The organism is Paraburkholderia sp. BR10882 (assembly GCF_040948855.1).
GTDB lineage: Bacteria > Pseudomonadota > Gammaproteobacteria > Burkholderiales > Burkholderiaceae > Paraburkholderia > Paraburkholderia nodosa_A.
This window is the reverse complement of sequence record NZ_JBFPKP010000001.1, coordinates 459,466-571,944: the sequence shown is the minus strand read 5'-3', so window position 1 is coordinate 571,944 and position 112,479 is coordinate 459,466. Positions and strand designations below refer to the sequence as shown.

General features: G+C 65.9%; 111 protein-coding genes and 2 tRNA genes (2 of these 113 cut by a window edge). 46 read left to right on the top strand and 67 right to left on the bottom strand.

The window, feature by feature from the left end:
- From earP to AB3X99_RS02635, 4 genes are all read left to right on the top strand, one after another.
- Positions 1-234 carry the end of an elongation factor P maturation arginine rhamnosyltransferase EarP gene (gene earP / locus AB3X99_RS02650; RefSeq protein WP_368616052.1) on the top strand. 951 nt of this gene lie to the left of the window's left edge, so only the last 234 of its 1,185 coding nucleotides appear in the window; the start codon falls outside the window, past its left edge; its stop codon occupies positions 232-234.
- A 171-nt stretch (positions 235-405) separates the two neighbouring features.
- On the top strand, positions 406-963 hold the full coding sequence (gene efp / locus AB3X99_RS02645) for an elongation factor P (RefSeq protein WP_069262560.1): 558 nt from the start codon (positions 406-408) through the stop codon (positions 961-963).
- Positions 964-1,268: 305 nt separating this feature from the next.
- Positions 1,269-1,478 (top strand): CsbD family protein, encoded by a 210-nt coding sequence (locus AB3X99_RS02640; protein WP_368604853.1) that lies wholly within the window; start codon positions 1,269-1,271, stop codon positions 1,476-1,478.
- A 336-nt stretch (positions 1,479-1,814) separates the two neighbouring features.
- Positions 1,815-3,200, top strand: a complete 1,386-nt coding sequence (locus AB3X99_RS02635; RefSeq protein WP_069262561.1) for a sigma-54 dependent transcriptional regulator — start codon at positions 1,815-1,817, stop codon at positions 3,198-3,200.
- An 89-nt stretch (positions 3,201-3,289) separates the two neighbouring features.
- On the opposite strand, the gene nagZ is transcribed toward AB3X99_RS02635, so the two are convergent.
- The 22 genes from nagZ to AB3X99_RS02525 all read right to left on the bottom strand — a co-directional run bounded on the left by nagZ (position 3,290) and on the right by AB3X99_RS02525 (position 23,651).
- Positions 3,290-4,330, bottom strand: coding sequence for a beta-N-acetylhexosaminidase (gene nagZ / locus AB3X99_RS02630; RefSeq protein WP_368616051.1), 1,041 nt, complete (start codon positions 4,328-4,330; stop codon positions 3,290-3,292).
- Positions 4,331-4,374: 44 nt separating this feature from the next.
- Entirely contained in the window at positions 4,375-4,773 is a 399-nt protein-coding gene (gene acpS / locus AB3X99_RS02625) for a holo-ACP synthase (protein WP_368616050.1), read from the bottom strand.
- 55 nt (positions 4,774-4,828) lie between these two features.
- Entirely contained in the window at positions 4,829-5,593 is a 765-nt protein-coding gene (gene pdxJ, locus AB3X99_RS02620; protein ID WP_069262563.1) for a pyridoxine 5'-phosphate synthase, read from the bottom strand.
- Complete coding sequence (gene recO, locus AB3X99_RS02615) at positions 5,590-6,603, bottom strand: DNA repair protein RecO (RefSeq protein WP_368616049.1); 1,014 nt, start codon at positions 6,601-6,603, stop codon at positions 5,590-5,592. Before recO ends, pdxJ begins: the two co-directional genes overlap by 4 nt.
- 18 nt (positions 6,604-6,621) lie before the next feature.
- Entirely contained in the window at positions 6,622-7,527 is a 906-nt protein-coding gene (gene era, locus AB3X99_RS02610; protein ID WP_368616048.1) for a GTPase Era, read from the bottom strand.
- A gap of 54 nt (positions 7,528-7,581) precedes the next feature.
- Positions 7,582-8,751 (bottom strand): ribonuclease III, encoded by a 1,170-nt coding sequence (gene rnc / locus AB3X99_RS02605; RefSeq protein ID WP_368616046.1) that lies wholly within the window; start codon positions 8,749-8,751, stop codon positions 7,582-7,584.
- Positions 8,752-8,962: 211 nt separating this feature from the next.
- Entirely contained in the window at positions 8,963-9,859 is an 897-nt protein-coding gene (gene lepB / locus AB3X99_RS02600) for a signal peptidase I (RefSeq protein WP_069262567.1), read from the bottom strand.
- Between the two features lie 33 nt (positions 9,860-9,892).
- Positions 9,893-11,686 (bottom strand): translation elongation factor 4, encoded by a 1,794-nt coding sequence (gene lepA / locus AB3X99_RS02595; RefSeq protein ID WP_069262568.1) that lies wholly within the window; start codon positions 11,684-11,686, stop codon positions 9,893-9,895.
- A 174-nt stretch (positions 11,687-11,860) separates the two neighbouring features.
- Positions 11,861-12,196 (bottom strand): glutaredoxin family protein, encoded by a 336-nt coding sequence (locus AB3X99_RS02590; protein WP_368616045.1) that lies wholly within the window; start codon positions 12,194-12,196, stop codon positions 11,861-11,863.
- A 5-nt stretch (positions 12,197-12,201) separates the two neighbouring features.
- Positions 12,202-13,719 carry a DegQ family serine endoprotease gene (locus AB3X99_RS02585; protein ID WP_368604849.1) on the bottom strand — a complete coding sequence of 506 codons (1,518 nt, stop codon included), beginning with the start codon at positions 13,717-13,719 and terminating at the stop codon, positions 12,202-12,204.
- Positions 13,720-13,743: 24 nt separating this feature from the next.
- On the bottom strand, positions 13,744-14,805 hold the full coding sequence (locus AB3X99_RS02580) for a MucB/RseB C-terminal domain-containing protein (RefSeq protein ID WP_368616252.1): 1,062 nt from the start codon (positions 14,803-14,805) through the stop codon (positions 13,744-13,746).
- 5 nt (positions 14,806-14,810) lie between these two features.
- Complete coding sequence (locus tag AB3X99_RS02575) at positions 14,811-15,452, bottom strand: sigma-E factor negative regulatory protein (protein ID WP_368616044.1); 642 nt, start codon at positions 15,450-15,452, stop codon at positions 14,811-14,813.
- 87 nt (positions 15,453-15,539) lie between these two features.
- The gene (rpoE, locus tag AB3X99_RS02570) at positions 15,540-16,139 is read right to left on the bottom strand and encodes an RNA polymerase sigma factor RpoE (protein WP_027795258.1); all 600 of its coding nucleotides are present in this window, start codon (positions 16,137-16,139) and stop codon (positions 15,540-15,542) included.
- 113 nt (positions 16,140-16,252) lie between these two features.
- Positions 16,253-16,723: a protein YgfX gene (locus AB3X99_RS02565; RefSeq protein WP_368616043.1), complete on the bottom strand. Its 471-nt coding sequence runs from the start codon at positions 16,721-16,723 to the stop codon at positions 16,253-16,255.
- A gap of 23 nt (positions 16,724-16,746) precedes the next feature.
- Positions 16,747-17,988, bottom strand: a complete 1,242-nt coding sequence (gene fabF, locus AB3X99_RS02560) for a beta-ketoacyl-ACP synthase II (protein ID WP_069262570.1) — start codon at positions 17,986-17,988, stop codon at positions 16,747-16,749.
- A 191-nt stretch (positions 17,989-18,179) separates the two neighbouring features.
- Entirely contained in the window at positions 18,180-18,419 is a 240-nt protein-coding gene (gene acpP, locus AB3X99_RS02555) for an acyl carrier protein (protein WP_004197638.1), read from the bottom strand.
- A 167-nt stretch (positions 18,420-18,586) separates the two neighbouring features.
- Positions 18,587-19,336, bottom strand: coding sequence for a 3-oxoacyl-ACP reductase FabG (gene fabG / locus AB3X99_RS02550; protein WP_342945447.1), 750 nt, complete (start codon positions 19,334-19,336; stop codon positions 18,587-18,589).
- Between the two features lie 34 nt (positions 19,337-19,370).
- Positions 19,371-20,309, bottom strand: coding sequence for an ACP S-malonyltransferase (gene fabD, locus AB3X99_RS02545; RefSeq protein ID WP_069262572.1), 939 nt, complete (start codon positions 20,307-20,309; stop codon positions 19,371-19,373).
- A gap of 123 nt (positions 20,310-20,432) precedes the next feature.
- Positions 20,433-21,422, bottom strand: coding sequence for a beta-ketoacyl-ACP synthase III (locus AB3X99_RS02540; protein ID WP_069262573.1), 990 nt, complete (start codon positions 21,420-21,422; stop codon positions 20,433-20,435).
- Positions 21,422-22,561, bottom strand: a complete 1,140-nt coding sequence (plsX, locus tag AB3X99_RS02535) for a phosphate acyltransferase PlsX (protein WP_069262574.1) — start codon at positions 22,559-22,561, stop codon at positions 21,422-21,424. Before plsX ends, AB3X99_RS02540 begins: the two co-directional genes overlap by 1 nt.
- A 134-nt stretch (positions 22,562-22,695) precedes the next feature.
- A complete protein-coding gene (rpmF, locus tag AB3X99_RS02530) occupies positions 22,696-22,875 on the bottom strand; it encodes a 50S ribosomal protein L32 (protein ID WP_018441573.1) in 180 nt (59 codons plus the stop codon).
- A gap of 134 nt (positions 22,876-23,009) precedes the next feature.
- The gene (locus AB3X99_RS02525; RefSeq protein ID WP_368616042.1) at positions 23,010-23,651 is read right to left on the bottom strand and encodes a DUF177 domain-containing protein; all 642 of its coding nucleotides are present in this window, start codon (positions 23,649-23,651) and stop codon (positions 23,010-23,012) included.
- A 462-nt stretch (positions 23,652-24,113) separates the two neighbouring features.
- On the opposite strand from AB3X99_RS02525, the gene AB3X99_RS02520 reads away from it, so the two are divergent.
- Positions 24,114-24,752: a Maf-like protein gene (locus AB3X99_RS02520; protein ID WP_342945443.1), complete on the top strand. Its 639-nt coding sequence runs from the start codon at positions 24,114-24,116 to the stop codon at positions 24,750-24,752.
- Positions 24,749-25,471 carry an SAM-dependent methyltransferase gene (locus AB3X99_RS02515; protein ID WP_342945442.1) on the top strand — a complete coding sequence of 241 codons (723 nt, stop codon included), beginning with the start codon at positions 24,749-24,751 and terminating at the stop codon, positions 25,469-25,471. The genes AB3X99_RS02520 and AB3X99_RS02515 overlap by 4 nt, the downstream gene beginning before the upstream one ends.
- Positions 25,472-25,568: 97 nt before the next feature.
- Here AB3X99_RS02515 and AB3X99_RS02510 read toward each other — a convergent pair whose 3' ends face one another.
- Genes AB3X99_RS02510 through AB3X99_RS02495 form a run of 4 tightly spaced genes read right to left on the bottom strand, consistent with a single transcriptional unit; the run spans position 25,569 to position 28,764 of the window.
- The gene (locus AB3X99_RS02510) at positions 25,569-26,573 is read right to left on the bottom strand and encodes a S49 family peptidase (protein ID WP_368616041.1); all 1,005 of its coding nucleotides are present in this window, start codon (positions 26,571-26,573) and stop codon (positions 25,569-25,571) included.
- A 38-nt stretch (positions 26,574-26,611) separates the two neighbouring features.
- Positions 26,612-27,016 (bottom strand): Rieske (2Fe-2S) protein, encoded by a 405-nt coding sequence (locus AB3X99_RS02505; protein WP_368616040.1) that lies wholly within the window; start codon positions 27,014-27,016, stop codon positions 26,612-26,614.
- Entirely contained in the window at positions 27,013-27,672 is a 660-nt protein-coding gene (locus AB3X99_RS02500) for an HAD-IIIA family hydrolase (RefSeq protein ID WP_069262580.1), read from the bottom strand. Before AB3X99_RS02500 ends, AB3X99_RS02505 begins: the two co-directional genes overlap by 4 nt.
- A gap of 33 nt (positions 27,673-27,705) precedes the next feature.
- Complete coding sequence (locus AB3X99_RS02495) at positions 27,706-28,764, bottom strand: RluA family pseudouridine synthase (protein WP_069262581.1); 1,059 nt, start codon at positions 28,762-28,764, stop codon at positions 27,706-27,708.
- 868 nt (positions 28,765-29,632) lie between these two features.
- Here AB3X99_RS02495 and AB3X99_RS02490 point away from each other — a divergent pair.
- The 6 genes from AB3X99_RS02490 to AB3X99_RS02465 all read left to right on the top strand — a co-directional run bounded on the left by AB3X99_RS02490 (position 29,633) and on the right by AB3X99_RS02465 (position 37,032).
- On the top strand, positions 29,633-32,863 hold the full coding sequence (locus AB3X99_RS02490; RefSeq protein ID WP_368616039.1) for an Rne/Rng family ribonuclease: 3,231 nt from the start codon (positions 29,633-29,635) through the stop codon (positions 32,861-32,863).
- Between the two features lie 156 nt (positions 32,864-33,019).
- The gene (moaA, locus tag AB3X99_RS02485) at positions 33,020-34,141 is read left to right on the top strand and encodes a GTP 3',8-cyclase MoaA (RefSeq protein ID WP_368605498.1); all 1,122 of its coding nucleotides are present in this window, start codon (positions 33,020-33,022) and stop codon (positions 34,139-34,141) included.
- A gap of 6 nt (positions 34,142-34,147) precedes the next feature.
- On the top strand, positions 34,148-34,780 hold the full coding sequence (mobA, locus tag AB3X99_RS02480; RefSeq protein ID WP_368616038.1) for a molybdenum cofactor guanylyltransferase MobA: 633 nt from the start codon (positions 34,148-34,150) through the stop codon (positions 34,778-34,780).
- Between the two features lie 107 nt (positions 34,781-34,887).
- Entirely contained in the window at positions 34,888-36,192 is a 1,305-nt protein-coding gene (gene glp / locus AB3X99_RS02475) for a gephyrin-like molybdotransferase Glp (protein ID WP_368616037.1), read from the top strand.
- A gap of 67 nt (positions 36,193-36,259) precedes the next feature.
- Entirely contained in the window at positions 36,260-36,535 is a 276-nt protein-coding gene (locus tag AB3X99_RS02470) for a hypothetical protein (protein WP_028206699.1), read from the top strand.
- Positions 36,535-37,032 carry an N-acetyltransferase family protein gene (locus AB3X99_RS02465; protein WP_368616036.1) on the top strand — a complete coding sequence of 166 codons (498 nt, stop codon included), beginning with the start codon at positions 36,535-36,537 and terminating at the stop codon, positions 37,030-37,032. Before AB3X99_RS02470 ends, AB3X99_RS02465 begins: the two co-directional genes overlap by 1 nt.
- An 80-nt stretch (positions 37,033-37,112) precedes the next feature.
- Here AB3X99_RS02465 and rmuC read toward each other — a convergent pair whose 3' ends face one another.
- From rmuC to pncB, 5 genes are all read right to left on the bottom strand, one after another.
- A complete protein-coding gene (rmuC, locus tag AB3X99_RS02460; RefSeq protein ID WP_368616035.1) occupies positions 37,113-38,642 on the bottom strand; it encodes a DNA recombination protein RmuC in 1,530 nt (509 codons plus the stop codon).
- The gene (locus tag AB3X99_RS02455) at positions 38,639-39,628 is read right to left on the bottom strand and encodes a 2-hydroxyacid dehydrogenase (protein WP_368616034.1); all 990 of its coding nucleotides are present in this window, start codon (positions 39,626-39,628) and stop codon (positions 38,639-38,641) included. Before AB3X99_RS02455 ends, rmuC begins: the two co-directional genes overlap by 4 nt.
- A gap of 105 nt (positions 39,629-39,733) precedes the next feature.
- Entirely contained in the window at positions 39,734-41,170 is a 1,437-nt protein-coding gene (locus AB3X99_RS02450) for a sodium:proton antiporter (RefSeq protein ID WP_368616033.1), read from the bottom strand.
- Positions 41,160-41,822 (bottom strand): lactate utilization protein C, encoded by a 663-nt coding sequence (locus tag AB3X99_RS02445; protein ID WP_368616032.1) that lies wholly within the window; start codon positions 41,820-41,822, stop codon positions 41,160-41,162. The genes AB3X99_RS02450 and AB3X99_RS02445 overlap by 11 nt, the downstream gene beginning before the upstream one ends.
- Before the next feature lie 86 nt (positions 41,823-41,908).
- A complete protein-coding gene (pncB, locus tag AB3X99_RS02440; protein WP_342945432.1) occupies positions 41,909-43,120 on the bottom strand; it encodes a nicotinate phosphoribosyltransferase in 1,212 nt (403 codons plus the stop codon).
- 326 nt (positions 43,121-43,446) lie between these two features.
- Between pncB and fdxA the strand changes: the two genes are divergently transcribed.
- The 8 genes from fdxA (at position 43,447) to AB3X99_RS02400 (ending at position 47,754) form a co-directional block, all read left to right on the top strand.
- A complete protein-coding gene (fdxA, locus tag AB3X99_RS02435) occupies positions 43,447-43,770 on the top strand; it encodes a ferredoxin FdxA (protein ID WP_028206706.1) in 324 nt (107 codons plus the stop codon).
- Between the two features lie 139 nt (positions 43,771-43,909).
- A tRNA-Asn gene (locus AB3X99_RS02430) sits at positions 43,910-43,985 on the top strand.
- 79 nt (positions 43,986-44,064) lie between these two features.
- Positions 44,065-44,140 (top strand) — tRNA-Asn (locus AB3X99_RS02425).
- Between the two features lie 108 nt (positions 44,141-44,248).
- Entirely contained in the window at positions 44,249-44,740 is a 492-nt protein-coding gene (locus AB3X99_RS02420; RefSeq protein ID WP_368605505.1) for a CreA family protein, read from the top strand.
- A 28-nt stretch (positions 44,741-44,768) separates the two neighbouring features.
- On the top strand, positions 44,769-45,671 hold the full coding sequence (locus AB3X99_RS02415) for an AraC family transcriptional regulator (protein ID WP_368605506.1): 903 nt from the start codon (positions 44,769-44,771) through the stop codon (positions 45,669-45,671).
- A gap of 147 nt (positions 45,672-45,818) precedes the next feature.
- Positions 45,819-46,538, top strand: coding sequence for an AzlC family ABC transporter permease (locus tag AB3X99_RS02410; protein WP_368616251.1), 720 nt, complete (start codon positions 45,819-45,821; stop codon positions 46,536-46,538).
- The gene (locus AB3X99_RS02405) at positions 46,535-46,858 is read left to right on the top strand and encodes an AzlD domain-containing protein (protein WP_069262594.1); all 324 of its coding nucleotides are present in this window, start codon (positions 46,535-46,537) and stop codon (positions 46,856-46,858) included. The genes AB3X99_RS02410 and AB3X99_RS02405 overlap by 4 nt, the downstream gene beginning before the upstream one ends.
- Before the next feature lie 134 nt (positions 46,859-46,992).
- Complete coding sequence (locus AB3X99_RS02400) at positions 46,993-47,754, top strand: DUF4088 family protein (RefSeq protein WP_254354957.1); 762 nt, start codon at positions 46,993-46,995, stop codon at positions 47,752-47,754.
- Between the two features lie 45 nt (positions 47,755-47,799).
- Here the strand turns inward: AB3X99_RS02400 and AB3X99_RS02395 are convergent, their stop codons facing one another.
- Positions 47,800-50,034 (bottom strand): ATP-dependent helicase, encoded by a 2,235-nt coding sequence (locus tag AB3X99_RS02395; protein WP_368616031.1) that lies wholly within the window; start codon positions 50,032-50,034, stop codon positions 47,800-47,802.
- Positions 50,035-50,228: 194 nt separating this feature from the next.
- Positions 50,229-50,741 carry a hypothetical protein gene (locus AB3X99_RS02390; protein WP_368616030.1) on the bottom strand — a complete coding sequence of 171 codons (513 nt, stop codon included), beginning with the start codon at positions 50,739-50,741 and terminating at the stop codon, positions 50,229-50,231.
- A gap of 308 nt (positions 50,742-51,049) precedes the next feature.
- Between AB3X99_RS02390 and AB3X99_RS02385 the strand changes: the two genes are divergently transcribed.
- The 5 genes from AB3X99_RS02385 (at position 51,050) to fumC (ending at position 57,413) form a co-directional block, all read left to right on the top strand.
- Positions 51,050-51,271, top strand: a complete 222-nt coding sequence (locus AB3X99_RS02385; protein ID WP_028206712.1) for an RNA-binding S4 domain-containing protein — start codon at positions 51,050-51,052, stop codon at positions 51,269-51,271.
- Between the two features lie 145 nt (positions 51,272-51,416).
- Positions 51,417-52,826, top strand: coding sequence for an MATE family efflux transporter (locus tag AB3X99_RS02380; protein WP_069262937.1), 1,410 nt, complete (start codon positions 51,417-51,419; stop codon positions 52,824-52,826).
- A 252-nt stretch (positions 52,827-53,078) separates the two neighbouring features.
- Positions 53,079-54,041 (top strand): bile acid:sodium symporter family protein, encoded by a 963-nt coding sequence (locus AB3X99_RS02375; protein WP_368616029.1) that lies wholly within the window; start codon positions 53,079-53,081, stop codon positions 54,039-54,041.
- Positions 54,042-54,254: 213 nt separating this feature from the next.
- Positions 54,255-55,901, top strand: coding sequence for a phospholipase D family protein (locus AB3X99_RS02370; RefSeq protein WP_368616250.1), 1,647 nt, complete (start codon positions 54,255-54,257; stop codon positions 55,899-55,901).
- A 102-nt stretch (positions 55,902-56,003) separates the two neighbouring features.
- Positions 56,004-57,413: a class II fumarate hydratase gene (gene fumC / locus AB3X99_RS02365; protein WP_069262598.1), complete on the top strand. Its 1,410-nt coding sequence runs from the start codon at positions 56,004-56,006 to the stop codon at positions 57,411-57,413.
- A gap of 103 nt (positions 57,414-57,516) precedes the next feature.
- Here fumC and AB3X99_RS02360 read toward each other — a convergent pair whose 3' ends face one another.
- The 3 genes from AB3X99_RS02360 to AB3X99_RS02350 all read right to left on the bottom strand — a co-directional run bounded on the left by AB3X99_RS02360 (position 57,517) and on the right by AB3X99_RS02350 (position 59,421).
- A complete protein-coding gene (locus tag AB3X99_RS02360) occupies positions 57,517-58,020 on the bottom strand; it encodes an acyl-CoA thioesterase (protein ID WP_069262939.1) in 504 nt (167 codons plus the stop codon).
- Between the two features lie 126 nt (positions 58,021-58,146).
- The gene (locus tag AB3X99_RS02355) at positions 58,147-59,172 is read right to left on the bottom strand and encodes a GlxA family transcriptional regulator (RefSeq protein ID WP_368616028.1); all 1,026 of its coding nucleotides are present in this window, start codon (positions 59,170-59,172) and stop codon (positions 58,147-58,149) included.
- Positions 59,173-59,274: 102 nt separating this feature from the next.
- On the bottom strand, positions 59,275-59,421 hold the full coding sequence (locus AB3X99_RS02350) for a hypothetical protein (RefSeq protein ID WP_176732839.1): 147 nt from the start codon (positions 59,419-59,421) through the stop codon (positions 59,275-59,277).
- 215 nt (positions 59,422-59,636) lie between these two features.
- Between AB3X99_RS02350 and AB3X99_RS02345 the strand changes: the two genes are divergently transcribed.
- Entirely contained in the window at positions 59,637-60,359 is a 723-nt protein-coding gene (locus tag AB3X99_RS02345; protein WP_368616027.1) for an ArsR/SmtB family transcription factor, read from the top strand.
- Between the two features lie 229 nt (positions 60,360-60,588).
- On the top strand, positions 60,589-63,126 hold the full coding sequence (locus tag AB3X99_RS02340) for a DUF6600 domain-containing protein (protein ID WP_368616026.1): 2,538 nt from the start codon (positions 60,589-60,591) through the stop codon (positions 63,124-63,126).
- A 96-nt stretch (positions 63,127-63,222) separates the two neighbouring features.
- Here AB3X99_RS02340 and AB3X99_RS02335 read toward each other — a convergent pair whose 3' ends face one another.
- Together AB3X99_RS02335 and AB3X99_RS02330 are read right to left on the bottom strand one after the other, a co-directional pair.
- Positions 63,223-64,194, bottom strand: coding sequence for a thymidylate synthase (locus AB3X99_RS02335; protein ID WP_368616025.1), 972 nt, complete (start codon positions 64,192-64,194; stop codon positions 63,223-63,225).
- 312 nt (positions 64,195-64,506) lie between these two features.
- Entirely contained in the window at positions 64,507-65,892 is a 1,386-nt protein-coding gene (locus AB3X99_RS02330; RefSeq protein ID WP_368616024.1) for a sigma 54-interacting transcriptional regulator, read from the bottom strand.
- A gap of 547 nt (positions 65,893-66,439) precedes the next feature.
- Here AB3X99_RS02330 and AB3X99_RS02325 point away from each other — a divergent pair.
- The 9 genes from AB3X99_RS02325 (at position 66,440) to AB3X99_RS02285 (ending at position 75,331) form a co-directional block, all read left to right on the top strand.
- Entirely contained in the window at positions 66,440-66,985 is a 546-nt protein-coding gene (locus AB3X99_RS02325; RefSeq protein WP_368616023.1) for a hypothetical protein, read from the top strand.
- 122 nt (positions 66,986-67,107) lie between these two features.
- The gene (locus AB3X99_RS02320) at positions 67,108-67,608 is read left to right on the top strand and encodes a hypothetical protein (protein WP_342945422.1); all 501 of its coding nucleotides are present in this window, start codon (positions 67,108-67,110) and stop codon (positions 67,606-67,608) included.
- A complete protein-coding gene (locus AB3X99_RS02315; protein WP_176732841.1) occupies positions 67,605-68,234 on the top strand; it encodes a hypothetical protein in 630 nt (209 codons plus the stop codon). Before AB3X99_RS02320 ends, AB3X99_RS02315 begins: the two co-directional genes overlap by 4 nt.
- 27 nt (positions 68,235-68,261) lie before the next feature.
- Positions 68,262-69,839: a beta strand repeat-containing protein gene (locus tag AB3X99_RS02310; RefSeq protein ID WP_368616022.1), complete on the top strand. Its 1,578-nt coding sequence runs from the start codon at positions 68,262-68,264 to the stop codon at positions 69,837-69,839.
- A gap of 148 nt (positions 69,840-69,987) precedes the next feature.
- On the top strand, positions 69,988-70,677 hold the full coding sequence (locus tag AB3X99_RS02305; RefSeq protein WP_141710611.1) for a C39 family peptidase: 690 nt from the start codon (positions 69,988-69,990) through the stop codon (positions 70,675-70,677).
- Between the two features lie 13 nt (positions 70,678-70,690).
- Positions 70,691-71,536, top strand: a complete 846-nt coding sequence (locus AB3X99_RS02300) for a peptidase C39 (protein ID WP_342945420.1) — start codon at positions 70,691-70,693, stop codon at positions 71,534-71,536.
- A 155-nt stretch (positions 71,537-71,691) separates the two neighbouring features.
- A complete protein-coding gene (locus tag AB3X99_RS02295) occupies positions 71,692-73,194 on the top strand; it encodes a hypothetical protein (RefSeq protein WP_368616021.1) in 1,503 nt (500 codons plus the stop codon).
- 118 nt (positions 73,195-73,312) lie between these two features.
- Positions 73,313-74,737, top strand: coding sequence for a sigma 54-interacting transcriptional regulator (locus AB3X99_RS02290; RefSeq protein WP_368616249.1), 1,425 nt, complete (start codon positions 73,313-73,315; stop codon positions 74,735-74,737).
- 96 nt (positions 74,738-74,833) lie between these two features.
- Positions 74,834-75,331, top strand: a complete 498-nt coding sequence (locus AB3X99_RS02285; protein ID WP_069262610.1) for a dihydrofolate reductase — start codon at positions 74,834-74,836, stop codon at positions 75,329-75,331.
- A gap of 96 nt (positions 75,332-75,427) precedes the next feature.
- Here the strand turns inward: AB3X99_RS02285 and pmbA are convergent, their stop codons facing one another.
- Positions 75,428-76,798, bottom strand: a complete 1,371-nt coding sequence (gene pmbA, locus AB3X99_RS02280) for a metalloprotease PmbA (RefSeq protein WP_324161641.1) — start codon at positions 76,796-76,798, stop codon at positions 75,428-75,430.
- 266 nt (positions 76,799-77,064) lie between these two features.
- On the opposite strand from pmbA, the gene yjgA reads away from it, so the two are divergent.
- Entirely contained in the window at positions 77,065-77,679 is a 615-nt protein-coding gene (yjgA, locus tag AB3X99_RS02275) for a ribosome biogenesis factor YjgA (protein WP_069262612.1), read from the top strand.
- Positions 77,666-78,289, top strand: a complete 624-nt coding sequence (mog, locus tag AB3X99_RS02270) for a molybdopterin adenylyltransferase (protein ID WP_368605520.1) — start codon at positions 77,666-77,668, stop codon at positions 78,287-78,289. The genes yjgA and mog overlap by 14 nt, the downstream gene beginning before the upstream one ends.
- Before the next feature lie 64 nt (positions 78,290-78,353).
- Here mog and orn read toward each other — a convergent pair whose 3' ends face one another.
- Entirely contained in the window at positions 78,354-78,983 is a 630-nt protein-coding gene (gene orn / locus AB3X99_RS02265) for an oligoribonuclease (RefSeq protein ID WP_069262614.1), read from the bottom strand.
- A gap of 112 nt (positions 78,984-79,095) precedes the next feature.
- On the opposite strand from orn, the gene AB3X99_RS02260 reads away from it, so the two are divergent.
- Genes AB3X99_RS02260 through AB3X99_RS02250 form a run of 3 tightly spaced genes read left to right on the top strand, consistent with a single transcriptional unit; the run spans position 79,096 to position 81,656 of the window.
- Positions 79,096-80,373 (top strand): M48 family metallopeptidase, encoded by a 1,278-nt coding sequence (locus AB3X99_RS02260; protein WP_368616020.1) that lies wholly within the window; start codon positions 79,096-79,098, stop codon positions 80,371-80,373.
- The gene (gene rsgA / locus AB3X99_RS02255) at positions 80,370-81,311 is read left to right on the top strand and encodes a ribosome small subunit-dependent GTPase A (RefSeq protein WP_368616019.1); all 942 of its coding nucleotides are present in this window, start codon (positions 80,370-80,372) and stop codon (positions 81,309-81,311) included. Before AB3X99_RS02260 ends, rsgA begins: the two co-directional genes overlap by 4 nt.
- A gap of 21 nt (positions 81,312-81,332) precedes the next feature.
- The gene (locus tag AB3X99_RS02250; protein WP_028206738.1) at positions 81,333-81,656 is read left to right on the top strand and encodes a DUF2007 domain-containing protein; all 324 of its coding nucleotides are present in this window, start codon (positions 81,333-81,335) and stop codon (positions 81,654-81,656) included.
- A gap of 79 nt (positions 81,657-81,735) precedes the next feature.
- Here AB3X99_RS02250 and AB3X99_RS02245 read toward each other — a convergent pair whose 3' ends face one another.
- The 6 genes from AB3X99_RS02245 to rpsP form a co-directional block, all read right to left on the bottom strand.
- Entirely contained in the window at positions 81,736-82,674 is a 939-nt protein-coding gene (locus tag AB3X99_RS02245) for a CobD/CbiB family protein (RefSeq protein WP_069262617.1), read from the bottom strand.
- A 150-nt stretch (positions 82,675-82,824) separates the two neighbouring features.
- Positions 82,825-83,547 carry a CoA pyrophosphatase gene (locus AB3X99_RS02240; protein ID WP_069262618.1) on the bottom strand — a complete coding sequence of 241 codons (723 nt, stop codon included), beginning with the start codon at positions 83,545-83,547 and terminating at the stop codon, positions 82,825-82,827.
- 86 nt (positions 83,548-83,633) lie between these two features.
- A complete protein-coding gene (gene rplS / locus AB3X99_RS02235) occupies positions 83,634-84,029 on the bottom strand; it encodes a 50S ribosomal protein L19 (protein WP_035522529.1) in 396 nt (131 codons plus the stop codon).
- A gap of 149 nt (positions 84,030-84,178) precedes the next feature.
- Complete coding sequence (gene trmD, locus AB3X99_RS02230) at positions 84,179-84,946, bottom strand: tRNA (guanosine(37)-N1)-methyltransferase TrmD (RefSeq protein ID WP_069262619.1); 768 nt, start codon at positions 84,944-84,946, stop codon at positions 84,179-84,181.
- Positions 84,947-85,011: 65 nt separating this feature from the next.
- Complete coding sequence (gene rimM / locus AB3X99_RS02225; RefSeq protein ID WP_069262620.1) at positions 85,012-85,773, bottom strand: ribosome maturation factor RimM; 762 nt, start codon at positions 85,771-85,773, stop codon at positions 85,012-85,014.
- 97 nt (positions 85,774-85,870) lie between these two features.
- The gene (gene rpsP, locus AB3X99_RS02220) at positions 85,871-86,134 is read right to left on the bottom strand and encodes a 30S ribosomal protein S16 (protein WP_028206744.1); all 264 of its coding nucleotides are present in this window, start codon (positions 86,132-86,134) and stop codon (positions 85,871-85,873) included.
- A gap of 309 nt (positions 86,135-86,443) precedes the next feature.
- On the opposite strand from rpsP, the gene AB3X99_RS02215 reads away from it, so the two are divergent.
- Positions 86,444-87,523 (top strand): sorbosone dehydrogenase family protein, encoded by a 1,080-nt coding sequence (locus AB3X99_RS02215; protein WP_368616248.1) that lies wholly within the window; start codon positions 86,444-86,446, stop codon positions 87,521-87,523.
- Positions 87,524-87,627: 104 nt separating this feature from the next.
- Positions 87,628-88,134, top strand: coding sequence for an NINE protein (locus AB3X99_RS02210; RefSeq protein ID WP_069262621.1), 507 nt, complete (start codon positions 87,628-87,630; stop codon positions 88,132-88,134).
- Positions 88,135-88,150: 16 nt separating this feature from the next.
- On the opposite strand, the gene AB3X99_RS02205 is transcribed toward AB3X99_RS02210, so the two are convergent.
- Positions 88,151-89,305: a PA0069 family radical SAM protein gene (locus tag AB3X99_RS02205; protein WP_069262622.1), complete on the bottom strand. Its 1,155-nt coding sequence runs from the start codon at positions 89,303-89,305 to the stop codon at positions 88,151-88,153.
- Between the two features lie 111 nt (positions 89,306-89,416).
- Complete coding sequence (locus tag AB3X99_RS02200; RefSeq protein WP_042261052.1) at positions 89,417-89,905, bottom strand: Lrp/AsnC ligand binding domain-containing protein; 489 nt, start codon at positions 89,903-89,905, stop codon at positions 89,417-89,419.
- Between the two features lie 176 nt (positions 89,906-90,081).
- On the opposite strand from AB3X99_RS02200, the gene AB3X99_RS02195 reads away from it, so the two are divergent.
- Positions 90,082-91,368 carry a D-amino acid dehydrogenase gene (locus tag AB3X99_RS02195; RefSeq protein WP_368616018.1) on the top strand — a complete coding sequence of 429 codons (1,287 nt, stop codon included), beginning with the start codon at positions 90,082-90,084 and terminating at the stop codon, positions 91,366-91,368.
- Between the two features lie 81 nt (positions 91,369-91,449).
- On the opposite strand, the gene AB3X99_RS02190 is transcribed toward AB3X99_RS02195, so the two are convergent.
- The 6 genes from AB3X99_RS02190 to AB3X99_RS02165 form a co-directional block, all read right to left on the bottom strand.
- On the bottom strand, positions 91,450-93,237 hold the full coding sequence (locus AB3X99_RS02190; protein ID WP_368616017.1) for an acyl-CoA dehydrogenase: 1,788 nt from the start codon (positions 93,235-93,237) through the stop codon (positions 91,450-91,452).
- 132 nt (positions 93,238-93,369) lie between these two features.
- The gene (locus AB3X99_RS02185; RefSeq protein ID WP_069262625.1) at positions 93,370-94,317 is read right to left on the bottom strand and encodes an electron transfer flavoprotein subunit alpha/FixB family protein; all 948 of its coding nucleotides are present in this window, start codon (positions 94,315-94,317) and stop codon (positions 93,370-93,372) included.
- Between the two features lie 14 nt (positions 94,318-94,331).
- Positions 94,332-95,081, bottom strand: a complete 750-nt coding sequence (locus AB3X99_RS02180; RefSeq protein ID WP_069262626.1) for an electron transfer flavoprotein subunit beta/FixA family protein — start codon at positions 95,079-95,081, stop codon at positions 94,332-94,334.
- 210 nt (positions 95,082-95,291) lie between these two features.
- Positions 95,292-96,089 (bottom strand): MetQ/NlpA family ABC transporter substrate-binding protein, encoded by a 798-nt coding sequence (locus AB3X99_RS02175; protein WP_069262627.1) that lies wholly within the window; start codon positions 96,087-96,089, stop codon positions 95,292-95,294.
- A gap of 55 nt (positions 96,090-96,144) precedes the next feature.
- A complete protein-coding gene (locus AB3X99_RS02170; RefSeq protein ID WP_069262628.1) occupies positions 96,145-96,798 on the bottom strand; it encodes a methionine ABC transporter permease in 654 nt (217 codons plus the stop codon).
- Positions 96,788-97,822, bottom strand: a complete 1,035-nt coding sequence (locus tag AB3X99_RS02165) for a methionine ABC transporter ATP-binding protein (RefSeq protein WP_069262629.1) — start codon at positions 97,820-97,822, stop codon at positions 96,788-96,790. Before AB3X99_RS02165 ends, AB3X99_RS02170 begins: the two co-directional genes overlap by 11 nt.
- A gap of 301 nt (positions 97,823-98,123) precedes the next feature.
- Here AB3X99_RS02165 and AB3X99_RS02160 point away from each other — a divergent pair, with 301 nt between their 5' ends.
- Positions 98,124-99,014, top strand: coding sequence for a lysophospholipase (locus AB3X99_RS02160; protein ID WP_368616016.1), 891 nt, complete (start codon positions 98,124-98,126; stop codon positions 99,012-99,014).
- A gap of 13 nt (positions 99,015-99,027) precedes the next feature.
- Here AB3X99_RS02160 and AB3X99_RS02155 read toward each other — a convergent pair whose 3' ends face one another.
- Together AB3X99_RS02155 and AB3X99_RS02150 are read right to left on the bottom strand one after the other, a co-directional pair.
- Positions 99,028-99,822 (bottom strand): enoyl-CoA hydratase, encoded by a 795-nt coding sequence (locus AB3X99_RS02155; protein ID WP_368605529.1) that lies wholly within the window; start codon positions 99,820-99,822, stop codon positions 99,028-99,030.
- 64 nt (positions 99,823-99,886) lie between these two features.
- Positions 99,887-100,813, bottom strand: coding sequence for a histone deacetylase family protein (locus AB3X99_RS02150; protein WP_368616015.1), 927 nt, complete (start codon positions 100,811-100,813; stop codon positions 99,887-99,889).
- A gap of 215 nt (positions 100,814-101,028) precedes the next feature.
- Here AB3X99_RS02150 and mltB point away from each other — a divergent pair, with 215 nt between their 5' ends.
- Positions 101,029-102,342 carry a lytic murein transglycosylase B gene (mltB, locus tag AB3X99_RS02145; RefSeq protein WP_368616014.1) on the top strand — a complete coding sequence of 438 codons (1,314 nt, stop codon included), beginning with the start codon at positions 101,029-101,031 and terminating at the stop codon, positions 102,340-102,342.
- 68 nt (positions 102,343-102,410) lie between these two features.
- Here mltB and cysM read toward each other — a convergent pair whose 3' ends face one another.
- The 11 genes from cysM to aroA all read right to left on the bottom strand — a co-directional run.
- Complete coding sequence (gene cysM / locus AB3X99_RS02140; RefSeq protein ID WP_368616013.1) at positions 102,411-103,313, bottom strand: cysteine synthase CysM; 903 nt, start codon at positions 103,311-103,313, stop codon at positions 102,411-102,413.
- Positions 103,314-103,562: 249 nt separating this feature from the next.
- Entirely contained in the window at positions 103,563-103,910 is a 348-nt protein-coding gene (locus tag AB3X99_RS02135; RefSeq protein WP_069262634.1) for a helix-hairpin-helix domain-containing protein, read from the bottom strand.
- Positions 103,911-103,983: 73 nt separating this feature from the next.
- On the bottom strand, positions 103,984-104,976 hold the full coding sequence (rfaD, locus tag AB3X99_RS02130) for an ADP-glyceromanno-heptose 6-epimerase (protein ID WP_368616012.1): 993 nt from the start codon (positions 104,974-104,976) through the stop codon (positions 103,984-103,986).
- A gap of 105 nt (positions 104,977-105,081) precedes the next feature.
- A complete protein-coding gene (rfaE1, locus tag AB3X99_RS02125) occupies positions 105,082-106,086 on the bottom strand; it encodes a D-glycero-beta-D-manno-heptose-7-phosphate kinase (protein ID WP_342948582.1) in 1,005 nt (334 codons plus the stop codon).
- Positions 106,058-107,455, bottom strand: coding sequence for a UDP-glucose/GDP-mannose dehydrogenase family protein (locus AB3X99_RS02120; RefSeq protein ID WP_069262637.1), 1,398 nt, complete (start codon positions 107,453-107,455; stop codon positions 106,058-106,060). The genes rfaE1 and AB3X99_RS02120 overlap by 29 nt, the downstream gene beginning before the upstream one ends.
- Before the next feature lie 85 nt (positions 107,456-107,540).
- Entirely contained in the window at positions 107,541-108,716 is a 1,176-nt protein-coding gene (gene lapB, locus AB3X99_RS02115) for a lipopolysaccharide assembly protein LapB (protein WP_069262638.1), read from the bottom strand.
- Positions 108,717-108,780: 64 nt separating this feature from the next.
- A complete protein-coding gene (locus AB3X99_RS02110) occupies positions 108,781-109,074 on the bottom strand; it encodes a lipopolysaccharide assembly protein LapA domain-containing protein (RefSeq protein ID WP_368616247.1) in 294 nt (97 codons plus the stop codon).
- A 294-nt stretch (positions 109,075-109,368) separates the two neighbouring features.
- On the bottom strand, positions 109,369-109,692 hold the full coding sequence (locus AB3X99_RS02105; protein ID WP_027817382.1) for an integration host factor subunit beta: 324 nt from the start codon (positions 109,690-109,692) through the stop codon (positions 109,369-109,371).
- 25 nt (positions 109,693-109,717) lie between these two features.
- Entirely contained in the window at positions 109,718-111,448 is a 1,731-nt protein-coding gene (gene rpsA / locus AB3X99_RS02100; RefSeq protein WP_069262639.1) for a 30S ribosomal protein S1, read from the bottom strand.
- Between the two features lie 181 nt (positions 111,449-111,629).
- The gene (cmk, locus tag AB3X99_RS02095) at positions 111,630-112,325 is read right to left on the bottom strand and encodes a (d)CMP kinase (protein ID WP_028208177.1); all 696 of its coding nucleotides are present in this window, start codon (positions 112,323-112,325) and stop codon (positions 111,630-111,632) included.
- A gap of 28 nt (positions 112,326-112,353) precedes the next feature.
- Positions 112,354-112,479: the 3' portion of a 3-phosphoshikimate 1-carboxyvinyltransferase gene (aroA, locus tag AB3X99_RS02090; protein WP_368616011.1), read on the bottom strand. The gene runs 1,179 nt beyond the window's last position; the window shows 126 of its 1,305 coding nt (coding positions 1,180-1,305); its start codon lies off the right edge, out of view; it ends in the stop codon at positions 112,354-112,356.

Here is a 112,479-nt window from a genome sequence, read left to right as displayed (position 1 = left end):
CCCAAGCTCGACGCCGCGCTCGCGCACTACGGCCGCACGCTGCCGAAGGTACCGCGCGCCGCGCTCGAACGCTTCTGGCATGCGTGGAATGGCCGCGGCACGCCGGACTGGACCGATTTTGCGCAGCATCTGCCCGCCTACGCGGCGCGCGCCAACGCCTGGGCGGCCGAACTCGGGCAGGTTGGCGATCTCGCCGGAAATCTCGCCGAGTTCGCAAAAAGTCAGTTAAAATAAGCGGTTATCCGACGGCAGCCGTCTCAAGCGCTTCGAGTTCCGCGGCCCCCATCGTGCACGCATGAAAGAGGGTCGCAGCAACTGCACCTGCTGCAGCAACCGAATCCGCTTGCGACGTTTGCCGTCGAGCACACTCGAAGCTACTTAATCTGGACAGGACAGTTTTTTACTATGAAGACCGCACAGGAACTCCGCGTCGGCAACGTCGTGATGATCGGTAACGACGCGATGGTCGTGCAGAAGGCCGAATACAACAAGTCGGGCCGCAACGCCGCCGTCGTCAAGATGAAGTTCAAGAACCTGCTGACCGGCGCGGGCATGGAAACCGTGTACAAGGCGGACGACAAGTTCGACGTCGTCGTGCTAGATCGCAAGGAAGTGACGTACTCGTACTTCGCCGACCCGATGTACGTGTTCATGGACGCCGACTACAACCAGTTCGAAGTCGAAGGCGAGATGATGGGCGACGCCCTGAACTACCTCGAAGACGGCATGGCTTGCGAAGTCGTGTTCTACAACGAGAAGGCCATCTCGGTCGAACTGCCGACCGTGCTGGTGCGCGAGATCATCTACACGGAACCGGCCGTCAAGGGCGACACGTCGTCGGGCAAGGTCCTGAAGACCGCCAAGCTGAACACCGGTTTCGAGCTGCAAGTGCCGCTCTTCTGCAACATCGGCGACAAGATCGAAATCGACACGCGTACGAACGAGTACCGCAGCCGCGCCTAACGGCGGGCTGACGACAGCCTCAGGCCGAAAAGGCGCCCGCCCGCTGTCCCAGCGGCAAAAGGCGGACACCGCTATGAAAGCGCCCCCCGGGGCGCTTTTTCTTTTTTTGCCGAACGTGTATGTTTGAGAGTGCTACGGAAAACCTTACCGGTTATGCGCAATGGATTACGTGCTTGCCGCCTTTAGCGGGCAAGCGGCGAGCAAGGGCAGCGCGCACCGGTCAAAGTGACTCCCGCGGCACGATTTCTGCTGTGGGGTGGGAGAGCATGCGAACCACGCTCTTTCCCCTTTTCAGGAGAAACACAATGAATAACGACATTGCCGAAGGCAAGTGGAAGCAGTTGATCGGCAAGGCCAAAGCGGCATGGGGCGAGCTGACGGACGACGAACTCGCCAAAGCCGAAGGCCGTGCGGATCGGCTCGCCGGGCTTATCCAGGAACGTTACGGCAAGACGCGTGACGAGGCGGAACTGGAAGTGCGCCGCTGGTTCGACGCGCACCGGCCACCCGACTGACGCACCGTCCACGGCATGGCCGGTACGGACGTCGCCCACTTGCAGGCAAACAGGGGGTTGCACGCATGCCAAAGCGCCTGGCGCTTCGGGCTTGCGCTGCTGCTCGGCCCCGCCGGCAGTTCACTGCCCGGCAACGCCGTCGCGCCCCCGTTCTGGCGCAGCACAACTGGGAGGACCGGAACTGAACACCCTGCTACGAGACATCTCCGTGATCTCGGTGAGATCTTTCGCATCGTGCCGCGCTCCCGCGCGCCGCGCGGCTGCCTGCCGGGGCGCACGCGCTACCCGCGCGCGCAGCACCGGCGCGACTGCGCTCATCCGTAAGCCGCTACTGCCATGCCACACGCCCTGATTGTCGAAGACGATCCCAATAGCCTGTCAGGTCTGTCTGCGATCCTGTCGGCCGACGGGTTCTCCGTCGACACCGCTGCCACCCTCGCCGAAGCGCGTGCCGCCCTTGCGCGCTTCATCCCCGACGTCGTACTCGTCGACCTGAACCTGCCCGATGGCGGCGGCCTCGAGTTGCTGCCGCATTTGCCGGCGCAGCCGCCAGGCGGCGCCCTGCCGGTGATCGTGATGACCGGCAACGCCACGGTCGAAAGCGCGATCGAAGGCCTGCGCCACGGCATCTGGGACTATCTGCTCAAGCCCGTCAACATTCCGCGCCTGCGCAGCCTGCTCGCGCGCATTCCGCGTCCCTACGAGCTAACCGAGGAGGTCAGCGCGCTGCGCGCGACACTGCGCAAGATGGGCCACTTCGGGCCGATGCTCGGCCGCAGCAGCGCGATCCAGCATGTCTACGACACGCTCGAACAGCTCGCGCCCACCGAAGCGGCGCTGCTCGTGCACGGCGAAGCCGGCACCGGCAAGGAAGTCGCGGCGCGCACGCTGCACCAGCTGAGCCGCCGCCGCAAGGGGCCGTTCATCGTGTGCGACGCCCGCTCGCTCGTGGCCGAAGCGGCCGCAGGCCGGCCGCTCGCGAGCGTGCTGTTCGGCCACGAGCGCGGCGCGTTCACGGGCGCGGAACAGCGCGAGCCGGGTCTCGTCGATCAGGCGAGCGGCGGTACGCTTTTCATCGACGAGCTGACCGACCTGCCGCGCGAGCAGCAGGAAACACTGCTGCGCGCGCTCGATTCGCAGACCTTCATGCGCGTGGGCGGCAACAGCGAGGTAGGCACCGATTTCCGCCTGATCGCGGCCACCCATGCGAACCCGCGCGAAGCCGTCCAGCAGGGTGCACTGCACGAGGATCTCTGGCTGCGCCTCGATGCCGCGGCGATCCAGCTGCCGCCGCTGCGAGAGCGCGACGACGACGCCGCCCTGCTCGCGCTCGCCTGCATCGACGAACTCAATCAGGAGGCCCAGGCGCACGGTCTGGCCGGCGCGACGCGGCTCGTCGCGCCCTCGTTTATCCGCGAGTGCCTCGCGTACGACTGGCCCGGCAACGTCCGCGAACTGCACGAACGCGTGAGGCGCGCGTGGCACGCCTCGGGCGAGGTGCTCGAGACGCTGCAGGCCGAGGAAAGCAGCGGCGCGGGCCCGCGCGAGATGAACGGCGGCCGCGTGCAGGTCACCGTGGGCACGCCGCTCGCCGACGTGGAGGAAATGCTGATCCGCGCGACGCTCGACGCCGTGGGCGGCACGCGGCACCGCGCCGCGTCGCTGCTCGGCATCAGCCCCAAGACGCTCTATAACAAGCTCCAGCGCATGCGGCTCAACTGAATCGGCAAAACGCACGCACGTTGTAAAAAGGCTGTCCTTCGTTTCCGAAGGACAGCCTTTTTCATTCCACCGATGCAGCAATCAGCACATCAAGGCAGCACGCTGCGCAGTAACGCCTGCGCCTCGATGTACCCCGGGTCCGCTACCATCCTGTCCCAGCGCTGCGCCTTGCCGCGCGCGCGCATGCGCTTGATGCGCAGCCCCGAAGCCTTGGGCGCGCGGCGCGGCTCGATCGTACGCAACGCGTCGAGCACCTTCCCGGCTTCGTGCGGTTGGTTGCAGATCAGCACCATGTCGCAACCCGCTTCGAGCGCGGCGCGCGCGCCCTCGGTGAGCGTACCGCCCTGGCGCGCGGCCTCCATCGAGAGGTCGTCGCTGAAGATCGCGCCCGTGAAGCGCAAGCGCTTGCGCAGCACTTCCTCGACCCAGATGCGCGAGAAGCCCGCGGGCTTCGCATCGACCTTCGGATAAATCACGTGCCCCGGCATCACCGCCGTGAGCGAGAGACCGAGCCAGTCGTAAGGCTGTGCGTCTTCGCCGAGGATCGCTTCGAGCGGACGCTCGTCGACGGGCACCGCGACGTGCGAGTCCGCCGTCGCGAAGCCATGCCCCGGGAAATGCTTGCCGCAATTGGCCATGCCCGCAAGGGATAGCCCGTGATTGAGACTCTTGGCGAGCAGCGTGACGACACGCGGATCGCGATGGAACGCGCGATCGCCGACCACCTTCGACTGGCCGTAGCCGAGATCGAGCACCGGCGTGAACGAGAGATCGATGCCGCACGCGCGCAACTCGCTCGCGAGGATATAGCCCACCGCCGTCGCGAGCTTGGTGGCGAGCAGCACATCCTTGTCCCACAAGGCGCCGAGGCGCCCCATGGCGGGCAGCACGGTGAAGCCGTCGGTGCGAAAGCGCTGCACGCGGCCGCCTTCGTGGTCGACGGCGATCAGCAGGTCCTCGCGCACCGAGCGGATGGCGTCGGTCAGCGCAACGAGCTGCGCGCGGTTCTCGTAGTGACGCGCGAACAGGATCACGCCGCCCGTCATCGGGTGTGCGAGGCGACGCACGTCGTCGTCGTTCAGCGTGGTGCCGACCACGTCGAGCATGACTGGCCCGGGATTATTCTTCATCGATGAGTTTTGCGTAGATGCCGCGCAACGCACGGCGAAAGATATCAACCGTTGATTTCCGCAACCACGAACGACACCGCGTAGTCATGCTCGTCGGTGATGCTCACGCGCGCCGCGATACCGCGTTCGTCGAGCCACCGCGCGAGTTCGCCCGAAGCGACGATCACCGGACGGCCGCCCGGCTCGTTGAGGGTCTGCATGGCGCGCCAGGTCATCGGCATACGCATGCCGAGGCCGATCGCTTTCGAGAACGCCTCTTTCGCGGAGAACCGCGTGCATAGATACGCGAGGCCCCGCGCCGCCGAGCGCGCCTTGCGCGCCTCGTAGACGGCGAGTTCGTCCGGGCCGAGCACGCGCGGCGCGAAGCGCCCGTTGGTGCGCTCCATGACCGCCGCCACTCGGCTCACCTGGATGATGTCGGTGCCGATACCGTAGATCGCCATGAGACTCCCGTCGATGTCTGTCGATTGCGCGTGACGCGATGGCGCGGGGTAGCAGTCAGCCGCGCGTGCCGAGGCGCGCCGCAACCATGATCGCCTTCATTTCGCGCACCGCGTTCTCCCAGCCCGCAAAAATTGCGTGCGCAACGATCGCGTGGCCGATGTTCAGCTCGACGATGCCGTCGATGGCCGCGATCTGCTGCACGTTCGTATAGTGCAGACCGTGGCCGGCATTCACCTTCAGTCCGAGGCTGTTGCCGCAACTCACGCCGGTGACCACGCGCTCGTATTCGCGCTCCTGCTCGCCGGCGTCGTGCGCCTCGGCGTAGCGGCCCGTATGCAACTCGATCACGGGCGCGCCCGTTTCGTGCGCCGCGCGAATCTGCGTTTCGTCCGGGTCGATGAAAAGCGAGACGCGGCAGCCCGCATCGGCAAGTTGACGGCAGGCGGCGGCAACGGCGTCGAAGTGGCCCGCGACGTCGAGGCCGCCTTCGGTCGTCAGTTCCGCGCGCTTTTCGGGCACGAGGCAAACGTCATGCGGCTTGATCTCGCACGCAATGTCGAGCATCTCGGGCGTCACCGCGCATTCGAGATTCATGCGCGTTTTCAGCTGCGGACGCAGCGCGCGCACGTCGGCGTCGACGATATGGCGGCGATCCTCGCGCAGATGCAGCGTGATCGCGTCGGCGCCCGCCTCTTCGGCGAGAAGCGCCGCGCGGATCGGATCAGGATAAGCGGTGCCGCGCGCGTTGCGCAGCGTGGCGACGTGATCGATGTTCACACCGAGGTCGATCACGTTGGGCGAAGTGAGAAAGAAGCTCATAGGTTCTGCAAGTCGATCAGAATCTGGCGCGTCGCGAGCGGCGTGCCGCCAAGGTACGTGTTCAGCAGGAAGCGCATGAGCGCCTTGCTCTGCGCAACCGTCTGGGGTCGATGGTAATCGTCCTCTTCCATGTCGAGCAACGTCTGACCCGAAAGCCGGGGCCATTGAGAAGGCCATTCATCCGATGCTTCGCGCACGCCGCGTTCCGGATCGAACACGTAGCGCCCTTCGGCCGCGACGGTCTTGCGGTTCACGGTGCGGTTGAGTGCGAGCGCGTAGCCGGCCTCCCGCAGCAGCACGCGCTCGAACGAGCGCAGCACCTGCACGGGCGGCTCGTCGTGCGCGAGGCGCGTGAGCGTCACGACGTAGTGGCGAAAGAGTTCGGGGTGCGGGTCTTCGCGCGCGATGAACTTCACGAGCAGCTCGTTCACGTAGAAGCCGCACAGGAGCGCGTCGCCGGTCAGCGGCAACATGCCGCCGACCCACTCGGCGCCCGTGAGTGTGCGCACCTCGCCCTTGCCGGTCCACGAAAGCGCGAGCGGCTGGAAGGTTTGCAGCACGCCGCGCAACGCCGAATGCGGACGCTTCGCGCCCTTCGCGACGAGCGCCACGCGGCCGTGATCGCGCGAGAGCACATCGATGATGAGGCTCGTCTCGCGGTACGGATAGCTGTGCAGCACGAAAGCCGGCTGCTCGGCGATGCGGTAATCGGGGGTCGTGCTGCGTGACGCGCGCGGCAATTGCGAGCGCGCGGTGGTCTTGCGGCCGTTGCGCGGTTCGGCACGGCCTTCGAGCGTGGCGTCGGCGCCTTCGGTCATCGCGTTGCGCGTGGCGGCGCCTTTCGTCGCCTTCGTGCTGCGCGTGCTCGTCGCACTTTGGGTGCCTTTCGCGGGCGAGCGACGCGCGCTGCGGGAACCGGTCGGTTCGTCCGCAGCGATTGCCTCGTCGGCCTGCGCGTCATCGTGCGCGGGCCAGTCGTCGTGCAGGGTTCCGGCTGCGCCGTCACTCATACGCGGTGCCCGTCGTGCTTACTCGTAACCGTAGGCGCGCAGCCCGGCTTCGTTATCGGCCCAGCCGCTCTTCACCTTCACGAAGGTTTCGAGGTAGACGGGACCGTCGAACAGCTTCTCCATATCGAGTCGCGCCTCGGTGCTGATCTGCTTGAGCTTCGCGCCCTTCTGGCCGATCACCATCGCCTTCTGCGTATCGCGCTCGACGAGAATCGTCGCGAAGACGCGGCGCAGCCGCCCTTCCTGCTCGAACTTGTCGATCAGCACCGTGCTCGTGTACGGCAGTTCGTCGCCGGTCCAGCGGAACACTTTCTCGCGCAGGATTTCGGCAGCGAGGAAGCGCTCGCTGCGATCGGTGAGGTCGTCTTCGCCGTAGATCGGTTCGCCTTCGGGCAGATACGGCTTGAGCGTCGCGAGCAGGCGCTTGATGTCGTCCGGGTTGTTTGCCGAAAGCGGCACGATCTCGCGGAATTCGCGCAGACCCTGCACCTGCTGGATGAACGGATACAGCGTGGCCTTGTCGCTCACGCGGTCGATCTTGTTGGCGATCAGGATCGTGGGCGCACTCGGGGGAATCAGGTCGAGCACTTTCTGGTCGTCGGGACCGAACTTGCCGGCCTCGATCACGAACAGCACGGCATCGACCGAGCTGAGCGTGGAGGTCACCGCGCGGTTCAGCGAGCGGTTGAGCGCCGTGCTGTGGCGCGTCTGGAAACCGGGCGTGTCGACGAAGATGTACTGTGCGTCGTCGATCGTGTTGATGCCGGTGATGCGATGGCGCGTAGTCTGCGCCTTGCGCGACGTGATGCTGATCTTCTGGCCGACCAGCGCGTTCATCAGCGTCGATTTGCCAACGTTCGGACGGCCGACGATCGCGACCATGCCGCAACGGAAACCGGCAGGAGTGGAAGTGGGAGCGTTCATGATCGGACCGCAATAGAAAAACGGGAGGCGCGCTCGCGGCGCGCCTCGGTGGAATCAGTGGCCGGCATCGGCCGCGCGCACGGGAATGGCCGTCGTGGCTTCGGCATGGGTCTGGGCGTCGGCGCTGGTGCCGCCGGCCGTTGCGGTTTGCGCGCGCTCGACAGTGCGCAACGCCGCTTCGGCCTTCACCGCGGCCGAACGGTGGCCGATGGCGCCGGCGCTCGGCACGGCGTCGAAGCCCGTGACCTTGTCGGCGGGCTTGTCGCTGGCCTTCTCTGCACCGCGTTCGGCCTTCTCCACGGGCTTTTCAGCCGGTTTGTCCTTCTCCGCCGGACGCTCCTGGACGTGCGCCGCGCGGATCACCGCGAGCGGCGCGCCTTCGGCTGCCGGGGTTTGCGACGGACGCTCGGCGCGCGCCGAGGCACGCTCGCGGCGTTCCGGCGAGCGCAGATCGAGCGCGCCCTGCACGCCGGTCACGCCGGGGACGACCTCGGGTTCCGCTTTGGGCGCACGCGCGCCCTTCGAGCGGCGCGGCTTCGCAACCAGCGCGGGCGCCGCAGCCATGACCTCGTCGAGTGCCTTCTTCGCTGCGGCCTGCTCCGCCGCGCGACGGCTCGCTCCCGAACCCGACACCTTCACGTCGAGCTTGGGCACCGTGCATTCGACTTCGAACTGCTGATTGTGCGCCGCACCATGCGTCGCGACGACCGTGTAGGTCGGCAGCGCGATCTTATGACCCTGCAGGTACTCCTGCAGCAGCGTCTTGGAATCCTTGCCAAGCGTGCGCGGATCGATGTGATCGAGGATCGGCACGTAGAGGCGCTTGATGACCGTCTGGGCGGCATCGAAGCCGCCGTCGAGGAAAATCGCCCCGAAGATCGCTTCCAGCGCGTCGGCGAGGATCGACGGGCGGCGGAAGCCGCCGCTGCGCAACTCGCCTTCGCCGAGCCGCAGGCCGTCGGCGATATTGAGGGCCTGAGCAATCTCGTAGAGCGACTGTTGCTTGACCAGGTTCGCGCGCACGCGCGAGAGGTCGCCCTCGTCCAGCTTGCCAAAACGTTGGAACAATAGGGCAGCCACCGCGCAATTCAGAACCGAATCACCGAGGAATTCGAGGCGTTCGTTATGCGTGGCACTGTGACTGCGGTGGGTTAAAGCCTGGCGCAGCAATTCCGCATTGCGAAATTCGTAGCGCAGACGGCTTTCCAACGGAGATTGGGGCATGGGGAGAGTATAACGCGCCCGCCGCCCTCGGCGAAAACAGGGGGCGGCGGGCGAAAAACCGTGACGAAGCGACGTTACCGGCGATTCTTCAAGTAGCGCGCGAAGATGCGTTGCGAGTGAGACTCGTGCTCGCGCATACGCTTTTTGTTGCTGCTTCGATGGCTCCTTCGCGCGCATGCTCTACATGCATTGCACGTCGAGGCAACACGAATTACTCGAACGAACCGATGCGACGCAGGTTGCTGAAGTTCATCCAGATGAAGAACGCGCGGCCCACGATGTTCGCGTCGGGCACGAAGCCCCAGTAGCGGCTGTCCGCGCTGTTGTCGCGATTGTCGCCCATCATGAAGTAATGGCCCGCCGGCACCTTGCAGATCACGCCGCGCGCGTTGTACTGGCAGTTGTCGCGATACGGATAATCCTCTGCGCCTACGATGAACGGCGGCACCGCGGGGTTGTTGAGGATGTTGTTCTTGCGGCCGCTGCCGAGGTCCTCGGTGAACTGCTTCGCATAGCCGATGCGCTCTTCATCGAAGAAGTCGCCCTGCGGCACTTCCGGCACCGGCTTGCCGTTGATCGTGAGCTGCTTGTCCTGATACGAGACCACGTCGCCCGGCAGGCCGATCACGCGCTTGATGTAGTCGACCGACTCATCCTTCGGATAGCGGAACACGACCACGTCGCCGCGCTCGAGCGGCCGGCCCTGCGTGATCTTCGTGTTCGTGATCGGCAGGCGGATGCCGTAGTCGAACTTGTTCACGAGGATGAAGTCGCCCACGAGCAGCGTGGGCACCATCGAACCCGACGGAATCTTGAACGGCTCGACGACGAACGACCGTACGAGGAACACGATCAGGATGACGGGGAAGAAGCTCGCCGTGTACTCGAGCCACCACGGCTGGCGCAGCTTGTCGTTGCGCAGGTTCTGACGCGTGACAGGCGCGTTTTCATCGGCGAAGCGCTCGCCCACACGTTCCTGCTGACGGTCGAACTCCGCGACCGCCGCATCGGCGGCGAGGCGCCGGCGCGGCATGAACACCAGTTTGTCTGCAACCCACGCGACGCCCGTCAAGATGACGAGCACAAAGAGTATCAGCGCGAAATTCATGTAGAGATCCGTTGTCCGGCTTATTTGCGTTACTTATTTATCTTCGACACGAAGGATGGCGAGGAAGGCCTCTTGTGGAATCTCGACCGAGCCGACCTGCTTCATCCGCTTCTTGCCTTCCTTCTGCTTTTCGAGCAGCTTCTTCTTACGCGTGATGTCGCCGCCGTAGCACTTGGCCAGCACGTTCTTGCGCAGCGCCTTGATGTTCTCGCGCGCGATGATGTGCGCGCCGATCGCAGCCTGAATGGCCACGTCGTACATCTGGCGCGGAATGATCTCGCGCATCTTCGCCGCCACTTCGCGGCCGCGGTACTGCGACTGCGAGCGGTGGACGATGATGGACAGCGCATCGACCTTGTCGCCGTTGATCAGCATGTCGACCTTCACGACGTCGGAGGTGCGGTATTCCTTGAACTCGTAGTCCATCGACGCATAACCGCGCGACACCGACTTCAGACGGTCGAAGAAGTCGAGCACGATTTCCGCCATCGGAATTTCGTACGTGAGCTGCACCTGGCGGCCGTGGTACTGCATGTTGATCTGGTTGCCGCGCTTTTGCGTACAGAGCGTGATGACCGAACCCACGTACTCTTGCGGCATGTACAGGTTCACCGTCACGATCGGCTCGCGGACCTCGGCAATCTTCGAGGGCTCCGGCATCTTCGCCGGGTTCTCGACCTTGATCGTGCTGCCGTCCGCCTGCACGACTTCGTACACCACGGTCGGCGCCGTGGTGATGAGGTCCATGTCGAACTCGCGCTCGAGACGCTCCTGCACGATTTCCATGTGCAGAAGACCCAGGAAGCCGCAGCGGAAGCCGAAGCCCAGCGCCTGCGAAACTTCCGGCTCGTATTGCAGCGAGGCGTCGTTGAGCTTGAGCTTTTCGAGCGATTCGCGCAGCGCGTCGTACTGGTTCGCCTCGACCGGATACAGGCCCGCGAACACCTGCGGCTTCACTTCCTTGAAGCCCGGCAGCGGCTCGGCCGCCGGCTTGGTCGCGAGCGTGACGGTGTCGCCCACCTTGGTCGCGGCGAGTTCCTTGATGCCGGCGATGATGAAGCCCACCTGCCCCGCCGAAAGCTGCTCGAGGTTGCGCGACTTCGGCGAGAACACGCCGACGTGCTCGACCGGATACTGCGCGCCGGTAGCCATCAGCTTGATCTTGTCCTTCGGACGCAGCGTACCGTTGACGATACGCACGAGCATCACCACGCCGACGTAGTTGTCGAACCACGAGTCGATGATGAGCGCCTGCAGCGGCGCTTGCGGATCGCCCTTGGGCGGCGGCACCTTGGCGATGAGCGCTTCGAGCACGTCTTCCACGCCGAGGCCGGTCTTCGCGCTGCAGCGCGTGGCGTCGGTGGCGTCGATGCCGATCACGTCCTCGATCTCTTCGATGGCGTTTTCGGGGTTGGCGGCGGGCAGGTCGATCTTGTTGAGCACCGGCACGACTTCCACGCCGAGTTCGATCGCGGTGTAGCAGTTCGCCACCGTCTGCGCCTCGACGCCCTGGCTCGCGTCCACCACGAGCAGCGCGCCCTCGCACGCGGAGAGCGAGCGGCTCACCTCGTAGGAGAAGTCGACGTGCCCCGGCGTGTCGATCAGGTTCAGGTTGTAGACCTTCCCGTCACGCGCCTTGTACGAGAGCGCAGCGGTCTGCGCCTTGATGGTGATGCCGCGCTCGCGCTCGAGATCCATCGAGTCGAGCACCTGCGATTCCATTTCGCGGTCGGACAAGCCGCCGCACAGCTGGATGATGCGATCGGCGAGCGTCGACTTGCCATGGTCGATGTGCGCAATGATCGAGAAGTTACGAATATGATCCATTCAGTGCCGATCAAGCGAAAAAGGCGCGCCCCAACGATAGCTGGACACGCCTCGTAAACAGATGAAAAACCGGACTATTTTAGCCGAAAAGGGGCCCCACAGGCTAACCGTCCGCTGATGTAACGGATGTGTGATGGCGCGGGGCACGTCTTGCGCCGCCCCCGCGCCCGCGTTTCACACACCGCCCGGCGGCGCCGGCAGTGTGTTCGGCGCGTCGGCGCTCAGGCCCAGCGTAGCGCGCACGCGTGCTTCGTCGAGACGGTAGTGACACAGCTCGATGCCGTCGCAAAGGAGCACCGGCACGAGCTCGTCGTAACGCGCCTGGATCGCGGGGTCGGAATCGACATCGACGACGTCGAGACGCGCACCCGCCGCGGCGGCGAGCGGCGCGAGCGCCACGCGCATCTCTTCGCACAGATGACACCACGCGCGCCCATACAGCACGAGGTGCGCGCTCGTGCGTTCGAGCGCGGCCGGCGCCGCCGACGAAGACCGCATGGGCGTGCGCATCGGGGTTACTTCTGCCCCGGCGCGCGCGGGCGCAGCGGCACGAATTGCGTGTTGTCGCCGCGACGCACGAGCACCGCGACCGTCTTCTGCGAGTCGAGATGCGCCGTCACCTCCTGGAACTGCTTCGCGCTGGTGATATCCGTGTCGCCCACGCGCAGGATGATGTCGCCCTTCTGCAGGCCGGCGCGCTGTGCGGGGCCATCGACCGAGTCCACCATCGCGCCGCCCTTGATCTTGAGCTGGGCGAGCTGGTCGGCGGGAATATCGACCACTGCGATACCGAGCGCGTTCATCGCGCGCGGCTTGGGCTCGGGCGCCTTTTTCTGGTCGGCCTTCGCGCTCTTGTCGGTCTGCATCTCGGCGATCGTGATCGGCAGATCGCGCGTTGCGCCCTTGCGCCAGATCGTCACGGTCGCCTTGGTGCCCGGCTTCGTGTCGCCGACCATGCGCGGCAGGTCGGTCGCGGCGTCGACGGTCGTGCCGTTGAACTTCAGGATGATGTCGCCCGGCTGGATGCCCGCCTTGTCGGCCGGGCCGCCCGGCTCGACGCTGGAGACCAGCGCGCCTTGCGCCTTGGGCAGACCGAGCGAGTCGGCGACGTCCTTCGTCACCTCGCCGATTGCGACGGCAATGCGGCCGCGCGTGACCTTGCCCGTGGACTTGAGCTGGTCCGCCACGCGCATCGCCTCGTCGATCGGAATCGCGAACGAGATGCCCATGAAGCCGCCGGTGCGGCTATAGATCTGCGAGTTGATGCCGATCACCTCGCCCTGCATGTTGATGAGCGGACCGCCCGAGTTGCCGGGATTCACGGCCACGTCGGTCTGGATGAACGGCAAATAATCGCCCGTGTCGCGACCCTTCGCGCTCACGATGCCCGCCGTCACGGTGTTCTCGAGGCCGAACGGCGAACCGATCGCCACGACCCACTCGCCCACGCGCACCTTGTTCGAATCGCCCATCGTCACGGCCGGCAGATTCGCGGCCTGGATCTTCACCACGGCGACGTCCGTGCGGTCGTCCACGCCGATCAGCTTCGCCTTGAATTCGCGCTTGTCGGTGAGCGTCACGTAGATGCTGTCCGCGTCGTCGACCACGTGCGCGTTGGTCATCACGTAGCCGTCGCCCGAGAGGATGAAACCGGAGCCGACGCCGCTGTTCTGTTCGGTGTCGTTGCCGCTGTCCGGGCCGGAGTCCGAACCGCCGCCCGGGCTTCCGCCCTGACTGCCCCCCTGGCCGCCGCCCTGCCCACCCTGCGGCCCTTGCGGGAGCGGGATGCCAAAGAAGCGGCGGAAGAATTCCGACATGTCGCCCTGATCCATGCCCGGCGGCAGGCCGCGCTGAGCTGAGGAGACGCGTGTGGTGGTGCGGATATTGACGACCGACGGCCCCACTTTGTCCACGAGGTCGGCGAAGTCGGGCAGGTTGGCAGCCGGCGCCGCCGATGCCACGTGCGGTGCCAACGGCAGGCACGCCGCCACGACCGCGGCCGCGAAGAATTTGCGCAGCGGGAGAATCGTCATATCGAAGTCAGCCGAAGGAAGGAGTTACCTGGGAGCCTTGTATTCTATGGCAGACGCGAACTGCTGCAACGTGGTCTGGGGCACTTCGCCAAGCAACGTGATGAAGTAATCGCCGTTGCGCTTCACGAGCACGTGGGTCGCGCCACTGCTGCCCGAGCCTTCCTTGCGACTGTTGTTCTTCACCGGCTCGATAAAGACGGAAAGCGTGGACAGTCCGTCAGAGAATACAGCCTGATCGACCGGGATGGGCGGATCGCTCGCATCGCGCGCCGCCATCGGCCGGCGCACTTCGCGAATCTTCTGAAATCCCGGCGCAGCCTGGCCGAACGACCAGCCCTGCGCTTCGATGTCGACCGGCTGGAGCGGCGGGCGCACCACGTTCCAACCCTCGATATTGCGCATGCCATTGACGATAGGCGTCTTGTCGACGGGTCCGCCGATGCGCACCTGCGTGAACGCGAGCTGCTGGAGCACCTGGCCGTTCGACGGGTCGAGCATCTGCGAGCGCAGCAGCAGACCGGTTTTCGCGTCCGCCCACAGCTTGTAGGCGAAGCGGAAATTGTCCTTCGGGTCGAGCTGGATCACCTGGCTTTCGAGGCCGGCCACGCGGTCGTTGGCCAGCATCTTCGGCTCGTAGACGCCCAGCACCTGGTCCCCGCTCGTGGAAAGCAGCGCCGGGAAAGCGTCCTTGTTCTGGCGCTTTTCGACGACGAGCAGCTTGCGCTCGGGCACGAAGGTATAGAGATCGTCGTTGTGGCGCAGCATTGTGCGCGGCTTGCCGTCGAGGCTTTCGAGCTTTTCGAACTCGCCGTCCTGCTTCGAGGCGTAGTGCGTGATGCGCGAAGATTGCACGAACTCGCCGCGCTGATAGACGAAGGTGCCTTCGTAACTTTGCTGCTGGGCGGCCTGCTGGATGCGGTCGAGCAGCTGTGCCGCGCTCTGGCGCGTGGCGGCATCGGCCGCGGACGCGCCTTGCGCGTGGGCACGCGGGGCGACAGACAGAGCGGTGAACATCACGGCTGCGCAGCAAAGGAATGCCGGCAACCGCCCCCAGATTGTCTTTTTATTCAACCGCAATGTCTGCATCAAACTTATTGGCCTTGCGTGGTAAGAGCGGCTGAACGGATGTACGGAGTGGAGTCCGAAATGACCGGCTGCTGCGCGAACTGCTGGTGCGCCTGGAGATATTCGTCGAGGCGAGCGTCGCGGATGATATTGCCGTCCTGACCGCCTGCAACCGGCGCCGGCGTGGTGTTCATCGCCACGCGCTGCACGCCGTCGCCCTGCGACTGCACAGCAGCGATTTGCGGCGCGCCAGCCATGCCCACGCCGCGCATCTGCGGCATGACGATCCACGTGAGCGTGGCGGCCGCAGCCGCCACGGCCAGCGACGGCATCACGCGGCGGCGCAGCGCCAGAATGCGGCCAACGCGCTCATTGCGGCCGGCCTGCACCTGCGGCAGCGCAGCCGGTGCGAGCAGATGCGGCTCCGCTTCGAAGCGCGCCGCGAAACCCGTCATGAAGGCGCGGCTTGCCGCCTGGCTGAGGGCCAGATCGTCCGAACGCAGCACGTCGCCGATCAGGTGGTACTCCGACCAGGCTGCGCGCCCTTCGCCGTCGAGTTCCAGAAAATTTCCGTTCAGATGCTCCTGCGCCGACGCTTCACCGTCGACGAAGGCGGACAGACGCTCGCTGCGCGAGCTTGATACCGATTGCATCGAGACCGAACCCATGATGCTCCCCATTCCCTAACAGACGTCCCTGTGACACCAACTCATTCTGGTGAATCGCGTCGCCGCCCGGGGCGAAGCTGGTTCTTCTTACCAGCGCTTACCTTCCGGAGTGTCCAGCAGCGGACGCAATTTTGCCGCAATGGCTTCCCGAGCGCGGAAAATTCTCGATCTGACGGTGCCGATCGGGCACCCCATCATCTCGGCGATTTCTTCGTAGCTTAGGCCTTCTATTTCCCGAAGCGTAATGGCGGTGCGCAGCTCTTCCGGTAAAACCGCCATCGCAGCATTGACCGTCTGTGCGATCTGCTTGCTCATCAACATCGACTCGGGCGTATTGATATCCCTTAGTTGATCGGCGTCCGAGAAAGTTTCCGCTTCTTCAGCATCTGCCTCGGTAGAAGTCGGCGCGCGTCTTCCCTGCGTCGCAAGGTAGTTCTTTGCCGTATTGACAGCAATTCGGTACAACCACGTATAGAAAGCCGATTCGCCACGAAATTGCGGTAGTGCGCGGTAAGCCTTGATAAAGGCGTCCTGGGCCACGTCCTCGACCTCGGCGGGGTCCCGCACGAGGCGCGAGATCAGCCGGATGATCTTGCGGTGGTATTTCGAGACCAGGAGCTCGAACGCGGCCTTGTCGCCTTTTTGCACGCGCTCGACCAGAACCTGATCAATTTCTTTTTCGCTCACCTGAAAAATCCGTTAGCACATGAAGTAGACGTGGGGGCACCATTGTAGCGTCCTCGCCACGGTCTCACGTTACGCGAGTAACAGCGGTTACAAGCTTTACAGCGAAAGGAGGCTCAGCGACCGGCCGCGCTGCGCGCGCGCACGGCGAGTGTGCGGAAGGTTTCTGCGGGAACGGCGTCGGCGGCGACGAGAATCGTCGTGCGGCGTGCACCCTGCTCCACGACGAGCGCGAGCAGCCACGCGCCCCATTGCGACGCGCCGGCAAGCCGCCCGGCCGCGAGGCAGGCGCCATCGCACGACCAGGCCGCGAGAAAATCCGACCCGATTTCGAGGAAGGCCGGTTGCTTGCGGCGCCACGCCGCGGCCGCGAGGCCACCGGTCACGAGGAACGCCAGCGCGAGCGGCAAGGCTTGCCAGACGCCGAGCCAGGGTACGAGCGCCGTGTAGACGGCGGCCGCGGCGACGCCCAGACCCGCGGCAACGAGCAATTGCAGCGCAAGCGATGGACGCAGGGAAAGAAGCGGCGCGCCCGCGCGCCGCGAGGGGAAAGCAGGAGGGACGCGGCCGGCCGAAGCATTCGGCACGGCCGCTGTCTCGTCGTGCGGGATCAAGCGTGACGCTTGAAGACGAGCGTGCCGTTCGTGCCGCCGAACCCGAACGAGTTCTTCAGCGCGACGTCGATCTTCATGTCCCGCGCGGTGTTCGCGCAGTAGTCCAGGTCGCATGCCGGATCCTGGTTGAAGATGTTGATCGTCGGCGGCGACACCTGGTTATGCACCGCGAGCACCGTAAACACCGATTCCAGGCCGCCCGAGCCACCCAGCAGGTGGCCCGTCATCGACTTGGTAGAGTTCACGACGATGTCCTTCGCGTGGTCACCGAACGCGCGCTTGATCGCGAGGGTTTCCGCGAGGTCGCCGAGCGGCGTCGACGTGCCGTGCGCGCTGAGCCAGTTCACTTCGTTGGCGTTGACGCCCGCGTTCTTCAGCGCGGCGATCATGCAGCGGCGTGCGCCGTCGCCATCTTCCGGCGGAGCGGTCATGTGATACGCATCACCGCTCATGCCGTAGCCGCTGATTTCCGCGTAGATCTTCGCGCCGCGCGCCTTCGCGTGTTCGTACTCTTCGAGCACCATCACGCCCGCGCCTTCGCCGAGCACGAAGCCGTCACGGTCCTTGTCCCACGGACGGCTGGCCGTCGCCGGATCGTCGTTGCGCTGCGAGAGCGCGCGCGCCGCCGCGAAGCCGCCGATGCCGAGCGGCGACACGGTCGCTTCCGCACCGCCCGCGATCATCACGTCGCAGTCGCCGTATTCGATCAGACGCGACGCTTCGCCGATGCAGTGCAGGCCGGTCGTACAGGCCGTGACCATCGCCAGATTCGGACCCTTGAGGCCGTACTTGATCGACAGATGGCCCGAGATCATGTTGATGATCGAGGCGGGCACGAAGAACGGCGAGATGCGGCGCGGGCCGCGGTTGAGCAGTTCGGTTTGCGTGACTTCGATCATCGGCAGACCGCCGATGCCCGAGCCGACGTTCACGCCGATCCGCTCAGCGTTCGCTTCGGTGACTTCGAGACCGCTGTCCTGGATCGCCTGCATGCCCGCCGCGATGCCGTAATGGATGAACGTGTCCATATGGCGCGCTTCTTTCGCCGGCATGTAGTCTTCGACGTTGAAGCCCTTCACTTCGCCGGCAAAGCGGGTCGAGAAGTTCGTAGCGTCGAACTTCGTGATGTTGGCGATGCCGGACTTCCCGGCGACCAGATTGGCCCAGCCGTCGGCAACATTATTGCCAACAGGCGAAATCAGCCCCAGGCCTGTAACAACAACTCGACGACGGCTCACGGTAACCCCTTATCCATAGATGACAAAAACAAAAGCCACAGAGGCCACAGGAAATGCTCCTGTGAGCCCTGTGGCTAGTTGACCGGCAGATGCCCCGCAGCGAGTGCGGCAGGCGTATGCGGTTTCACGGGCGAGCGTCCTCGCGGGCCGCCAGCGCACTGCGTTGCGCGGCCCAGGCGGGAATCTGGCGCTTAAGCCTTGACGTTCGCGCGAGCGTAGTCGATCGCTTGCTGAACCGTCGTGATCTTCTCGGCTTCCTCGTCCGGGATTTCCATGCCGAACTCGTCTTCGAGAGCCATGACCAGTTCGACGGTGTCGAGCGAGTCGGCGCCCAGATCGTTCACGAACGAAGCTTCGTTCTTGATTTCAGCTTCGGCGACGCCCAGTTGCTCGGCGACGATCTTCTTGACGCGCTGTTCGATGTTGTCCATTACCCCTCCAAGGGAAAAAAGTTAGCTCATGAATGCGAGTGCGCGCATTTTATCAGGTTTGACCTGGCTGAAAAGCGGCGCTCAAGGTTCCGGAAGGCTATCCGCGACGGCGCTTGCGCAATGTTTTGCATCAAGCGCATCAAGGCGCGGATAGTACCTGAATCCGGTTAAGACATATACATGCCGCCGTTCACGTGCAACGTCGTGCCCGTGATGTAGGCTGCCTGCGGCGACGCGAGGAACGCGACCGCATGCGCGATGTCGTCCGGGCTGCCGAGACGGCCCAACGGAATCTGCTGCTTGAGCGCGGCTTGCTGCTCCGCCGGCAAGTCCTTCGTCATGTCGGTGTCGATGAAACCGGGCGCGACGCAGTTCACGGTGATGCCGCGGCTGCCGATCTCGCGTGCGAGCGCGCGCGTCATGCCCGCCACGCCGGCCTTGGCGGCGGCGTAGTTAGCCTGGCCAGGGTTGCCCGACGAGCCCACCACCGAGGTGATATTGATGATGCGGCCGCCCTTCGCCTTCATCATCGGGCGCAGCACAGCGCGCGAGAGGCGGAACACCGACTTCAGGTTGGTGTCGATGACCGAGTCCCACTCGTCGTCCTTCATGCGCATCGCCAGGTTGTCCTGCGTGATGCCCGCATTATTGACGAGGATCGCAAGACCGCCGAATTCCTTGACCGTTGCGTCGATCAGCGCCTCCGCCGCAGCGGCGTCGTTCACGTCGAGCACCGCGCCGCGGCCCTTCAGGCCCGCTGCTTCGAAAGCGGCCGAGATGGCCTGCGCGCCGGCTTCGCTCGTTGCCGTACCGATCACTGTCGCGCCCTGGCGCGCCAGTTCCAGCGCGATCGCGCGGCCGATGCCGCGGGTGGCGCCGGTCACGATCGCGGCTTGATTGTCGAGAGTCTTTTCCATCGTTTGAATCCGTTAGCGGTGGTGGCGTAGGCGCTCAGGCCTTCAGAAGCGCAAGCGCTTCGTCGAGCGACTTCGGATCGAGCACCGAGGCGCCGACCAGGTTGCCGTCGATACGCCTGGTGAGGCCCGCAAGCACCTTGCCCGGACCGCATTCGACCACGTGCGTCGCGCCTTGCGCCGCAATGGCCTGCACACATTCGACCCAGCGCACGGCGCCCGCGGCCTGGCGCACGAGCGCGTCGCGAATTTTCGCGGGGTCGGTTTCGAATGCCACGTCGACGTTGTTCACCACGGGGATCTGCGGCGCGTTCAGCGTCACGTTCGCGAGATAGTCGCGCAGCTGATCCGAGGCAGGCTTGAGCAGCGACGAGTGGAACGGCGCCGAAACCGGCAGCGGCAGCGCGCGCTTGGCGCCCTTCGCCTTGGCGATCTCGCAGGCCTTCTCGACCGCGCCCTTGTGGCCCGCGATCACGACTTGCGCCGGCGCGTTGAAGTTCACGGCTTCGACCACGCCGCCGCTCGCAGCAGCGGCTTCCGTGCAGACTGCGCGCACGGTGTCGTCGTCGAGACCGAGCACGGCGGCCATGCCGCCCTCGCCCACCGGCACCGCGCTTTGCATCGCCTGCGCGCGAAAGCGCACGAGCGGCACGGCGTCGCGGAACGCGAGGACGCCGGCGGCGACGAGCGCCGTGTATTCGCCGAGGCTGTGGCCCGCGACGATGGCAGGCAGAGGGCCGCCCGCCTGCTGCCACGCGCGATAGACGGCGTAGGCGGCGGTGAGCATGACCGGCTGCGTGTTGGTGGTGAGATTGAGTTCTTCGGCGGGGCCTTCGGCGATCAGCTTGCCGAGGTCCTGGCCCAGCGCGTCGGACGCTTCTTGCAGCGTCTCGCGCACGATGGCGTTATCGGCGAAGGCGTCGAGCATGCCGACGGCCTGCGAGCCTTGTCCGGGAAAAACGAACGCGAATTTCATAACGTCCCCAAATTCGATCAATACGGGTGGGCAATGTGCTCGGATGAACCGCCGCCGGCTGCGCGCGACATGCACGTCGTGCGCCAGGACCGCTGCGGGAGCGCGAAAGCCCGCTCAGGATGCTTAGAAGCGGATGACGGAGGCGCCCCAGGTGAAGCCGCCGCCGACGCCTTCGATCAGCACGTTGTGGCCGCGCTTGATGCGGCCGTCGCGCACCGCGACGTCGAAAGCGAGCGGAATCGAGGCCGCCGAGGTGTTGCCATGTTCGCCCACCGTCACCACCATGCGCTCCGCGGGCAGGCCGAGCTTGCGGCAAGTGCCCTGCATGATGCGGATGTTGGCCTGGTGCGGAATCAGCCAGTCGACCTGGTCGGCGGTGAGCTGCGCCTTGTCGAGCGCCTCGATCGCGACCTTTTCGAGCACGTTCACGGCCAGCTTGAACACGGCCTGGCCGTCCATGTGCAGGAACGCGTTGCCCGCGATCACGCCGCCGTGCACGTTGCCCGGCGTACACAGGATGTGCGCGTAGCTGCCGTCGGCGTGCAGCGCGCTCGAAAGGACGCCCGGTTCGCTCGACGCCTGCAGGATGATCGCGCCTGCGCCGTCGCCGAACAGCACACAGGTGGTGCGATCGTTGAAATCGAGAATTCGCGAGAAGGTCTCCGCGCCGACCACGAGCGCCGTGCGATGCTGGCCGCTGCGGATCAGGCTGTCGGCTACCGAAACGGCGTACGCGAAGCCCGAGCACACGGCCTGCACGTCGAACGCCGCGCCGTGATTGCGGATGCCGAGCTTGTTCTGCAAGAGGCAGGCCGTGCTCGGAAAGACGAAATCGGGCGTGGAAGTGGCGACGATGATGAGGTCGATCGACTGCGGATCGACGTCGGCTGCCGCGATCGCGCGCTGCGATGCCGCAAGCGCGAGATCGCTCGTCGTGACGTCGGGCGCGGCGAAGTGGCGCGCGTGAATGCCCGTGCGGGCCACGATCCACTCGTCGCTCGTTTCGACGCCTTTTGCGGCGAGCCGTTCGGCCAGTTCCTGGTTGGTGACGCGATCAGGCGGAAGGTAGCTGCCCGTGCCGATCACGCGGGAATAGAGAGTCGATTGAGCCATTATGCCTTCGAGGATGATGCGGCGCCGGGCGGTACCTCGCCCGCTGCCTGGCTGGGCGCACTGGTAGCCTGCCCCGCCTGCGCGGCTTGCACGTTCTGGGCGCCGCCGGGCTCGTCTGCCGCCTGTTCGAGCGAACCGGCGTTTTCTTCCATGGCGTGCGCGAGGCGCTCCAGCACGCCATTTTTGACGGCATCATACCCGCGATTGATCGCACACTCAAACGCGTAGGCATCGGCCGAGCCGTGGCTCTTGATGACGAGGCTCTTCAGGCCGAGCAGCGCAGCGCCGTTGTACTGGCGATGGTCGACACGCTTCTTGAAGCGCATGAGCACGGGCAGTGCGGCAATCGCCATGAGCTTCGTGAGCCACGAGCGGCCGAACTCTTCCTTGATCATGTCGTTGAGCATCTGCGCGAGGCCCTCCGACGTCTTGAGCGCGACATTCCCAACGAAACCGTCACAGACGATGACGTCGACGGTGCCCTTGTAAATGTCGTTGCCTTCGACGTTGCCGCGGAAGTTCAGCGTGCTCGCGCGCAGGAGCTCGCCCGCGCGCTTGATGGTGTCGTTGCCCTTGATGACTTCTTCGCCGATATTCAGGAGCCCGATGGTTGGGCGATCCTTGCCCTCGAGCGCCGCGACGAGCGCGTGGCCCATCTCCGCGAACTGCAGCAGGTGCTGCGGTTCGCAGTCGACGTTCGCGCCGAGGTCTAGCATCGTCGTATAGCCGCGCGGGTTCGGCAGCGCGAAGGCGATGGCCGGGCGTTCGATGCCGGGCAACGTCTTGAGCACGTAGCGCGAGACGGCCATTAGCGCACCGGTATTGCCGGCCGAGATGCAGGCTTGCGCCTCGCCCTCTTTCACGCGATTGAGCGCGACGCGCATCGACGAATCTTTTTTCTTGCGCAGGGCGACTTCAACCGGATCGTCCATTTCGACGACCTCGGTGGCGGGCACGACGGTAAGCGCGGGATGGTCCGACGCCTTCAGCTTCTTCAACTGGGCGCGAACCGCCGACTCGACGCCCACGAGCATGAGATGCGCGTCGGGGTGCGAGCGGACGAAATGGACTGCGGCAGGCACCGTCACAGACGGGCCGTGGTCGCCTCCCATGCAATCTATCGTGAGCGTAACAGTCATGGAATGCGACGGATTTCAGGCATAAAAAAGCGGCAGTTGAATGCCGCCTTTTTGCCGAGCCGAAATATGGTCAAGCGAACGGAATCGTCAGATGCGGCGCCAGGTGTCAAACACCGCGCCGCACGCTGAAACGATTAGTCGTTCTTGGTCTTGACGACTTTCTTGCCGCGGTAGTAGCCGTTCGGGCTGATGTGGTGACGCAGATGCACTTCACCCGTGCTCGGCTCGACGGCCAGCGGCGCGCCCGTGAGGAAATCGTGCGAGCGGTGCATACCGCGCTTCGACGGCGACTTCTTGTTTTGTTGAACTGCCATGATAACTCCTGAAAATTTTCCGAATTCTAACACAGCCCGATCCGGCCGCCGCCACCCTTGGGGGATGGCCGGACTCCGGGCTCAGGCCCACGCGTCTGGTACTGCCTGCCCCGCACAGCCGCCCAAGGCTTCCCTTAGTGCTTGCTGCCAGGACCGTCCTTCTTGAGCGATTCGAGCGCCGCAAACGGGTTGACGCGCTCTTCCGGCTCGATTTCCTGCTCCGGCACGTCGTCTACGGAATCCACGCCTTCCGCGCCGTCGGGACCCGAGGCGAGGCTTTCGTGAATTTCCGGACAGACTTCGTGCTTCGGCACCAGCGGCAGCGCGAGCAACAGCTCCTCTTCGATCAAGTCGACGAGATCGAAATGGCGCGAGCCCACGATCACTTCGACTTCATCGTCGTCGAGCGGAAACTCGTCCGCCTCTTCTTCCGTCTGGACGATACGGAAGGTCGCATCCGCATTGAATGCCTGCTCGTAGGGAGCGAGGCACCGCTGGCACGTGAGCCACGCGCCACCGTGAACAGCCAGCCGCAGGTATGGCTGCGGCCCTTCGGTGCCGTCGTCCTGCAATTCCTGCTGGGTAAAGCCCGCAGCCTGCCAGGTGAACGCGGTGTCGCGATCTGGCGCCTCGGCCGGGACTTCGTTTAACATGCGCGGCAGTTGCGAGACGCGCACGACGCCTGCCGCTTCGCGCTCGCTGCGCGCGAATTCGAAGATATCGAAGTCGCGCGGATTCAGTTCGGCGCCAGCAGGCTTGCCAGTGTGTTCGATCATGTGCGCTCTCCTGCTTCAAGGCTTAGGGCGCGGCGAGCGATGCGCGAAAGCCGCCAGCGGCCCGCAGCAATCCAGCCTGGCCGGCCCGCACGGGTCGCACGGGTCGCTATCGACCTGCGCTTGCCAACATTCGCCATCGACACGCTACTGCCGGCAAGGTCATTCGAGCCGTGACGCCGCGAAATTCAGGCGCCCGCACAAGACGTGCGACGAGAGCGTACCGATGAAAAGCCCAAAATCATATCGCCTTTATCTTTGTGAGTCAAACACTTAAGCTCGCGTACGCAAGTGTCTGTGCAAGCGCGGTTTTCGGGAGCCTCTGACGACGTTTTGCGGGATATCCGCCCCCGTTTTCACGGCGAAATCCGCCCGAAAATCGCCAAACCACAGCCGCCTTTTCTCCAGTCGCAAATGCAGCCACATTCGCAGCCGCTCTTCCATACTCCGATACTCAGATCGAACATGCAGGATTCTCCCTCGCAGGCCCCGCGCACGGGCCGCCCCGCCCTCATCCTCGCCTCCAGCTCGCGCTACCGGCGCGAGTTGCTCGAGCGCCTGCGCATTCCCTTCGACACGGCCGTGCCCGCCGTCGACGAAACGCCGCAGCCCGGCGAAACGCCCGAAGCGACGGCGCTGCGCCTGGCTGCCGCGAAGGCCCGCGCCGTGGCCGCCGCGCTGCCCGCCGGCGCGGCGCGAACGCTGGTAATCGGCTCCGACCAGGTCGCCACCTTCGATGGCCGCCAGATCGGCAAGCCCGGCACGCACGAGCGCGCGCTCGAGCAGTTGCTGGCCATGCGCGGCCGCGAAGTGTTGTTCCATAGTGCCCTGAGCGTGCTCGACACCGCGACTGGCCAAACGGATACCGTCGACGTCGTCACGAAGGTGCGCTTTCGCGACCTGCCCGACGCCGCGCTCGACGCCTATCTGCGCGCCGAAACGCCTTACGACTGCGCGGGCAGCGCGAAATCGGAGGGACTCGGCATCGCACTGCTCGAAGCGATCGAATCGGACGACCCCACCGCCCTGATCGGCCTGCCGCTCATCGCGCTCACGCGCATGCTGCTTGCCGCGGGATACCCGTTGCTGGAGACGCAAGCATGAGCCTGGGCACCCTCTACCTGATCCCCAACACGCTCGGCGAAGGCGACGATGCCGCGCTCAACGCCGTCCTGCCGACGCCCGTGCGCGAACGCGCGGGCGCGCTCGCCAGCTATATCGGCGAAAACGCGAAGACCACGCGCGCCTTCCTCAAGCGCGTGGGCACGACGCGGCCGATCCAGGAAATCGAGATCCGCGAACTCAATGTCAACACGCCCGCCGGCGAGGTCGAGAAGCTGCTCGCCCCGCTGCTCGCGGGCATCGACACGGGGCTCGTTTCCGAGGCCGGCGTGCCCGCAGTCGCCGATCCGGGCGCGCTGCTCGTGCGGCGCGCGCACGAGCGCGGCATCAAGGTCGTGCCGCTCGTGGGTCCGAGTTCGATTCTGCTCGCGTTGATGGCGTCGGGCCTGAACGGCCAGAGCTTCGCGTTTCACGGGTACCTGCCCGTCGACGCGAACGAGCGCGTGAAAAAGCTGCGCGATCTCGAGCAAATCTCGCGCAAGGGCAAGCAGACGCAGATCTTCATCGAGACGCCCTACCGCAACCGCACGCTGCTCGACGCGCTGCTCGCGACCTGTGCGCCCTCCACGCTCGTGTGCGTCGCCGCCGATCTCACGCTGCCCACCGAGACGATCGTGAGCCGCGCCGTGTCCGACTGGAAAAAGAAGCCCGCGCCCGAATTGCACAAGCGGCCGGCAATCTTCCTGCTGCTCGCGCACTGAACCCTTCGGCGCGCAAAAACGAATCGGCCGCTGCGCAACCCTCGCGCAGCGGCCGATTTTTCTCGAGGACGACCGGCGGCTAACGCGCCGCCAGTGCTCAGTGCACCGACAGCTTGCCGCCCATCAGCAGCGAATGCACAGCCGCCGAGCCGATGTTCGCGCCCACGCGCTTCGCCACGCGATCGGTGAGGCTCTGCTTGACCGTGTAATCGACGACGTCCGGCGCCTTGATGACCTCGCGCGCCACGTAATCGGTGTCGCCGTAGCCGTCAGCCAGACCGAGATCCACGCTCTTCTGCCCGGTCCAGAACAAGCCCGAGAAGACATCCGGCGAGTCCTTCAGACGCTTGCCGCGGCCCGCCTTCACGGCGTCGATGAACTGCTGGTGGATCTGGTCGAGCATCTCCTGGGCATGCGCGTCCATTTTCGGCGTGTCGGGCGAGAACGGATCGAAGAAGCCCTTGTTTTCTCCCGAGGTACGCAGGCGCCGCTGGACGCCGAGCTTGTCCATGAGGCCGGTAAAGCCGAATCCGTCCATCAGCACGCCGATCGAGCCCACGATGCTCGCCTTGTTGACGTAGATCTTGTCGGCGGCGGCCGCGACGTAATATCCGCCCGAAGCGCACATGTCGCCCACCACCACATACAGCGGGATGGCCGGATATTTGATCCGCAGACGGTGGATCTCGTCGTTGATGATGCCGGCCTGCACCGGGCTGCCGCCGGGGCTGTCGATATGCAGGATGACGCCCGCGGTGCCGTCGTCGTCGAAGGCGCTGTCGAGCGCGCTGATGATGTCCTCCGCGTTCGCCGGGGTGTCGGAGCCGATTTCGCCGTCGAGCGAAACGAGCGCCGTGTGGCGCCCTTCACTCTCCACGCGCGCGCCCGACAGATCGAGGATCGCCCACGCGATCACCACGAACACGGCGAGAAACGCGAAGCGAAAGAAAATACGCCAGCGCCGCGCCGCACGCTGCTCGGTGATGGCCGCGAGCGCGATACGTTCGAGCGCCTCGCGCTCCCAGCCAGGCGCGGGCGCGCCGCGGTCTGACGAAGCCGCGCGTGGCGCTTCGTTCGAATCAGGGGTCGGATTGTCGGACATGCGAGCGGGTTACGGTCGAAAGGGTCGAAAGTGAGGAATCAGGTTGGGGTCGGACGCAAAGCGTCGTCCGGCAGCCAGAATACCGCACGCCCCTCGGGCGTGTCGCGTTCCTCGACTTGCACGGGGCGCAAACGCCCGCCGCGGCATGGGCCGCCCACGCACTTGCCCGTGTCGGGCTGGTAGATCGCGCCGTGCGTGGCGCACATCAGATAGAGCCCCGAGGACTCGAAGAACTGGCCCTCGACCCAGTCGAGTTCCATCGGCACGTGCGCGCAGCGGTTCAGGTAGCCGTACACCTCTCCACCGTAGCGCACGAAGAACACCACCGCGTCGCCGCCCGCGTAAATTGCAGTCATGCGCCGACCCTCGCCGCCCTCGGTGAGTTCGTCGGACGCGCAGACGCGTACCGGCTCGAGCGCCGCTGTCTCGGGCGCCGCGCTCATGCGTTCTCCCGCAGCCAGCCCGCGAGCGCAGCAACGTCGGGCGCGACAAAGCGCGGCTCGAGCTTTTCGAGTGCGCCGGATGCGTGCGCGCCATACGCCACGCCAATGGCAGCCGCGCCCGCGTTGATCGCCATCTGCAGATCGTGGGTCGTGTCGCCGATCATCACCGTGCGCCCCAGATCCTGCCCCAGTTCGCGCGTGAGCTCCTGAAGCATGGCCGGATGCGGCTTCGAGAAGGTTTCATCGGCGCAGCGGGTGCCGTCGAAGAGGCTCGTGAGCCGCGAATCCGCCAGCGCGCGGTTCAACCCCACGCGGCTCTTGCCCGTCGCCACGGCGAGCAGGTAGCCGGTGTCGCGCAGTTCCGCGAGCATCTCGCGCACGCCTGCGAACAGCTCGGTCTGCTGGTCCTTCAGCAAATAATGGATGCGATAGCGCTCGACGAGCCGCGGGTAGTCGGCCGGATCGAGCGTGGGCGCGGCGATCTGCAGCGCCTCGCGCAGGCCGAGGCCGATCACGTAGCTCGCCGCCTCGTCGCCGGGCACGGGCAAGCCGAGGTCGCGGCACGCCGCCTGGATGCTGCGCGTGATATGGGCGGTCGAGTCCATCAGGGTGCCGTCCCAGTCGAACACAATCAGGTCAAATAACTCTCGAGCCATGCAGGACTTCTCCAAACGCTGTCAGATTCGGTGTCATTCGGGACGCGCCGCGTCAGGTTGGGCCGCGTCAGGTCGGGCCGCGTCGGTTGCCGCGCCTTGCTCGCGCTGCGCGCGCAGCGCGTCGACGAAGCCGCGGCAATCCGCCGGCAGCGGCGCCTCGAACTGCAACGGGACGCCCGTGATCGGGTGAGCGAGCTTCAACCGGTGCGCATGCAGGAACATCCGCTTGATGCCCGGCCGCGCGCCCGTGCGCGCGAGATCCTTGTTGAGCGCGAAGTCGCCGTACTTGGCGTCACCGACGATCGGTAGGCCGAGGTGAGCGAGGTGCACGCGGATCTGGTGCGTGCGGCCCGTCTTCAGTTCGGCTTCGAGCAGCGCGTAGCCCGGCCAGCGCTCGACGAGATTGAACACCGTATGCGAGGGCAAGCCGTCCGGCTGCACGCGCACACGACGCTCGCCTTCCGGGGTCAGATACTTGTGAAGCGGCTCCTTCACAGCGCGCCGACGGCCCCAGTCGCTCGCCCATTCGCCGTGGACGCAGGCGTAATAGCGCTTGTCGGTCTGGTTATCGCGCATCTGCGCATGCAGGCCCACGAGTGCGGCGCGCTTCTTGGCGAGCATCAGCACGCCCGACGTTTCGCGGTCGAGCCGGTGGACCAGTTCGAGGAACTTGCCCTGCGTTCGCGCCGCGCGCAACTGCTCGATCACGCCGAACGCCACCCCGCTGCCGCCGTGCACGGCCACGCCGGCAGGCTTGTCGATGACGAGCAGCGCGTCGTCCTCGTAGATGATGGGAAACTGAGCCGCCGGCACGGGCGTGGCGCCGGCCGGCGCATTCGACTGCGACGTGCGGATGGGCGGCACGCGCACGATGTCTCCTTCCGCGAGCCGATACTGCGCGTCGACCCGGCCCTTATTTACGCGCACTTCCCCGCTGCGCAAAATGCGATAGATGTGGCTTTTCGGCACGCCTTTGCAGACGCGCACGAGAAAATTGTCGATGCGCTGACCGGCCGCGCCCTCGTCGATTTCGACGAACGAAACCTGGTCGCTTGCGACCTGATTCTGGGATGTTTTGCCTAACCCTTTCATTCTGAATATAATTTGCCCAGCGCCGACGCAACGGTAGGCCAAATGGCCAAATGTTCTGCGAACCACCCAATGGACACCCCAAGGGGGTTATCCTGGACTTGGACCACGCGGCGAGCGCAGGCTGCAAGCGATAAACGGTTATTTTACTTGCGCCCGGGGCTGGTTGCTCACCCCGTTTGATGAGAAGCAACGAGTTGCACGCACGGATCACCACTCCGGCAGGGACGGCGCCCACAGGCACGTTCGGTCAGGGGCGGCTCCGACGGTAACGGAACATTGGTATAAAGAATTTATCCGGCGCGTCCCGCCGCGCGGTCGAAGTGACCGCTGCAGGAGGCGCTGGTGGCGAAAATACGGCGAGCGCCCGAAGCGTCCCGGCAATGTGCGGGACACGGCGACGTCAAAAGTGGCGAGACACCCCGAGGGGGAAGACGGGCGTTCCTGAATAGCTTCCCGTGCGCGGCCCTGATTGAATCTTGAGGCCGCGAACCTGATCCAGTCGCAAGCGCGCGCGGTTCGCCGCTGCGGCCGGCGTCTGTCACGGCCAGTGCGATGGGCACACCCATCGGCACGTTCATGGTCACGGCAGCCAGGTGGATTGGAAGCGCAGGAAAACGTTGCCGTCGCGAACCCGCGGCATGTCTCTTCTCTTCTTGAAGACGTATTTCGCATGTGCCCACGCGGCCCCGTCCACGGCAACGCAACGCCGGACCGGCGCCCAGGAAAGGCAATTCTCCCCGCCATCGTTCCCGCTCCAGCGTGCTTGTGACAACACAATAAGGCGCGGCTCGCCGCTGCCCGCACCGTGCTGCCTGGCGTCACCGCCGCGCACCGTGCGGCTCGCGCGCGAACGCACTGGAGTCGTTCAATGAAACGAATGCTGTTCAACGCGACACAGCAGGAAGAACTGCGTGTCGCCATCGTCGATGGACAGAAGCTCATCGACATCGACATCGAAACCGCCGGGCGCGAACAGCGCAAAGGCAACATCTACAAGGGGATCGTCACCCGGATCGAGCCTTCGCTCGAGGCGTGTTTCGTCAACTACGGCGAAGACCGCCACGGCTTCCTGCCGTTCAAGGAAGTCGCCCGCCAGTACTTCCGCGAAGGCATCGACATGCGCGGCGCGCGCATTCAGGACGCCCTCAAGGAAGGCCAGGAGCTGATCGTCCAGGTCGAGAAGGAAGAGCGCGGCAACAAGGGCGCCGCCCTCACCACGTTCATCTCGCTCGCCGGCCGCTACCTCGTGCTCATGCCGAACAACCCGCGCGGCGGCGGCGTCTCGCGCCGCATCGAGGGCGACGACCGTCAGGAACTGCGCGAAACCATGGCGCAGCTGCAACTGCCGGACGGCATGAGCATCATCGCGCGTACGGCCGGCATTGGCCGCTCCGCCGAAGAGCTCCAGTGGGACCTGAACTACCTGCTGCAACTGTGGCGCGCCATCGAAGCCGCGTCGCAGGCCGGCCAGTCCGGTCAGCCCATGCTGATCTACCTGGAATCGAGCCTCGTCATTCGCGCGATCCGCGACTACTTCCAGCCCGACATCGGCGAAATCCTCATCGACACCACCGAGATCCATGACCAGGCGCGCGCCTTCATGGATATCGTGATGCCGGACAATGTCAATAAGGTGAAGCGGTATCACGACGACGTGCCGCTTTTCTCGCGTTTCCAGATCGAGCACCAGATCGAGACGGCGTATTCGCGCACGGTGCCGCTGCCCTCGGGCGGCGCGATCGTGATCGACCACACCGAAGCCCTGGTCGCCATCGACGTGAACTCGGCGCGCGCCACCAAGGGCGCCGACATCGAGGAAACCGCCGCGCGCACCAACCTCGAAGCCGCCGACGAAGTGGCGCGCCAGCTGCGTCTGCGCGACCTGGGCGGCCTGATCGTGATCGACTTCATCGACATGGAGTCGGCCAAGAGCCAGCGCGAAGTCGAGCAGCGCCTGAAAGACGCGCTGCGCCACGACCGCGCCCGCGTGCAGATGGGCAAGATCTCGCGCTTCGGCCTGATGGAGCTGTCGCGCCAGCGCCTGCGCCCCGCCCTCTCGGAAGGCAGCCACGTGACCTGCCCGCGCTGTAACGGCACGGGTCATATCCGCGATACGGAATCGTCGGCGCTGCAGGTGCTGCGCATCATCCAGGAAGAGGCGATGAAGGAAAACACCGCGGCAATTCATTGCCAGGTGCCGGTCGAAGTGACCGCCTTCCTGCTCAACGAAAAGCGCTCGGAGATCAACAAGATCGAGTCGCGCTTCAAGGTTGCGGTCGTTCTGATCCCGAACAAGCACCTCGAAACGCCGCACTACAAGCTCGAGCGCCTGCGTCACGACGATGCGCGCCTCGACGACCCGCGCGCCTCGTGGAAGATGGCCGAGGAAGCGGCTCGTGAACTCGAGTCGGAAACCGGCTACAGCAAGCGTACCGCCGAAGCCAAGCCGAAACAGGAAGCGGCGGTGAAGGGCATCACGCCGGAGCGTCCGGCGCCGAGCGCGCCGGTCAAGCCGGCCGAAACCGCGCCCGTCGCGGCACAACTGGCTGTCACGCCCGCGGGCGGCGGCTTCTTTGGCTGGGTCAAGCGTCTCTTTGGCGGTGCACCGGCTGCGGCGCCCGCGCCGGCACCGGTCGCTCAACCCGAAAAGACTGCCCGTCCGACCCGCGAAGCGCGTACCGAGCGCGGTGAGAAGACCGGCGGCGATCGCAACCGCAATCGCCGCTCCGGCGGCCGCGACGCGGCAGCCCGCGGCGAAAGCGCAGGCGGCGCACGTGCCGGCCAGCCGGCTGGCCGCCGTGAGGAACGCGAACAGCGTGAGCCGCGTGAAGCACGCGAAGGCCGTGGTGTCCGCGAGCCGCGCGAGCCGCGTGAACAACGCGAACCGCGCGAACCGCGCGAGCAACGTGAACCGCGTGAAACCCGCGAAGCGCGCACCGAGCGCGAACAGCGCATCGAACGCGTCGAGCGCGGTCAGGAACGTAGCGATGTAACGGCGGAAGCCGGCGCCGCACGTGGCGAGCGCCGCGAGCGTGGTGAACGTGGCGAGCGCGGTGAGTCGCGTCGCCGTCAGCAAGCCGAGGCCGCTGAAGCCCAGGAAGCGCGTCTTGACGCCGCATCGGCAGGCGCCGAAGGCGTCGAAGCGCCGCAGACGGAAGACCTGCTCGAAGGCGTGAGCGCCGGTGCCGACGAAGATGGCGCACCGCGTGAAGGCGAAGAACGCCGCCGCCGCCGCCGCGGCCGCCGCGGTGGTCGCCGCGAGCGCGAGACGGATGCAGCCGGCCTGACGCCGGGCGCAGATGCACCGGAAGGCGAAGAGCAAGCCGCCCCCGCCCAACCGGCGCTCGAGCAGCCTGCCATTGCCGCACAAGTGCATGAAGCACCGGCCGTAGAAGCGCGCACCGAGGCGGCTGCCGAGCCTGTCGTGACCGCACTGCCGGCCGCAGCCGCCGTCGTTGAAGCCGGGCACGTGCCTGCCGCTGCAGTGACGACGGCGCCCGTCGAAACCGTCGCGCCCGCTGCAGAGCAAGCTCCGGCTCCTGCCGAGCCGGCTCCGGCACCTGCCGAAGCCGCACCGGTGAGCGTCGAAACCGCACACGCGGTCGAGCCGAAGGCCGAAGAAGCTGTGGCACCTGTCGCTCCTGTGGCCCCTGCCGCAGCGGACGAACCGGTCGCGCCGGCAGCCCCGGTGGAGCCGGTTCAGGCCGAAACGCCGCCTGTCGTGCGCGAAGATCGCGTCGAAGCACCGCGGACCGAAGAGCCCGTGGCAGCGTCAGCAGCGCCCGTCGCTCAACCGGAGCCGGCACAAGAAGCGGTAGCCGCCGCTCCGGCGGTCGTCGCGATCACCGAGCCGGTTGCCTCGCATCCGGCCCCGGTGGCAACGGCGGCGCCCGCGGCTGCCCCCACCGCAGACACGCTGCGCCCGATGCTGGAATCGGCGGGTCTCGTCTGGGTCAATACTGACGCCGACAAGCTGCGCGCTGCGCAGCAAGCCGCCGCGCAGCTGGTCAAGCCCGCACGCACGCCGCGCGAGCGCAAGCCGCTGCCGCCGGTCGACAGCACGCCGATGCAGCAGGTCGAGACCACCCGCCTGCCGTAAGCGCTGCAAGGCAACTGGCCGCCGGGCCCCGATTCCGGCGCACCCCGAAAAGCCCGCCCCTCCCGGCGGGCTTTTTTTGATATATCAGCGTTCTCCCTTGTCTGAAGGCAGGTCCTGGTTCGGCTAAAATCGAACTAACGCGAGAACGAAGAGACCATGACACGACGCATCATCCCTGTTGCCGACGTTCGATCGCTGCCGCCCGAATTGCCCCGGACGGCCGCGGAAGCCGTGCGCGCGCCTTCTGGCGCGGTCTTCGACGCGCTCGCCAGACCCCTGCGCGACCTTCGCATCTCGGTCACGGACCGCTGTAATTTCCGCTGCGTGTACTGCATGCCGCGAGCCGTGTTCGACAAGGATTACCCGTTTTTGCCCCATTCCGCGCTGCTTTCGCTCGAAGAAATCGAGCGGCTCGCGCGGCTTTTCGTCGCGCATGGCGTCACCAAGATCCGCCTCACGGGTGGTGAGCCGCTGCTGCGCAAGAACATCGAATTCCTGATCGAGCGGCTCGCCGCGCTGCGTACGCCCGCAGGCGAACCGCTCGATATCACGCTCACCACCAATGGCTCGCTGCTTGCCCGCAAGGCGCGCGCGCTGCGTGACGCGGGCCTCACACGCGTGACGGTGAGCCTGGACGCCCTCGACGACGCCCTCTTTCGCCGCATGAACGACGCCGACTTCGCGGTGGCCGACGTGCTCGACGGCATTGCGGCGGCACAAGCCGTGGGTCTCGCGCCGATCAAGGTCAACATGGTCGTCAAGCGCGGCACGAACGACGGCGAGATCGTGCCGCTTGCGCGGCATTTCCGCGGCACGGATGTGACGCTGCGCTTCATCGAGTACATGGACGTGGGCACCTCGAACGGCTGGAACATGGCCGAAGTGCTGCCGTCGGCGGAAGTCGTCGCGCGCATTTCCGAGCACTGGCCGCTCGTGCCGCTGGAGCCCCACAACGCCGCCGAAACGGCGCAGCGCTGGGGCTACGCAGATGGCGCGGGCGAAATCGGCGCGATCTCCAGCGTGACGCGCGCGTTCTGCGGCGACTGCACGCGCGCGCGCCTTTCGACCGAGGGCAAGCTGTACCTGTGCCTCTTCGCCTCGATGGGTTACGACCTGCGCGCGCTGTTGCGCAACGGCGCCACCGACACGGCAATCTCCGGCGCGATCGCGCAGGTATGGGAAGGCCGCGCCGACCGCTATTCGCAGCTGCGGGGCAGCGCGCAGGCGCCGGCGGCCTCCGACGAGCGTCGCATCGAAATGTCCTATATCGGCGGCTGAGCAGCCATGACGCCGACGAGCGCCAACCCCATTCCCACGGCATCGATCACGGGCCTCGTGCTCGCGGGCGGCCGCGGCCAGCGTATGGGCGGCGCGGACAAGGGCTTGCAGATGCTGCACGGCAAACCGCTTGCCGCGCACGTGCTCACGCGCCTCGCGCCGCAGGTCGGCGCCCTCTCGATCAGCGCGAACCGCAACGGCGATGCTTATGCGGCGCTCGGCGCACCATGGCGAGCGAGCGTGCTCGCCGATACGCTGCCCGACTTCCCCGGCCCGCTCGCGGGGCTCCTCGCGGGACTGCGTGCGGCGCAAACCGAATGGCTCCTCACGGCGCCCTGCGACTCGCCCTGGCTGCCGGCCGATCTCGCCGAGCGCCTGGGCCACGCCGCGCTCTCGGCGCGCGCCGACATCGTGACCGCGACCACGACGAATGCCGAAGGCGTGGTCTCGCTGCACCCGGTATTCGCGCTCGTACGCACCTCGCTCGCCGACGACCTCGCCGCCTTCCTCGCCGCCGGCGAGCGCAAGGTGCGTGCGTGGTACGCGCGCCACACGGCCACCGAAGTCGCCTTTGCCGACGAACGTGCGTTTTACAATATCAATTCCTTACAGGAACTGGCCGAACTCGAACGCGCCTGAATTGCAATCGGGCGCCGCCCGGTCGGCCGCCGTCCCCGGCACACGGCCGGCACGCCCGCCTGGACGATCGCCGCACACGCCGTGCGGATGCGACGCTTCCTCACTCGATGACCACGCTTAACCATCCCTCCGGCAGCGCCGGCTGCATCAGCCAGTACGATCCGCAAGCTTTGCCCGTCAGCGCCGCCCAGGCCATCGTGCTGCAGTGGGCGACGCCGCTTGCGGCGAGCGAACGCGTGCCGCTGCGTGAAGCGCTCGCGCGTGTGCTGGCCGAAGACGTGATTTCGCCCATCGACGTTCCCGCGCACGACAACGCCGCGATGGACGGCTACGCGTTCGATGGCGCGACCCTGGCCGACATCTCCGGCGCCCTCTCGCTCGCCGTATGCGGCAAGGCCTTCGCCGGTCACGCTTACCCGGGCGACGTTGCCGCGGGTGCGTGCGTGCGCATCATGACCGGCGCGCCGATGCCCGCGAACTGCGACACCGTCGTGCCGCAAGAGCATGTGTCTGTGCAGGGCGACGTCGTCACTTTCGAAGCAAACGCCGTCAAACGCGGCGCGAACGCGCGCCGTAAGGGCGAGGACCTCGCGCGCGGCGGCGCGGCGCTCGCGGCCGGCCGCGTGCTGCGCGCGTCCGACATTGGCTTGCTGGCGTCGCTCGGCCTCATCGAGGCGCACGTGAAGCAGCGCCTGCGCGTGGCCTACTTCTCGACCGGCGACGAACTGCGCTCGCCAGGCGAGCCGCTCGAAGCGGGCTGCATCTACGACAGCAACCGCTACGCGCTCGGCGCGATGCTGCAGCGCCTGAACGTCGAGGCGATCGATCTGGGCGTCGTGCGCGACGACCCCGCGGCGCTGGCCGCCACGCTGAAACTCGCTGCCGAATCCGCCGATGTCGTGCTAACCTCCGGCGGCGTCTCGGTCGGCGAAGCCGATTTCACGCGCACCCAGTTGCAAACGCTCGGCGACGTCTCGTTCTGGGGCCTCGCCATGCGTCCCGGCCGCCCGCTTGCGTTCGGCCGCATCTGGTCGGGCGAACGCCCGGGCGCGGGCCGCGCGGCGCTCCTGTTCGGGCTGCCCGGCAACCCGGTCGCGACGATGGTCTCGTTCTACCAGATCGTGCGCCCCGCTCTCTTGGCGATGGCGGGCGCGCAAGCGCAGCCCGTCCCGCTCGTGCCGGCATTGAGCGATCAGCCGATCAAAAAGCGCGCGGGCCGCACCGAATTCCAGCGCGGCCTCGCGCGCCGCGACGCCAGCGGCCAGTGGCGCGTCGCGCCGACCGGCTCGCAAAGCTCGGGCGCGCTCAGCACGATGAGCGAGGCGAACTGCTTCATCGTGCTCGCCCATGAGGCCGGCGATCTCGATGCCGGCGACGCGATCGACATCATGCTGTTCGATGGACTCGTCTAGCGCGGCGGCGCCCGAGAGGTCATCAAAACCAACCACACGTCCACACCTGCATAACGGACCGACTACTATGAAAAAACAGATCTCGTTCATCGCTGCGGGCCAGACCGCCAAGGCGCTCATCCTCGTGTACCTGACCTTCAGCGTGCCGATCGTGCTGCTTGGCGTGCTCGTGGCGTTCGTGCGCTATGGCGCGGTCGAACTCTCGACCATCTTCAGCGCGCTGCTGCTCAACGCGATCGTCGGCTTCATCCTGCTGTGGATCGCCTGTCACGCCTACAACTGGGTGGCCTCGCGCTTCGGCGGCATCGAGATCCATCTTTCCGACGTGCCCGAGGAAGCGTGATGACCGCGACGATCCGCGCCGCCACGCCCGCCGACGTCGGCGCGATGCACGCGCTGATGTACGAGCTCGCGGAGTTCGAAAAGCTCACGCATCTGTTCACGGGCACGGCCGATGGCCTCGCCGACGCCCTGTTCGGCACGCGCCCGGCCGCTGAAGCGCTGGTGGCGGAAGACGCCGGCCGCATCGTCGGCTACGCGCTCTTCTTCCACAACTACTCGACGTTCCTGAGCCGCCGCGGCCTTTATCTCGAAGACCTCTACGTGCAGCCGTCGCAGCGCGGCACCGGCCTCGGCACCGCGATGTTGCGCGCGCTCGCGGCGATCGCCGTCGAACGCGGCTGCGCCCGCTTCGAGTGGACCGTGCTCGACTGGAACACGCCGGCCATCGGCTTCTATGAAAAGCTCGGCGCGACCGTGCTGCCCGACTGGCGCGTCGTGCGCATGACCGGCGATGCGCTCGAAAAGCTCGCCGCAGCTGGTGAAACGATGATCGGTTAAGCCAACGCACCGCACACGCTCGAATGCAAACGGGCCGCCTGAATCGGGCGGCCCGTTGTCTTTTGGCGCGCGGGTTGCGGTCACTCGTCGCCGAAGCCCGTTTCGCTTTCTGCGTCGCCGTTGCCGTTGCCATTACGGAGCGCGTCGCCGAGAAGATTCGCGGCGGCCTCGCCCGGCAGCGCCTCGACGTCGCGCAGCTTGCGGTTCATCGCACGCGTGCGCACCTCCGCCGCCTCGATGGAACGCGTGACCGTTTCGAGCTGTGTCTTGGTGCGCGCGAGCACGTCGCCGAACTTGCCGAACTCCGTCTTCACCGCGCCCAGCACCTGCCACACCTCGCTCGAGCGGCGCTCGATCGCGAGCGTGCGAAAGCCCATCTGCAGGCTGTTGAGAAGTGCCGTGAGCGTGGTCGGACCCGCCACGCTCACGCGGTAGTCGCGCTGCAGGACATCGGTCAAGCCCGGGCGGCGCAGGATTTCGGCGTAAAGGCCTTCGGTCGGCAGGAACAGCAGCGCGAAATCGGTCGTGTGCGGGGGCGCGACGTACTTCTCGGCGATGGTGCGCGCCTCCGCGCGGATGCGCAGTTCGAGCGCGCGCCCGGCCTCCTCGATCGCGAGCACGTCCGCGCGCTCCTGCGCATCGATGAGACGCTCGTAGTCTTCGCGCGGGAATTTGGCGTCGATCGGCAGCCAGACCGGCTCGCCTTGTTCCGCGCCGCGTCCGGGCAGGCGAATCGCGAATTCCACGCGCTCCGTGCTCTTCGGCACCGTCGCGACGTTCTTCGCGTACTGGTCGGGCGTGAGCATCTGTTCGAGCAGCGCTTCGAGCTGCACTTCGCCCCAGGTGCCGCGCGTCTTCACATTGGTGAGCACCTTCTTCAGGTCGCCCACGCCCGCGGCCAGCGTCTGCATCTCGCCAAGCCCGCGATGCACCTGCTCCAGCCGATCGGAAACGAGCTTGAACGATTCGCCAAGGCGCTGTTCGAGCGTGGCGTGCAGCTTCTCGTCGACCGTGCGGCGCATTTCCTCGAGCTTCGCCGCGTTGTTCGCTTCGATGTCCTTGAGGCGCTGTTCGAGCGTCGCGCGCACTTCGGCGAAGCGGCGGTCGTTGACTTCGGTGAGTTGCCCGAGCTGCTGCGTGAGCAGCGCGCCGAAGTGGCGCAGCGCGGCGCCCTGCTCGTCTCGCGCCTGCTGGGCTTGCTGATGCAGACTCTGGCGCACGGCATCGAGCTGCTGCGTATTGGCGGCGGTGAGTTTGGCGAGCTGCTGGGCGAAACCGTCGATCTGGCTGTTCTGCACGGTCGCGATGCTGCCGAGCTGCGCCGCCAGCGCCTGCTGGACCTGCGCGAAGCCGCCGCCGAACTCGCTGCGCGAGCTTTGCGCCGTGCGCGCGATCTCGTTGCGCAACTCGCGCTCGATGCGCTCGGCCGCGCGCGCCTGCGTGTCGGTCGAGGCCGCGAGGCGGTCGCTCAGTTGATCGAGCGCGTCGAGCGTGGCTTCGGCATCGCCGTCGCCATGGCCTTGACGCGCGCGCAGCAGCGCCACGAGCGTCACGACGAATGCAATCGCCAGCGCGACGATCGCCAGCGACATGACTGCGAGCGGACTCATTTACGGGCTTGCCCCAGCACAGCGGGGTTGACCGGATTGGGCGGCTGGCCGGCGCGCGGTCCCTCGCCGAGCGCCGCGATGAGGTTGTCGGCGGCGAGGTTCGCCATCGCGCGGCGCGTGGCTTCGCTCGCACTCGCGATGTGCGGCGTGAGCACGACGTTCTCCACTTCGAGCAACGCCGGATGCACGCGAGGCTCGCCCTCGAACACGTCGAGGCCCGCCGCCGCGATCTGACGCGTGCGCAGCGCGTGTGCGAGCGCCGCGTCGTCGACGATGCCGCCGCGCGCGATGTTGGTGAGCGTCGCCGTGGGTTTCATCAGCGCGAGTTCGGCTGCGCCGATCGTGTGATGGTTTTGCGCCGTATAGGGCAGCACGAGCACGACGTGGTCGGCCTGCCTGAGCAGGTCTTCCTTCGACAGATATTCGGCGTTCAGCTCGCGCTCGATCTCAGCCGCGACGCGCGAACGGTTGTGATACACCACGCGCATGTCGAAGCCGCGCGCACGACGCGCGAGCGCCTGGCCGATACGGCCCATGCCGATCACGCCGAGCGTGGCGCCGAAAATGTCCGAACCGAGGAACGCGTCGAACGACCACTTGTCCCACTTGCCCGCGCGCAGGAAGTGCTCCGATTCCGTCACGCGGCGCGCGGCCGCCATCATCAGCGCCCAGCCGAAGTCGGCCGTGGTTTCGTTGAGCACGTCCGGCGTGTTGGTGCCGAGCACGTTGGCCGCGTTGAAGGCGGCCATGTCGAAGTTGTTGTAGCCCACGGCCATGTTCGACACCACGCGCAGGCGCGGCGCCGCGGCGAGCGTTGCGGCGCCGATCGGGTCGCCCGCGGTGAGCGCGCCGTCCTTGTCGGCGAGACGCTGGTGCAACGCCTCGGGCGAAAGCGCTTCGCCGTTGTTCCAGTCCACGTCGAAATACTGCTTGAGCCGATCGATCACGTCGGGAAAGATCGGGCGCGCCACGAGAATCTTTTGCATCGTTGCTCTCCACACTTCAGTCGATGTCCGTCATTGTTGCGCGTGACGGGGCGCTCAGGGAAGTCTCGCGCGCTTTTCGCAGTCCGGCTCGCTAGCGCCTTGCCGCTAGACGAAAAAGAGCCAGGTGGCCGCGAGAAACACCGGCGCGAGCAGCACGCCCGACCAGCCAAGATAGCCGAAGAAGCCCGGCATGCGCACGCCGCGCGACTGCGCGATCGCCTTCACCATGAAGTTCGGCGCGTTGCCGATATAGGTGAGCGCGCCCATCCACACTGCGCCTGCCGAGATCGCGGCGAGCGTTTTCGCGCCGCCGGACATGAGCGCGTTGGCGTCGCCGCCCGCGAGATTGAAGAACACGAGGTAGGTGGGCGCGTTGTCGAGAAACGACGAGAGGAGCCCCGTCGCCCAGAAGTACATCGCTTCGTTGGGGCGGCCCGGCGCGTCGTTCACGAACCGGATCAGCGACGCGAACGCGCCCGCCTCGCCTGCGCGCAGCATCGCGATGACCGGCGTGATCGTCACGAAAATGCCCGCGAAGAGTTTGGCCACCTCGACGATCGGCGCCCATTCGAAACCGTTGTCGGCGCGCGCTGCTTTCGACGTGAACACGAGCGAAATGAGTGCGAGCGCAACGAGTCCCGCATCGCGCACGAGATTCTGCAACTGCAGGTGCCCGCCCGCGACCTCGAAAACGATACCGGGACGCCACACGCCGCTCATCAGCACGAGCACGACGAGTAGCGCGAGCAACACGAAATTCGCCTTGCCGCCGATGGAGAGCGCGTCTGTGTCCGGCGTCGGGTCGAGCGCAGCGGCGTGCACTTCCCCGGCGCGGCGAAAGTACCAGCTATCGAGCGCGTAGAACACCACAAGCAGCACGCCGCACACGAACAGCATCGGCAGCGCGAGATGCTGCGCAGTCCAGAAGAATCCCACGCCGTTGAGAAAACCGAGGAACAGCGGCGGATCGCCGAGCGGCGTGAGCAGGCCGCCCGCATTCGCGACGAGAAAGATGAAGAACACGACCACGTGCACGTTGTGCCGGCGGTTGTCGTTCGCGCGCAGGAGCGGGCGGATCAGCAGCATCGCGGCGCCGGTCGTGCCCATCACGCTCGCGAGCACGGTGCCGAGCGCGAGGATCGCCGTGTTCATGCGCGGCGATCCGCGCAGATTCCCGTACACGCAGATGCCGCCCGCTATCGTATAGAGCGCGCCGAGCAGCACGATGAAGGGCAGATATTCGTCGACGACGGCGTGCACGAACAGCGGATACGTCACGCCGACACCATGCGTGGCCGCGAACGGCAGCAGGAACGCGAGCGCCCAGGCCGCCGAAACCTTGCCGAAGTGGTGATGCCAGAACGTGGCCGCGAACATCGGGAAGAACGCGATCGACAGCAGCATGCCGGCGAACGGCAGCGCCCACGCGGCGCCGAGCGATGCGCCGTCGAAGGCCGCCGCGTGTGCGCTCGTGCTGTAGAGCGTCAGCGCCGCGCAGAGCGTCCCCGCGCAAGCGCTTGCCGTGTTGCGCTTACGCGCCATGCACGACGATCACATGCACGCGATACGGCCCGTGTGCCCCAAGAATGATGGTCTGCTCGATGTCGCCGGTGCGCGAAGGCCCCGAAACGAAGTTGACCGCGCGCGGCAGCTCACCGCGTTCGGCGCGCATGAGCGCGAAGGCGTCCTCGTGGCCCGCGACGATGCGCGAAGCGGGCACGACGGCGATGTGCGTTTCGGGCAGCAGCGCGCCCGAGGCCCACGTCTGGGGGCTGGAGAGCAGGACCAGCGTGCCGGTTTCAGCGGTGGCGCAAAAGCAGCCCGTGAGGCCGACGAGATCGCGATCTTCGGGCTTGCGGAATTGCACGGCGAGACCGGCGCCGGCCCAGTCGAGCGTGTCGAGCGTCTGCCACGCGACGGCCTGCATCGGCAGGCTGCGCTCAGCGAGATAGCGTTGCGCGGCGGCGGGCACATCGGCGAGTTGCTGGATTTCGTCGACGGTGCTCGACATCTTGCGCGCCTCGCCGACGAAGCGCGCAACGAGATCGCCTTCCAGCGGCGGGCGCGGACCCTCGGGATGTAGCGCGAGGTAGTCGGCCACGGCTTCCCGCTCATCCGCCGCGGGCGTGGCCTCGCGTCCCTGCGCCGCGCGAATGCGCGCGAGTATGCTGCGGCGGGCGGCCGTCGTGTCCATGAACGTCCTCGTCAGATGAAGAAAGGCGACGCGCCGATTATACCGGGGCGTCGCCTGCGATCTGCGGGTCAAGCGTGCGGCGTTTTTCACACGCCTGGTTGCCCCCCGCACTCTTCCTCTACGGGCTGCTCGATGCCGAACACCTGGCGCAGATAGGCGAGATATGCCTTGTCGTCGCACATGTTCTTGCCCGGCGAATCGGAAAGCTTGGCGACGGGCTGGCCGTTGCAGCGGACCATCTTGATGACGATCTGCAGCGGCTGGTAACCCAGGTCGTTGGTGAGGTTCGTGCCCACGCCGAACGCGAGGCGGCAGCGGTCGCCGAAACGCTCGTACAGGCGCAGCACCTTCGGAATGTCGAGCGCGTCCGAGAAGATCATCGTCTTCGTGCGCGGATCGCAGCGATTGTCCTCGTAGTGCTTGAGCAGGCGCTCGCCCCACTCGAACGGATCCCCCGAGTCGTGCCGCGCGCCGTCGAAGAGCTTGCAGAAGTACATGTCGAAGTCGCGCAGAAACGCCTGCATGCCGTAGACGTCCGAGAGCGCAATGCCCAGGTCGCCGCGGTATTCCTTCGCCCACATCTCGAAGCCGAAGATCTGCGAGTCGCGCAGACGCGGCCCGAGCGCCTGGCACGCCTGCAGGTACTCATGCGCCATCGTGCCGAGCGGCGTGAGGTTGTGCTTCATCGCGTAGTAGACGTTGCTCGTGCCCGTGAACTGCTCGCCGAGATCGGCCTTGAGCGTGAGGATCACCTCCTCGTGCCAGCGCTTCGAGAAGCGGCGGCGCGTACCGTAGTCGGCGATCTTGCAGTCGGCGAATTCGGGCTTCGCGCCAAGTAGCTCGATCTTGTGGCGCAGGCGCTCGCGCCCCTCCTCGTACTGCGGATGATGCTGCGTGTTGCGGAAGTACACCTCGTTGACGATGGCGAGCACCGGGATCTCGAAGAGGATCGTGTGCAGCCACGGCCCCTGGATCGCGATGTCGATCTCGCCATTGGCCTTGGGCGACGGCGTGACCGAGATGTACTTTTCGTTGAGGTGAAAGAGCGCGAGAAAGTCGATGAAGTCGCTCTTGATGAAGCGCATCTTGCGCAGGTAGTCGAGCTCGGTTTCGGCGAAGCGCAGCCTGCACAGCTTCTGGATCTCGCTGCGGATCTCGTCGACGTAGGGCACGAGATCGACGTTCGGCGTGCGGCAGCGGAAGCGGTATTCCACATTGGCCGCGGGGAAATGATGCAGCACCACCTGCATCATGGTGAATTTGTAGAGATCGGTATCGAGCAGCGAAGTAATGATCATGATGGGCCGGCCGGACTGCAATCGGATAGCGCCCGCGAAGCGGGAACCGGACATGTTGCCGGGCAGATGCCCCGCAGCGGTTCCGGGCGGCAGGCGCCAGCGGTGCGTCCATGTTACCCGAATGCCCGCGCGCGCCACGTGCCCGGCGGCACGGCCCCTCGCGCGCAAGGGATAAAACGCTGCGGATCGCCCGGTCTTATAAACTAATCACGAAACGATCTAAGGACGGTCGCGGGCCTGTGGTTGGGGTAATTCCTCATCAGTTACAATAGCGCTTTTGGCGAACCGCCATCCCCCGATACAAAAAGCTTGCAGGAGCTGCCTGAATGACTCACGTTGTGACCGAGAGCTGCATCAAGTGCCGCTATACCGACTGCGTCGATGTGTGCCCGGTGGACTGCTTTCGCGAAGGTCCCAACTTCCTCGCGATCGACCCGGACGAGTGCATCGACTGCGCCGTGTGCGTTGCCGAGTGCCCGGTGAACGCCATCTACGCCGAGGAAGACGTGCCTGGCGACCAGCAATCGTTCATCGAGCTGAACGCCGACCTCGCGAAGGGCTGGCCGAGCATCACGAAGACCAAGGCCCCGCTGCCGGAAGCCGACGAATTCAAGGACGTGAAGGACAAGCTCGCGCTGCTCGCACGCTGATCGCTTGTTCGGGGTGTCCTCCCGCCGCCGTCGCTTACACGGACAGTCCCTCGCGCAGCGGATTGCCCTAAACAGATCGCGACAGGGTATTGACAGGCCCAGCCAAACCCCATAGAATCTCGTTCTCTGCTTTTGTTGATCCCCGATAGCTCAGTCGGTAGAGCGCCGGACTGTTAATCCGTAGGTCCCTGGTTCGAGCCCAGGTCGGGGAGCCAAGATTCGCAAAAGCCCGTTGGCGTTCACAACGCAAAACGGGCTTTTTTATGACGTAAAGTGTTGTCGCTGTACTGCTGGTCCCCGATAGCTCAGTCGGTAGAGCGCCGGACTGTTAATCCGTAGGTCCCTGGTTCGAGCCCAGGTCGGGGAGCCAAAATATCGAGGGGTTGCGTGGTTGCACGCAACCCCTTTTTCTTTTGCTGCGCGCGTGGCGCACGCTACCCTCCCCGATAATGTCGCTTCGTCATCTTCGGGAATCCGCATGAAATCCACCCGCCTCTGCGCTTGCCTCGCGCGCCCGCTGCTTGCCTGCGCGAGCCTCGTCGCCTGCGCCGCCGCCCACGCCGAGCAGATCGGCAGTGTGAACACCAACTTCCGCGTGACCGGCTCGGACAAAGTCGTCGTCGAGGCCTACGACGATCCGCAGGTGCCAGGCGTGACCTGCTACGTCTCCCGCGCACGCACGGGCGGCGTGAAGGGCACGCTCGGCATTGCGGAAGATCCGACCGAGGCATCGATCGCGTGCCGGCAGGTCGGGCCGATCTCCTTCGCAGGTCCGCTCAAACAGCAAGACGACGTCTTCAACGAGCGCATGTCGTTCCTCTTCAAGACGCTGCACGTCGTGCGCGTGGTCGACGCGAAGCGCAACGCGCTCGTGTATCTGACCTACAGCGACCGCGTGGTGAGCGGCAGCGCCAAGAACAGCGTCACGGCCGTGCCGGTGCCCACGGGCACGACGATTCCGCTGCGCTAAACTGGGGATCCGTGCAGGATCCTTCACCATGACCGGTTCCCGTTTTCGAGACTCCGCCCGCTACTGGCGCACGCCGCTTCTGCCCGGCGCGGATCTCGTCACGGCCGAATACAACCAACATACGTTCGCGCCACACTGGCACGAGGCCTACACGATCCCCGTGATCGAGGGCGGCGCGGAATGCTTTCGCTATCGCGGCACGCAGCATGTCGCCGCAACGGGCAGCGTGCCGGTGATCAATCCGGGGGAGCTGCATACGGGTTCACGCGCCGTCGAAGAAGGCTGGAGCTATCGGGTGATGTATGTGCCGATCGACTTCCTGCACGAGCTCGCCGGCGAAATCGCCGGGCGCACGCAGCCGCTGCCGTGGTTCGACGCCGAGGTGATCCACGATCTCGATCTCGCGCACCGGCTCTCGCGCGCCCACCGGCTGCTGGAAGCCGACGCGGACTGGCGGCGCGGCGCAGCCGTGCCCGAACCCGGCGCGAGCGCCAGTCCGGCATCGCCTTCGGCGCCTTGTGCCGATCTGCTCGCCGTGGAAGGCTCGCTGCTCGACGCACTCTCGACGCTGCTCACGCGCTACGGCCGCACGCGCGAGGCGGCGCTCAAACACGGCCCGAACGATCCCCGCGTGGAAACGATGAAGGCGCTCCTTGCCGCCGATCTCGCCACGCCGCTGCGCGTGGCCGATCTCGCCCAAGCGGTCGGCCTCTCGCCGTTTCACGCCACGCGGCTCTTCACGCAGGCAACCGGGCTGCCGCCGCACGCCTGGCGCACCCAGTTGCGCCTGCAACGCGCCCTCGCCCCGCTGCGCGAAGGCGCTACGGTTGCCGAGGTCGCCGCCGCGAGCGGTTTCACCGACCAGAGCCATTTCACGCGACACTTTCGGCGCATGTTCGGCGTGCCGCCGGGGCGCTGGCAGTCGTCCTGAACGCGCCAACCCGCATCCGGCCGCAAGAACGTACAAGCCACGCGTAAGGCGGCCCGCTATGCTGTCCCCTTGTATCAGGAGGACAGTTTGACCACGCATCCCAACCGCCTTGCCGAATTCATCGCTGGCGCGCGCGACACGATCCCCATGATGATCGGCGCCGCACCCTTCGGCGTGATCTTCGGCACGCTCGTCACCTCGGGCCCGCTTTCGCTCTGGCACGGCCAGTTCATGTCGCTCGCCGTGTTCGCCGGCTCCGCGCAGTTCATCGCGCTCGGGCTGATCGCTTCGCACGCGAGCTTCGCGGTGATTTGGGCCACCACGTTCATCGTGAACCTGCGCCACGTGCTCTATAGCGCGACGCTCGCGCCCTATATCTCGCACCTGCCGCTGCGCTGGCGGCTCGTGCTCGGCAGCCTGCTCACCGATGAGGTCTTCGCCGTCGCGTGGGCGCATTTGCGCCGCCATCCGCCCGGCGACGACGTCTCGCCGTGGCATTTCCTCGGCTCGGGCCTCTCGATGTACCTGAACTGGCAACTCTGGACCGCGGCCGGCCTGCTGTTTGGCGCGGCGTTCCCGGGTCTGCAGTCGCTCGGCCTCGACTTCGCGATGGTCGCGACCTTCATCGCCATCGTCGTGCCACAGCTGGTTGCCTTGCGTTACCTCGCCGCCGCCGCGACGGCGGGCGCGCTCGCCTTTTTCTGGCAGGGCTGGCCGTACAAGCTCGGGCTGCTCGGCGCCGTGCTCGCGGGCGTGATCGTGGGTGTCGTGCTCTCACGGCCAGGTTCGTCGCGCGGCGCCCGCGCCGGCAGCGAGTCGTCCCGCAAGTCCCCCAACGTCCAACGCACCGCAGGAGCCGGGCAATGAACTACGTCGTCCTGATTCTCGGCATGGCCCTCATCACCCTGGTCATTCGCACTGCGGTGTTCGTGCTCGGCGACCGGCTGGTATTCCCGCCACTCGTGCGCACCGCGCTCGGCTTCGTGCCCGTCACCGTGCTCACGGCGATCATCGTGCCGATGGCGGTCTCGCCCCACGGTCAGGGCGCCGAGCTGACCTGGCGCAACCCGCAGCTCGTCGGCGCGCTCGCGGCGATCGTCGTCAGCGCGCTCACGAAGCGCCCGCTCCTCACCATCGCGATCGGGCTCGGCGTGTTCTTCCTCTGGCAAGGCGTTGTCCTGCGCTAGAGGCAAGCGTCGCCCCTTACGCTCAAGTTTCACCCCGGAGCGCCGTTAAACCCGTCAGGGCCTGCTCTGGCAGGCCACTGCTCGAACGGCGAGAGCACGCGAGAAGCGACAAGGATTACACCGGGGCAACCACAATGGGGCATATCACCCTTAACCTGAAGGACGAAACGCTTGCGTCGCTGCGCAAGGATTTCGACGCGTTCCTGCGCGTCTCGCTCAAACTCGACCCGCAATTCGCCACGCCGGAATTCGAGGACTACCTGCGCGCGAAGCTGCTCGACAACATGACGCCGCTCACGGAGCACGCCGTCCAGCGGCTCCTGCAAGGCGGCCAGTACGCGTGGGCCAAGCGCACGCTCGACAAGGAATTCCCCGAGGTCGTCTCGATCCTGATGCGTCAGGCAGGCGAATTCGGTTTCGGCTTCGCGTCGCGGCCCGAGTGGACGCCCGACGAACTCTCGAAGCAGTGCCGCGACTGGGCGGCGGCCATCGTGAGCGAAGCACAGGGCGACGACACGCTGGTCGACCCGCTGGCGGCGCAGATCAAGTCGGGCGTGCAGGACATCCAGGCCCTCGAAGAGTCGATGCAGACGCCCGCGTGGCGCCTCACCGAGTCGTTGCGTCAGCGTGTGTACGAAGCGAAGATCGGCTGTGAACAGGCGAGCGGCAGTGCGGCGCGCGAGCGTCTGGGCGAGCTGCGCGGGCTGCTGAGGCTCGGCGTGACGCATGGCGTGTTCCAGAAGCAGGAAGCGCAACAAATCATGGAATATCTGCGCCTGCTCAAGCCCGAGATTTTCGTCGAGGAGCCCGACGATGTGTTCACGCGCCTCGCCGCGTGGATGCGCAACTTCTTCATGCCGCCGCAGCGCAGCACGGCACGCGAGCAGCGGCGCTAAGCGCTGGCGCGCCGCCTGAAAACGGCGCGCGCCCCGCTTACCCCCTCAACCCCACATCTTCCTGAGCTTCGCGGCGATCTCGACCTTCGCCTGCGCGGCTGCGGCGAGTCCGGCCGCGCTCGGCGCGCTCGCCACGGGCGCGGGCGGCCATGCGCGGGATTCGAACAGCGGCAGCATGGGCGTCGCGATGAAGCGCGTGCGCGAGGCCCACACGTGCCGGTCGCCCGACGCCACCTGGTTGTGCACATAAAAGCGCTGCGGCACGACGATGTGCAGATCCTCCTTCGCGCGCGTCATCGCCACATAGAGCAGCCGCCGCTCCTCTTCCAGCTCCTCGTCGCTGCCCGCGCCGAGATCGGACGGAATGCAGCCGTCCACGCCGTTGAGCACGAACACGTTGCGCCACTCCTGACCTTTCGCCGAATGGATCGTCGAAAGGATCAGGTAGTCTTCGTCGAGCAGCGGATCGGCCGATTCGGCGCTCGTCGCGTCGGGCGGATCGAGCGTGAGTTCGGTGAGAAAGCGCTCGCGCGAGGCGTAGGTGCTCGCAATGCTCTCCATCTGCAGCAAGTCGGCGAGACGCACTTGGGCGTCTTCGTGATTGCGCTCGAGATGCGGCTCGTACCAGCGCCGCACGCGCTCGAACTCGGCCGGCCACGGCGTCGAGCGCATCGAGAGGCCGTCGATGAGCGACGCAAACGCCGGCCAGTCCTCGGCCGCGCGCGGCGGCGGCGCGAAAGCCGCGAGCGCCTCGGCGGCGCGATACGCGCCCGTGCACGCGGCCACCTGGTCGAGCAGGCGCGCGGCGTTGGCGGGCCCGACGCCCGGCAGCAACTGCGTCACGCGAAACCCCGCCACACGGTCGAGCGGATTCTCGGCCCAGCGCAGCACCGCCAGCACGTCTTTCACGTGCGCGGCGTCGAGAAAACGCAGTCCGCCGAACTTCACGAACGGGATATTGCGTCGCGCCAGTTCGATTTCGAGCGTCGCGCTGTGGTGCGCCGCGCGAAACAGCACGGCCTGTTGCTTGAGCTTCATGCCCGCTTCACGCGCCTCGAGAATCTGCTCGACGACATAGCGCGCCTGGGTGGCCTCGTCGGCCACCGTGACGAGGCGCGGGCGCTGCTGCGAGGGGCGTTCGGTCCACAGGTTCTTGGTGAAGCGCTCGGCGGCGGCGTCGATCACGGCGTTCGAGGCGGCGAGGATCGGCGCCGTCGAACGGTAGTTGCGCTCGAGCGTCACCTGACGCGCGGGCGGGTCGAACTGCGCCGGGAAGTCGAGGATGTTGCGCACGGTCGCGCCGCGAAACGAATAGATCGCCTGGGCGTCGTCGCCGACCACGGTGAGGCCGCGGCCATCGGGCTTGAGCGCGAGCAGGATCGAAGCCTGCAGGCGATTGGTGTCCTGGTATTCGTCGACGAGGATGTGATCGAAGCGCCCCGCGAGATCGGCGGCGATGGCCGGCTCTGCGGCCATGTGCGCCCAGTAGAGCAGCAGGTCGTCGTAGTCGAGGACGTTCTGCTTCTGCTTGGCGTCCACGTACGACGCGAACAGCGCGCGTAGCTGCGGCTCCCACTCGAGGCACCACGAGAACGAACGGTTGAGTACATTGGCGAGCGAGTCGCCCGTATTGACCGCGCGCGAATAGATCGCGAGGCAAGTCGATTTCGAGGGGAAGCGCTTTTCCTTGGCCGAGAAACCCAGCTCGTGGCGCACCAGATTCATAAGATCCGCGGAATCCTCGCGGTCGTTGATCGTGAACGCCGGCGACAGGCCGATGTGATCCGCGTACTCGCGCAACAACCGCGCGCCCACGCCGTGAAAGGTGCCCGCCCAACTGAGCCCTTGCGCGAGCACGGCGGCCGCGCCTGGAGCGCTGGCAGCGATACGCGCCACGCGCCGCGTCATTTCCTGCGCGGCGCGCCGCGAGAACGTGAGCAGCAGGATGCGGTGCGGGTCGGCGCCACCCGCGATCAGATGCGCGACGCGGTGCGCGAGCGTATTCGTCTTGCCCGACCCGGCGCCCGCGATCACGAGCAGCGGGCCCGGCAGCGCGGAACCCGGCGCGTAGCCCGCTTCGCCGCCGTGTTCGACGGCCTCGCGCTGCGCATCGTTGAGTTTCGCGAGCCACGCGCCAACGGCATTGGCTGCTTCGGCGCGCGCCTGGCTGGCATCGGAGACGGAGGAATCGGCAACGGAAACGGTGGACACGGCGGGCGCTGGGACGATGAACGTGGCGAATCGGGAAGGAGCGACGCATACTGTATATCCATACACCATGCGTCCGCAAGCGCCTGATTCCACGGCGATCTGGCGGGATTTAACGACAACGCCACGGCGCGTTTCGCCGCCGCCGACACCCGGGAGCCGCCAGACAAAACGGCGGCGCCCGTTGCCGGACACCGCCGCTCACAAGGCCAGGCACAAGGCCGGCGCCCCCAAAAGGCGCGGGCGCCTTCGGCATCAGCCGATCGTTACTGCGACTGGCCGCCCTGCTGCGGGGCCGACATGCCGTTCATCTGGTCCTTCATTTCCGAGTCGTTGGCCTGACGGTCGGCCTTGTGGTTGATCTTCGCGTCCTTCACCTGCGCCTTGTACTGCGACTTCGCCTGCTTCTTCGCGTCGCCGTACTCGGCGTTCGCCGACTTCTTCGCGCTGCGGTATTCGGCGTTCGCCGCCGCGTTCGCGTTGCGCTTTTGCACCAGCGGGTCGGCGGACTGCGGTGCGGTCAGGGCCTGCGGCGCGGGCGCGGGCTGCGCGATCCCTGCGGCCGCCGGCGCCTGGCTCGGCGCCTGCCCGGTCATCTGGCCAGGGGCAGCGCCCGGCGCCATGGCCGGCGCGCCGGAAGGCGCCATCGTTGGGGCTTCGCCGGCCTGTGTCGCGCCCTGGGTCGCGTTTTGGGCATACGCGCCCTGCGCAAATACGGCGGCAGTGGTCACGGTGGCAAAAGCGGCGGTAGCAGTGAGCAGCTTGGCGATCTGGGTCATGGCGTATCCTCTTTGCAGTGGTTCCGAAGGCGCTTATGCGGTGGGCAAGCCCGCCACAATCGCGCCCCGGCTCGACGGAACCGCACCAGAAAAACTCGGGCGGCGCTGTCGATCCGGGTGAAACCATTTTGGTATGAAGATCGCCGATGGGTCCCGCGACGTTACTCAACGTTTCATTTACTGACGAATTCATAACATCTGGCCCCTGGATGTAACGATGCGATGGCAGGCGCTGCCGCGAGCCCGCCATCGCTTATGATGCTCACCCGTCCCGCGCTAGCCGCACGCCTTTCGAATTTGAATCCGCCATGCCCAATCTCGATTTCACGCTGACCGGCGACTACGTCGAACTGCACAACCTCCTGAAGATCACCGGACTCGCCGACAGCGGCGGCTCGGCCAAGCAGATCGTCGCCTCGGGCGCGGTGAAGGTGGACGGCGAAGTCGAGCTGCGCAAGACGTGTAAGATCCGCGCGGGCCAGGCCGTGCTGCTCGGCGACACCCGCATTGCCATCAAGGCGAGCGAGTGAACCCCGCCGGAACTTGCCCGCAGGCGCCGGCTATGCACCAGATTTGAGCATCTGGATCGACAAGGTCGCTGTCTCGCAATAAGCTTTCAGTTTTGACAGACGAACCCTGCCTCGCGGCGCGCTTATCTCGCGCCGCTTGTTTTTCATGACTCGAACTACGCTTTCCCGCCGCGCCGTTGCCGCGCCGCCCACGCTGCGCCGCCATGCCGCCGACACCGCCCGCCTCGCCGGGCCGCTCGCAATCGCCCAACTCTCGCAGATGGCGATGAGCGTGACCGACACGGTGCTGCTCGGCTCGCTCGGCGCCGACGCGCTCGCCGCGGGCGGCCTCGGCGCCAACCTGTTCTTCGTGGTGGTGACCGTGCTGCAAGGCGTGCTGACCTCGGTGAGCGTGAGCGTCGCGCAGGCGCGCGGCGCCGACAACGAAAGCCACGTGCCGCACATCTACTGGACCGGTTTCGCGCTGTCCCTGCTGCTTTCCGTGCCGGCGTTCGCGTTGCTCTCGTTCGCCGAGCCGATCCTGCGCGCCCTCGGAGAGCCGACGCTGCTCGCGCATCACATCGGCGAATACACGGCCGTGCTGCGCTGGGGCGCGCCCGCCAGCCTTATCGGCGTGGGGCTCATGCGCTCGTTCCTGCCCGCCATCGGCGCGGCGCGGCGCCTCCTGTGGGTGTCGGTGGCGTGCGTCTTCATCAACGGCTTTCTCAACTTCGGCCTGATCCACGGTGCCTGGGGCCTGCCGCGCCTCGGCTTTCTCGGCTCGGCGGTAGCGACGACCATCACCGTGTGGCTCACCGCGTTCGTGCTGATGGCGCTGCTGCACCTGCGGCCTTCGCACCAGCGTTTCGTCGTCGCGCGCCGACCGACGGCGCCGCTGATGGGCGAACTCTTCACGATCGGCTGGCCGGTTGCGATCACCTATGCGGTCGAAGCGACGCTCTTTCTCGCCACCGGCCTGCTCGCCGGCCTGCTCGGCGAGACGCCGCTCGCGGCGCACCAGATCGCCCTGAACGTGGCCTCTGTCACGTTCATGGTGCCGCTCGCGATCGGCCAGGCGGCCAACGTGCGCGTGGGTTACTGGTCCGGCGCGGGTGTGCCGAGCGCGGCACGCCATGCGGGCTTCGTCGCGCTCGGGCTCGGCGTCGGCTTCATGTCGCTCTCGGCGCTCGTGATGGTGCTGGCGCCGCACTGGATCGTCGGGCTCTACCTGCATCTCGACGACCCGGCCAACGCGCACACGGTCTCGCTCGCCGCCACGCTTCTCGGCGTCGCGGCCATCTTCCAGATCGTCGACGGCGCGCAGACCGTGGGTTCGGGCTGCCTGCGCGGCCTGAAGGACACGCGCGTGCCGATGCTCGCGGCCACGCTTGGTTACTGGGGGATCGGCTTTCCGCTGGGCTACGCGCTGGCGTTTTACTTCGGCCTCGGCGCGCTCGGGCTCTGGTGGGGGCTGGCGGCCGGGCTCACCACCGTCGCCGTGCTCATGACATGGCGCTTTCACCGGATGAGCCTGCGCTCGCAGGCTCACGCCGCCGCGGCGGGCCGCGCGGGTTGAAGCGCGGGTTGAAGCGTTTACTTAACCGACCGGGCCGCACCGGCTCGACCGGTTAAAATACGCGCCAGGCGCCGCAAGCGGCGTCCGTCCCACGAGGGCAAGAACAGTACGCTGCATGGGACTGGAGCGGGCGCTAAAGCGCCAACGCCAGTCGACACAGGAGACAGCCGCGCCCCGCGAGCGCCGCCGGCCACCCCGGCACCGCTTGCCGTGCGCCAACGCACAACGAACCCATTCACGGACCGCCCCTTCATGCTCGCCCCGATTACCCGACTCTTCCCGCTCTGGGCCGTCCTCGTTTCCCTGCTGGCCTACTTCGATCCGGGCCTCGTCGCGCCGATCGCGCCGCACGTCACGACGCTCCTGATGATCATCATGCTGGCGATGGGCGTCACGCTCTCGTTCGCCGACTTCCAGCGCGTCTTCACGCGGCCCGCGCCGGTCGCCGCGGGCATCTTCCTGCACTACCTCGTCATGCCGCTCGCCGCATGGGCGATCGCCAAAGTGCTGCACATGCCGCCCGACCTCACGGCGGGCATGGTGCTCGTGGGCAGCGTGGCGAGCGGCACGGCGTCGAACGTGATGATCTATCTCGCGCGCGGCGACGTCGCGCTTTCGGTGACGATCAGCGCGCTCTCCACCCTGGTCGGCGTATTCGCGACGCCGCTGCTGACCCGTCTTTACGTCGATGCCTCGATCGTCGTCGACGTGCACGGCATGCTCATGAGCATCCTGCAGATCGTCGGCCTGCCGATCGCCATCGGCCTCGTCGTGAACCGCCTCGCGGGCTCGCTCGTGCGCCGCGTCGAGCCGGTGCTGCCGCTCGTCTCCATGGTGTCGATCCTCGCGATCATCGCCGCCGTGGTAGGCGGCACGCATGCGAGCATCGCCACGGTCGGTCCGCTCGTCGCGCTCGGTGTGGTGCTGCACAACGGCATCGGCCTGCTCGGCGGCTACTGGGGCGGCCGCCTGCTCGGCTTCGACGAATCGGTGTGCCGCACGCTGGCCATCGAAGTGGGCATGCAGAACTCGGGTCTCGCCGCGACGCTCGGCAAGCTCTACTTCTCGCCGCTCGCCGCCCTGCCCGGCGCGCTTTTCTCGGTATGGCACAACCTCTCGGGCTCGGTGCTCGCTGGCTACTGGGCCGGGAAGCCGGCGCGCGGCAGCACGCGCGATGCGCAAGGCGCTGAGAACGCGTCGACCGCGCGCGTTTGATCAACCGCAGACCTTTCCGGCCGCGCGCAATCGTCAGTTGCTTGCGGCCCGGAAATTGCATACGCAGCGTGTCCGCCGCCGCAAGACAGGCAGGCCGCTTCCCGTAGAATCTTCGCGAAGCCGTGCAATGAAAACGAACCATCATGCGGCGCGCCGCCATGGAGAATCCGTTTGCCCGTGCATCCCGCCCGATCCGAAACCGTTTCGCAACGCATGACCTTGCGGCGCGTCCCGCCGCAAGCCCTGCCTGGAGCCCCACGGCGAGCCTGCTTCGCGCTCGTTTGCCTCGCGCTGATCGCCGGTTGCGCGACGCGCCCGCCCGCCACCGACTACCCGCGCGAGACGAGCGCGGCGCTGCCGGCACAGCAAGCCAGCGCCACGCCGCTCGGCGCCGCGCTCGCCGCCCCCCTTGCCGCTCACCCCGACGAATCGGGCTTTCGCCTGCTCGCCACCGGCACCGACTCGCTGCAGATGCGCGTCGCGCTTGCGCGCGCGGCGACGAAAACGCTCGACATGCAGTACTACATCGCCAACGAGGACACCACCGGCAAGCTGCTGCTCGGGTCGGCGCTCTATGCGGCCGATCGCGGCGTACGCGTGCGCATGCTGGTCGACGACCTGAATTTTCACGACATCGACCGCCTGATGGCCGCGCTCAACAGCCATCCGAACATCCAGATCCGCGTGTTCAATCCGTACGGCAGCACGAGCGAATCGATGTACCTGCGCACGCGCAACTTCTTCACGAACGTCGACCAGTTCACGCGCCGCATGCACAACAAGGCGACGATCGTCGACAACGAAATGGCGATCGTCGGCGGCCGCAATCTCGGCGACGAGTACTTCAACGCGAGCCCGACGATCGACTTCCGCGACCTCGACGTGCTCACGGCGGGCCCGGTCGCGCAAAGCGTCTCGGCAAGCTTCGACGAGTACTGGAACAGCTCGATCTCCTACCCCCTGCGCGTGCTCAATCATCAGAAGTTCGACGCACACGATCTCGACGCCGCGCGCGACGACCTGCGCCGCCACTGGCACGAGAGCGCCGAACCCTACAACGCCAAGCCGCTCAACGCCACGCCGCTCGCGCAGCAGATCGCGGGCAACACGCTCGGGCTCGTCTGGGCGAAATGGGCGTTCGTGGCCGACTCGCCCGGCAAGATCGCGGGCACCGACAAAGGCGAGCTGGGCGACGCCATGCGCGCGCTGCTCGATCGTATCCATCAGGCGCACAGCAGCGTGCTGGTGTTCTCGCCGTACTTCGTGCCGCACGACACGGGCGTGCAAACTATCCGCGCGCTCACCTCGCATGGTGTGCGTGTGGCGATCCTCACCAATTCGCTCGCCGCCACCGACGCCGTGGCGGTGCAGGCCGGCTACAGCCCCTACCGCGTGCCGCTGCTCGAGGCCGGCGTCGAGCTCTACGAGTTCAAGCCGCAGCAGGAGGAGCACGACGACGAGCAGCGCTTCGGCGTGGTCGGTTCGCGCTCGCGAGCGAGCCTGCACGCCAAGGCTTACGTGATTGACGACAGCACGCTCGTGATCGGCTCGCTCAATCTCGATCCGCGCTCGGCACGCCTGAACACCGAGCTTGCGCTCACCATCGAGAGTCCGCCGATCGCGCATGAAGTCGCCGACCTGTTCAAGCGTGCGACCTCGCCGCAGGTGAGCTACCGCGTGACGCTCGCGACGCCCGAACAACTGGCGCTGCTCAAAGGCACGACGGTCAACTCGGCGCTCGTCTGGACCGACGAGGAGAACGGCATGATCCGCACCTACAACCTCGACCCTGGTGCGGGTTTCTACAGAAATGTCCTAACCGGGCTATTCTTGCTGTTGCCGGTCGATAGCCAGCTTTGAAGCGGCTTTGAGCGCACGTCGCTATCGGGCGAGCAAAACGTAGAACGCTTGACTCGCAAGCCGCGGGAGCCGAAGGCGCCGCCTCAATCACCGGAGGATCAAATGACCGCAAGCAACGAAAGCGTCCGCATGGAGCGCGACACGTTCGGCGAAATCGCCGTGCCCGCCCAGCAGCTTTGGGGCGCGCAGACGCAGCGATCGCTGCAGAACTTCCGCATCTCCACCGAAAAGCAGTCGCCGGAACTCATCACCGCGCTTGCGACGATCAAGCGCGCTGCAGCCGAAGTGAATCTCTCGCTAGGCGTGCTCGACGAGACCAGGGCGCACGCGATCATGCAGGCCGCCGACGAGATCATCGCGGGAAAGCATCCGGGCGAATTCCCGCTTGCGGTCTGGCAAACGGGCTCCGGCACGCAAACCAACATGAATCTCAACGAGGTGATCGCGAACCGCGCGAGCGAGATTCTGGGCGGGGAGCGGGGCGAGGCGCGCAAGGTGCATCCGAACGACGACGTCAACCGCGGCCAGTCGTCCAACGACGTGTTCCCGACCGCGATGCACGTGGCCGCCGCCTACGGCATCGTCAAGCATCTGCTGCCGGCGCTCAAGACGCTGCGCAATACGCTCGATGCGAAGGCGAAGGCCTTTGCCGACATCGTGAAGATCGGCCGCACGCACCTGCAGGACGCCACGCCGCTCACGCTCGGCCAGGAGTTCTCGGGCTATGTTGCGCAGCTCGATCACGGCATCAAGCACGTGGAATCTTCGTTGCCCCATCTGTATGAACTCGCGCAGGGCGGCACGGCCGTAGGCACGGGCCTGAACGCGCATCCGCAGTTCGCGCACAAGGTGGCGGAAAGCATTGCGAAGCTGACGGGCGTGCCCTTCGTCACCGCGCCCAACAAGTTCGAGGTGATGGCCGCCGCAGACGCGCTCGTGTTCGCGCACGGCGCGCTCAAGACCGTGGCGGCGAGCCTCATGAAGATCGCCAACGACATTCGCTGGCTCGCGAGCGGTCCGCGCTGCGGCCTGGGCGAGCTGTCGATTCCCGAAAACGAGCCGGGCAGCTCGATCATGCCGGGCAAGGTGAACCCTACGCAGTCGGAAGCCGTGACAATGCTCTGCTGCCAGGTGTTCGGCAACGACGTTGCCGTGAACATGGGAGGCGCGAGCGGCAACTTCGAGCTGAACGTGTTCCGCCCGATGATCGCGCACAACGTGCTGCAGTCCATCCGCATGCTCGCCGACGGTGCGCTCAGCTTCAACGATCACTGCGCGGTGGGGATCGAGCCGAACCGCTCGCGCATCGACACGCTGCTCAACGAATCGCTCATGCTCGTGACGGCGCTCAATCCGCACATCGGCTACGACAAGGCCGCGCAGATCGCCAAGAAGGCGCACAAGGAAGGCACCACGCTCAAGGCCGCCGCGCTCGCGCTGGGACACGTGACCGAGCAGCAGTTCGACGAATGGGTGAAGCCCGGCGAGATGGTCGGCAACGCGAAGAAATAAGGTCTATTTGCAGGGCTGAAATGCAAAACGGGCGGCGTGGTTCAAACCCTCGCCGCCCGTTTTTTCATGCTGGCGCAACAGCGTGCCTGCGTGTCGACCCTGCTTAAACCTGCCCTTTCGCCACTTCCTCGGGCTTGAGTTCGACGATCGCGTCGAGCGCTTCCTTCACGTCGAGCGCGTACTTCGCGAGGCGCTTCTGCTCGTCCGTTTCCGGCACGTACGTGGGCACGGGAATCGGATTGCCGTTTTCGTCGACGGCCACGAACACGATCAGGCAGTCCGTGGTGAGCCGTAGCTGGCCGCTCTTCGGATCGCCGGCATGCACGGTGATGTGAATATGCATCGACGTGCGGCCCGTGGCGACCACGCGCGCGCGCAGCTCGACCATGTTGCCGACGAGAATCGGCCGTCGAAAGCGGATATTGCCCACGCTCACCGTGACGCAATAGCGGCCGGACCAGACCGCGGCGCACGCATAAGCCGTCTCGTCGATCCACTTCATCAGCGCACCGCCGTGCACTTTGCCGCCGAAGTTCACCGAAGTCGGCTCGGCGAGGAACCGGAACGTCGTTTCCGAACGGTCCAGCGGCTGGGTAGGCGTCTTCATCTCGGCTTGGCTCATGGCGAAAAGCCGCGTACGGCGGCTCGTATGGTGGGGTAAGGAGGCGTTGATTATACGAGCGCAATAAGACAGAGAGCCGCAGCCGCCTGCCAAACGCCATCGGCGGTGTTTCTAGCTCGCCGCGAATCGCGCCCGATAGTCGAGGGGCAGCACGCCGTAGGACCTTTCGAACGCGCGCCGCAGATTCTGCTCGGTGCCGAAACCGCAGTCGGCCGCAATGCGCTTGAGCGGGCGGCGCGACTGCACGAGCGCGTGGGCGGCGGCCTCCACGCGCATCGCCGCGACCGTGCGCGCAGGCGTGCGCCCCACTGCGTCGACATATCGGCGCGCGAACGTGCGCGGGCTCATGCGCGCTTCTTCGGCCAGACGCTCGACGCTCAGCTCGCCGTGCAGGTTGGCGGCCATCCAGCCGTGCAGCGCGTCGAACTCCGCGCCCGCGCTGGCCTGGGCCGCGAGTGCCTCGCTGAACTGCGACTGGCCGCCGGGCCGCTTCATGAACACGACGAGGCGGCGCGCCGCCTGCATCGCGACCGCATGGCCGCAGTCCTCCTCGATCAGCGCGAGCGCGAGATCGATGCCCGCCGTCACACCCGCCGACGTCCACACCACGCAGCCGTCGCGCTCGTCGCGGATAAAGATCGGCTCGGGATCGACTTCGATACGGGGAAAACGGCGCGCGAGCTGCGCCGCGTTGCGCCAGTGCGTGGCCGCGCGGCGACCGTCGAGCAGCCCCGCTGCCGCGAGATAGAACGCCCCCGTGCAGACCGACGCGACGCGGCGCGCGTGCGGCGCGGCCGCTGCGATCCAGGCGACGAGTTCGGGTTGCAGCGCGGTGGTGTCGTCGATGGGGACGCCGGGGACGATCAGCGTGTCGATCGTGGCAGGGTCGAGCGTGTCGAGCCGCTCGGTGACGATGGGCATGCCCGCGAAGGTGGGCAGCACGCCGCCGGCGACCGAGGCAAGCGTCGTGCGGTAGGCGCAGGGATCGCCGCCGCGGATACCGCTCGCGACACGCATCGTCAGCTCGGCGCGCCAGAACGCCTCGACGGGACCGCAGGCGTCGAGCAGCACGAGCTCCGGCGCGACGGCGAACACGACATGGCGTGCGGGCGTTTGGGACGGCGGTTGAGACGGCATGGCGGCGGACTCGATGCTGACGATCTGTCTGCATCATCGCACGCGCGCCTTTGGCAGTCAGGCCAAAGCAACATCAAAAACTGCCAGATGATGCCAGGCCGCTCACTTGTGGAACGTGATGCCCTCGTCGATCGTGCCGTACATCGTGATGCCGCTGGCACCGCTCGACGACGGCGCGGAACCGCCTGCGCAGGCGGTGCACAAGGCGGCGAGCGCGGCGACGGCAAAAAGAGCGAGGAAGCGTTTCATGAAAGGCCGGGCCGATTGCGTGAATGAACGATTTTAGCGCGGGGCTCTGGCGCACCGCAGTATGTACCGCCGCAGGCAATGCCTCGACCTCACCGCGGGGATCTCGAGTGGTTGCAATCGACACTTCACCATAGACTGAAACGTCGAATGCGACAATTCGCTAAAGTCACGGTGTGGGCGGCGTCAGCCGCCATCGCAACCATGAAGGAGCCGCCATGAACCTTCCCGCCACCGACGAGTCGAGCCACTTCCCGGGCCTCGCACGCGTTGCCGCACTCCTCGCCGATCCGGGCCGCGCCGCCATGCTGTGGGCGTTGATGGACGGCAGCGCGCGGCCCGCGGGCGAACTCACGATGATCGCGGGGCTGTCGCCTTCGGCGGCGAGCGGCCACCTCGCGCGCCTGACCGACGGCGGGCTCCTCGCGCTCGACGTGCGCGGCCGCCACCGCTACTACCGCATCGCCAACCCCGAGATCGCTGCGGCGATCGAGGCGCTCATGAACGTCGCGCAGGTGTCCAACACCGTCACCTCGCAACGCCCGGCGCCGCGCCCCGCGCGTACGGTGCCGCTCGAGATGCGCCATGCGCGCACCTGCTATGACCACATGGCCGGAGAAGTGGCCGTGCGGGTGTTCGAACGTCTCGTGGACGGCGGCCTGCTGGTGCGCGACGGCGACACCCTCGAAGCCACCCCCGAAGGCGCAACGCGTCTCGCGGCCTGGGGCGTGGACGTGGCGGCGCTGCGCGCGCGGCGGCGGCGCTTCGCCTGCACCTGCCTCGACTGGAGCGAGCGCAGGCCGCACCTGGGCGGCGCACTCGGCGCGGCGCTGCTCGATTCGTGGACGCAGGGCGGCTGGATCGAGCGCACGAGCCGCCCGCGCGTGTTGCGCATCACACCCAAGGGACAGCGCGAGTTCGACGCAATCGCCGGTGCCTGAGACACCGGCTGCACGCGCGGAATTAGCTGACAATTACCGTACAACATCGCCGATTTCGCGCGCAAAAATGCGAGTTTCGCGCGCGGTCACACGTTCTGTTACATCTGGTGCATAAGCCTTAACAAATCCGTGAGCATGGAAACAAGCCCGCCGGATACAGTGCCCTGCATGGGATAGCGCTAAACGCTGCGGCAGCCAAGCGCCAAATCCCATCGACAGGAGAACAATGATGACGCGCACACCTACGATCACCCAGTTTCGGCTCACTTCGCGCCGCACGCTGTTTGCGCTCGCCGCGCTCGCGGCGCTGAACCTCGCAGCCGCGCCCGCGGTCTTCGCGCAGGCAGCGCCGCCCGATGCCGCGACCGCCCCCGCTGCCACGGGCGGCGATCCGCCGAGCCGCGTCGCGCGTCTGGACTACATGGCCGGCGCCGTGACCACCGAGCCGGCCGGCGCGAGCGACTGGTCGTACGCGCAGCTCAACCGCCCGCTCACGACCGGCGACCAGCTCTGGAACGACGCCAATGGGCGCTCGGAAATGCACATCGGCTCGACGGCGGTGCGCCTCGGCGCGCAAACGAGCCTCGACGTCCTCAATCTCGACGATCAAACCGCGCAGCTCAAGATCGCGCAGGGCACGCTCTCGACGCGCGTGCGCGAAGTGGCGCCCGGCAGCTCGTATGAAATCGACACGCCGAACCTCGCACTCGGCGTGACGAGCCCCGGCGACTATCGCGTGGATGTGGCACCCGACGGCAGCAGCACGACCGTCACCGTGCGCAGCGGGAGCGTGACCGTGTACGGCGAAAACGGTCAGACGCCGATGACGGCCGGCCAGCAGATGCGCTTCGCCGGCACCGACCTGCAGCAGGTGGCGAGCGACCAGACGCCGCCGCCGGACGCCTTCGACCAGTGGGGGCTCGCGCGCGACGCCGCCGAGGACCGCTCGGTCTCGGCGCGCTATGTCTCGCGCGACGTCCCGGGCTACCAGGACCTCGACAACAACGGCACGTGGCGCAACGATCCGCAATACGGCGAAGTCTGGACGCCGAACTCGGTGCCCACCGGCTGGGCGCCGTATCACGACGGCCACTGGGTGTGGCAGGCGCCGTGGGGCTGGACGTGGGTCGATGACGCGCCCTGGGGCTTCGCGCCATATCACTACGGACGCTGGGCTTACGTCGACGATTCGTGGGCGTGGGTGCCCGGGCCGGTCGTCGAAAGCGCGCCGCCCGTCTATGCGCCGGCGCTGGTCGCGTTCGTGGGCGGCGGCGACGGCGGCACGGACTGGGGCGTCAACCTCGCGGTAGGCGGCGTCGCGGCCGCGGGCGTCGCGTGGTTCGCGCTCGGGCCGGGTGAGCCATGGCATCCGCACTGGGGCGGCTGGAGCCCGCACTACTACGAGCGCGTGAACCAGACCGTCGTCGTCAACAACTACCGGCGCGACGTCAACATCACGAATATCAACGTTCACAACACCTACGTGAACTATCGCGCGCCGGGTGCGGTGACGGCGGTACCGGCCACGGCGTTCGTCCACGGTCAGCCGGTCTCGCGGTTCGCGCAGCGTGTCGATCCGCAGCAATGGCGCAATGCGCGCATCGACCCGGGCACGCCTGGCATCGCGCCTGTGAAGGGCAGCTTCGGGCCCAACATGCGCCGCGCCGACTACCGGCCGCCCGCGGCGCTCAATCAGCGTCAGGTCGTCGCCACGCGCGCGCCCGTCGCACCGCCCGCATTCCACGACAACCTCGCGCAGCGCTTCGCCCACGCCGGCGGCACGGTGCCGGGGGCAGGCGCGCCCGTGGTGCGCGTCTCGGCGCCGGCGCATGCGCCGTCCTCGCCGTTCTCTGCCGCAGCTCACGGCGCGTGGCCCGCACAGAACGTGCGTGTCGTGCCGCCGCACTCACCGGTGCTTGGTGCGACGGGCAGGCCGGCGGCCCCGCAGGCGCAAGCCGGTCGTCCGGACATGCCTGGCGGCGCCCCCCAACCGGGCGCCGCAGCCGCCAACGCCATGCCGCGTGGCCCCGAACATGGCCAGGCGGGCATGCCGCCTGCTGCCGCGCAGGAACATGGCGTGCCGCGTCCGCCGCAGTTTGCGGGCCGGCCCGGAGGCGGCGCGCCTGCAGCCGGTCAGCCCGGCCCGGGCGCGATGAACGCGGCCAACGCGGCGCGCGGCGAAGTGCATCAACCGGCCTGGACACAGCCGCACGCGCCGATGGCCACACGAGGCCAGCCGGGCAGCAACGAGGCAGGCCGCCCGCCCGCCGTCGCGATGCAGGAGCAGCGTGACGCGGCGCGTGGCCAGCCGCAGCCGCAAGCGCAGCAACGGATGCCCGAGCCAGCCGCGGCGCAGCACGGCCAGCAGATGCCGCAGCAAGCCGAGGCGCGGCCGGCGCAGCAGCCCGCGGCGCGCCCCGAGTTTCATCCGCAAGCGCAAGCGCAGCCGCAGCCGCAACAGCGTGCCGAGGTCCGTCCGCAACCCCAGCCGCAACCGCAGCAGCGCGCCGAGGTCCGGCCGCAGCCGCAGCCCCAGCCGCGTCAGGAATTCCATCCGCAGCCTCAACCGCAGCAGCGCGCCGAAGCCCGTCCGCAGCCGCAACCGCAGCCGCGCCCGGAATTCCATCCGCAGCCCCAGCCCCAGCCGCAGCAGCACGCGGAGGCCCGCCCGCAGCCGCAGCCCCAACCGCGTCCGCAGCCGCAGCCCGCGCCTCATCCGCAAGAGCGTGCAAGCGGTGGCAATCACGACGATCGCCACCACGGCTGATCGACGCGCCGCCAACGAAAAAGCCCGCGAACGTCGCCGTTCGCGGGCTTTATTCATGGCGCGGTCATACCGGCCACTCACGCAAATGCAAGCGCCTCACACTGCCATCGGCGCGGTCAGCGGCTCGTGATGCCGGTAGTCGACGAGCGAGAAGTCCGACGGCTCGACCTTTTCGAGCCACTGAGGCTCGTAGACGCCCGTCTTCGCGTACTCGGGCACGCGCTCGGAGATGGCCAGACGCGGGCTCGCGTACGGCTCCCGGCGCAGCTGCTCGTTGAGCATATCGAGCTGGTTCTCGTAGATATGCGCGTCGCCGATGAAGTACGTGAACCAGCGCGGCGTATAGCCCGTGAGCCGGCCCACCAGGTGCAGCAGCACCGCGCCTTCGGTGAGGTTGAACGGCGTGCCGAGGCCCACATCGTTGCTGCGGATGTAGAGGCACAGCGAGATTTCGCGCTTTGTCGGGTTCGGCAGGAACTGGTACAGCAGATGGCAAGCCGGCAGCGCGATCTCTTCGAGCACGGCCGGATTCCAGCCATGAAACAAAATTCGCCGGTCGGTGGGGTTGCTCATGATCGTATCGAGGCACTGACGCAGCTGGTCCACCGCCTTGTAGAGCAGCACCTTGGAGCGGCCATCCTCGGTAAATTCTGCCACGCGCGCATAGCCGCGCGACTGCGCGTCGGCGAGCTGTGCGGCGGCGTCGCCGTCGAGCACCTTGTAAGCAGGCCAGCGCCGCCATTGCACGCCGTACACGTCGCCCAGGTCGTCCGTGCCCTGGCGGTACGGGTTGGCGAGCCACTGGGCGTTCTCGTTCGCGTTGGCGTCCCAGACCTTGCAGCCCAGCGCCCGGAAGTCGGCTGCGCTGCGCGAGGCGCGCAAAAATCCGATCAGCTCACCCACGGCCGACTTGAATGCCAGCTTCTTCGTCGTCACCGCGGGGAAGCCCTCCTGCAGGTCGAAGCGCAGCATGGCGCCCGGCTGGCTGATCGTGCGGATGCCGGTGCGGTTTTCCTGCCAGGTGCCGGTGTCGAGAATCGAGCGGACGAGCTCGAGATACTGTTTCATGCGCGGTTCCCTCGTCGGGCACGTGGCGCCCGGTTCGGATTCAGGATGGAAAAGGAGGATTTTACCCGGCGCGCGCGTCCCGGGTCGGCCGCGCCGAAAGCGCAAGTGCATCACGCAACGGTGACAAGGGCGGAACGCCCACAGGACGGGCTATGACGAGCCCGGAGAAAGTCTCGCGACGCTATAAGACGCAGCGAGATGAAACGCATGGCAAAGGCTGCGCAAAGCGACGGCGCGCGATCCACGCGTGGAGCACGAAAGTGCCGGTCGCCTCAATCGACGTCAATCGCCCTCAGGCAACCCCACCCCGCCTCAACCGCCCGAAACCAGGCCGCCCGGATGCGGCGCGAGCGGCTCGCTTTCCATATGGCGCATGCCATGCGCGCACAAGAGCCGGTACAGCGTCACGCGCGAGATGCCGAGCTCCTGGGCGGCGTCACCGAGGCGGCCGCGGTGGCGCAGCAGCGCGAGTTCGATGGCCTGGCGCTCGGCGGCTTCGCGCGCCTGGGCGAGCGAGACCGGCACCACCTCGACGTAGTCGCCGAGTTCGAGATCGCGCGCCGTGATCGCACGGCCCTCCGACATCACGATGGCGCGCCGCACGCGGTTGATCAACTCGCGCACGTTGCCGGGCCAGCTGTAGTTGTGCAGGGCGGCGATGGCGTCGGGCGAAAAGCCGCGCAGGCGCCGGCTGCCGTCCTTCTTGAAGCGCTCGAGCATGTGCCGCGCGAGCAGCTCGATGTCCTTGCCGCGCGCGCGCAGCGGCGGCTCGTCGATCTGCAGCACGCACAGACGGTGATACAAATCCTGGCGGAAGCGCCCTTCCACCATCGCCGCGCGCATATCGACGTGCGTGGCCGAGATGATGCGCACGTCCACGGGAATCGACTGATGACCGCCCAGGCGCTCGATCTTGCCTTCCTGCAGGAAACGCAGCAGGCTCGCCTGGCTTTCCATCGGCAGGTCGCCGATTTCGTCGAGAAAGAGCGTGCCGCCGTTGGCCGATTCGACCCGGCCGATCTTGCGCTGGCTCGCGCCCGTGAACGCGCCGCGCTCGTAGCCGAACAGCTCGGACTGCAGCAGGTGCGGGGGAATGGCGCCGCAGTTGATCGGCACGAACGGCGCGCTGCGGCGCGCCGAGCGCTCGTGGATCGCCACCGCCGTGAGTTCCTTGCCCGTGCCCGACTCGCCGGAGATGAACACCGGCGCATCGGTCAGCGCGACCTTGCGGATCGAGCGGAACAGCGCCAGCATCGCCTCGCACGAGCCGACCATTTCGCCTTCGGTGCCGCCCGTGGTGTCGTTCGAGGCGACTTCGCAGAGCGAGACCATGCCATACGCGTGGCCGACGGAATCGACGATCCGATCGCCGTTCCAGGGGACCGTTACGTAATCGAAACAGTAATCGCGCACCAGACGGCGCAGCGTTGCGTCCTGCAGCTGGCCCGTCGTGGTCGCAGCCACCCAGCCGACATTGGGCAGCGTGAGGCACGGCTCGAACGAGCCGATTTCATGCAGATGGAATTCGCTGGAAAGATCGAGCAGCCCGCCCGCAGGCATCCCTGCGCGCAGAGCGCGCCGCGCGTCCCGTGCGTTGCCGACGATCTCCACCTGCCAGCCACGCTCGTGGAACCGCTCGTTCAACGCTTCGACCGGTTTTCGCGTCACGTACACCAATTGCCGCGTTGCAGGTTCCATTATTCAGATCCTCTTGCCAACACCATCGTTTGGGAATGACGGCACGCACCTGAATGTACAGACACGCAGCAAAAAGCGGCTTTCGCGTACCTGAAAAACAGTGAACGCGCATGCTTTTGCTGACAGTGAATCCCCGAGTTGTGGCGTGTGTGTCAACTTGCCCAGTTGCGGGCGTTTTCTTTTAGGCATTACGGCTTTTTCTGAAGCTTACTATAGCCTCGTGGCACTTGGATAGAATTTATGCAATGGGAATGGATAAGGGACCGATGGAAATGTTTCCACTAGTTTTCCGGCATTTTGTCAGTGCAGAAAGAATTACGGATGTTTCCTTTCTCTCAATAGTTAAGTGTCTGGCGCGCAAACGTTCTCCTTTGAAACCCGTATCGCATTCCAAACGGGTTTAAACAGCCCCACGTTTCAGCGCTGAAACATTTTGGCGAATATCCGCCATTCAAAATTTGCAGAGAATAGTGCGGTTCGAAGCGTATCAATGGATTGCGGGCGATGGCACACGTTTCGCTAAATGTCTCGCATCAGGAGATACGCCATGCGACTCAACATCCAGCAGGTCCGGCGCAGTGTCATTGGCTACGGCAGTGCATGTGCCGCCATGCTCGTTCCCGCCGCCCTCCTCCTACTCTCGCCCGGTGCTCGCGCACAGGCAGTGGACGATGCACCTGCCGCGCCAACTGCGGTTGCCAGCGTCGCCAGCGCCACCCCGGATGTCGTTCCTGCAACACCTGCGGCACTCGTTCCCGCCACGCTAGCAGTGGGCACGCCGGCCAGCGACGCGACTTCGACCGCCGCGGCCCCGGCCAGCAACACGGCCGCCAGCGCCCCCGCCCCGGCCGACCCCGTCGCCTTTGGCAATGACGGCGTCTTCGCGGGCATCGGCTCTCTCGACGACCAGACGCTTTCGCGCCAGCGCGGCGGCGCCGTCGGCATGGTGATGATGGCTGCCACCCCGCAACTGATGCGCGGCAACAACAACGTGACGCTCTGGGACGAAATCGCGCCGCCCGCACCGCTGCCGATCCCTGTCGACGCGACCCAGAACACGCAGGGCAACCTCGCGAGCTACACGAGAAAGTAACGATGAGATAGCACCCGCGCCGCTTGCTGCGCGGTGTCCTGGTTCGCTGCGAACACGCGCGGCCAGGACGAAATGACCGGACAAGGCGCCGATGTGCCGACTCCGGCCAGGAGGAGACCAGCATGAGAGCACGCAATGCGACGCGCGGCACCAGCCGCCGGTCGGCCCAGTTCGCCGCCGCCCTGTGCGGCTTACTGGCCGCGAGCGTCACGGCGGGCGTGGCCGCCCAGCAGGTCACGAATCCCGGCGACGTCATCGTCGAACGAGACATCACGCCGCGCAGCGCTTTCGACAACGTGCCGAAGAATCAGGACCCGGTGCTCGTGCGCGCCACAACCTTCCCCAAGAACAGCTTCGACCCGGCGATGGCGACGCTCGTCACCGACACCGATCTCACCAACGCGCACGGCTCGAGCGGCGTCAACGCGAACGGCGCATTGAGTGCGCAGACCGCCGGCGTCCAGGCGCTCACGCGCATTCTCACGGGCAGCGCAACCGGCTCGAATGTGGCGGCCGGAGCCGGCGCGACCGGCGGCGTCGGCGCCGGTCTCGGCGGCACGATTTCCTCGACGATCACAGGCGCGCTCGCCCCACTCTCGGGCGCCATGGGAGGCATGAAATGAGCCGTTCGATCCAGACGTCACGCGCGTGGCGCACGGCGCTTTCCGGCGCGCTCGCCGGCGTCGCCGCGCTCGCCTTCGCGAGCGCCGCGCAGGCCCAGGTGAGCGTCGGCGCGACGGCGAGCATCGCCCCGGGCGCCGCCACCTCGACGACCGGCGCGCTCACGGTGAACGAGACCGCGGGTGTCGACAACGCGCAGGCCAACCAGCTGACGATCACGACCGGCAACGTGTCGATCAACGTCAACGGCGACGAGCAGCTCGCCAGCGTCACGGCGCGACTCAAGGGCGCGAGCGCGACGATAGGTGCAGGAGCTTTTGCAAACGCGAACGGCGCAATGATGGTGAATCAGTCGGCGGGCGTGGGCAATGTCCAGCGCAACACTGCTCTCATCAGCAGTGGTGCGATTGGTGTAGTGGCGGTCTCGGACGGGGAACTGTCCGCGGCGGCTGCTCAAAACGGCGGTCAGGGGCAAATGGCCCAGGCAGGGGGTATTCGTGAGGTACGCATCGACAATGCGGCATTCAGGAATGCGACGGGCCTCGTGCAGGTGAACCAGACGGCCGGCGCCGGTAACGCTACGGCAAACAGTTTTGTGCTCCGTCCCCCGGCGGGCACTCTTTTTTAACTGACCACTCAGTATCGGAGCGAAATCATGAAGCGCACCCTCATAGCAGCGGCAGTTCTTGCGTCGGCGGTAGGCTCCGCTCACGCGGCAAATTCGGCGTATCTCTTCAACGCCACAGGCGTCACGCAATACGTAGGCATCGAAGGCTTTGTCGCGCTGTTCGGCTGCGTCTCGGTTTCGAGCACCGCCGGCGCCGTCATCAACAACAACCAGACCACCGGTGGCGGCACGCTGCTTCCGCAAGCGCAAAGCTACAACAGCGGCAAGATCACCACGGCAGTGAACAACACCACGTGGAGCGTGACGGGCACGGGCAGCAATTCCTTCTCGAAGTCCTCGAGCTCGAGCGAGTCGAGCAGCTCGTCGTCGTCGAGCAGTTCGTCGCATTCGCATCAAGTGAATGCGTCGAACTCGAAGAGCTCGTCGAGCAACTCGAGCTTCAGCAAGACCTTCAACGCAAGCGCGAGCGCCGACTATCACGTCGCGACCGACAATGGCAGCACACATGACCACACGACTGCCAGCACCTATAGCGACACGGGCAGCGCGGCCCTTGGCACGAGCTACAGCAGCGTAGGCAACAACACGTCGACGAAGTCGCAGAGCGGCAATGGCAGCCTCCAGGCCAACGCATCGTGGTCGCACACCGGCAACCACCGGAACGGCTCGGCCGGCATCGACCTCACTGGCTCGGAAAGCACGTCGCACACCACGACCAACTCGCACAACAACAGCGACACGACGAACGTCGGCGCGGCCTGGTCCGTGAACAACAACAAGAATACGAGCAACAGCTCGACGACCGCCAATACGGCTCATGCTGACGGCACGGCCAGCGCCGCGCTTTCGACGAGCGTGAACGGCACGAGCGAAAAGTCGAAGAACTCGTCGAGCACGTACGCATCCATGTACAGCTCGTCGAGCTCCAGCTCGGATTCGGATAGCCACTCGTCGTCGCGCAGCTCGAGCTCGAGCAAGAGCTGGGGCTACAACGTGAGCGACTCGCTCAACACCGTCGACGAGCACACCACCGGCTCCGTTACGCAGCATATCAACACACAACAGGCGGGCACGCTCGACGCCAATACCGGCAACGGCGCAGCAACCGGCGTGACGGGCAACCTCGGCGTGAACATCGCTGAAGGCATCAACAACGCGCAAAGCAACGACGTCGCGCTCGCTTCCGTCGACATGGGCAACGTGTTCGGCAACGCGCAGATCTTCAACACGCAGGCGTCCAGCGGTAGCGCCCACGTGAAGAACTTCAACCTGAACGCGTCTGTCGGCGACGGCTCTCTCGCCAACGTATCGGGCAACGTCGGCGTGAACGTCGCATCCGGCATCGGCAACGCGCAGAACAACAGTCTTGCGGGCTCGGTGACGACGGCAACCCCGGGTGCCTACTCGACGGTTGCGATGGTCGCGACGGATAACAGCTCGCAGAACGCCAACATGTCGGCAGTCGGCCAGTTCCAGGGTACGGCCAGCCTCGGCGCCAATACGCTCACCGGCGCGCAAGGCAACATCGGCGTGAACATTGCCGGCGGCATCGGCAACCTGCAGCACAACGGCATGGCAATCGCCGCGATGAACAACGGCCACTAAGCACGGTTGGCAGCACTGCAGGAACTGGGCTCGCCCCAGGCAGAAAACGCAGCAAGCAACGCGCGCCGGCTGTCCCACCGCAGCCGGCGCGCATACCAGAAGGCAGGAGACCACCATGTCCGGGCCCGTATCGACCCCGGCATCAAGGATGTTTGTCGTCGCGCTGACGCTCTCGGCCAGCGCAGCCCTTGTGCCTGTGCATGCGCAGCAGTCGACGCTCGACGCGACCCACCTCGTCGGCGTGCCGGTGAAGCTGCCGCTCCACTCGATGCGGGACCTGCGCTATCGCAGCATCGTCAGCCAGCAGTACGACTACAGCTGCGGCGCCGCCGCACTCGCCACACTGCTCAAGTATGGCTACGGCATCGACATCCCCGAACCTGAGCTGATCCGCCAGATGATGGTGTTCTCCACGCCCGAGGTGGTCGTCAAGAACGGCTTCTCCATGCTCGACATGAAGAAGTTCGTCGAGACGATCGGCTTGCGCGGCCGCGGTTTTCGCGTCAATACCGACGCGCTCTACCACCTGCAGATTCCCGTGCTGGTGCTCATGAACATCGATGGCTACGAGCACTTCGTGATCGTCAAGCACGCCGAGAATGGCCGCATCTTCATTGCGGACCCCGCGCTCGGCAACCGGATCGTCGCCGAAGACGACTTCGCCAAAACATGGAACGGCCTCGTCTTCGCGGTGCTCGGCAAACCGTTCCTGGAGGACTCTCCGCTGTTGCAGAACAACGAGTCGCTCGCGCTCAAGCTGCGTGAACAAGCCTTGCTCAATGGCACCGCGGCGACTCCCTTCTTCGAGTACGGCCTCGATAAGGCCGTCATGTTCTGAAGTCCGAAGAATCATGAAACGCAACCTCTCACAGTGTGGCATCGCGGCAGCCGTCTGCGCGCTCGCCTGCGCTTTTTCGAGCGGTGCGCTAGCGGCTGAAGGCATCGGCTCGCCGCAACCGGTGCCGGCGTTTCTCGCGAACGCCGACGGACAGGCGCAAGGCATCCGCTGCGAAGCCGTCGGCGACGACGTGCTCGCGCATCAGACCGGCAAATATGCCGGCAGCGACATGATTTCCGGGTTCGTTCTGAACCTGCTTTCTCAATGGCAATTGCCAAACGGCGCGACCGCAGTCGCGCAAGGCGCGCTCGCGGTCGCCCAGAACGCGGCCAACCAGGTGAGCGCGCAGGTGAAGACCTACGCAACCGTGATCGACCCGACGCAGAGCGGGGCCACGGGCGCAAACAGCGGCGCCAACCCGAACGCGACGGCCACCGGCGGCCAGAACGTCTCGATCAACGGCGTCTCGCAGATCACCCAGGTGGCCGGCAACGGCAATACGGGCGCCAATGCCGCCACCATCTCCTATGACAACAACGCGCCGCACCTCGCGAATCTGCCAGGCGCCGCCAACCAGTCGAGCGCGTCGGCATCGAACGCGACCGGCAGCATAAGAGCGGGCATCTCGTTCGGCAGTAACGGCGTCAACGTGACGCTGCAGACGCCGGCGGGCATCGCCACGCAGAACATCGTGCCGGGCAACTTGCAGCAAGCCGGCGCGATCGCCCAGTTACTCCAGGTCGCAGGCAATAACCAGCAGGTCGCCAACCAGTTGCAACTGAGTCTGCAGACGCAGCAGATGACGTCGCAAATGATCCGGCAGACCGGCGTATTACAGGCTCTGCGAAATCTCCACTAACCGAGGGCCTACACGAGACGTGCCAGTCAAGGAGACCACCACGCGGGCAAGGACCCGCGCGAGAAGCAGCACTTTGAATGAGGAGCATCGACGTGCGCGGGCGTGGAACCAGGGGGTTCCGCCGGGCGCCCGCATTCGATCCCGGGGGAAGAACAATGAAGATGATGTCCAGGGCGGCCGCGCCACACGTGTCGCTGGCCGCCATTCCAGCAGCCGTTTTACTATTCGCGCTCTCGCAATCCGCCCACGCGCAGGCGCTACAAAGCCAGTCGATCGAGGACCGCCTGAATACGCTCATGCGCGTCGTCGACGAGCAGCAGAGGCAAATCCAGTCGCTGGAGCGCCAGGTGACGAACCTCGAAATGGCGCAACGCGGCCGCGGCATGCCGGGCGCGGGCGCGCCTGACGCCGCGTCGGGCGCGACGGTCGCGGAACAGCCGGGCGCAGACGGTCTGCCTGTGCCCCTGCCGCCGCTCGCCCAGGCGCTGCCGGGCGCGACGGCGCCGGGTTCGCTCACCGGCACGGCCACGGGCGTGCCGGTGAACCCGCCCTCGCCCGACGCGGGCGCGACCAATGGTGCGACCGGCACTTCGGCCGCGAGCGGGCCGCAGCAGGGCGCGCCCGTTGGTATCAACCCGGGCGTCAATCCCAACACTGGCAGCCCGACCGTGGGCGAGACGCAAAAGAGCGCCGAGCCGTCGCGCACGCAAGCCGAAGAGGCGGTCGTGCAGCGCGAGCACGCGCCGCTCTTCGACCACAAGCTGACGTTGGACTGGGGCATCAGCGACAGTTACTACGATCGGCGCCAGCTCCAGCTTTCGGGCTTTCTTGCACTCGACGCGATCTTTCTCGGCAACATCAATCTGGGGCAGACCAAGTCGCACACGATCACCGCCGACCTCGACACGCGCTACGGCCTCACGGACCGCATGAGCATCGATGTGGACGTGCCTTATGTCTACCGGCACAGCACCTTCATCGTGGGTGGCGCGGGCGGCTCGGCCAGCACGCTCACGGATGCATCGGTCAATTCGAACGCCATCGGCGACGTGAACTTCGGGATCTACTACCAGCTCCTGAAGGAAACCAACAGCATTCCCGACGTGGTCGGCAGCCTGCGCGTGAAAACGGCGACCGGCACCTCGCCGTTCGGCATCAAGGTTCAGCAGATCACGCCCGACAACACCAATCTCGTCGCTCCCAGCAAGCTGCCTACAGGCACGGGCTTCTGGAACGTCACGGCCGGCATCTCGGTGCTGAAGACCTACGACCCCGTGGTGCTGTTCGGCAGCTTCTCATACACGTACAACATCTCACGCTCGTTCGCCGACATCTCCTCGGTGATCGGGCAGACCGAGCCTGCCGAAGTGAAGCTCGGCGACATCATCCAGTTCGGCGGCGGCGTAGCGCTCGCCTTCTCGGACAAGGACTCGGCGAGCATTTCGTACACCATGGCCATCGAGCCGCAGTCGAAGACCAAGTCGCCGGGCGGCACCTGGACCGGCGTGCCGGGCAGCCAGACGACCGCCTCGGTGCTCAACTTCGGCCTGAACCACGTGGTGAACAAGCACCTGACGATCAACGGCGCGGTGTCCGTCGGGCTCACGCCCGATGCACCGAACTTCGTCGTCGGCGTGCGATTCCCTTACACCTTCTGATCACATGAGGCCGATCGTGCGCGAATCCTCACATCTGGGCGCCACTGTGACACCACTCGCCGGAGCCGGGCAGCGTCTCGCCGTGGGCGGGCCGCCGCTTGCCGAAGATGTCCCCGACGTGGGCCGCGCGCGCGATGCGAAGCCCGAGGCGGGCATCGAGCGCACCCTGCTGTATGTCGCGCGTACACCCGACCCGCTGCTGTGTGCCTACCTCAAGAGCCGTGGCTGGGAAATCTCGACCGCGCGCACGGTGCACGAGGCCTCGCGCCTCGTGAAGCCGGAGGAGGCCTACGCCGGCATCATCGATCTCACGGGTTTCGCGCCGCGCGAGTTCGCGGGCCTCGAGACGATTCTGCGGCTGCAGCAGGTGGGATGGATCGCGCTCACCGACGATACGCGCCTCACCGACGCCGAAGTGCGGCGCTTGATCCGCCACTATTGCTTCGACTACGTGCACGTGCCGGTCGCGCATGCGACGCTCGACTACCTCGTGGGCCACGCGTTCGGCATGGTGTCGCTGTGCGATCTCGACACGCCGGCCGCCGCCGCGAGCCAGGACGATGACGAGATGGTCGGCACCTGCGAAGCGATGCAGCAGCTCTTTCGCACGATCCGCAAGGTGGCCAACACCGATGCCACCGTATTCATCTCGGGCGAATCGGGCACTGGCAAGGAACTCACGGCGCTCGCGATCCACGAGCGCTCCGCGCGGCGCAAGGCGACCTTCGTGCCGATCAACTGCGGCGCGATTCCGCACCATCTTCTGCAATCCGAATTGTTCGGCTACGAGCGCGGTGCGTTCACGGGCGCGAACCAGCGCAAGATCGGGCGCGTCGAATCGGCCAACGGCGGGACGCTCTTTCTCGACGAAATCGGCGACCTGCCGCTGGAAAGCCAGGCAAGCCTGCTGCGCTTTTTGCAGGAAGGCAAGATCGAGCGGCTGGGCGGCCGCGAGCAGATTCCCGTGGACGTGCGCATCATTTCGGCCACGCACGTCGATCTCGAGGCGGCGATGCGCGACGGACGCTTTCGCGCCGACCTCTTTCACCGCCTGTGCGTGCTGCGCGTGGACGAGCCGCCGCTGCGCGCGCGCGGCAAGGACATCGAAATTCTCGCGCATCACGTGCTGCACAAGTTCAAGCAGGACAGCGCGCGCCGCATCCGCGGCTTCACGCCAGACGCCATCGAGGCCCTGTACAACTACAACTGGCCTGGCAACGTGCGCGAGCTCATCAACCGCGTGCGCCGCGCGATCGTGATGGCCGAAAGCAAGCTGATCTCGGCGGAGGATCTCGATCTCGCGCACTTCACCGCGCAGCAGACGGTCACGCTCGCGCAGGCGCGCGAGGCCGCGGAGCGGCGCGCGATCGAAGCGGCGCTGCTGCGGCACCGGCACCGGCTCACGGAAGCCGCTGCCGATCTCGGCATCTCGCGCGTGACGCTTTACCGGCTGATGGGCACGCACGGCCTGCGCGATGAAAAAACGTTCTTTGGCGGCGATGCGGAAAACCAGGCGGAATTGCCGCCCGACGGGCAGGACTGAAAGAGCCGATACCGCAGGGGAAGCGCGTCGGGGCGCCCGGCGCGCTCGGGTAGAATGACTGCGAACAGCTTACAACCTCGCACCTCTACCCTTTCGATGACGACGCTCACTCTCATTGTCGCGCGCGCCCGCAACGGCGTGATCGGCCGCGACAACGCGCTGCCCTGGCGGCTCCCCGAAGACCTCGCGTTCTTCAAGCGCACCACGATGGGCGCGCCCATCATCATGGGCCGTAAAACGCACGAATCGATCGGCCGCGCCTTGCCGGGCCGCCGCAACATCGTCGTGACGCGCGACGCGGGCAAGCGCTTTCCCGGCTGCGACACCGCCACGAGCCTCGACGAGGCGCTCGCGCTCGCGGCCCAGGACCAGGCGCCCACGGCGTTCCTGATCGGCGGCGCGCAGCTCTACGGCGAAGGACTCGGGCTTGCGCGCGAACTCGTCGTGACGGAAATCTCCGCGGACTTCGAGGGCGACGCCACCTTCCCCGCGCCCGACCCCGACGTGTGGCAGGAAACGTCGCGCGAGTCGCTGCATGCGAATGCACCGAACGACTTCGATTTCGCTTTCGTGCGCTACGTGCGGCGGGATTGATCGACGGAGGCGCGCAGCGCGGCCTACCAAAAGCAAAACGGCACGCCAGGGCGTGCCGTTTTTCATCGAGCCAGCGCAGAAGGCGCTAAAGGGCGCTTACTGGCCCGCCACCGTCATCCGCTCGATCAGCACCGAGCCGGTCTGACGCGTGCCGCGCGCGAGCGTATCCGCGCCCACGGCGACGATGTGGTGGAACATCTCCTGCAGCGTGGAAGCCACCGTGATTTCTTCCACAGGGTACTGGATCTTGCCGTTCTCCACCCAGAAGCCCGACGCGCCGCGCGAATAGTCGCCCGTCACGAAGTTCACGCCCTGCCCCATCAGTTCCGTCAGCAACAGGCCCGTGCCGAGCTTTTTCAGCATCTCCTCGAAGTCGTCCTCGGGCTTCGTGAGCGAGCTCTGGAACTGCAGGTTGTGCGACCCGCCGGCGTTGCCCGTGGTCTGCATGCCGAGCTTGCGCGCCGAATACGACGACAGGAAATAGCCCTGCACGATGCCGTCCTTCACGACTTCGCGGCGCTGCGTGCGCACGCCCTCTTCGTCGAACGGCGCGCTGCCGGCCGCGCGCGGCACATGCGGGTCCTCGACGATCTGGATGTGCGGCGCGAACACCGGCTTGCCGAGGCTGTCGACGAGGAACGACGTCTTGCGATACAGCGCGCCGCCGCTCACAGCCTGCACGAACGCGCCGAGCAGGCCCGCCGCGAGCGGCGCCTCGAACAGCACCGGCACCTTGCGCGTGTCGAGGCTGCGCGCGTTCAGGCGTGAAAGCGCACGCTCGGCCGCATAACGCCCGACGGCTTCGGGGGAGGCCAGCTCGGCCGCGCTGCGCCGCGAGGTGTACCAGTCGTCGCGCTGCATGTTGCGGCCGACGCCTGCGATAGGCGCACAGGAAACGTAGTGGCGCGAGTACGGATAGCCGTGCATGAAGCCGCCCGAGGTGGCGAGCACGAACTGCGAATGCTGCGCCGACACGCTCGCGCCTTCGGAATTCTTCACGCGCGGGTCGACGGCGAACGCGGCGTCTTCGGCGCGGCGCGCGATTTCCACGGCCTCGTCGGCGGAGAGATTCCACGGGTGATAGAGGTCGAGGTCGCGCGGCGCGGTTTCGAGCAGATCGCGCTCGGCGAGGCCCGCGCAGTCGTCGTCGGCGGTGAAGCGCGCGATGTTGTACGCGGCCGCCACCGTGTCCTTGAGCGCCTGCGGCGAAAAGTCCGAGGTGCTCGCGTTGCCGCGCTTGTTGCCGATATAGACGGTCACGCCGACCATCTTGTCGCGGTTGTGCTCGATCGTCTCGACCTCGCCGCGCCGCACCGAGACGGACAAACCGTCGCCTTCGGAAATCTCGGTCGCGGCGTCGCTCGCGCCGAGCGCGCTGGCATGCCGCAGGATGTCTGACGCGATCTCCTTCAGCTCGTCCTGGGTGTGGGGGAAAAAGCGTTGCCGGGCTTCGATGTCTGCTGCCATTGTCGTTACGGTCCGGTATTGGGCCGGTGCGGCCCGCTGATGTCGTGTTTCGCTGGTGTCGATTCAGGTGCCTCGGAACGCGCAGCGTTCGCAAAGCGCATCCCGCGATCATAGCAAGGTATGTGAACACGCATCACAGGCGCTTTCGCCGCCTGGCCCCCGCACCAACCGCCGTACCAATGCCCGCACCCGCATCGGGCCGCCGGCGCCGCTTTCCGCCGACTTCCAGCCCGAGCCGCACGCGCGCGCACGCTACAATACGCCCCATGAAACGCAAAACCCGCATTCAACCGATGAACGACGCTGTCGCCGAGCAGGACGACAACGGCTACGATCGCCCGAGCAAATCGCAGCTCAAGCGCGACATGGAAGCGCTCCAGGAACTCGGCCAGGCCCTCGTGGAACTGCCCAAGGACGCGCTCAAGCGCATGCCGATGACCGAAGACCTCGCGGACGCCGTCCACGAGTGCCGCCGCATCACCGACCACGAAGGCCGTCGCCGCCAGCTCCAGTATGTGGGCCGCATGATGCGCGGGCTCACGGAGGCCGAAGTCGCCGCGCTGCGCACGAAGCTCGACGAGCACCGCGGCGTGAACAGGGCCGCCACGGCGCGCCTGCACTGGATCGAGCGCACGCGCGACAAGCTGCTCGCGGACGACGCCGCGCTCACCGAATTCATCCGCCAGCACCCCGCCGCCGACCCGCAGGAAGGCCGCACGCTGATCCGCAACGCGCGCCGCGAGCAGGAGCAAGGCAAGCCGCCCAGGTCCTTCCGCGAGCTGTTCCAGTGGATCAAGGACGCGAGCGCCCAGGGCGCCGGCGAGAGCGAAGACCAGGACGACGAGCGTGCCGACGAGGACCGCGAAGATGACGAAGCCTGAGCGCAGCCATCCTGACGAACTCGTGATCGGCCTCGTGTCGGTCAGCGACCGCGCGACGAGCGGCGTCTACGAGGACAAGGGCATTCCCTCGCTGATGGAGTGGCTCGGCAACGCGCTGAAAACGCCGTGGCGCGCCGAAACGCGCCTGATCCACGACGACGCGGGAACGATCTCCGCGACGCTCACGGCGCTCGTGGACGGCCTCGGCTGCGACCTCGTGTTGACGACGGGCGGCACCGGCCCCGCACGCCGCGACGTGACGCCCGAGGCGACGCTCGCGGTCGCGACAAAGGAAATGCCGGGCTTTGGCGAGCAGATGCGCCAGATCAGCCTGAATTTCGTGCCGACGGCCATTCTGTCGCGCCAGGTTGCCGTGATCCGCGAGAACGACGACCACGCGGCGCTCATCATCAATCTGCCGGGGCAGCCGAAGTCGATCAAGGAAACGCTGGAAGGCTTGCGCGACGATCAGGGCGCGGTGAAGGTGCCGGGTATTTTTGCTGCCGTGCCGTACTGCATCGACCTGATCGGCGGACCGTATATCGAAACCGATCCGAACGTCGTGGCGGCGTTCCGGCCCAGGAACGCGCAGCGGGCGCCGCGCGCTTGACACTCGAACTTCAACGATCGCGCAGCAGCGGCAGCGCCGCTGCTGCTGCGTGTCTCAACGGCGCTCAGAGCGCCGGGCCGGCCTCGCCTGCCGCCACGTCGGGCACGATGCCCGGCGCCGGAACGAGGAAGTGCTCGCGGTAGTACTTGAGTTCGTCGATCGACTCGTGGATGTCGGCGAGCGCCGTGTGCATCGCGCGCTTCTGGAAACCCTTGTAGAGGGTGGGCTGCCAACGGCGGCACAGCTCCTTGAGCGTGCTCACGTCGAGATTGCGGTAGTGAAAGAAGCGCTCGAGCGTGGGCATCCAGCGCGCCATGAAGCGGCGGTCCTGGCAGATCGAGTTGCCGCACATCGGCGACTTGCCCGGCGGCACGTATTGCGAAAGGAACGCCATGATCTGCTCGGTCGCGGTTTCTTCCGTGACGGTCGAAGCGCGCACGCGCTCGGTGAGGCCCGAGCGGCCATGTGTGTTGCGGTTCCATTCGTCCATGCGGTCGAGCACCGACTCCGGCTGATGGATGGCCAGCACGGGGCCTTCCACGAGCTTCTCGAGCGTCGAGTTCGTCACCACCACGGCGATCTCGATGATGCGGTCGTTGTCGGGATCGAGGCCCGTCATCTCCATATCGAGCCAGATCAGGTTCATGTCGGTGCGCTCGATGAGCGGCGCGCCGGCAGCGGTAATGTCAGTCATGAAAGGCAACCCGAAGAGCGTTGGTGGCGCGGCGCGTGCGCGGCATCGACAGGATGCGATGCCCGGCCGGCGAGAACATATAATTGTCGCATAGATACCACGGACTTCCTGGATGCCTAATCTGTCCCCCTCCCCTGCGCTGTACTTCAGCGTGCTGTTCGTCGTCGGCGTGCTCGCCATGGTCGCGACCAAACTCTGGCTCGCGTCGCGCCAGATCCGCTTCGTGGCCGCCCACCGCGGCGCGGTGCCGGCGCAGTTCACCGCCACCATCCCGCTCGCCGCGCACCAGCGCGCCGCCGACTACACGGTCGCGCGCACGCGCCTCGGCATGATCGAGATCGTGCTCAGCGCCGTGGTGCTGATCGCGCTCACGCTGCTCGGCGGCGTGCAGGCGCTCGATCTCGGCATCTCGGACGCGATCGGGCGCGAATATGTGGGCCAGATCGCGCTGGTCGGGGCCGTGCTCGCCATCTCCGGCCTGGTCGAGCTGCCGCTCGACTACTACCGCCAGTTCGTGGTCGAGGAGCGCTTCGGCTTCAATCGCATGACGAAGCGCATCTTCATCATGGACCGCATCAAGGGGCTCCTGATCGGCGCCGCGTTCGGCATTCCACTGCTCTTCGTCGTGCTCTGGCTCATGAAGCAGGCGGGCAGCCTCTGGTGGCTCTGGACGTGGGCCGTATGGGTCGCCTTCCAGATGCTCGTGCTGGTGCTCTACCCCACCTTCATCGCGCCGCTCTTCAACAAGTTCGAACCGCTGCGCGACGAAGCGCTGCGCTCACGCATCGAGGCGCTCATGCAGCGCTGCGGCTTTGCGGCCAAGGGCCTGTTCGTGATGGACGGCAGCCGCCGTTCCGCGCACGGCAACGCCTATTTCACGGGCTTTGGCGCATCCAAGCGCATCGTGTTCTTCGACACGCTGCTCGCGCGCCTGTCCGGCAGCGAGATCGAGGCCGTGCTTGCGCACGAACTCGGTCACTTCAAGCGTCGTCACGTGATCAAGCGCATGGTCGTCACGTTTGCGATCAGCCTCGCGCTGCTCGCCCTGCTCGGCTGGCTCTCGCAGCGCGTCTGGTTCTACGAGGGGCTCGGCGTGCGGCCGTCGCTGCTCGGCGGCAATGAAGGGCTCGCGCTCGTGCTGTTCTTCCTCGCCGTGCCCGTGTTCCTGTTCTTCGTTACGCCGCTTGGCAGCCTCTCCTCGCGCAAGCACGAGTTCGAAGCCGACGCCTTCGCCGCCACGCAAACGGACGCGCAGCATCTCGTCAACGCGCTCGTGAAACTCTACGAGGACAACGCGTCGACGCTCACGCCCGACCCGCTCTATACCGCGTTCTACTACTCGCATCCGCCAGCTTCGCAGCGGATCGACCGACTGCTCGCGCACGCATGAACCGGCGCGCATCCAAAGCCGCCGGCAACGCAAAAGCTGCAGGCGCCACGCTGCACGGCGTGGTGATCGCCGCCCATGGGCGCCATTATCTCGTCGCGCCCGACGGCGGCGGCGCGCACCTGCAATGCTTCCCGCGCGGCAAGAAGAGCGAGGTCGCGGTGGGCGACCGCGTCGAGTATCAGTCGACTTCCGCCGACCAGGGCGTGATCGTCGCGATCGGCGAGCGGCGCAACCTGCTCTATCGCTCCGACCAGTTCAAGTCGAAGCTCTTCGCGGCGAACCTCGACCAGTTGCTGATCGTGCTCGCCACCGAGCCGCACTTCAGCGAGGACCTGCTCGGGCGCGCGCTCGTGGCCGCCGAGGCCAACGACCTCAAGCCGCTCATCGTGCTCAACAAGATCGACGTAGAGCCCGCGCTGCCGCTCGCGCGCCAGCGCCTCGAACGCTATCGCGCGCTGGGCTATACGGTGCTGGAGGTTTCGGTGAAGGGCCGCCCCGAGCAAGCACACGCGGTGCTGGCCGAGCATCTCCACGGCCATCAGACGATCCTGCTCGGCCAGTCGGGCATGGGCAAGTCGACGCTCGTGAACCTGCTGATCCCCGACGCCGAAGCGGCCACGCGCGAGATCTCGACGGCACTCAACAGCGGCCGTCACACCACGACGTTCACGCGGCTCTACACGCTGCCCGAGGGCGGCGCGTTGATCGACTCGCCGGGCTTCCAGGAGTTCGGCCTCTATCACCTCACCGAAGGCAAGCTGGAGCGTGCGTTCCCCGAGTTCCGGCCGCTGCTCGCGCATTGCCGCTTCTACAACTGCCATCACCTGCACGAACCGGGCTGCGCGATTCTGGAAGCGGTGGACGACGGCCGCATCGCGCCCGAGCGCCAGGCGCTCTACGCGCAGCTCATCCACGAGATCAGCCAGGTCGTGCGCTGACCGCCACCTGCCCCAACGCCTATGCTCAAGCTCGTGCGCGCGCCGAATCTGCTGATCGCCCAGCACTGGATGAACATCCTGGCGACGGCGGGCGTGCCCTGCGAGCTGCACAACCGCTATCTGAGCGGCGCGATGGGCGAGATTCCGGCCGAGCAGTGCGCGCCCGAACTGTGGCTCGTGGACGAGCGCGACGAGAAGCTCGCCCGGCGTCTGATTGACGAAGCCGTGAACGGGCCGCCGCCGGGCTCGCCCACGTGGCGCTGTGCGCGCTGCGGCGAGGTGCTCGAGGCGCAGTTCACCGTGTGCTGGAATTGCGGACGCGATCGCGACGTGCGCGACGAGTGACGGCGTGAGTTGCTGATCCAGACGAAAATGGGCCGCTGGAAGCGGCCCATTTGCATTTCTGCGATTCAGCGTCGGGCGCTCAGAGCCAGACGGCAATCGTCAGCATGAGCAGCAGGATCATCCACAGGATCACGGCGCGCCACACGAGGCCCACGGCCGATTGCAGCGTACGCGGCGTGCAGTCGTCGCCCACCGTGTACGGACCGCCCTCGCCCGGCTGCGCGAGCACATCGACGCTGGACTGCTCGGCGAGCGGGCCTGACAGGCGCGCGCCCAGCGCGCCGCTGCCGGTGGCGAGCAGCACGCCTTCGTTGGTGTCGGGCCACTGGTTCGTGTGGTTGCGCCAGGCGTAGATCGCGTCCTCGAAGTTGCCGACGATCGCGAAGCCCAGCGACGTGAGCCGCGCAGGCACCCAGTCGATCACGAAGAACACATGCTGCGCGAAGTTCGAGAACGCCTCGGTGCGGTCCTCGGCCGGACGTGCCCACTCGCGCGCGAGGTATTCGGCGATGCGGTACAACACGGCGCCCGCGGGTCCGATCGGCACGAGAAACCAGAAGAACACGCCGAACACGTGCCGATGCGAGGCGATCACCGCATGAATCAGCGTGTGGCGCACGATCTCGCTCACGGGCATGTCCACGGCGTCGATGCCGGTCCATTCGCGGAGGATTTCGCGCGCGCGCGGCACGTCGTCGTTGTTCAGCGCGAGATGGATGTCGGTGAAGTAGTGGCTGAACTGGCGAAAACCGAGCGTGAAGTACACGACCGCCACGTTCCACAGGAACGCCAGCACGAAGCTGATGTGGTACAGCACGTAGTAGACGAGCGCCGTGGCGAGCGTCCACGGCAGCACGACCACGAGCCACGCGATGAGGCCATGCTTCTGCTTGCCGGCGTCGAAGCCGTGAGCGGCCCACTCCGCATTGAGGCGCACGAGCGCCATGACCGGATTATTGGGCGACAGCGCCCGCACCTGTTCGATGACGAGAGCCAGCAATACGGAAAAGAAGGTCATGCGACGCGCCGTGCAGATCGGGTTGCGAAAGGGGTTTTATGAAAATGTTGCAACGATATCACAGGGCCAGATGTGCCTGACCATCGCAGGCAATTCGGGCGGCAAACTCGCAACAGTGCGCAGCGACGCTTGCACGCGCCGCCAGACGTGTTACGCGAGCAGGAAACGGTAGAAGTTGCGCAGCATACCGGCCGTCGCCCCCCAGATGAAGTGCGAGGAGCCGACACCGGAAGCGACGACGGGTTCGGGCACGTCGAGGTCCGGCGAATTGCGGTCCGGATACGGCATCGCATAAAAGCGCCGCTCGCCGCCTTCCCAGCGGAGCACGCGCACCTGGTGATGCACCGGGTTCATGAGAAAGCTGAGCGGCACTTCGAAGATGCTTGCCACTTCGAGCGAGTCCGCCGCGAGACTGAACGGCTCGTGCACGAGACCGACCACGGGCGTGACCCTGAAGCCGGTGCCGGTGAGGTAGTCGGGCAATGCGCCGAGCACCTCGACGCGCGCGGGGTCGAGGTTCACCTCCTCGTGCGCCTCGCGCAGCGCGGCGGCGATGGGGGTGGGGTCGGAAGGTTCGCGGCTGCCGCCGGGAAAGCTCACCTGTCCCGCGTGATTGCTGAGGTTGTCGGCGCGCTGGGTGAGCAGCACGGTCAGGCCGCCCGGGCGCATGGCAATGGGCATGAGCACGGCGGCCTCGCGCGGATCGCGCATCTCGAACAGACGGGCTTCCTGGGGTTCGGGGTCCCACGGCAGGCGCTGCTCGAAGCGCGTGCGCAAGCCGGCGGCGGTCAGGCGTTCCGCGGCGACCTGCGGAAGGCTCGCGCCCGTCGATTCGATCGGCAGGCTTTCGGGTTCAAATACTGGGCGGATCAACGGGCGTCCCGGATTACACGTACACGAGATTATTTTGCGGCCAAAAAGAAAAAAGCACCCCGGAGGGTGCTTCTTTCTTACAGCTTTTACGCCTGTTCGGCCGGAGCAGCTGCGCGGTCTTTCGACACCAGCTTTTCCTTGATACGTGCCTTCTTGCCCGACAGGTTGCGCAGGTAGTACAGCTTCGCGCGACGCACGTCGCCGCGACGCTTCACCACGATGCTGGCCAGCAGCGGCGAGTACGTCTGGAACGTACGCTCGACGCCTTCGCCCGACGAGATCTTGCGCACGATGAACGACGAGTTCAGGCCGCGGTTACGCTTCGCGATCACGACGCCTTCGTATGCCTGAACGCGCTTGCGGTTACCTTCAACCACGTTCACGTTGACGATCACCGTATCGCCGGGGGCGAATTCGGGGATGGTCTTCTCGCCCAGCACGCGCTGGATTTCTTCCTGCTCGAGTTTTTCAATCAGATTCATGGATTGACTCCGTATGCCATCTTGTCGGCGTTCGTACCTGTGCAGGGTTGCTGCACTACGGCCCCGATAGAGGATGGATTCACAACTGGCGCCGTTCACGCATGAAGCGGCACCGCCTTTTGCGCCCCTTGTCGCGCACGCCCGAAGCCTTACGCTTCGTTCGAGCCCTTCGCGAGACTAGCGAGCCACGCCTCGTCGGCCCGGCTCAACATCTTGTTCTTTCTGGCCCGCGCGATCAGATCGGGCCGCTTGTTCCACGTGTTGCGCAACGCCTCGCGGCGACGCCATTGCTCGATTTCCGCATGATGGCCGCCAAGCAGCACATCGGGCACGCGCACACCGTCGTATTCCTCGGGGCGCGTGTAATGCGGACAGTCGAGCAAACCGTCGACGAAGCTGTCCTGCACCGCCGAAAGCGCATCGCCCAGCACGCCCGGCAGGTTGCGCACCACGGCGTCCATCAAGGCCATCGCGGGCAATTCACCCCCCGAGAGCACGAAGTCGCCGAGGCTCACTTCTTCGTCCACGCAGCGGTCGACGAGACGCTGGTCGATCGCTTCATAGCGGCCGCACAACATCACGAGACCCGGCTCCTGCGCGAACTGCATGACGCGTTCGTGCGTGAGCGGTTTGCCTTGCGGCGACATCAGCAGCACACGCGGGGCGCTCACGCCGGCTTGCGCCTGCGCGGCCTTTGCCGCGTCGATCGCCGCTTCGAGCGGCCTGGCCAGCATGACCATGCCGGGCCCGCCGCCGTAGGGGCGATCGTCGATCGTACGGTAGTTGTCGGTCGTGAAATCACGCGGATTCCACGTGCGCAACGTGTAACGCTGCTGCTTCGCCGCCCGGCTGGTAATACCCCAGTCGGTCAGCGCGCGGAACATCTCGGGAAAGAGCGTGACGACATCGAACTGCATCGCTCTCTCCGTTCAGCGAAATTGAATCAAGGCGCGCGGCGGGGTTGCCACAGCGTTGCCGCTGCTTAGTAGTCGGCTTCCCAGTCGACGACGATACGCTTCGCCGCCAGGTCCACCGTCTTCACGAACACGCCTACAAACGGGATCAGGCGCTCGCCGGTGGCCGGCTTGCCATCCTTGTCCGTGGACGCATACGTGACACGCAACACCGATTGCGCGCCATTGTCGATCAGGTCGGCAACCTTGCCGAGCTCGACGCCCGCCTCATTGGCGACATCGAGGCCGATCAGGTCGACCCAGTAATATTCGTCGGCTGCGGGCGCCGGGAATTCGGCCCGGCTCACGTACACGCGCGCGCCGCGCAACAGCAGCGCGGCATCGCGGTCGGCCACGCCCGAAAGCTGGCCAACGACGCTGTCACCATGAACCTTGGCGCTCACGCGCACCGCGCAATGACGCTCGCGATGCGCCTGACCCTCGCGGCCCTTGAGGAGCCACCAGCGTTTAGCGGAAAGCAGCGCCTGGCTATCCTGCGCGTGCGGCGCGATCTTCAGCCAGCCCTTGAGGCCGTAGGCGTCGATCACGGCGCCGACTTCAACGGCGTCGGCAGGCCAACTCGCCTCGGTTTCGGCGCGCAGGCCACCGGCTGTCCCGGTTGCGGGCACAGCTTTCGCGGCGCTCTCGCGCGCAGGCTTGCGCACGAACGCACCAAAGGACGGCGCGCCGCGGGCGGCAGCCTTGCCGGCGCCGCTGGCTGCAACTTCGGGCGCCCCGCTTTCCGACGCGTCGTTCGCCTCTACGGCAGATTTGGCGTCATGCGCGGACATCGGCACCCCTTGCGACCAGCTTGATATTGCATACGCGGATCATGCAGCGCGTACACAGGTGAAACACGGACAACAGACTGAAAAGACGCTTAAAGACTTAAGCAGCCGGCGCAGCGGCGGCGGTCTTTTGCGCTTCCTTCACGAGGCGCTCGACGGCCGGCGACATTTGCGCGCCGTTTTCCTTCCAGTACGTCACGCGATCTTGAGCGATACGCAGCGTTTCACCCTTGGTAGCGACCGGGTTGTAGAAGCCCACGCGCTCGATGAAACGGCCGTCGCGACGGTTGCGCGAGTCGGTTGCGACGATGTTGTAGAACGGGCGCTTCTTCGAGCCGCCGCGTGCCAGACGGATGATGACCATACGAAAATCCTTGAAAACCGGGGGTTCGGGACTACTGAAACATGCGATTATAGCCCGAAACCGGAGGCATAACAAACACTTAACGGGAAATTGCACGCCGGCGCGCGGAAAGCGGCGAGACAAAGCGGTCAAACTGCGGCTCATGCCCACGATGGGCGGGCCCTGGAGCGAATTGTGGCGACTTTCAGACGACTCGTGCAATGGCCGCGTCGCGTTTGTGGCGGCGGCGTGGGTGGCAGCTCCTTTTTTCCGGTGTCTCGCGAGTCGGCCCGACGCTTTGCAGCGGCGTGTCTCGCCTTTGCCGCCGCCCTGCTCGCGGCGCCGTTCGCTCAAGCGGCGCTTCCCATCGAGCGCATCAAGCTGCCGCCGGGCTTCCACATCGAGGTGCTGTCCGCCGACTTGCCCGGTGCGCGCCAAATGACGCTGTCAGGCAACGGCACCCTCCTGTATGTGGGGAGTACGGACGGCGACGTCTACGCGCTCGAACTCAAGGACGGCAAAGCCATCAAGCGCCATATCGTGGCCTCGGGACTGACGATGCCGGTGGGCGTGGCCTGGCGCAACGGCGCATTGTACGTTTCAGCGGTGTCGTCTATCGTGCGGCTCGACGACATCGACCGTCATCTCGACGATCCGCCCAAAGCCGTCGTCGTCACGGATTCGCTGCCCGCCGAGCGCCACCACGGCTGGAAGTTCATCGCCTTCGGCCCCGACGGCAAGCTCTACGTGCCGCAAGGCGCGCCGTGCAACGTCTGTCTGCCGGCCAGCGACCCGCAGCGCATGCATTTCGCGATGATCGGGCGCATGGAGCCCGACGGCTCGCACTACGAGACCATCGCCCGCGGTGTGCGCAACACGGTCGGCTTCGCGTGGCATCCGCAGACGCATGAGCTCTGGTTCACCGACAACGGCCGGGACATGCTCGGCGACGACATCCCCGACGACAAGCTCAACCGCCTCGCGCACGTGGGCGAGGACTTCGGCTTTCCCTATTGCCACGGCGGCAATGTCGCCGACCCCGAGTTCGGCGCAGGCCATCCGTGCAGCGGCTTCACGCCCCCCGTCCTCAAGCTCGGCGCGCACGTGGCGTCGCTTGGCATGCGCTTCTATACCGGTTCGATGTTCCCGGCCGACTATAAGAACAGCATTTTCATCGCCGAGCACGGCTCGTGGAACCGCAGCGAGAAGGTCGGCTATCGCGTGGTGCGCGTGATCGCCAACCCGGACGGCACGAACGCACGCCAGGAAGTGTTCGCGCAGGGCTGGCTCAATTCAGACGAGACCCAATGGGGCCGCCCCGCCGACGTGCTGCCGCTGCCCGACGGATCGCTCCTCGTCAGCGACGACTATGCGGGCGCGATTTATCGCGTGACCTACACGAAACCGTGACGCGGGCAGACCATGGTGCCGGGCATAAGCGTGCGCTTGTGCTGCAAGCGCGTCGTGCGGCATACAATGCCCGGCGGCCCGTGCGCGTTCGACGTAATGCGCTCATGGCGGCCGACGCCCACGTTTTGCCCGAGCCCATGCCCAACGACAAGAACCTCGCACGCTTTCGCTCCAAGACGCTCACCGCCGCCCTCGCCTTCCTGTTTGGCAGTCTCGGCGCCCACCGCTTCTACCTGTATGGCCCGCGCGACGTGTGGGGCTGGGCGCATTTGTTGGGCACGCTCCTCGGCATTCCGGGCGTGATGCTGCTCGTCGCCACCGAGCGCGCCTCGATTCCTGGCTGGGTGCTCGCCGTGATCGGCGCGGTGTCCGTCCTCTCGGCGTTTCTGGCGGCAATCGTCTACGGACTTCGCCCCGACGCCAAATGGGACGCGCAGTTCAACGCCGCGTTCGTGGAGAAAGGCCGCACGAGCCGCTCGGGCTGGACGGTGATTTTCGTCGTGATCTTCTCGCTGCTGATTGGCGCGTTCCTGCTGATGACGGGACTCGCACTCTCGTTTCAAACGTACTTCGAGTCGCAAGTCGAGGCCGCGAAGGCGCTCTCGCAGTAAATCGCGCAGTAACGGCTCAGAACAGGTCGAGCTGAGGCTTCTCGCGCACGGTCTTCGACTGCACGAACGCCGACATGTCCAGAATGCCGTGGCGCCGCTCGTTGAGCCCGAGGCGCCGCACGGCATGATGAAAGCGCTGCTTGAGCAGGTCGGCCCACAGCCCCGTTCCCTTCATGCGCTGCGAAAACGCCGATTCGTAGTCTTTGCCGCCGCGCATGTCGCGCACGCGGCTCATCACGCGCTCGGCGCGCTGCGGGAAGTGCGCCGCCAGCCAGTCCTGGAACAGCGGCGCGACCTCCCACGGCAAACGCAGCACGATGTAACTCGCGCTTGTCGCACCGGCCTCGGCGCAGGCTTCGAGCACGCGCTCCATGTCGGGCTCGGTCACGAACGGAATCACGGGTGCGATGCTCACGCCGACCGGCACACCGGCTTCGGCGAGCGTGCGGATGGTACGCAGCCGCCGCGCGGGTGTCGCCGCACGCGGTTCGAGCGAGCGGGCGATATCGGCGTCGAGTGTGGTGATCGTGATTGCCGCCATGAACTGCTGGCGCGCGGCCATCGGCGCGAGCAGGTCGAGATCGCGCTCGATCAGCGAGGATTTCGTGATGGCCGCGAACGGATGCTGCCGTTCCGCCAGCACTTCGACCACGCGGCGTGTGATGCGCAGGTCGCGCTCCACCGGTTGCCAGGCGTCGGTATTCACGCCCAGCGCAATCGGCTCGGGCTCGTACGACGGCTTGGCGATTTCCCGCGCGAGCAACTCCGCCGCATTGACCTTGGCGTAGATTCGGCTCTCGAAATCGAGCCCCGGCGAAAGGCCGAGATAACTGTGCGTAGGCCGCGCAAAGCAATAGATACAGCCGTGCTCGCAGCCGCGATACGGATTGAGCGAGACGTTGAATGGAATGTCCGGCGACTGGTTGCGTGTGAGGATGCTCTTCGCGCGCTCTTCGAAGACTTCGGTGCGCAGCCTGGGCTCGCCGGTTTCATCGCCATCACCATCACGCTCCCCGCCGACACCCGTGGGCTGCCAGCCGTCGTCGAACGCTTCGCGCTGGTCGACTTCGTAGCGCCCTTGCAGGTTCGTGACCGCCCCGCGCCCCTTGCGCGCGGTGGGCGGTGCAACGGGATACCAGGCGTCGGGATCGGGGTGATGGGAATCAGTCACGGGTAGAGAAAATGGACATGAAAGCGCGGATCGATACTGTATAAATATACAGTATCGATCCGCGTTGTCGAGTCCTAAAAACGGGGCCGCCTTCAGCCCGCTGTTACCCGTTCATTCCCCCACGGCGATGGTCAGCGTCTCCTTGATCTCTTCCATCACCACGTAGCTCTTCGACTGCACGGCGCCCGGCAGTTGCAGCAGGATGTCGCCGAGCAGCTTGCGGTAGTCGGCCATCTCGCCGATGCGCGCCTTGATGAGATAGTCGAAGTCGCCCGAGACGAGATGGCATTCGAGCACTTCGGGAATCTTCTGCACCTCGCGGCGGAACTGGTCGAACATGTTGCCGCTCTTGTGATCGAGCGTGATCTCCACGAACACGAGCAGCGCCGCACCCAGCACCGAGGGATTCACGCGCGCGAAGTAACCCGTGATCACGCCGTCGCGCTCCATGCGCTTGACTCGCTCGATGCACGGTGTGACCGAGAGCCCGACCTGCTCCGCGAGGTCCTTCATCGCCATGCGGCCGTCCTCCTGGAGCAGCTTCAGGATGCGGTGATCGAGCCGGTCGAGCGCGCGGACCGGTTGGCGCTGCGTTCTCATGATTTCTTCCCGAAAATCTGAAAAATACGATAACAAAACCTGGACATACAACAATAGCATAGCTACAAATACTGGCTACACCCGGATTTTCATGCCTTCTTCCCTATCGGTGCCAAAAGACGGCTTCCAAGGGCCCGGCAACGCGGCGTAGCTCAACGAAACTATATGGAGCAGCTATGCGAGTCGTCGTGTTGGGCAGTGGTGTGGTCGGTGTGGCCAGCGCCTGGTATCTCGCCCGCGCGGGCCACGAAGTCACGGTGATCGACCGCGAGGCCGGTCCCGCGCTCGAAACCAGTTTTGCCAATGCCGGACAGATCTCGCCGGGCTACGCCGCACCGTGGGCCGCGCCGGGCGTGCCGCTCAAGGCGATCAAGTGGATGTTCGAGAAGCACGCGCCGCTCGCCATTCGTCTGGACGGCACGAAGTTCCAGCTGCAGTGGATGTGGCAGATGCTGCAGAACTGCACGGCTGAACGCTACGCGCTCAACAAAGGCCGCATGGTGCGTCTCGCGGAATACAGCCGCGACTGCCTGCAGGCGTTGCGCGCCGACACGGGCATTCAGTATGAAGGCCGCACGGGCGGCACGCTTCAGGTGTTCCGCACGCAGCAGCAGTTCGAAGGCGCAGCGAAGGACATCGCCGTGCTCAAGGACGCGAACGTTCCGTACGAACTGCTCACCGCAGCCGAACTCGGCCGCGCAGAACCGGCGCTCGCCGCGGTGTCGGGCAAGCTCACCGGCGGCCTGCGTCTGCCCGGCGACGAAACCGGCGACTGCCAGATGTTCACCACGCGCCTCGCCGCCATGGCCGAACAACTGGGTGTGAAATTCCGCTACAACACGCCGATCGACGGCCTCGCCATGCAGGGCGACCGTATCGCGGGCGTGCAATGCGGCAGCGAGCTGGTGCGCGCCGATTCGTTCGTGGTCGCGCTCGGCTCCTTCTCGACGAAGATGCTCGCGGGCCTCGTGAAGATTCCGGTTTATCCGCTCAAGGGCTATTCGATCACGGCGCCGATCGTGAATGCGAGTGCCGCGCCGGTTTCGACCGTGCTCGACGAAACCTACAAGATCGCGATCACGCGTTTTGACGACCGCATCCGTGTGGGCGGCATGGCCGAGATCGTCGGCTTCGACAAGACGCTCAAGCAGGCGCGCCGTGAAACGCTCGAAATGTGCGTCAACGACTTGTTCCCGGGCGGCGGCGACACGACGAAGGCCACCTTCTGGACCGGCCTGCGCCCGATGACGCCGGACGGCACGCCGGTTGTCGGCCGCACGCCGATCTCGAACCTGTTCCTGAACACGGGTCACGGCACGCTCGGCTGGACGATGTCGTGCGGTTCGGGCCAATTGCTCGCCGACCTGATCTCGGGCAAGCAACCCGCCATCCGCGCCGACGATCTTTCGGTGCACCGCTATCTCGGCGACACGCAAGGCTCGCATCGTCCGGCGTATGCCTGAAGCCAGCCACGCTGCGTGAACGAACACGGCGCCGCCAGGGCGCCGTGTTTCATTTCTCGCTGTGAGTAGCGCGCGGCTGCGTCAGAACTGATCCTCCGCTAGCGCCAGCACGCCCTCGCTGCCGTTTGCGCTGACGATCGCCGCTTCGAGCGCCACCGCCTGCGGCAAGACATGTTGCGCGAAGAACTGCGCGGTGGCGATCTTCGCGCCATGAAACTTCGGGTCCTCCCGCATGAGACGCTGCGAGGCGAGCATGGCGCGCGCCATCTGCCAGCCGCCCAGCACGATGCCCGCCAGCTTCAGATACGGCACGCTGCCCGCGAATACCGCGTTCGGATCGCTTTTCGTCTTCGCGAGCACGAAGTCCACGGCCGATGCCAGCGCATCCTTACCCGCCGCGAGATGCTTGCGCATCGACTCGAACGCCGCGCCTCGTTGTGCGGCCAGCGCGTCGACGGTCTGCGCGATATCGGTGAGCAGCGCCTTTGCCGCCGCGCCGCCGTCGCGCAGCGTCTTGCGTCCGATGAGATCGTTCGCCTGGATCGCCGTCGTGCCCTCGTAGATCGGCAGAATGCGTGCGTCACGGTAGAACTGCGCCGCGCCCGTCTCCTCGATGAAGCCCATGCCGCCATGCACCTGCACGCCGAGGCTCGTCACTTCCAGCGCGAGTTCGGTGCTCCAGCCCTTCACGATCGGCACGAGGTACTCGTAGCGCGCCTGATGCCGCGCACGGGCCGCCTCGTCGGGGTCGCCATGCGCGCGGTCGCTCTCGCCGGCCGCCACGTAAGCGAGCGCACGCGCGGCTTCGGTGAGCGCACGCATCGTGGCGAGCATGCGGCGCACGTCGGGGTGATGGATGATGCTCACCGCGGCTTTCGCGGAACCGTCCACCGGGCGGCTCTGCACGCGCTCCTTCGCATAGGCGAGCGCCTTCTGGTACGCGCGGTCGGAGACGGCCACGCCCTGCATGCCCACCGCAAAACGCGCGGCGTTCATCATGATGAACATGTATTCGAGGCCGCGATTCTCTTCGCCGATCAACTGGCCGATCGCGCCGCCATGGTCGCCGAACTGCAGCACGGCGGTCGGGCTCGCCTTGATGCCGAGCTTGTGTTCGATCGATACGCAGTGCACATCGTTGCGCGCGCCGAGCGTGCCGTCGTCGTTGACGAGGAACTTCGGCACGATGAAGAGCGAAATGCCCTTCACGCCTTCGGGCGCCGTGGGCGTGCGCGCGAGCACGAGATGGACGATGTTCTCCGCCATGTCGTGCTCGCCCCACGTGATGAAGATCTTCGTGCCGAACACCTTGTACGTGCCGTCGCCTTGCGGCTCGGCGCGCGTGCGCACGGCGGCGAGATCGGAGCCCGCCTGCGGCTCGGTGAGGTTCATCGTGCCGGTCCAGTCGCCGGAGATGAGCTTCGGCACGAAGCGCTGCTTTTGCGCTTCGCTGCCGGCGGTGAGGACCGCTTCGATGGCGCCGTCGGTGAGCAGCGGACACAACGCGAACGAAAGGTTCGCCGCGTTGAGCATTTCCACACACGGCGTGCCGACGAGCTTCGGTAAACCTTGTCCTTCGTATTCCTGAGGATGCTGCACGCCTTGCCAGCCGCCTTCCACGTATTGCCGGAATGCCGCCTTGAAACCGGGCGTGGCGTGCACGTTGCCGTTTTCCCAGCGGCTCGGATTGCGGTCGCCTTCGGCGTTCAGCGGCTCGAGCACTTCGCCGCACAGCTTCGCGGCTTCGTGCAGCACCGCTTCGACCGTTTCGGGCGTGGCGTCTTCGCCGCCCGGTAAGCTGGCGATTTCTTCGAGGCCGGCCAGTTCCTTCATGACGAACAGCATGTCGCTCGTGGGCGCCTGGTACATTTCAGTCTCCTCCTGTCGGTATGCGGTTCCTCAAATGACAAAGGGGCGCCGCGGCGCCCCTTTGTTGCTTCGTCTCACGCCACGCGTTCAATCATGATACGCGGCGCTCGTCGCTCGATACACCGGCCGGATTCAGCCGAGTTCCTTCACGAGTTCCGGCACGACCGTGAACAGGTCGCCCACGAGGCCGTAATCGGCCACGCTGAAGATCGGTGCTTCTTCGTCCTTGTTGATCGCGACGATGACCTTCGAGTCCTTCATGCCGGCCAGATGCTGGATCGCACCCGAGATGCCGACCGCCACATACAGTTGCGGCGCGACGATCTTGCCAGTCTGTCCGACCTGATAGTCGTTCGGCACATAGCCCGCGTCGACGGCTGCGCGCGATGCGCCAAGTGCTGCGTTGAGCTTGTCCGCGAGCGGCTCCAGCACCTTCGTGTAGTTCTCGCCGCTGCCCAGACCCCGGCCGCCCGAGACGATGATCTTTGCGCTCGTGAGTTCCGGACGGTCGAGCTTCGTCACTTCACGGCCGACGAACTGGGTGAGGCCGCTGTCCGCTGCCGCGTCGAGCTTCTCGACTGCCGCGCTGCCGCCAACGGCTGCAACTGCATCGAATGCCGTCGTACGCACGGTGATGACCTTGATCGGGTCGACCGATTGCACCGTCGCGATGGCATTGCCCGCGTAGATCGGGCGCTCGAACGTGTCCGGCGCATCCACGGCGGTGATGTCGCTGATCTGCGCGACGTCGAGCTTCGCGGCGATGCGCGGCGTGACGTTCTTGCCCGCTGCCGTTGCCGGAGCCAGGATGTGCGTGTAGTTCTTCGCCGCATTTTGCACAAGCGCGAGGACCGTCGCTTCGACGTTCTCGGCGAGACCCTGCTCGAGTTGCGGCGCGTCGGCCAGCAGCACCTTCGCAACGCCTGCGATCTTCGCGGCGGCATCCGCTGCGGCTTGCGCATTGTGGCCCGCGACCAGCACGTGCACGTCGCCGCCAATTTTCTGTGCTGCGGCGACCGTGTTCAGCGTCGCGGCCTTGATCGAGTGATTGTCGTGTTCAGCAATAACCAGATTCGTCATTTTCGTCTCGCTCCTTACAGCACCTTGGCTTCCGTCTTCAGCTTCTCGACCAGCGTCTTCACGTCCGGCACCTTCACGCCTGCGCTGCGCTTGGGCGGCTCGGCAACCTTCAGCGTCTTCAGACGGGGCGTGACGTCGACGCCGAGGTCTTCGGGCTTGACGGTTTCCAGCGGCTTCTTCTTCGCCTTCATGATGTTCGGCAGCGTGACGTAGCGCGGCTCGTTCAGGCGCAGATCCGTCGTAACGACTGCGGGCAGCTTGAGCGACAGCGTTTCCGCGCCACCGTCCACTTCGCGCGATACGGTCGCCTTGCCGTCGGCCACGACCACCTTCGAGGCAAACGTAGCCTGCGGCAGGTTCGCCAGCGCGGCGAGCATCTGGCCGGTCTGGTTCGAATCGTCGTCGATGGCCTGCTTGCCGAGGATGACGAGTTGCGGCTGTTCCTTGTCGACCAGCGCCTTCAGCAGCTTGGCCACAGCCAGCGGCTGGAGGTCTTCGTTCGACTCGATGAGGATCGCGCGATCCGCGCCGATGGCCAGCGCCGTACGCAACGTTTCCTGCGCTTGCGTCACGCCCGCCGAAACGGCGATGACTTCGGTCGCCACGCCCGCTTCCTTCAGACGCACCGCTTCTTCCACGGCGATTTCGTCGAACGGGTTCATCGACATCTTCACGTTCGCGATGTCGACGCCCGTGCCATCCGACTTCACACGAACCTTCACGTTGTAATCGACTACGCGTTTGACTGGCACAAGGACTTTCATTCACATGCTCCGAAGTTACGAATACGTCAACCTGGCGGACATTATAGCGATAGCCCTGTCGGGCCGATCTGCCACCAGCAATTTTCCCGAACCACCGCTGCCGCACCCCGGTCATCAGTAGCGAACGATCGTGCGATTTTACGGTGGAAAAAACCCGGGCATCAAGCCCGGGCGCCGAAAAATATCTCTAATTTCACGGCCCAGGGGGTCCTACCAGGAGGTGATGACCGCCCCGCCGAACGTCGTTTCGACGTAGCGCTTCACTTCCGGCGAGTGGTACGCGGCGACCAGCTTCGCCACCCAGGGCTTGTTGCGGTCGGCCTCGCGGATCGCGAGGATATTCACGTACGGCCCCTTCGGGTCTTCGATTGCGATCGCGTCCTGTTTCGGCTTCAGGCCCGCTTGCATGGCGAAGTTCGTGTTGATCGCGGCGGCGTCCACGTCGTCGAGCGAACGCGGAATCTGTGCGGCGTCGAGCTCGACGATTTTCAGCTTCCTGGGGTTTTCCACGATGTCGAGCGGCGTCGCCTTCAAACCTGCGTCGGCGCGCAACTTGATGAGACCCTGGCTCTGCAGCAGCAGCAACGCACGGCCGCCATTCGTCGGATCATTCGGCACCGCGATGCGCGCGCCCGGCTTCAGTTCGGAGAGCGATTTGATCTTCTTCGAGTAGATGCCCATCGGGAACGTAACGGTGTCGGCGATCTTGATCAGCTTGTAGCCGCGATCCTTCACCTGCGCGTCGAGATACGGCGCGTGCTGGTAGCTGTTGGCGTCGAGATCGCCGCCCGCGAGCGCCGCGTTCGGCTGCACGTAGTCGGAGAACTCGATGATCTTGATGTTCAGGCCGCTCTTCGCGGCCACGCTCTTCACGACTTCCATCACCTGCTCGTGCGGGCCGCCCGTCACGCCCACCTTGATGGTTTCGTCCGCGTGCGCAGCAAGCGGTGCGATGAGCGAAGCCGCGCCAAGCGCCGCCGCGAGCCGGATCATGAAACGACGTTGCATACCCAACCTTTGTCTTGTGTAGTTATGTTGATCGAAAAACCGCTTGTTTTAAGGCCTATTTGTGGCTCAGGCGCCGCACGAGCCAGTCGCCGAACGACTGCACGAGCTGCACGAACACGATCAGGATCACGACCACGATCAACATGACTTCGGGTTCGAAGCGCTGATAGCCGTAGCGGATGCCGAGGTCGCCAAGACCACCGCCGCCGATCGCGCCGGCCATCGCCGAATAGCCGACGAGCGAGATGAACGTGATGGTGAGCCCCGCCACGACGCCTGGCAGCGACTCGGGCAGCAGCACCTTGAAGACGATCTGGCTCGTGCTCGCGCCCATGGCCTGGGCCGCTTCGATCAGGCCGCGATCGACTTCGCGCAGCGCCGTTTCGACGAGCCGCGCGATAAACGGCGCAGCGGCGATGGTGAGCGGCACGACGGCGGCCGCCGTGCCGATCGACGAGCCGACCACGAGGCGCGTGAACGGAATCACGGCAACGAGCAGAATGATGAACGGCGTGGAGCGCACAGCATTGACGATCACCCCCATCACGCGATTCGCGGCGATGTTCTGCAGCACGCCGTTGCGGTCGGTGAGATAGAGCAGCACGCCGAGCGGCAGGCCGATGGCCGCGCCCACGAGTCCCGAGATGCCCACCATGACGAGCGTCTCCCAGAACGACTGGACGAACATGTCGAACATTTCACTCCACATGGGACAGTTCCTCCACCACGACGCCTTGTTCGCGCAGCCACGCCATGGCCTGCGCCACCTTCACCGGATCGCCGCCCGCGAGCACCGCGAGCGAGCCGAACGCCTGCCCCTGGATCTCGTCGATCTGGCCGTGCAGGATGTTGAAATCGAGTTCGAAGCGGCGAATCGTCTCCGAGAGAACCGGCTGGTCGACGCCCGTACCCTTGAACGCGAGGCGCAGCAAGTGGCCGCTGCCCTTCGCGAGATGCTCGGCCACACGCGCCTTGAGCGCGGGCGGCAGTTCCTGGGCGATCACGTCGCCGAGCAGCGCGCGCGTGACTTCGTGGCGCGGCTGCAGGAACACGTCGATCACGGGACCGCTTTCCACCACGCGGCCCGCGTCGAGCACGGCCACGCGGTCGCAGACCTGTTTGATCACTTCCATCTGGTGCGTGATCATCACGATGGTCAGGTTCAGTTCGCGATTGATCTTGCGCAGCAGGTCGAGAATCGCGCGCGTGGTTTCGGGGTCGAGCGCCGAGGTCGCCTCGTCCGAAAGCAGCACCTTCGGCTTGCTCGCGAGCGCGCGCGCAATGCCCACGCGCTGCTTCTGGCCGCCGCTGATCTGCGAGGGATAGCGGTCTTTCTGCGCGGTCAGGCCGACGAGTTCGAGCAGCGGCAGCACCGTCGCTTCGATCTCGGCGCGCTTCACGCCGGCCAGTTCGAGCGGCAGCGCGACGTTGTCGAACACGGTGCGCGACGACAGCAGGTTGAAGTGCTGGAAAATCATGCCGATCTCGCGGCGCGCTTCGCGCAGCTGGGCCGAAGAGAGCGACGTGAGCGTGCGAGCGTTGACGACGATGTCGCCTTCGGTGGGCCGCGTGAGCAGGTTGATGGTGCGCACCAGCGTGCTCTTGCCTGCGCCGCTGCGCCCGATGATGCCGAACACTTCGCCCGGCGGAATCGTCAGATTGACGTTGTGCAGCGCCTCGATCCAGCCTTGTGGGCCGGCGAAGCGCTGGGACACGTTTCGAATTTCGATCATGGAAAAAAAGCAAAACGGCGGGTGTGCCGCGCGCCGCTCGCGCAGGCCGCTCCTTTTCAGTAGCGGAAAACGCGTCGCGCCGGCAGACAGCCGCCGTTTGATGGACTGGATTTAGCCCCGCATTTTACCCTGGCACGCAAAATTCCTTTTAATAATCAATTTCGATAATTTCATAACTCATTTGCATTAGAGGCTTCTGGCAGCGCGTGGCCGCCCGCGCGGCCGCTACACTGCTGCCGACAGACTGATGCCGAAAACGAACTACCGTGAACCGCCACGCATTGCCCAAACAGGGAGCGAGATGGAGACCAGTCAGAACATCGCCATGGCGCAAGCCGCCGAACCCGCCGCGCAAGCGACGCTGCGTACGCGTGACCGCGTCGAGTTGCCGCTCTACGTCTGGCGCGCGAGCGCGCCGCCGCGCGCGGCCATCGCGCTGATTCATGGTCTCGCGGAACACGCGGGCCGGTATGCGGCGCTCGCCACGCGGCTGACCGCCGCGGGCATCGATGTCTACGCAATCGATCTGCGCGGCCACGGGCATGCCCCTGGCCGCCGCACCTGGATCTCGCACTTCGACGACTATCTCAACGACGCCGAGGCGCTCCTCGCCCACGCGAGCGCGCAATGCGCTGCACAGGGCACACCGCTCTTCCTGATGGGGCACAGCATGGGCGGCGCGATCGCCGCGCTCTACGCCATCGAGCGCCTGCCGCAAACTCGCGTGCCGCTCGCGGGCCTGCTGCTCTCGAGCGCGGCGCTCGCGCCGGGCCGCGACGTGCCCGCATGGAAAATCGCCGCGAGCCGCGTAATCAGCGCGATCTGGCCGACCTTTCCGGCCATGAAGATCGACGCGGCGCTGCTCGCGCGCGTGCGCGACGTGGTCGAAGCCAATCGCGCCGATCCGCTCGTGCATCACGGCGCGATTCCCGCCCGCACGGGGGCGCAATTGCTGGAAGCGATGAAGCGCATCGAGACGGGACGCGCGCAACTGCGGCTACCCGTGCTGATCTGGCATGGCACCGAGGACAAGCTCACCGAGCCCGAGGGCAGCCGCGCGTTCGGCGCGAACGTGGGATCGCCCGATCGCACGCTCACGCTATATGAAGGCAGCTACCATGAAACGCTCAACGACCTCGATCGAGAGCGCGTGATCGGCGCGCTGATCGACTGGATCGACCAGCACTCCTGAGCGGTCAGGCGCGTTACTTCGCGCTGCGTTTCTCGATGAAGGCCTGCACGCCGTCGAGCGCTGGGTCGGTCATCATGTTGCAGGCCATGGTCTGCCCGGCCAACTGATACGCGGCGTCGATGCCCATTTCGAGCTGCCGGTAGAAGAGCCCCTTGCCTGCCGCGACGGCCTCGCGCGGCTTCGCGCAGATGCTCGCGGCCAGTGCGGTCACGGCGGCGTCGAGTTGGTCGGCGGGCACCACGCGATTCACGAGGCCTTCGCGCAACGCCTTCTCCGCATCGATGAATTCGCCCGTCATCAGCATCTCGAAGGCCGCCTTGCGCGAGACATTGCGCGAGAGCGGCACAGCGGGCGTCGAGCAAAAGAGCCCGAGATTGATGCCCGACACCGCAAAGCGCGCCGAGTCCGCCGCCACCGCCAGATCGCACATCGCGACGAGCTGGCAGCCCGCCGCCGTCGCCACGCCCTGCACGCGCGCGATGACGGGCTGCGGCATCTTTTGAATGGCGAGCATCATCTTCGAGCAGCGCTCGAACAGCTTCGTGTAGTACTCGTGCGAGGGCGCCGCGCGCATTTCCCTGAGATCGTGGCCCGCGCAGAACGCGCGCCCTGCCGCTGCGATCACGACCACGCGCGCGTCGGATTGCGCCAGCGCGGCGAGTTCGCCCTGCAACGCATCGATGAGCGCCTCGGAAAGCGCGTTGAACGCATCCGGACGGTTCAGCGTGAGGCGCACGACGCCCGACACGCCATACGCATCGCGTGTAATTTCGACTAGCGCTTGCGATGAAGAGGGAATGGCACTCACGATGCGTGTCTCCTTCGTTCGAATGTGTGCGATGCGGGTCCGCGCTCGGGGCCGCGCCGGCCGCCTAGATATCCGCCAGCGCGCGCAGATGCGCCACCACGCTGCGGCCGAGCGCCGAGAGGTTATAGCCGCCTTCGAGGCTGCTCACGATGCGCCCCTTCGCATAGCGGCCCGCGATGTCGCGAATCTGGTCCGTGATCCAGGCGAAGTCGTCCTCCACGAGGCCCATGTTGCCGAGATCGTCTTCGCGATGCGCGTCGAAGCCCGCCGAGACGAACACCATCTCCGGTTTGAACTCGTGCAGCCGCGGCAGCCACATGATGTCGATGGCCTCGCGCACTTCCATGCCTTTCGTGCGCGCCGCGATCGGCAGGTTGACCATGTTCGGCGCCGGATTCTGGGCCCCCGAGTACGGATAGAACGGATGCTGAAAGAAGCTGCACATCAGCACGCGCGAGTCGCCCGCGAACGCGGCCTCGGTGCCGTTGCCGTGATGCACGTCGAAATCGACGATCGCCACGCGCTGGAGGCCGTGGACTTCGAGTGCATGGCGCGCCGCGATCGCGATGTTGTTGAAGAAGCAAAAGCCCATCGCGCGCGCGGGCTCCGCGTGATGGCCGGGCGGGCGCACGCTGCAGAATGCGTTCTCGTAGCGCCCGGCGAGGACCGCGTCGGTGGCCGCGATCGCCGCGCCCGCCGCACGCAGCGCCGCCTGCCACGTGTGTGGATTCATCAGCGTGTCCGGGTCGATGCTCGCGTAGCCTTCGCTGGGCGCCGTGTTGCGGATGAAGTCGATATGCGCCTGGGTATGCACGCGCAGGAGGTCCGCCTCGGTCGCGAGCGGCGCCGATTCGTCGCGCTCGATCAGCGCGTCGATGCGGCTCGCGATCAGTTGGTCTTCGATAGCCTGCAGACGCGCGGGGCATTCAGGATGCCATTCGCCCATCTCGTGCAGCAGAAAATCGGGGTGAGAGAAGAAACCGGTCGTCATGAGTCGCACTCGCCGCGGGCTTCGCGCATGCGCGCGGCCGCGGGTCTCCTTCTGTCTTTAGTCTGGCGGCACGCCGGCTGGCGCGCGAACAGACACCACGTTACCACAGCGATCTGGTGCTCACGCGCCACGCCGGCGCGCAACGGCCCGATTCCCCGAAGGCGCTCGGTTATACTGCCCGGGTTCTTCCTGGACCGCTCTCCCTCCGCTCTCTCATGACCCTCAAGACCGCTCTGTCCGCCTCCAGCCGCCCACGTCGCACGACCCTCGCACTCGCGCTTTGCGTCGCGGCGGCGTTGTGCACCGGCGCGGCGCGCGCGCAAACTGCCGCGCCGAAATCGCGACAGACGCCGCTCACGCTCGCGCAGGCGCAACCGCAAACGCCGACGCAGGGCCAGACGTTCGAAGAGGAAATCGTCCCGCAGCGCTACGCGAACAATCCGGACGTCGACGGCTTCATCAACGACATGGTGGCGCGCTACGACTTCGATCCCACCGCACTGCATGCGCTGTTCGCGAGCGCGAACTATTCGGCGACGGCGGTGAAGCTCGTGACGCCCTCGCCCGTTCCGGGCGTGAAGAACTGGCGCGCATATCAGGCGCGCTTCCTCGACCCGGTACGCATCAATGCGGGGGTACGCTTCTGGCGCGCGAACCAGGCCACGCTGCAGCGCGCGTCGGAGGAGTTTGGCGTGCCGCCCGAGGTGATCGTCGGCATCATCGGCGTGGAGACGATCTACGGCCGCTACATGGGCAACTTCCGCGTGCTCGATGCGCTCACCACGCTCGCCTTCGATTATCCGGACACGCCGAACCGCGCCGAGCGCATGGCGACGTTCCGCAAGAATCTCGAGGACTACCTCGTGTGGACGCGCGACGCGCAGATCGATCCGTCGTCGGTACTCGGCTCGTACACGGGCGCGATCGGCATTCCCCAGTTCCTGCCGAGCAGCATCGTGCAGTACGCGGTGGACTACGAGGGCAACAATCACATCGACCTGCGCGGGAGCACGGCCGACGCGATCGGCAGCGTGGCGAACTATCTGCGGCAGAACGGCTGGGAATCGGGGCGGCCCGTGGTGTGGAATATCGCCACCGATGCGGGCAGCCTCGGCATCGCCCAGGCCGCCGCCGACGGCAAGCCCGAACCGCGCTGGCCGCTGAGCCAGTTGCTGCGCTCGGGCCTCGTGCTCGACCAGCCGGACGTGGATATCGCCGCCGAGGCGGGCACGCCTGTCACGGTGATCGACCTGCCCTCGCCTGGCCGCGGCACCGAGTACAAGCTCGGGCTCAAGAACTTTTATGTGCTGACGCGCTATAACCGCAGCTTCTTCTATGCGCTCGCGGTGTATCAGCTGGGCATGCGCGTGAAAGCGCAGATGCTGGCGACGCAGCCAGGCGTGGGGGTGGGCCCGGCGAACGGAAACGGTGGAAATGGCGGCAACGGCGGCAACAACGGTGGCAATGGCAACGGGATGAACAGCGCCCCGAACGGCACGGGCGCGACGCCACCCGAACAGCAAGAGTAACTTCAGCGATACAAAGCAAAACGGCCTTCGGAAACATCGAAGGCCGTTTTTTTGCGTCCACGCTTCAATCAGGCGGGAAACACACCCGTCGAGAGATACCGGTCGCCACGATCGCAGACGATGAACACGATCGTCGCGTTCTCGAGCTGGCGCGCAAGACGCGTCGCCACCTCACATGCGCCGCCCGACGAGATCCCCGCGAAGATACCTTCGACCGAGGCCAGACGGCGCGCCATGTTCTCGGCGGCGGCCTGGCTCACGCTCTCCACGCGATCCACGCGGCTGCGATCGAAAATCTTCGGCATATACGCTTCGGGCCACTTGCGAATGCCCGGAATGCGCGAGCCGTCTTCCGGCTGCGCGCCGACGATCTCGATCGCCTGATTCTTTTCTTTCAGGAACTGGGACGTGCCCATGATCGTGCCGGTCGTGCCCATCGACGAAACGAAGTGCGTGATGCGCCCTTCGGTATCGCGCCAGATTTCCGGGCCGGTGGCCTCGTAGTGCGCAAGCGGATTGTCGGGATTGCCGAACTGGTCGAGGATAATCCCCTTGCCGTCGCGCTGCATTTGCTCGGCGAGATCGCGCGCATATTCCATGCCGCCCTTGACCGGCGTAAGCATGATTTCGGCGCCGTAAGCCGCCATGCTCTGACGGCGCTCGACCGAGAGGTCCTCCGGCATGATGAGCACCATCTTGTAGCCGCGGATCGCCGCCGCCATGGCGAGCGCGATGCCCGTGTTGCCGCTCGTCGCTTCGATGAGTGTGTCGCCGGGCTTGATGCGGCCGCGCTCTTCGGCTTTACGGATCATCGAGAGCGCCGGGCGGTCCTTCACGGACCCAGCCGGGTTGTTGCCTTCGAGCTTGGCCAGCAAGACGTTGTTGCGGGCGCGGATTTCGTCGTCCGGCAGGCGGACGAGCTGCACGAGCGGGGTATTGCCGATCGTGTCTTCAATGGTCTTGTAGGGCATGGGGATGGCAGTGAGGCGCGATGACGTGACCCGTCGATTCTAAACCACGCGGGCAGCGACCGCAGGGGACCCATGACGCCGGTATGGACGCCGGCTGGCGACTCGACCATCATGGGCTGCAAAAAGCCCGCGGCCCGGGCCGCGGGTCAACGTCGCGGATCGACTTCACCTGAGCGACACCTGAAGGAAACTGCGCCCCGCGACGGCGCAGCACGACGCGCGGGGTAACACACGAGCGCGAGCGGCCTGCTACTTCTTGACCGCCACGGCAGCCTGAGGTGCGCCCGCCTTCGCGGGCGTTGCCTGCGCAACCTTCGCCTGTGCTGCATGGGCATTCGCGGGACCGATCGCCAATCCTTCGGCCTGCAAACGTTCGACGGTATGGCCGCCCATGCCCTTCACGCGCTTGCCGAGGTCACTGGCATCCTTGTACGGGCCGTGCGCGCTGCGCTCGTCGAGAATGGCCTTGGCGCGCGCGGGCCCCACCCCCTTGATGCCGCGAAGCGCGTCTTCGTTGGCGGTGTTGACGTCCACGGCCGCAAAGGCGTGGCTGAATACGGCCAGAAGCGCGGCCGCCGCAAGGACTTTTCGGAACATGCTGGATCTCCCTCAAAACGCCGGCGACCATCGCCGGCGAGGAGAGTCCAGTTTATGAAGTCAGGGCTTCGCGTTACACCTGGCCAGAAAGCCAACGTACGTAACGATCCACGCCTTCCTGCACCGTCAGGAACGGCGCGTCGTAGCCTGCCGCGCGCAGCTTCGACTGGTCCGCCTGCGTGAAGCACTGATACTTGCCGCGCAACGCGTCCGGGAACGGGATGTACTCGATCAGCCCTTCCTTGACCTGCTCCGCGAGCGAGAGCGCAGGCTTGCCTTCCATCGCACGCAGCGTGTTCACCACGGTCGTGGCGATGTCGTTGAACGGCTGGGCACGGCCGCTGCCCAGATTGAAGATGCCCGTCTTCTCCGGATGATCGAAGAAGAACAGGTTCACCTTCACCACGTCCTCGACGGAGACGAAGTCGCGCGTCTGCTCGCCCGGCGCATAACCGTTGTATTCGCCGAACAGCTTCACGCGGCCTTCGGCGCGGAACTGGTTGAAGTTGTGGAACGCCACCGACGCCATGCGCGCCTTGTGCGTTTCGCGCGCACCGTACACGTTGAAATAGCGAAAGCCCGCAATCTGGCTTTGCGCGGTGGGCAGCACGCGGCGGATCACCTGGTCGAACAGGAACTTCGAATAGCCGTACACGTTCAGCGGCGCTTCCACTTCGCGCTCTTCGACGAAGCGCGTCGAGCCGCCGTAAATCGCCGCCGACGACGCATACAGAAACTGCACGCGCTGCGCGAGACACGCGTCGAGCACGGCGCGGCTATAGCGGAAGTTGTTGTCCATCATGTAGCGGCCGTCGGTTTCCATCGTGTCCGAACAGGCGCCTTCGTGGAACACCGCGCGCACGTCGCCGAAATCGCCGCGCGCAAAGCGCTCGACGAACTCGGTCTTGTCGATGTAGTCGTCGATCTCGCAATCGACGAGATTCCTGAACTTGTCCGCGCGGGTGAGATTGTCGACGGCGATGATGCGGTCTTCGCCGCGTTCGTTCAGCGCCTTGACGATGTTGCTGCCGATGAAGCCGGCCGCGCCGGTGACGATGAGGGTCATGATAGGTCTGCGGTGACGAGGTTCACGCGAGGTTGATGCCCCGCCGGAAAAACGCTGCGGAAATTCCGGCCGGGGTGCGAGCGCTGCGCGCTCGCATGCACAACGTTATTGAAAGAGTTCGTCGTAGTCGACGGTGGCCGTGCCGAGCTTGCCGACCACGATGCCGGCCGCGCGATTCGCGAGCGCGACGCCTTCGACGAGCGGCAATCCCGCGCCCAGCATGACCGCGACGGTCGCGATCACCGTGTCGCCGGCGCCCGAGACATCATACACTTCGCGCGCATCGGCCGCCGCGTGCAGCGCGCCGTCATCGGAAAAGAGCGTCATACCCTCTTCCGAGCGCGTGAGCAGGAGCGCATCGAACTGCAGTTCGTGGCGCAGCTTCGTCACGCGCGCGTGCAGGTCCTCCTCGGACTTCCACGTGCCCACCACTTCGCGCAGCTCCGCGCGGTTCGGCGTGATGAGGCTCGCGCCGCGATAGCGCTCCCAGTCGTCGCCCTTCGGATCGACGAGCACCGCCTTGCCCGCCGCGCGCGCCTTCGCGATCATCTGCGTGACATGCGTGAGCCCACCCTTCGCGTAGTCGGAGAGCAGGATCACGTCGTGCGTGGGCAGCAGCGCGTCGAAACGCGCGAGGCCGGCGAGCAGGATCTCGTGCGCGGGCGTGTTTTCGAAGTCCACGCGCAACAGCTGTTGCTGGCGCGACAGCACGCGCAGCTTGATGGTGGTCGGCAACGCGGGATCGCGCTCGAGATACGCGTTCACGTTGCTTTCGTCGAGCAGCTCGACGATACGCTCGCCGGGTTCGTCATGGCCCACCACGCACAGGAGGCCCGCGTGAGCGCCGAGCGCCGCCGCGTTGCGCGCGACGTTCGCGGCGCCACCCAAACGGTCTTCCTTGCGCTGCACATGCACGACCGGCACCGGCGCTTCCGGCGAGATGCGGTTGACGTCGCCGAACCAGTAGCGGTCGAGCATGACGTCGCCCACCACCAGCACACGCGAGGTCGCGAGCTTTTCGCGCGGCACGACGCGCACTTCCGGCGCGATGGCAGCAGCAAGCGCGGCGACGGGCGCGGCTTCAGGCTGCGGAGTTTGCGAGATTGACATGGGGCCGCCCAATCGAGTGATAGTCAATGCCGAGCTCGGCCATGGCGTCGGGCTCGTAGAGGTTGCGTCCGTCGAAGATACGCGGTGCCTTGAGCACCTTCTTCAAATGCGCGAAATCGGGCGCCTTGAAGGCGGTCCATTCGGTGACGATCACGAGCGCGTCGGCACCCGTGAGCGCGTCGTCCTGGCTCGATGCGAACGTCAGGCGCGCGTGCTGCTCAGGCGCGTGTGCGAGATCGAGCGCGAACACGCGCTGCGCCTCTTCGGCTGCGACCGGGTCCCACGCCGCCACCGTGGCCCCGCGCGAGAGCAGGTCGGCGATCAGACGGCGGCTCGGCGCTTCGCGCATGTCGTCGGTGTTCGGCTTGAACGCGAGGCCCCACACGGCGAAGTGCTTGCCGGTGAGGTCGTCGCCGCACACGCTGGCGATCTTCTTCACGAGCACTTCCTTCTGGCCGTGATTGACCTCCTCGACGGCTTCGAGCACGCGCAGGTTCTGGCCCGACTCGGCGGCCGTGCGGATCAGCGCCTGCACGTCCTTCGGGAAGCACGAGCCGCCATAGCCGCAGCCGGCATAGAGGAAGTGATAGCCGATGCGCGGATCGGAGCCGATGCCGCGGCGCACCGACTCGATGTCGGCGCCCACGCGGTCGGCGAGATTCGCCATCTCGTTCATGAACGAGATGCGCGTGGCGAGCATGGCGTTGGCCGCGTACTTCGTGAATTCGGCGGAGCGCACGTCCATGTAGATCGTGCGTTCGTGATTGCGGTTGAACGGCGCGTAGAGGCGCTTCATCTTCTCGCGCGCCACGGTGCCGTTCTCGTCCTCGTCGAGACCGATGATGATGCGGTCCGGACGCATGAAGTCGTCCACCGCCGCGCCCTCTTTCAGAAACTCGGGGTTCGAGACGACCGAGAAGCGGTGATCCACGCTATGCGAGAGGCCGCGCTTCGCCAGTTCTTCGGCCAGCACGCCGTGCACGCGCTGCGCCGTGCCGACCGGCACCGTCGACTTGTCGACGACCACCTTGAAGCCGTTCATGTGGCGGCCGATGCTGCGCGCCGCTTCGAGCACGTACTGGAGATCGGCCGAGCCGTCTTCGTCGGGCGGCGTGCCGACGGCGATGAACTGCACCTCGCCGTGCTCGACGCTCGCCGCGATGTCGGTGGAAAAGGTAATGCGCCCGGCCGCGCGGTTGCGCGCGATGAGTTCGAGCAGGCCCGGCTCGTGAATCGGGACGCCGCCGCCATTCAGGATATCGATCTTGCGCGGATCGACATCGAGGCAAAACACGTCGTGGCCGATTTCGGCAAGACACGCACCGGTGACGAGGCCGACGTAGCCGGTACCGACAATGGTGATCTTCATAGGCGCTCCGGTGACAGATACGGATGTTGGAATGACTGTGGGCGCGGCCGGCTAGGTGCCGGGCTCGGCACGCGCGCCCTTAGGCTCAGCTCGACGCGGGAACCGGCTCGACACGGCGCGGCGCATAGGTTTCCCAGCCGCTGCAGCCCGGACACTGCCAGTAGAACAGGCGCGCCCGGAATCCGCAGTTCTGGCAGGTGTAGCGAGGCAGGTTCTTGGTGCGCTGCTGGAGCAGCTTGCGCATCAGCTCGAGTTCGCTGCGGCGCGGCTCTTCGGCCGTGGCCTGCTGCGCTTCGAGCAGGCGCGCCATGCCGGCGAGGTTCGGTGACTTCTGCATCTGCGTGCGGGCCAGCGCATGCGCCGCATCGGGGCCGCGCAGCGCGGCGACATACTTGTAGGCGACGTCGAGCAGATCGTTCGACGGATACGCGTCGACCCACGTCGTGAGCAATTGTGCGCCCTCTTCGGCGCGGCCGAGCGTCTCGTAGGCCTTCATGACCTTTTCGGCGACGAGCGGCAGATAAGCGGGGTTTTGCGCTTCGACATCGCGCCAGTGGCCAAGCGCAGTCTCGCAATCGCCGCTTGCCGCATCGACGTCGCCTGCGAGGATCGTCGCGCGCACGTTCTGCGAATTGGCCTTGAGCGCGAGCGCCAGTTGACGGCGCGCTTCGTCGGGCTTTTTCTGCTGGAGCGCTTCCTGCGCGAGTTCGCAGTGGAACTGGGCGATCTCGAGGTCGAGCGACGCCGCGCCCATCGTTTCGAGATGACGTGCCGTGTCGATGCAGCGGTTCCAGTCCTTCTCGATCTCGTAGATCGCGAGCAGTGCACGCTGAGCGCCGAGCGCGAAGTCGCCCGACTTGAGCTTGCCGAAGGTCTCTTCGGCGCGGTCGAGCATGCCGGCCTTCAGAAAATCCTGGCCGAGTTCATAGAGCGCGTGGTCGCGCTCGTTCACGGGCAGGTCGGAACGCGAAAGCAGATTCTGATGCACGCGGATCGCGCGGTCGGTCTCGCCGCGGCGGCGAAACAGATTGCCGAGCGCGAAGTGCAGCTCGACGGTTTCGGGGTCGAGCTTGGCGACCTCGATGAACGCGTCGATGGCCTTGTCCGGCTGCTCGTTGAGCAGAAAATTCAGGCCGCGAAAATACGAGCGCGGCAGGTTGGCGCTTTCGGAAAGCAGTGCCTTCAGGTCGTAGCGCGACGCCATCCAGCCGAGCGCGAAAGCCACGGGAATGACGAGGAGCCACCAAAAATCGAGATCCATGCGAGCGATGGTATGAGCGGAAAATCAGCCGCACGCGTTCAGGCGCGCGGCACGGCAATACAAATCAGATAAGCGGCGGCAGCGGCGGCTCGACGCTCGGCGTGGGCGTTTCACGCGCCACCCGCAAGTCGCGCTTGAGGCGGCCGTTTTCCATGCGCAGCCGGAACACGCCGGGCAGCGCGGAAAGCAGCCCCGCCAGCAGCCCCACGACAAAAAACGCGAGGCCGATCAGGATCAGCGGGGCCTGCCACGAATATCCGGCCAGAAAGTTCAGCGTCGCGGTTTGCGTGTTGGCGAGCGCAAGTACGAGCAGCAGTACGAACACCAGCACACGGAGCACCCAGGCGATCAATCTCATTGAAGGATTCTCTTGGCAGTTGAGAAAGGCGCCGGCACGGCGGACATGCTGCGCCGCAGCACAAGCCGCGCCGAAGTGTCCCGTATTGTAATTGAACGGCTCGCGGGCCGACACGTGTGAGCGAGCACTGAGCCAGGCAACCTGGCTTGCCGGAACTAACCGCGTCGAAAAGGCGCAGACGAAAAAAAAGCGCCGGGGTTGTTCACCCCAGCGCTTTTTACCGGTCCATGCATTCTGGCCATCTGGCATTGACCGCCGACGACCGCAATCGCCCGATCGAAAACGATCCAACGCTTACAGGTCGTCGTCCGGCTCGTCCGCCTTCAGCGGCTCGCCCGAATTACGGTCGACGCGCTCGCGCAGTTCCTTGCCCGGCTTGAAGTGCGGCACGAACTTCTCAGGCACCAGCACCTTTTCACCCGACTTCGGATTGCGACCGACGCGCGACGGCCGACGATTCAGGCCGAAGCTGCCAAAGCCACGAATTTCGATGCGATGGCCCTTGGCAAGCGCCTCGGACATCGCATCGAGCATCGTCTTGACCGCGAAATCCGCGTCCTTGAGAACAAGTTGCGGAAATCGCGTAGCCAGCTGCGCGACCAATTCAGATTTGGTCATACTTCAGCTTGCCCCCGTTTGAGGCTTACTGGTTCTGGCCGTCGAGCTTGGCCTTGAGCAGCGCGCCGAGGTTGGTCGTGCCGGTGGCAGCCTGACCCGAATCAGCCGACATGGTGCGCAGGGCTTCCTGCGTTTCAGCCGAGTCCTTCGCCTTGATCGACAGGTTGATGCCACGCGACTTGCGATCGATGTTGATGATCATCGCGTTGACCTTGTCACCTTCCTTCAGCACGTTGCGAGCATCTTCCACGCGGTCTTGCGCGATTTCCGAAGCACGCAGGTAGCCTTCGACATCGGCGTTCAGCGTCACGACTGCGCCCTTGGCGTCAACCGACTTGACCACGCCGTCGACGATCGAACCCTTGTCGTTGACAGCAACGAAGTTGCTGAACGGGTCGCCTTCGAGCTGCTTGATGCCGAGCGAAATGCGTTCCTTCTCGACGTCGATGCCCAGAACCACGGCTTCGACTTCGTCGCCCTTCTTGTACTTGCGAACGGCTTCTTCGCCAGCTTCCGACCACGACAGGTCCGAAAGGTGAACCAGACCGTCGATGCCGCCAGGCAGACCGATGAACACGCCGAAGTCGGTGATCGACTTGATCGCGCCCTGGAGCTTGTCGCCCTTCTTGAAGTTGCGGCTGAAGTCATCCCACGGATTCGGCTTGCACTGCTTCATGCCGAGCGAGATGCGGCGGCGGTCTTCGTCGATCTCGAGGACCATGACTTCGACTTCGTCGCCCAGCTGGACAACCTTCGACGGAGCAACGTTCTTGTTGGTCCAGTCCATTTCCGACACGTGAACCAGGCCTTCGATGCCCGATTCGACTTCGACGAACGCGCCGTAGTCGGTGATGTTCGTGACCTTGCCGAACAGACGCGTGCCCGACGGGTAACGGCGCGAGATGCCTTCCCACGGATCGTCGCCCAGTTGCTTGATACCGAGCGAAACGCGGTTCTTTTCCTGGTCGAACTTGAGGATCTTCGCGGTGACTTCCTGGCCAACCGAGAGAACTTCGCTCGGGTGACGCACGCGACGCCATGCGATGTCGGTGATGTGCAGCAGGCCGTCGATGCCGCCGAGGTCCACGAACGCGCCGTAGTCGGTGATGTTCTTGACCACGCCGTTGACGATCGCGCCTTCCTTGAGCGTTTCGAGCAGCTTTGCGCGCTCTTCGCCTTGCGTGGCTTCGATCACTGCGCGGCGCGACAGCACGACGTTGTTACGCTTGCGGTCGAGCTTGATGACGCGGAATTCGAGGGTCTTGCCTTCGTACGGCGTCGTGTCCTTGACCGGACGCGTGTCGACGAGCGAACCCGGCAGGAACGCGCGGATGCCGTTGACCATGACGGTCATGCCGCCCTTGACCTTGCCCGTGATCGTGCCGGTCACGAGTTCGTTGTTGTCGAGAGCCTTTTCCAGCGACAGCCACGAAGCGAGACGCTTCGCCTTGTCGCGCGACAGGATAGTGTCGCCGTAGCCGTTTTCCAGCGCGTCGATCGCGACGGAAACGAAATCACCCGCCTGCACTTCCACTTCACCCGCGTCGTTCAGGAATTCTTCGAGCGGAATATAGGCTTCGGACTTGAGACCAGCATTGACGACCACGAAGTTGTGGTCGACGCGCACGACTTCGGCGGAAATCACTTCGCCGGCGCGCATGTCCTGGCGGGTCAGCGACTCTTCGAACAGAGCCGCGAAAGATTCGGTATTCGGGGTGGAGGTTTGCAGGTCGGACATAAAAATCTGGATTTGCATGGTTTTCGCTACCTCGCCAGTCGGTCTTGACTGCCGGGCGTTGAGGCCGGAACACGATGCTCGCGGCGCAGATGCAAAAGCCATACGGGGTTAAAGGGTTTAACACACGCCCTGTTGCTTTCCAGGGCACCTACTCGTACTGCTTACTGCTTTCTTTACTGCGCTTTGCCCCGTTCGCGGATTACCGTACGGGCCGCAGTTGGCTAGACTCCTGATACCACTGCACCACCTGTTCGACCGCCTGGTCGACGGAGAGCGCCGAAGTATCGAGAAGCTGCGCATCTGCTGCAGGCTTGAGCGGTGCGGCCGCGCGGTTACTGTCGCGCGCGTCGCGTCCACGCAAATCCCGAAGCAAGTCATCCATATTAGCAGAAAAACCTTTTTGGATCAATTGCTTATGCCGGCGGGCCGCACGGGCCTCCACGCTGGCCGTTAAAAACACCTTCAGAACGGCGTCCGGGAAGATCACGGTGCCCATGTCGCGGCCATCCGCAACGAGCCCGGGAAGCTTGCGAAACGCCCGCTGGCGCGCCACGAGCGCGGTGCGCACGGCCGGATGCGCAGCGATCATCGAGGCGCGGTTGCCCACTTCCTCGGCACGGATTTCGTTCGAAACGTCAACGCCATCGAGCTGCGCAAGCCCCTCGCGGAACGTGATATGGAGATCGTCGATCAGCTTCGCAAGGTTCTCGGCGTCGTCGGCCGCAATCGCGTAGCGCATGCTCGCGAGCGCCGCCAGGCGGTACAGCGCGCCACTGTCGAGCAGGTGAAAGCCGAGCTGCGCGGCGACCAGCGCGGCCACCGTGCCCTTGCCGGAAGCAGTCGGGCCGTCGATCGTGATGACGGGCGTCGGATAAAAGGGACGGGTCGATTTCATGCGGCAAAGGTACTCGGCTTCATTTGAATCAAGGTTGCGCGAGCGCCAGGAAGCGCTCGAAGTAATCGGGGAACGTCTTGCCGACGCACTTCGGGTCGTTGATGCGCACCCGCACGCCGCCGAGGCTCACGAGCGAGAAGCACATCGCCATGCG

Bases quoted from the DNA above. Each gene is read 5' to 3' on its own strand.
- AB3X99_RS02285 (WP_069262610.1), top strand. From the start codon at position 74,834: ATGACGACGCTCACTCTCATTGTCGCGCGCGCCCGCAACGGCGTGATC.
- AB3X99_RS02120 (WP_069262637.1), bottom strand. From the start codon at position 107,455: ATGAAGATCACCATTGTCGGTACCGGCTACGTCGGCCTCGTCACCGGT.
- efp (WP_069262560.1), top strand. From the start codon at position 406: ATGAAGACCGCACAGGAACTCCGCGTCGGCAACGTCGTGATGATCGGT.
- trmD (WP_069262619.1), bottom strand. From the start codon at position 84,946: ATGCAGTTCGATGTCGTCACGCTCTTTCCCGAGATGTTCCGCGCGCTG.
- pmbA (WP_324161641.1), bottom strand. From the start codon at position 76,798: ATGGCAGCAGACATCGAAGCCCGGCAACGCTTTTTCCCCCACACCCAG.
- AB3X99_RS02420 (WP_368605505.1), top strand. From the start codon at position 44,249: ATGAAATCCACCCGCCTCTGCGCTTGCCTCGCGCGCCCGCTGCTTGCC.
- AB3X99_RS02540 (WP_069262573.1), bottom strand. From the start codon at position 21,422: ATGGCTCAATCGACTCTCTATTCCCGCGTGATCGGCACGGGCAGCTAC.
- rimM (WP_069262620.1), bottom strand. From the start codon at position 85,773: ATGTCCGCGCATGACGCCAAATCTGCCGTAGAGGCGAACGACGCGTCG.
- AB3X99_RS02295 (WP_368616021.1), top strand. From the start codon at position 71,692: ATGAAGATGATGTCCAGGGCGGCCGCGCCACACGTGTCGCTGGCCGCC.
- AB3X99_RS02180 (WP_069262626.1), bottom strand. From the start codon at position 95,081: ATGAAAGTCCTTGTGCCAGTCAAACGCGTAGTCGATTACAACGTGAAG.
- recO (WP_368616049.1), bottom strand. From the start codon at position 6,603: ATGAGTGACGGCGCAGCCGGAACCCTGCACGACGACTGGCCCGCGCAC.
- AB3X99_RS02200 (WP_042261052.1), bottom strand. From the start codon at position 89,905: ATGAGAACGCAGCGCCAACCGGTCCGCGCGCTCGACCGGCTCGATCAC.
- AB3X99_RS02190 (WP_368616017.1), bottom strand. From the start codon at position 93,237: ATGTACCAGGCGCCCACGAGCGACATGCTGTTCGTCATGAAGGAACTG.
- fabD (WP_069262572.1), bottom strand. From the start codon at position 20,309: ATGAAATTCGCGTTCGTTTTTCCCGGACAAGGCTCGCAGGCCGTCGGC.
- mobA (WP_368616038.1), top strand. From the start codon at position 34,148: ATGACGCCGACGAGCGCCAACCCCATTCCCACGGCATCGATCACGGGC.
- AB3X99_RS02515 (WP_342945442.1), top strand. From the start codon at position 24,749: ATGAGCCTGGGCACCCTCTACCTGATCCCCAACACGCTCGGCGAAGGC.
- AB3X99_RS02350 (WP_176732839.1), bottom strand. From the start codon at position 59,421: ATGAAACGCTTCCTCGCTCTTTTTGCCGTCGCCGCGCTCGCCGCCTTG.
- AB3X99_RS02495 (WP_069262581.1), bottom strand. From the start codon at position 28,764: ATGAAAGGGTTAGGCAAAACATCCCAGAATCAGGTCGCAAGCGACCAG.
- rmuC (WP_368616035.1), bottom strand. From the start codon at position 38,642: ATGAGTCCGCTCGCAGTCATGTCGCTGGCGATCGTCGCGCTGGCGATT.
- AB3X99_RS02315 (WP_176732841.1), top strand. From the start codon at position 67,605: ATGAGCCGTTCGATCCAGACGTCACGCGCGTGGCGCACGGCGCTTTCC.
- rfaE1 (WP_342948582.1), bottom strand. From the start codon at position 106,086: ATGTCAATCTCGCAAACTCCGCAGCCTGAAGCCGCGCCCGTCGCCGCG.
- acpS (WP_368616050.1), bottom strand. From the start codon at position 4,773: ATGGCGATCTACGGTATCGGCACCGACATCATCCAGGTGAGCCGAGTG.
- AB3X99_RS02520 (WP_342945443.1), top strand. From the start codon at position 24,114: ATGCAGGATTCTCCCTCGCAGGCCCCGCGCACGGGCCGCCCCGCCCTC.
- lepA (WP_069262568.1), bottom strand. From the start codon at position 11,686: ATGGATCATATTCGTAACTTCTCGATCATTGCGCACATCGACCATGGC.
- rpsA (WP_069262639.1), bottom strand. From the start codon at position 111,448: ATGCAAATCCAGATTTTTATGTCCGACCTGCAAACCTCCACCCCGAAT.
- rplS (WP_035522529.1), bottom strand. From the start codon at position 84,029: ATGAATCTGATTGAAAAACTCGAGCAGGAAGAAATCCAGCGCGTGCTG.
- mog (WP_368605520.1), top strand. From the start codon at position 77,666: ATGACGAAGCCTGAGCGCAGCCATCCTGACGAACTCGTGATCGGCCTC.
- AB3X99_RS02450 (WP_368616033.1), bottom strand. From the start codon at position 41,170: ATGGCGCGTAAGCGCAACACGGCAAGCGCTTGCGCGGGGACGCTCTGC.
- AB3X99_RS02135 (WP_069262634.1), bottom strand. From the start codon at position 103,910: ATGTTCCGAAAAGTCCTTGCGGCGGCCGCGCTTCTGGCCGTATTCAGC.
- rfaD (WP_368616012.1), bottom strand. From the start codon at position 104,976: ATGACCCTCATCGTCACCGGCGCGGCCGGCTTCATCGGCAGCAACATC.
- AB3X99_RS02375 (WP_368616029.1), top strand. From the start codon at position 53,079: ATGCTCGCCCCGATTACCCGACTCTTCCCGCTCTGGGCCGTCCTCGTT.
- AB3X99_RS02590 (WP_368616045.1), bottom strand. From the start codon at position 12,196: ATGCGCACGCCCATGCGGTCTTCGTCGGCGGCGCCGGCCGCGCTCGAA.
- AB3X99_RS02165 (WP_069262629.1), bottom strand. From the start codon at position 97,822: ATGATCGAAATTCGAAACGTGTCCCAGCGCTTCGCCGGCCCACAAGGC.
- AB3X99_RS02330 (WP_368616024.1), bottom strand. From the start codon at position 65,892: ATGGAACCTGCAACGCGGCAATTGGTGTACGTGACGCGAAAACCGGTC.
- AB3X99_RS02310 (WP_368616022.1), top strand. From the start codon at position 68,262: ATGAAGCGCACCCTCATAGCAGCGGCAGTTCTTGCGTCGGCGGTAGGC.
- AB3X99_RS02405 (WP_069262594.1), top strand. From the start codon at position 46,535: ATGAACTACGTCGTCCTGATTCTCGGCATGGCCCTCATCACCCTGGTC.
- AB3X99_RS02300 (WP_342945420.1), top strand. From the start codon at position 70,691: ATGAAACGCAACCTCTCACAGTGTGGCATCGCGGCAGCCGTCTGCGCG.
- AB3X99_RS02110 (WP_368616247.1), bottom strand. From the start codon at position 109,074: ATGAGATTGATCGCCTGGGTGCTCCGTGTGCTGGTGTTCGTACTGCTG.
- glp (WP_368616037.1), top strand. From the start codon at position 34,888: ATGACCACGCTTAACCATCCCTCCGGCAGCGCCGGCTGCATCAGCCAG.
- mltB (WP_368616014.1), top strand. From the start codon at position 101,029: ATGACCCTCAAGACCGCTCTGTCCGCCTCCAGCCGCCCACGTCGCACG.
- AB3X99_RS02340 (WP_368616026.1), top strand. From the start codon at position 60,589: ATGACGCGCACACCTACGATCACCCAGTTTCGGCTCACTTCGCGCCGC.
- AB3X99_RS02345 (WP_368616027.1), top strand. From the start codon at position 59,637: ATGAACCTTCCCGCCACCGACGAGTCGAGCCACTTCCCGGGCCTCGCA.
- fabG (WP_342945447.1), bottom strand. From the start codon at position 19,336: ATGGAAAAGACTCTCGACAATCAAGCCGCGATCGTGACCGGCGCCACC.
- AB3X99_RS02355 (WP_368616028.1), bottom strand. From the start codon at position 59,172: ATGCCGTCTCAACCGCCGTCCCAAACGCCCGCACGCCATGTCGTGTTC.
- AB3X99_RS02260 (WP_368616020.1), top strand. From the start codon at position 79,096: ATGCCTAATCTGTCCCCCTCCCCTGCGCTGTACTTCAGCGTGCTGTTC.
- AB3X99_RS02170 (WP_069262628.1), bottom strand. From the start codon at position 96,798: ATGTGGAGTGAAATGTTCGACATGTTCGTCCAGTCGTTCTGGGAGACG.
- AB3X99_RS02500 (WP_069262580.1), bottom strand. From the start codon at position 27,672: ATGGCTCGAGAGTTATTTGACCTGATTGTGTTCGACTGGGACGGCACC.
- pdxJ (WP_069262563.1), bottom strand. From the start codon at position 5,593: ATGAGCTTCTTTCTCACTTCGCCCAACGTGATCGACCTCGGTGTGAAC.
- lepB (WP_069262567.1), bottom strand. From the start codon at position 9,859: ATGAATTTCGCGCTGATACTCTTTGTGCTCGTCATCTTGACGGGCGTC.
- fumC (WP_069262598.1), top strand. From the start codon at position 56,004: ATGACCGCAAGCAACGAAAGCGTCCGCATGGAGCGCGACACGTTCGGC.
- rpmF (WP_018441573.1), bottom strand. From the start codon at position 22,875: ATGGCAGTTCAACAAAACAAGAAGTCGCCGTCGAAGCGCGGTATGCAC.
- AB3X99_RS02160 (WP_368616016.1), top strand. From the start codon at position 98,124: ATGGAGACCAGTCAGAACATCGCCATGGCGCAAGCCGCCGAACCCGCC.
- rpsP (WP_028206744.1), bottom strand. From the start codon at position 86,134: ATGGTCATCATCCGTCTGGCACGCGGCGGCTCGAAGAAGCGCCCGTTC.
- fdxA (WP_028206706.1), top strand. From the start codon at position 43,447: ATGACTCACGTTGTGACCGAGAGCTGCATCAAGTGCCGCTATACCGAC.
- AB3X99_RS02400 (WP_254354957.1), top strand. From the start codon at position 46,993: ATGGGGCATATCACCCTTAACCTGAAGGACGAAACGCTTGCGTCGCTG.
- AB3X99_RS02510 (WP_368616041.1), bottom strand. From the start codon at position 26,573: ATGTCCGACAATCCGACCCCTGATTCGAACGAAGCGCCACGCGCGGCT.
- AB3X99_RS02360 (WP_069262939.1), bottom strand. From the start codon at position 58,020: ATGAAGACGCCTACCCAGCCGCTGGACCGTTCGGAAACGACGTTCCGG.
- acpP (WP_004197638.1), bottom strand. From the start codon at position 18,419: ATGGACAACATCGAACAGCGCGTCAAGAAGATCGTCGCCGAGCAACTG.
- orn (WP_069262614.1), bottom strand. From the start codon at position 78,983: ATGACTGACATTACCGCTGCCGGCGCGCCGCTCATCGAGCGCACCGAC.
- rnc (WP_368616046.1), bottom strand. From the start codon at position 8,751: ATGCCCCAATCTCCGTTGGAAAGCCGTCTGCGCTACGAATTTCGCAAT.
- lapB (WP_069262638.1), bottom strand. From the start codon at position 108,716: ATGGATCTCGATTTTTGGTGGCTCCTCGTCATTCCCGTGGCTTTCGCG.
- AB3X99_RS02465 (WP_368616036.1), top strand. From the start codon at position 36,535: ATGACCGCGACGATCCGCGCCGCCACGCCCGCCGACGTCGGCGCGATG.
- era (WP_368616048.1), bottom strand. From the start codon at position 7,527: ATGAACGCTCCCACTTCCACTCCTGCCGGTTTCCGTTGCGGCATGGTC.
- plsX (WP_069262574.1), bottom strand. From the start codon at position 22,561: ATGACTGTTACGCTCACGATAGATTGCATGGGAGGCGACCACGGCCCG.
- AB3X99_RS02575 (WP_368616044.1), bottom strand. From the start codon at position 15,452: ATGGGTTCGGTCTCGATGCAATCGGTATCAAGCTCGCGCAGCGAGCGT.
- AB3X99_RS02185 (WP_069262625.1), bottom strand. From the start codon at position 94,317: ATGACGAATCTGGTTATTGCTGAACACGACAATCACTCGATCAAGGCC.
- AB3X99_RS02305 (WP_141710611.1), top strand. From the start codon at position 69,988: ATGTTTGTCGTCGCGCTGACGCTCTCGGCCAGCGCAGCCCTTGTGCCT.
- AB3X99_RS02380 (WP_069262937.1), top strand. From the start codon at position 51,417: ATGACTCGAACTACGCTTTCCCGCCGCGCCGTTGCCGCGCCGCCCACG.
- cysM (WP_368616013.1), bottom strand. From the start codon at position 103,313: ATGCCCTACAAGACCATTGAAGACACGATCGGCAATACCCCGCTCGTG.
- AB3X99_RS02195 (WP_368616018.1), top strand. From the start codon at position 90,082: ATGCGAGTCGTCGTGTTGGGCAGTGGTGTGGTCGGTGTGGCCAGCGCC.
- AB3X99_RS02385 (WP_028206712.1), top strand. From the start codon at position 51,050: ATGCCCAATCTCGATTTCACGCTGACCGGCGACTACGTCGAACTGCAC.
- AB3X99_RS02395 (WP_368616031.1), bottom strand. From the start codon at position 50,034: ATGGTGTATGGATATACAGTATGCGTCGCTCCTTCCCGATTCGCCACG.
- AB3X99_RS02150 (WP_368616015.1), bottom strand. From the start codon at position 100,813: ATGACGACCGGTTTCTTCTCTCACCCCGATTTTCTGCTGCACGAGATG.
- AB3X99_RS02320 (WP_342945422.1), top strand. From the start codon at position 67,108: ATGAGAGCACGCAATGCGACGCGCGGCACCAGCCGCCGGTCGGCCCAG.
- AB3X99_RS02370 (WP_368616250.1), top strand. From the start codon at position 54,255: ATGACCTTGCGGCGCGTCCCGCCGCAAGCCCTGCCTGGAGCCCCACGG.
- AB3X99_RS02390 (WP_368616030.1), bottom strand. From the start codon at position 50,741: ATGACCCAGATCGCCAAGCTGCTCACTGCTACCGCCGCTTTTGCCACC.
- AB3X99_RS02505 (WP_368616040.1), bottom strand. From the start codon at position 27,016: ATGAGCGCGGCGCCCGAGACAGCGGCGCTCGAGCCGGTACGCGTCTGC.
- AB3X99_RS02210 (WP_069262621.1), top strand. From the start codon at position 87,628: ATGGCGGCCGACGCCCACGTTTTGCCCGAGCCCATGCCCAACGACAAG.
- nagZ (WP_368616051.1), bottom strand. From the start codon at position 4,330: ATGAAGAATAATCCCGGGCCAGTCATGCTCGACGTGGTCGGCACCACG.
- AB3X99_RS02335 (WP_368616025.1), bottom strand. From the start codon at position 64,194: ATGAAACAGTATCTCGAGCTCGTCCGCTCGATTCTCGACACCGGCACC.
- AB3X99_RS02490 (WP_368616039.1), top strand. From the start codon at position 29,633: ATGAAACGAATGCTGTTCAACGCGACACAGCAGGAAGAACTGCGTGTC.
- AB3X99_RS02105 (WP_027817382.1), bottom strand. From the start codon at position 109,692: ATGACCAAATCTGAATTGGTCGCGCAGCTGGCTACGCGATTTCCGCAA.
- moaA (WP_368605498.1), top strand. From the start codon at position 33,020: ATGACACGACGCATCATCCCTGTTGCCGACGTTCGATCGCTGCCGCCC.
- AB3X99_RS02325 (WP_368616023.1), top strand. From the start codon at position 66,440: ATGCGACTCAACATCCAGCAGGTCCGGCGCAGTGTCATTGGCTACGGC.
- AB3X99_RS02635 (WP_069262561.1), top strand. From the start codon at position 1,815: ATGCCACACGCCCTGATTGTCGAAGACGATCCCAATAGCCTGTCAGGT.
- AB3X99_RS02455 (WP_368616034.1), bottom strand. From the start codon at position 39,628: ATGCAAAAGATTCTCGTGGCGCGCCCGATCTTTCCCGACGTGATCGAT.
- AB3X99_RS02640 (WP_368604853.1), top strand. From the start codon at position 1,269: ATGAATAACGACATTGCCGAAGGCAAGTGGAAGCAGTTGATCGGCAAG.
- AB3X99_RS02175 (WP_069262627.1), bottom strand. From the start codon at position 96,089: ATGCAACGTCGTTTCATGATCCGGCTCGCGGCGGCGCTTGGCGCGGCT.
- AB3X99_RS02525 (WP_368616042.1), bottom strand. From the start codon at position 23,651: ATGATCGAACACACTGGCAAGCCTGCTGGCGCCGAACTGAATCCGCGC.
- AB3X99_RS02580 (WP_368616252.1), bottom strand. From the start codon at position 14,805: ATGCAGACATTGCGGTTGAATAAAAAGACAATCTGGGGGCGGTTGCCG.
- AB3X99_RS02250 (WP_028206738.1), top strand. From the start codon at position 81,333: ATGCTCAAGCTCGTGCGCGCGCCGAATCTGCTGATCGCCCAGCACTGG.
- rsgA (WP_368616019.1), top strand. From the start codon at position 80,370: ATGAACCGGCGCGCATCCAAAGCCGCCGGCAACGCAAAAGCTGCAGGC.
- AB3X99_RS02410 (WP_368616251.1), top strand. From the start codon at position 45,819: ATGATGATCGGCGCCGCACCCTTCGGCGTGATCTTCGGCACGCTCGTC.
- yjgA (WP_069262612.1), top strand. From the start codon at position 77,065: ATGAAACGCAAAACCCGCATTCAACCGATGAACGACGCTGTCGCCGAG.
- AB3X99_RS02445 (WP_368616032.1), bottom strand. From the start codon at position 41,822: ATGGACACGACGGCCGCCCGCCGCAGCATACTCGCGCGCATTCGCGCG.
- AB3X99_RS02585 (WP_368604849.1), bottom strand. From the start codon at position 13,719: ATGACGATTCTCCCGCTGCGCAAATTCTTCGCGGCCGCGGTCGTGGCG.
- AB3X99_RS02415 (WP_368605506.1), top strand. From the start codon at position 44,769: ATGACCGGTTCCCGTTTTCGAGACTCCGCCCGCTACTGGCGCACGCCG.
- AB3X99_RS02245 (WP_069262617.1), bottom strand. From the start codon at position 82,674: ATGACCTTCTTTTCCGTATTGCTGGCTCTCGTCATCGAACAGGTGCGG.
- AB3X99_RS02470 (WP_028206699.1), top strand. From the start codon at position 36,260: ATGAAAAAACAGATCTCGTTCATCGCTGCGGGCCAGACCGCCAAGGCG.
- pncB (WP_342945432.1), bottom strand. From the start codon at position 43,120: ATGATCATTACTTCGCTGCTCGATACCGATCTCTACAAATTCACCATG.
- cmk (WP_028208177.1), bottom strand. From the start codon at position 112,325: ATGAAATCGACCCGTCCCTTTTATCCGACGCCCGTCATCACGATCGAC.